We start from the raw sequence: 115,343 nt of genomic DNA on the forward strand, positions 1-115,343 counted from the left end.
ATGTCACACAGCCCAACAGTCGTCGTCGGCGTCGGGCACGCTGGAATCAGTGTGCTGTCTATGCTCGACACTATACCGCACGACGACGAAGACGCGTACTCGTACGTCGCCGTCGACACCGATAAGGAACAGTTGACCGAGGCACCCCCCGACGCGAAGCGAATCTACCTCACCGAAAACCCGGCCTTGGTGGAGGAACACCTGCTGACGACGCCTTATCTACCAGAGTCGGTCGAGATCCAGCCCAAGGGATCTGCTCGCCAGCGACCGGTCGGCCGGTACAAACTGGAGAGTACGATGGGCCCAGGTTTCAGACGTCTGTTCGAGACGCTGAAAGACGAAATCCTCGACCACGTCCGGTCCCACGAACTGGAATTCGACCCTGGCACGACGTCGGTCGACATTTTTCTCGTCAACTCCCTCGGAGGCGGGACGGGAAGCGGAACCTTCCCGCTCTTACTGGGGCTTCTCCAGAGGGTGACGTCCAAACTCGAGGAAGACCTCGGCTACGCAACGTACGTCGCCGGCGTTGGGTTCGTCCCCGAGATTCCAGTCGGTCTATCAGCCCATCAGAATCCGCTGCTCCGCAACTCCTATACGAACGCGTACGCGGCGCTGTGTGACCTCAAGAGACTCATCGGGATACACGACCGGGAGGAGTCACTCACGGTCCAGCAGTTAGCAAATCTCGGCGAGAGCAGTGCGTACGGTTCGGACAGTATCGACATGGCCGCCGTTCCGTTCGACGATTACTGGTTCGTCGGCGTCGACGAGGAACAAGTAGCAGACAGGTCAGCTGTCGATGCCAGAGGAGTCGACTACGTGACCAGTCTCGACCGTGACGTCGCTCACGCAATCAGTGCAATTGGGGGACTGGACCAACACGCCAAACAGTGGGCGTTCGAAACCCCCTATACAGGTACCTTCGAACGAGGGACGGTGAGCGTGCCACACGAGACGGTCCGGACGTTCGCAGCGAAGTGTGAGGCGAAAGCCGAGATTCTCACCAGGCTTGAGGAGGAGCTCCCTGCAGAAATCGAGTCGAAGCGGGCCCGACGAGACGACCTGCGCGAGCTCAAGGATTACGCAAGTTCCGACACGGTTCCAGACGATTTGAAGCTACGACGTGCAGTGAGCAATGCGATCACGGAGTCGCTCACGCCGAACGGCACGCCCATCGAGAGCAATGAGCCGGCGAACGTCAAATCGTTCTTCGAACGGATGTCGGAACACCACGGGGTCGAGGGAGAACTTGTGGCGGGGGCCCTGCTCGACCGCCGGTTACACGAAGACGGGACACTCTCAAACGTCGACGGGCGCCTCGAAGACACCGTCCGACGGCTCTGGACGAAGTACAACATCGAGTCGAGACCCACGTACCAGTCCAGTTCCGTGGAGAGTGACATGGCCGTCCTCGAGGAGTTCCTCGGCGACCGAATCGACGAGTACACCGCGGACGTCGACGACTGGGACCCGACCGTGTTCGACCGACTTCAGGACATGCTTCCACCGGTCATCGAGGCGTTCGAAAGCGAGCGAGAGTACGCCGAGTGGGCTCTCGAGATGCTTCGGGCGGACCGCTCGGAGTTGGCCGAGGTCAGAGAGACGTGGCGACGAGTACACACGATAGCCGACGTAATCGAGGAGACACGGGCGACGGTTCGCCACCGTATCGACGAACGCCTCGCAGACACCGAGGCGGAGATTACGAGCCTGTCGAACGAACGCGACGACGTGAAGCGAGAGTATCGAGCCCTCGAACGGGAGGTTAACGATCTCCGCGAGGAGCTCTCCGAGCCGACGATAACGCCGAACCACACAGTACTACCCATCGACGACGAGCGAGTCACGTCTCTCGATTCGACGGCGGAAGCAAACAGACTCGAGAGTCTCGAAGACTATGTCGAGCGCGAACTCGTAGATGTCGAGAAGCTCACACGCGCGGTCGGTCGATGCACCGAGCGTTGCGAGACGAAGACGAAAAGCATGCTAGAACAGGACTGTTCCGAGAGCGACACAGATCAGCGATTTTCGGCTTCTGATGAGCTCTGGGGACTGTGTCACGAGTCGAACACAGACCTCGTACGACAGCTCTCCAGGGTGGTCCAAGGGAACCAGAGATTCTCCGGGCAGAGTGTTGGACACATCGACGACCCCTTCCGAATCGAGTGTTTTTTGTTCCGTCGGCGGGGTCCACTGTCGTCTCTCACGCGGTACCATAAACTGATGTCGATGGCTGAAGATGGGGTGCTGGATGAGTTGGCGACCCAGTACAACGATTACCGGCACGCGTTCGCGTATCCGGAATTGTACAGTCGCAATACTATCGGGTCGAGTTGCACCCCTGCCAGGGTTTCGCTCACGCAACCGCCGGAGCTATCTCTCGACTGTATCGACAAATCGGGACTCTCCGACGACGAACTGACGGACTTCGTCAAGACGACTGGTCTGGGCTCCTACCTTTATCTGGGCACGATGTGGGACGAGTACGACGATTCCGAAGCGCAGTTCACTGGGTGGAAAAGTGACTTACGAGAGTTCGGGCTCTCGTGGAAAGAGCTCCAACAGGCCTCACCGTCTACGTCTACGACCTCCGAGTGGTTGGCTGGAAACATCGCGTGGAGCGAACTACTCGAGGAGTATCGCGAGAACCTCGCTAATCAAATGGGGATTCGACTGGCGTACGAGTAACGACTCCGGACGGTGATTCGAGACGGTGCATGGGACAGAGTGGGTGAGGTGCTGCGTCGACTGTTCTCCCATCACCGATGGACTGGCCGAGTGAGCGTGAACACGAACAGCGCGCCGACGAACGCAGTGATGAATCCTTCGAGGACACTCGAAAACCGCGACCAGAACGTTGCCTCCCTCGCTCAGTTCTAGGCCAGAAGTCGACGAGGTTCTACACCAACTCTGTCGAAACCATCATTTGCAGATTGTTTGTTGAGTCAGTGCTGAACTCAGAGTACGTGTCGAGGATATGTTAATTCTCGGGGGGTCGGCGCAGCGTCTCAATTAGTTCTGTCAGGAAGTCATCAGTCCCACATCTACGCCGAACCGAGGTCATCTTCGTCTCGTCGTTCGCGTTGAGTATGGAGTTTGGTCAGCCAGCCACTGGTACTGACAAATAGTGATGAGGATTACACTCCGACCTCAGTAGAGACGTACGGACCACAGAGACAATCACCATCCCCCGTTTACCACAGAAGCAAGACGAAGTGTTCACGAGAGGTCGGTTCCGCAGTTGGGACAGTACCGATCGGACGAATGAACACGGTGACCACAGAGACCACACGTCTCTTGAATCTCCGTTCCACACTCACGGCAGTACGGTTCATCCGTCACATCTCGGCCACAGACGGGGCATTGCCGGTCGAGGGCCGTTCCGCAGGTCGTACAGAACTCATCGTCGGTCCCGACCGGTGACTCACAGACGGGGCACTCGTCAGTCTGGTCTTCGGGTTCAGACTCTGGCTCTTCGACCTCCGGTTCCACACTCTCGGGTTCTTCGGGGTCAGACTCTGGCTCTTCGACCTCCAGTTCCTCACTCTCGGGTTCTTCGGGGTCAGACTCTGGCTCTTCGACCTCCGGTTCCACACTCTCGGGTTCTTCGGGGTCAGACTCTGGCTCTTCAGTCTCCGGTTCCTCACTCTCGGGTTCGGGTGGCGTTGGTGGTGCCTCATCCACGAACAACGACTCGTCGTCGGGGACTACCGGAACTGCAGAGCTCTCGACATATTTTGCGAGCCAGTCGTCGAGGTTGAGGCCGACTGCCTGCCGAATTGTCTGCCGTAGGTCACCGTGTGTGAACGAGCCTTCAGTCGCGTTGATCGCTTCGAACACATCCTCGAACGAGTAGTTGCCGTCCGTTTCGACGCGAATCTCTGCATCGAGTGCAGCGAGGACGCGTCGACCCTTCGAATAGAAGGCGTTCGGCGACGTCCACTGACTCTTGTCGACGAGTACAGAACCGCGGTCGTGGTCGGTCATCAGATACTGGTGGAACCGAGAGAACGAGATATGGCCCTGTCTAAGTGTGAGCAAGGCGGCGTAGTAGTTCGTCGTTCCTTCGACTAGCCAATCGGTCGATTCGTGGCGCTGCCACTCCTGTCGGGTATGGACGTACTCGTGGACCCAGGTGTTGTTGGCATTGTCGACGCGGCTTGTGTCGACTGCCCAGAACCCGTTCGCACCGGACTGGAGACCGCCCCATCCCCAGTCGACGCTCGACGGCGCGGCGACGACGACGACTTCGTCGTTCTTCCCCCCGACGTCGAGGTTTCGGGCTGCGAAACTCAGGGACGAACGGACGTCAGAGATGGACGCCTGAAGCGAGGCCGGTTCCGGAATTGCCAAACGGAACAGCTGTCCCCCTGCTCGAAACCGTTTCTCGCTGTATGGACCGAGGTAGACGATGTTGCCGTCTGAACTGATGATTCCCTCCTGCCTGACGTCGTACGACTTGCTGAAGTCGAATTTCCGGCCGGAGTACTGCCACGACCAGTTGAGTGGAGGACACTTGAAAATCGCCCACTCGCCGGTATCAACGAAGTCGTAGCCTCCCGAACTCGTCTGGTCGGTGTTCAAACGGAACCGTATCCACGGGTCTATCCCCCCACCCGTCCACCGACACTGGCGACCAGTGTGAGAAAAGCCATTCGTCTCTTCTGGCGACAGAGTGTTTGGAAACGATATACTAAACGAACTGATGTCGGGGTGAAGGTCGTACTCGGCGTACAGATACACCGTTCCCTTCGACGTCCTGTCCAGTTCTGCGGAGAGTCGTTGAGTGATTGTTCGTGCCATGTCGGTGGCTATGGCCTCAGATGATGCTGGAGACACACTATGGGTTAATAAATCGTACACAGAATATGCAGTTCACTGGAGGTCCTCGTTCAGTACTCAGGGGGTGTCCTCTGATGGAACACGACAGTTCGACCGCCTGCCGCGCCGAACCCACTTTTATTAACGTCGGTTTTGAATCAGTGACCGATGAACACACCTCCTGTACTCGTCGTTGGCATCGGCGGGGCCGGGTGCTCCGTGTTAGCGTCCGTCGCAGAACTCGTATCACAGGAGGGTCTCAGCGACCGATTCCGTCTCGTTGCTATCGATTCGACCAGTCGCTCCCTCAGGGATGTCGAACCGGTCGTCGACGAAACGTACCACCTGAACGTCGACCAAGAAGCAGTCGCAGACGACTACACATCGTTGGAGTATTTGCGAGACCAGTACGAGATAATCCCCGACGCAGGCACTTCACGACGACGACCACTCGGACGGTATTTGATAGACTCTGCAGCCGACACTGCTGGGCTAATCGAGTTCTTCCAAGCGTCGATCTCGTCGCTCATCGAGTCCGGTGAGTACGACAGCAGTGAGCCAGTGTACGTTTGGGTCGTGAACAGCCTGAGCGGAGGTACTGGCTCCGGTGCGATGCCACTCACGGCCGGGTTACTCGAAGCATCGAGTCGAAACATCGACAACCCCGTCGAACTGTTCGGAGTTGGGTCACTCCCACGACTCGACGAACTCGACCACCGGGTCCAGAAACCCGAAGGCGAACCGGTTCACTACGCGAACGCTTACACGGCGCTCGCAGAGATACGACGATTGATGGACCTCGATGGGGAAACCGAGTATCCACTAGAGTTCGAGGTCAACCGTCGAGCAACAGGCGTCAGGGTCGATTCACTCTCGATCGGCGAAAATCCATTCTCGGGGTACTGGCTTATAGGCGTCAACGAGGCAGAACGGTTGAGAGCGTCCTACTTCAACCACGTCAATGACCTGATCTCCCGTCTAATCTACTACGTCTCATCAATCGAAGATTACGGGTGGTTCGAACAGGGGACGCTGTACTCGGCAGCAGGTGCCACTTTGGAACCTCCGTTCGAGGACCTGGAAGAATATCACGAGGCACGTCAAGCGCTCGGGCGACTAGAGACGGAGTTGGCAGCGCTCCGGGACCGGCGCAAGTCGCTCCAAGACGCAGACCGCTTTATTCAGGACGTTCTAGAAGTAAGCCACGACATCTCTTCAGGTCGTGAGAACGAGAAAACGGCCCACGAGTCCCCAGTCGACGACTCGATAGTCTCGGCATGCCGCCGGGAAGTGAACATCTTGTCGCTAGACGAGACGTATTCAGTGGACGAGTGGGTTGCCGACCGTGCCGAGACGCTTGCGGCCGAACTCGACGGACGGTTCCCTGAACAAGTCCCCGAATCGCTGGTCATCAGATATCTACTCGCCGTGTCCGCACTGGACTGGACGCGAAGTGAACTGGCGTCTCACTCTCTCACCCAGTATCTCGAGCAACTCGAGGACCGTTGGTTACCAGAGCAACAGGATGAGAGGGACGAACGGCACCCAGACATCGACGACACCGAAACTACGTTCAGCGAGTGGGCGGAGGCAGTGCTCTCAGACCTCCAAGCGCACGAAATGGAACTCCGTCGAGACGCCACAGACTCGGTATTCCCGACGTTTCTCACCAGTCACGGACAGCAACTAGCCGAGCTCGAGCGACAGCGACGACGGGCCGAGAGTATGTCAGACGAGTACGCCCGTTTGGAGTCGATGGAGTCCACTCTCGTCACACAACGAGAGCGTACCCGGTCAAAACTGATAGAGTACCGTGACACACTCGAAAAGGAACGTGCAGCAAAACGAGCCGAGTGGGACCGCGTTCAGCAGCGGTGGACCCGCCACGCACAACACCGCTCTCAGGTCCGAGACCGACTCGAGAAGATTCGTGTTCGAGGTGCACGACTGTATCCTCCTGTCGACTCACTCGAGACGGAAGCAGATACCGCCCCCTGGACTGCTGATGAGTGCTCGTTGGCGACGCTCGTGTCCGCCGACGTGGTGGACAGAACAGCCCTACTAGAGACGTTCGAGCGTGCTGTACTGACTCTCGACGAACCCGTCGAAGACCTGGCCGAATCTACGTACGGAATCACGAGCGGGAGACTGGGAATTATCGCACCCGAGACTGACCGCGAACTCCTGCGCGGAGAGGTCCTCCACGGGAGCGATGGGACAGACTCGCTGTTGCGTGAACTCTACTACCGGTTCGAAGCCGTCGACGAATTAGTCCACTGGAACCACGACACTGCGATATTCTTGCTAGCGTGTTACCGTCCCGTCTCTCTCGAGTACACGAGTGAGTTCGGGACCGTCCACGAGTACTTCCAGGACGCGGAAGATGACGTCAAATCGCTTCTCGGTTCGGTCACCGACAGCGAGATCGATCGGCGGTTCGCGTATCCCGAACTGGTGCAGTAATCTATCAACCTGCCGGGCTCAAACGCAGATAGCCGACACACGTTGGGCCTGTTTACTATCTCTCGAGTGCCATTCCGTGACGTCCACGTGATTGGAGAGGGGCAAGCGTACCGATTATCCGCCGCCAGGAGAAGTTATATAAAACTGATGTTCAACTGGGTATACATATGAAGAAACCAAACTTTCGGAATCACTGGCAGAAACGACTTCTGGTCGTCGTGGTCGCCGCTGTCGTGTTGCTCGCGGGAGCGGGCCTCGCAACTGCTGCGGTCAGTGGGTCGTTCGAGACGTCGTACGACGGATGGGATGACGAGTCTGACACCGAGACACGGGGCCACGAGATTCAGGTTGCGGGAACGGTCGAGGTGACCGGTGACGCCGCAGTCTCACCTCGTATCGTCGTCCGAGGAGCAGACCAGACGGTCCTCGACCAGGAATCAGTCCAGGTGTTCGTCGATGGGGAACGGTCGATCCAATTCGATCGGTCGGTCGAGAATTCGAGAGTCGTCTACCACGCAGACGAGATTCCGTCGGGGACGACGCTTCGAGTCCAGTACAACTCGTACTACATCGGCGGTGCAGAGTCGGGAGAGGTGAACGTGGGTGCAGTCGAAGTGTTCTACGACACGCCGAGTGGGGACTCACAGCGTAACACGTTCACGGCGACAAATTCCCTGGAGAACCGTCCCGAGAGCGTAATCTCGGGGCTGGAGAGCGAGCTCAACACCGGAGGGACGCTGACCACGGTTCAGGAAGCCCTCTCGTATGCTGGTGCGCTGTTCGTCCTCGTTATCGTGTTCATGATCGGAAAGCGGGCTGTCAGCGATGACGGAGACGACTGGGATTAGGGCAGTTGTCACGACGGCGTTACCCTAAACGGCGTCGAGTAACTCCGGCCTGGCTACGGTAGTGTAATTGTCGACTCAGGAGAAAGAACTCTCGTGTCCACCGAGAACACATGGTTTTCGTTTGATTGGTTGCGAGGTCAGAAATTCAGCCCTACCAAAACTTAAGTGACCCTCAACTGAAGTGAGGATATGTCGGATCCACTACCAACGTTCGTCGTTGGCGTCGGGCAGGCGGGCATCGCGATGATGAACGCCTTACACGAGGCTTCGAAACGGAATGAAACGCAGGACTTCTTCAAGTACTTTGCAATAGATACCGATTCCGACACACTGTCATCGGTACCACCAGGGACGAAGAAGGCACGACTCAACGTCTCTGATGCACACCTCGAAGAAGACAAAGCGACCTACCCGTACCTGTCTGAGGACGCAGAAATTGGTAGTAAAGGAGCAGAGCGCCAGCGCCCCGTCGGTCGGTACAAATTAGATAGCCGCGGCAAGCAGACGTTCGACGACTACTTCAAAGAACTTCGAAACGAAATCCGAGAGCACTATCAGAAAGTAGATTATACGTTCCGAACCGGGCGCGATTCGTACAACATCTTCTTGCTACACTCGCTGGGTGGAGGGACCGGAAGCGGGACCTTCCCCCTCCTCTCTGCGATGTTGAACAAGATCGCCAAATCACTCGACACCCAGGACCCGAATCTAGATGTGTATCTCGGGGCTGTCGGCGCCGTTCCGAAGGTCGATTTCGATCCGTCGTACGCCACGCCGCCGGGTAACGAGATGTACTATCCGAACGCGTACGCGTCACTCAACGATATTAGTACCATGATCGGGGCCGGGGACGACCCCGTCGACATTCCGCTCTATTCGAAGAATTTCGGGATAGGAGGTGCAAACCCGGACCTAGAAGAGCGCGTCGTCGACGCATTCGAGGGGAACTCGATTCCGCTCGAACGAGCACCGTTCAACGATCACTGGCTCATCGGAGTCGATGAGGACCTGATCGTTCAGGGACGCGAGACGACGTTTGTCGAGGATTACACCGACCAACTCAATCGTAGGGTCGCAGAGGTAATCTATGCGCTGTCCGAGATGGAACAGTCCGTCGAGAACTGGTCGAGTCGGGCGAAAGGTGATTCACCGCTTGGAACGATTGGCCACGCAAAGATAACTGTCCCTCACGAACAGGTCCACGAGTTCTGCGAGATGAAAGACCGGCTCGGTGACCTCGAGACGCTCGTCGAAGAGACGATTCCGGGGCAACTGGAGACGTTGCAGGATACGAAAGACGACCTGGAGGGAATCAAACAGGACCCCACGTCGGTGGATCTCTACCTCGAAAACGCGAACGAACGCAGAACGTCGTACCGAGGGCGGTTCGAGAGAGAACTCGGTGCCGGTAACTCGCTGGTGATGAACAGTTCCGCAGAGGACGTAGAACGTGTCCTCGACTCGATCGAACACGAGGCGAACTCTGACGGGAGCGAGGGTGACGACCAGGCAACGTCGTCGGATGCAGCAGCGAAGATCGAAGCGACCCGTTCCAACACGCAGGCAGAGCAACTGTTGCTCGCGACCGAAGAGCTCCAAGAGATGTTGGACCATCCGAACGCAGCCCCCTCGGTCGTGGGTTACTGGGAAGAGGTCGTCTCCGGCCAGTGGAAGAAGTTCAACATGGCCGACAAGACGCGGTACGGCGGTGCCGCGACGACTACCCTCGAAGGAAAAGTCGACGGGCTAAAATCGTTCTTCAAAGAGAGTATTTCGGAGTTCGAAGGCAAACTCGAGAACGTCGACCTCGATATCGTCGGGCAGACATTGGACGCGCTCCCTCCGTGGCACCCGTTCTTGGAGAGTGAGCGAGAGGAAGCCGAGCGAAAACTCGACACCCTTCGGGACAACCGAGACACGCTACTCGAAGCGAACGGACGGTACAAGCGAGTCGAGGCCATGAAAGAGGTCGTTCAGACGCGACGAAAACAAGCTAAGCAGCGACTCGACCAGAAGATCAGCGACGTGAACTCACTGATTACCGAGCGGCAAAACACGAAAGACGAAACGCAAGCCGAGATCGACGAACTCGAGCGATCGATCGAGTCCGAAAAAGAGGTCCTCGCCTCCTCACGGACTGGAAAACGGCTCGGTGTCTTCCCTCTTCGTCCCGACAAACTCGACGAACTGACGTTACACCGTGTCGAGAACGAACTGAACAGTCTGGACGATTACGTTGCCAACGAGTTTATCGACGAACGAAAGGTCGAAAACGGAGTCAACAAGTGGCTCAATAACGCGACGAGTTGGAACGATTCCGTGGGGCAGATGAACTACACCGGTATCAGGGAAGTCACCGGTCGTCAGGAGATGTGGCTCCTGTACCACGATGACAACGAGAAGTATGCTCGTGAGAAAATCGACGAGATGCAAGGTGGGGTGACCCGTCGGTCTGGGAGTGACAGTATGATGGACTACATCAACGACCCATATTCGATTATGTTTGTCTCCTTCGACAACCAGGGGCCGGTCGAGGGACTCCGGATATACCAGCGGATGCACGAGATGGCCGAGAAGAACCAGCTGTCGGCGATGGCGGGGAAGTACAACGATTACCGCCAATCGTTCGCATATCCCGAGTGGTACGACCGTGACGTCTGGATGGCGTTCCACATCAAAGATAAGGTCGAAGTCCCGAAACCACCCGAACTCGACATCGACCGGGTGAAAAAGCCCGACCTGAGTGGCGGTGAGAAAAAGAACTACATCAATCGAAACGGCCTCGACTCGTACATATGGCATGGAACCATGTGGGAACAGTACGAGATGAGCGACGATAGCGAGGTGTTCGATGGGTTTAGTCGAACCGTGGACGCCCTGACGTGGAGAGATATTCAGAAGGCGACACCCGATGCGGACCTGAAATCGCGATGGATCGCTGGACAAGTGGAGTGGGATGATGTCCTGCAGGGGTACGTCGAAAATATCGAGAACAGGAAAGAGATCCAAATCACGTTCGAGTAGGCGACGAATCTGAGGTACACTGGGTGCTCCTTTTCGGAGCGCTCAAATCTGCCTGGCCTTCGAGGACACGAGGAGGGGCCAACACTCGACCTCGAATTGCAGGTTCGTCAGGTAGCTAAGGGCTGGCTTTTCCTTGGGAATCGATGAACCAGCCGCATGCACCACGATTTACTATCGCACCTAAATCGAATCGAACGGCGAGCGGGGGGCAGCGCTTTGGTACACACCCAGATACGTTGAACTAGACGTCGCTGTCTCGTGGCTGTTTGGGATGTAGTCTGCAGGGGTTCACTTCTCTGAACAGTGGTCAGAGAACGGCCCCATTTATTTATCTGGGTACATTTGAGCAGATATACTGACCCACAGAACAATCCTCTATGCAGTCGACCGTACGACTCGCGTCGAGGAGGTCAAGAATCACAGCTACCGATGGCGTCCAATGACAACAATAGCCTCGGACTCACCCGTCGTCTACTACTCGCCACGGGGGTCGTCGCGATAGTGTTCGGATTGTTCAACCGTGTGCGAGAATGGTTCCCCTTTGCGGACGATGATGACCCGAGATTGGAGACGGCCGTAGAGTCGACGACAGAGCAGGTTGGGAGCTATCAGATACGGTGGAACGATGGTTCGAACGGAGCTTCGACGTTAGAAATCCAGGACCTCGACCAGTCGACAGACAACAGTTGGAGCACACCACCGGACGAGCCGTTCATCGCTGTCTCTGATGTCGACTTGGACATGATGGAAAGTCGAGGGTCGTACACTATCGAAGAGCGCGTGCGGGAGACGTACGACCTCCAATCCGTCGAGTCGATTCGCCGACAGTCGGATACACTACTTATCACGGGGCAGTTATCTAACGGCAACGACTCGGTACCGTACGAACTCAGACTCGACGAGACTGCAGAGGGCCATCTACGGATGCGAGTAACGTCGGAGTTGACTTCTACGGGACGTCTCGAACTTCGGGGGGTTTCGAACCCTGAAGAACGATTCTACGGGTTCGGAGAGCAGTTTTCGCATCTCGATATGAACGGCAAGGCCGTCGCCATTCTCACGCAGGAACAAGGTATCGGTCGAGGGAAGCCAATCGTCTCCGAGGTCGCAGAACTCTTCTCGGATGGTTCGGCGGGAGATGCGTTCACCACCTATGCACCGATGCCGTACTATATGACCAACACCGACTACGCGTGCTTTCTCGAGAACACAGAGTATTCGGTGTTCGACATGAGCGAGCCGCGGACAGTAGCGGTTCGCGTGTACGCCGATCAACTCACTGCGAGACTGACGTTCGGTTCCGAACCGCTCGACCTGCTAGAGTCGTATACCGCCTACACCGGTCGCATGTCTCCGCTCCCAGACTGGTTCCACGATGGCCCCATCGTTGGGATGCAGGGTGGAACGGAGAAGGTGAGGACGGTCTTCGAAGAACTCCAGAGTCGTGACACCCCGTTGGGAGGGTTCTGGCTACAAGATTGGGTCGGACAACGAACCACCCTCGCAGGTGATCAACTCTGGTGGAACTGGGAACTCGACAGGTCACACTATCCAAATTGGGAAGAGTTGGTCGAGACGCTGCAACGAGAGGATGTGTATCTGCTGGGGTACATCAACCCCTACTTGAGCGACGTGTCCGGAAAGGCCAACGTCGAACGGGATTTGTACGAGGAAGCACGCCGAAATGGCTACTTTGTCGAGACTGAAGATGGAAATCCCTACGAAATCACCATAACCACGTTCGATGGCGCAATCCTCGACCTTTCGAACGAAGACACACGGCAATGGCTGAAGAGTATTATCCAAGAAGAACTGCTTGAAAACGGATTCCGAGGATGGATGGCTGACTTCGGCGAAGGGCTACCGCTCGATGGAGTGCTAGACGCGGCCAATCCACACGAGTTCCACAATCGATATCCGGTCGAGTGGGCACGGGTGAACGAGGACGCCGTGACTGAAGTGGGAGCCGACCAGTCGGTTTTCTTCACTCGAGCAGGCTACACACGGAGCCCGGCACACAGCAGACTCTTCTGGGAAGGAGACCAACTCGTTACGTGGGACGAACACGACGGGTTCCGGACCGCCATCTTGGGTCTCTTGACTGGTGGTCTCTCTGGGATTTCGTTGAACCACAGCGATGCCGGTGGATACACTACGATGTCGAAGTTTGGAGTCGGGATCGACCGAAGTGAGGAGTTGCTCAAACGATGGGTGGAAGCGAATGCGTTCACCGCAGTCCTGCGCACACACGAAGGGAATCAGCCGGCTTCAAACGCACAGATATACGACACGGACGAGTTGCTCGACCATTTCTCTCGGTTCGCAAACGTTTACGCCGCATTCAAAAATTATCGAGAGGAGCTGATGCAGGAGGCGGCCGAACGAGGAGTTCCTGTCGTCCGGCATCCCCTCCTCCACTATCCCGACGACCCCCGCGCTCATCGGATGACCGACCAGTTCATGCTTGGCAGTGAGTTCATGATTGCACCAATCGTCGAAGAGGGGGAACGTAGTCGCCGTGTATACCTTCCGGAAGGTGAGTGGATTCACCTTTGGACGGGAGACTCCTTCACCGGCGAAACCGACCAGACGGTATCGGCGCCGATCGGAGAACCTCCCGTTTTCCATCTCGCTGGCTCCGAGGTCGCGTCGACTGTCCGGTCAGAACTGGCGTCCCGAGCAGTTCTCGAGTAGCAGCGTCCGTCCCTCGATATGACAGGACCACGAGCCACGGTGGGTTTTATTATAACTTCTGTCTATTGGACAGCCGATGGACATCTCACTCTCGTTTCTCATTCCACTTATCATGCTAATCGTGGTGAACCTCGCCGAGAGTGCTCGTGAAGTCGACGTTATCGGTATCTTCCTCGAAGCCGACCGTGATGTCTACCTCTTCCATCTCTTCTGGCTGGATAAGCCCGTCCGACTTATCGGTGATTACACGTACGTTCTCGATAAAGTACTCGGAGATAACGACCAACCGACGTTCGGTCGATTGAATCTTATCCACTGGCTGAACGTCACGCTGGTCGGTGCAAGTCTGCTCCTCATCGTGTTCACTGCCACTGGGGTCGTGAAATATCTGCTCGGTTTCATCATCGTCGTGTTCTGGATGGCGCTTCCCCTCCTAGAAATCGAGGAGTACGACCATATGATGCGTACGTTCACCGATCCACTCGAACTTCGTTCGCTCTCCGTGCATGTCGTCTCCGCCGGGGTGCTCGGGGCGATACCACTGCTACTCACCACCTTCGAAGAAGGTATGGGACTAGAGTTCCAGATCGGGTTCTCCGCCGTGTACATGATGCTCGTTATTGGCCAAGTGAATCTCTTCCTCGAAGAGCTCGAAGACGAGTTCGTGAGGCTCAAGCAGAGGGGGGTCTTCGATGGGTACGAAACGTAATTCGCGTGTTTCGAACCGAAGTTAGTCTAACAGTTCGACGGGTTCTGCGGTGTCGCTACGAATTCAGTTACGGGTCGTTCCGTGTGCAAAGACTGTTCCTCACCGTAGCACAACAGAGGTGAGAAGCACACCGTTAGTCAGCAAGTCGTTGCAAAGTCGTGAGACCTAGACCGGAGAGAGACCGAACCCGTTATTCGTCTATTTCGAGTTCGAACTGGTCGTTCTCGGAGACGGCGTTCAGCACGACACTCGTGTTCGACTCTCGGATGTCTGCTTCGCTGAGAAGCGCCTTGATCTGGTGGTTCATGTCGTCGGTGTTCCGGAACTTGCCGATGGCGATGACGTCGTAGTTACCGGTGACTTCGTAGACGGACACCATCCGTGGTTGTGCTTTGAGATAGTCGGTGATGTCGGAGAGCGCGTCACCTTCGACCTTCATCTGGATGACTGCAGTCACGTCGAAGCCGAGTGCCTCGTAGTTAAGACGAGGCGTGTATCCTTCGATAACCCCCTCGTCTTCGAGGTCTCGAAGGTGGTTGGAGATGGTCGTCACAGACACGTCGAGTTGTTCAGCAAGATTTCGCAGACTCGTTCGGCCATCGTTGAGGAGTGCGTTAACGAGCTTCGAGTCGAGATTTTCGTACGTCATTACAACTACCAGTCAACCAGAAGCATTAGAACTTTGCGAATGTCCACTATCAGCCCAGAATCGAGGAAGTCATCAACTAGCCATGAGGTCGACACTAGTCACCCAAATATAGTGGTCGTAGTCGCGTCGAGCCCGATGGTTGGGTCGGAAACCAAGAGTCAATACCATACGGGTCGAGTACACACCGTACACCCGAGATGTCCCAGTTCGTGGCCGCAGCGTGTCAGATGGACACCAAAGACGACAAACAGGAGAATATCGACCGGGCGCTCGCGTTCGTCGATGAGGCCGCAGCAGCAGGTGCCAACTTCGTCGCGTTTCCCGAGATGGTGAGTTACATCGGGCCGAAGGACCGCTATTCAGACGTTGCAGAACCACTCGACGGTCCGACAGTCCAACAGTTCGCAGCGAAAGCCCGCGAATACGAACTGTACGTTCACACCGGGAGTTTCTTCGAACACATCCCCGACTCCGACCGCGTGTACAACACGTCGGTGCTCCTCGACCCCAGTGGGAACCTCGTAGACACCTATCGGAAGGTACACCTGTTCGATATCGAAATCGACGGTAACGTAGAGTATCGAGAGTCTGCCCGTGTCGCCCCCGGTGACGACGCAGTGACAGTAGAAACGGAACTCGCAACGTTTGGGCTCTCGATTTGCTACGACCTCCGGTTCCCGTCACTCTACCAGACGATGGCACAGCGGGGGGCGAACGTCATGCTCGTTCCCTCCGCGTTTACTATGTTCACCGGGAAAGACCACTGGGAACCCCTCCTTCGCGCACGCGCGATAGAGAATCAATCGTACGTGATTGCTCCCGGCCAGATTGGCGAGAAGCCGTCGGCACCGCAGACGTACGGTCGGACGATGGTCGTCGACCCGTGGGGCAACGTCATCTCGAAAGCGAAAGACCGAGAAGAGATGATCACTGCAACTATCGACATGGCGTACCTCGAAGAAAAACGACAAGAGTTTCAGACCCTCGAGCACGCTCGCAGTTCGGTCTACGACAGTTCGTAACCTGCGATAAATATCAGTATGAATACCATATTTGTACCAAGTATTGTATATTTTCGGCCACAAAGAATATTAGTAGTATTGGCAGAATGTCTCATGAAGAAAGCTAAATCCAAATTATATATTCAGCATAAACAGATGTTAGATTATAAACCACAAATTTAGTAAATCGTATATAATCGTTCTAACATACTAATGTTAACATAGTTTAGGTTTCTAAAGTAGTCAGATTCCGGTTGCAGCCGCGAGCGACCGCAGAGAGTATGAAAGACCGTTCGAGGGGGTAGTATTACAAACGTACGTCTGTAATCTTAGCGTGGGGAGACTCTTGGAAGGCCTCCCACTACGGGTAACCTACTCTTCGTTGTCCGATATGATGGGACAGCAGTTTCGTTCCGGCGACCGAAGGCGGTGAGGAACGCGTGTCAGAACCTCACGAGAACGCGATGTTTAGTTCGAGTTCGTTTGCAGCACCCAGGAGGAGGTCAGGGAGTTCGTTCTCGAAATGTTCGCCCTTCAGTCGGTGAGAAGGACCAGTGACACTGAGTCCACCAATTGGCCTCCCATCAGCGTCTGTGACAGCGACACCGACAGCATGAGTTCCGCAGAGTGTCTCCTGTCGGTTGAAACTGTATCCCCGTTCTCGAATCTGCGCCAATTCCTCTCGAAGCACGTCAGGGTCAGTTATCGTCTTGGTCGTCAACTGTTCGAACGTCACGTGTTCGATATAGTCGGACAGTTTTTGCTCGGAAAACTCGGCGAGAATCGCTTTACCGGCAGACGCGGCGTACAGCGGGATTCGACTCCCGATTCCAGGGTCGGTTTGAACGGCGTTTTCACCGACAGAACGAGCGAGATAGACTGCGTCTTCGTGTTCCTCCACGAAGAACTGACACCGTTCACCCGTCGTCTCGGCGATCTCGGCTACCTTCTGCCGTATCAGGTCGTAACCCGCGTAGTTGTCTCTCGCGTTCATTCCAAAGTCGAGAAATCGAAGACCGAGATGGTAGCCTTCGCCACGGTGGACGATATATTCGAGGTCCTCCAATGTCCGCAGATGTCGGTGTACCGTACTTCTCGCGTAGTCGAGTTCGGCGGATACCTCTGAGACCGTCTTTCCCTGTCCTTCTTTAACACACTCCAAGACGTCGAAAAGCGTGCGCGCTGATTGGACGTTTGCGGGCACGTCGGGGGTGTCTGCAGGTGGCATATCCCACAGTATCGAGGGTGGCATAAAATATGTTCGATATCATCGGACACCTACAAGAAAGAGAAATACTGCAGGCCTCTATCGACACAAATCGAAGGACAGAGGCGTTTATACAGGTAATTGTCGTGTATTCTTCGCTCACTATTACGGGAGAATCACCGAAATAATGCTACTGGATTCCTGTGTCTGAGTCTGGAAAAAGCGGTTTCGAGGCTGCTCACTGACGGTTTCGAGAGAATCGACTATCCCTCGTCCCGGTTTCGCATCGTCGGACAAAAATCAGAGAAGAGTTCGAAACCGATGCTCGACTCGCAGTCGGGTGTTCGAACCGTCGTTCGTGAAAAAGACCGTGAACCGGGGGTTAGAACCCAGTCGTGCCTTCGAGGAGATGTTCTTCGACGACAGCTTCGTCGAGTTCGATACCCAATCCGGGACGTTCGGGGACCTCGATGACGCCGTCCTGAATCAATGGTTCGTCTCGAACGAGCAAGTCGTCCCACCAGTCGACTTCGAGTGCGTGGAACTCAAGTAAGTCGAAGTTCGGGACGGCAGCGCCGAGATGTACGCAAGCCATCGTTCCCACAGGGCTACACACGTTGTGCGGGGACAGTGGGATGTAGTTTTCCTCTGCACGGTCGGCGACGCGCATCGTCTCGGCGAGTCCACCGACCGTCGTCGGGTCCGGAGTGATGATGTCGACGCCGTGTTCGTACAGCAGTTCCGAGAGTTCGAAGACGCGGAATCGGTTCTCGCCGGTCGCGACAGGCGTGTTCGTCGAACGGGTCACCTCGATCTGTGCCGACATATTTTCTGGCGGAATCAGGTCTTCCAACCACATCAGGTCGAACTCTTCGAGTTCTCGGGCGAGTCGCTTGGCGCTCTCGACCGAATAGTCCCAGTGGCAGTCGAACGCGAGGTCGATGTCGTAGCCGATTTCGTCGCGGACGGCAGCGACGATCTCGCGTTTTTCCGCTATCGCACGGTTCGTCAGTCGACCGTTGTAGGGGTCGTTTTCGTTGTCTGCGGCCAAATCGAGGTCGAACTTCAACGCCGAAAAGCCCATGTCCACGACTCGTCTGGCCTCTGCCGCGTAGGCCTCTGGAGAGTACGCTTCTGCCTCGGCGTAGGCAGTGGCACCGTCTTCGACGGCGTACGCCTCACCTGCGTGGCAGTCGCAGTACATTCGCACTTCGTCGCGGTACTTCGACCCAAGGAGCTGGTACACAGGGAGGCCGAGAATCTTCCCCGCGACGTCCCAGAGCGCAGTCTCGATGCCCGACGCAGCAGTGACGACTTTGCCAGTCGTCCCGCCGTGTCCCGACATCTCCTGGAAGATGTACCGAACGAGTCGCTCGACGTCGAGTGGGTTCTCACCGACGAGGAACCGTTTCGTGTACTCGACGAGTTCCGGAACACCGCCACCACGGTACGATTCACCGATACCGTACTCACCGGCGTCGGTTTCGACCTTGATGAGGTTCCACTCGAAGTTCCCTTCGACGACACATGCTTTGATGTCGGTTATCTGTACGTCTCTCTCGTCGCTTCGGTTCGTCGTCTGCTGTGAATAGTTTCTCATACTCTGAATTGGTCGATCGCGTGTTCGTCTAACGGTACTCCGTGGCCCGGTGTATCCGGTAGTTCGATTTCTCCGTCGGCGTTCGGCCGCAGGGGGTCTGCGACGATATCGTCGAACACCTTCACGTCCATATCCCGATAGAAGTACTCGATGAACAGGCCGTTCTCGATAGCACCGAGCAACGAGGCGTGGAGGTTCCAGTTGTAGTGTGGGGCGATTGGGATGTCGTACGCTGCGGCGTAGTTCGCAATCCTGAGCCATTCGGTGATACCACCGCACACCGTCGCGTCCGGTTGGAGGATGCCCGCCGCTCCACTGTCGTGAAGTCTGGCGAATCGATGACGGGTGCCTTCGAGTTCCCCAGTGGCAACGGGATACGAGAGCGCATCGTTGACCTTCGCCATCGTCTCGACCTTGTCTATCATCACCGGTTCTTCGATGAAGTACGGCTCGTAGGGTTCGAACGCTCGACACGCACGTATCGCTTCGCTCGGTGACGACCAGACGCCGTTGGCATCGAGAAGCAACGTTCGGTCGGGACCGAGTTCGTCACGGACGGCGGCGACTCGGTCGACTTCTTCGGACACGGACCGGCGGCCAACTTTCATCTTGACCGTGTCGTGGCCTTCGTCGAGATACCGCCGCATCTCGGCACGCAGTCCCTCGTGGCCCTTGTCGTCGCGGTAGTAGCCACCACTTGCGTAGGTTGGGACCGTGTCGGTGTACCCGCCGAGGAGTTTGTGTAGTGGCTGATTCGACGCCTTCGCCTTCAGGTCCCAAAGGGCGATGTCGACCGTCGAGATCGCTCGAAGCAACAGTCCTGCCCTCCCTATTTGGACGTTCCCGTCGTACATCTCGTGCCAGAGACGTTCGGTGTCTCTCGGGTCTTCGCCGACGAGAAGTGGCGCTAAGAGTGACTCGACCGCCTCGGCGACGAGTCCCGCGCCCTCGTACCCGAGTGAGTATCCAACTCCCTCTAGCCCGGTATCGGTACGGATGTGTGTTATCGCATGGTCTCGAAACGTCAAGGTCCGGTTCGAAAACGAAACCGGAGACTCGAGTGGTATCTCGACTGGATACGATTCAACCTCTGTGATTCTCACGGGTTCAGCGGTGTTCTACCTGCATAAAACTCCTCACCTCTCGGCAACACATGTTACCCCTGAACATATGTACACCCACCACGACACAGGCAGTAATGGACTTCCCCGACCGGAGTGCGGTCGAAGGGCTCATCGAACCCCAACCACTCCCCACGTTCGCCCAGGTTCGGTACGAACCACCGGCAGAGCGCATCGAAGACCCAACGGCCGTCGCCACAGCTGAACTCGCTGACCTCGACGAACTCTCGTCACTCGAGACGGGTGCCACTGTCGCTGTGGGTGTCGGGAGTCGCGGAATTCACGCAATCGACTCCATCGTCGAGTCTGTCGTCTCGGAACTAGACGAACGCGGATTCGACCCGGTCGTCGTCCCCGCGATGGGGAGCCACGGCGGCGCAACCCCAGCGGGCCAAAGAGAGGTGCTGGCCGCGTTGGGGATGACCGAAGAGACACTCGGAGCCCCAATCGACGCCCGAATGGACACCCACGAACTCGACACCGTGACAGTTGGTGAGACGTCGATGGCAGTTCACTTCTCGACGGCGGCACTCGACGCGGACGCGATTCTCGTCGTGAACCGCGTCAAAGCCCACACGAACTTCACCGGGCCTATCGAGAGTGGGTTGTCGAAGATGACCGTCGTCGGCCTCGGAAAACAACACGGTGCGAAGTCGTTCCACTCGACTGCAATCAAAGAGGGCTACGTCGAGACGCTCGAGACCGCGTTGGAGACGGTTCGAGCAGTCGTGCCACCGATTGCAGGTGTCGCACTCGTCGAGAACTTCCACGAAGAGATTGCACACGTCGAAGCTGTCTCTGGTGCGTCGTTCGTCGACCGAGAACCCGCACTCTTGGAGATGGCCTACGACGAGATGCCGACGCTACCGTTCGACGAAATCGACCTCCTCGTCGTCGACGAACTCGGAAAAGAGATATCCGGTGCAGGGATGGATACGAACGTCATCGGGAGATATCGCGTCCTGAACGCACCCGACCCAGAACGCCCAGACATCAAACTCATCTACGCTCGAGGACTCACCGAACGGACGAAAGGTAACGGAACCGGGATTGGCCTCGCAGACATCACGCGGAGACGAGCGATAGACCAACTCGACTTACAGAAGACGTACGCGAACGCACTCACGAGTGGGTCGCTCGCGAAGATACAGTTGCCCGTCGTCTGTCCCGACGACGAGTTTTCGATTCGGACTGCACTCGCCGCACTCGGCGGATACGACCCTGAGACAGTGAGAATCGTGTGGATACAGAACACGCAACTCCTCACCGAGTTCCGTGTCTCAGAGCCGTTAGTGTCAGAGCTTCCTGAATCAGCGAGAGTGCAGGCCAGAGAAACACTCGCCTACGAGGATGGAACTGCAGCCTTCGTTTCGGCGGATTCCGACTAGCGTCGAGTGTTCGTCCCGCTCGCTGTAGACGTCTCTCTCGTGCTGCAGAGGACTCTCTCGTGCTGCAGAGGACTCTCTCGTGCTGCGGAATCAGTAAGTGCTGCAACGTGTTCTGTTCGCGGTCGTGTCTCGTTTTCAGCGAGTCGCGGATTGCTACCTCCGGAAACGTTTTCACAGACTCTCGTAATTTATTGTTACATGAATTTAGAGATAGAAGGCAATGCGGCACTCGTAACTGCGTCGTCCAGTGGACTGGGAAAGGCGTCGGCGAAGGCGCTCGCCGAAGAAGGCGTCGACGTCGTCATCAACGGGCGTGACGAAGACCGACTCGCCGAAGCGAAAGCAGAAATCGAGGAAGTCGCCACCGGTGACGTCGTCGCGGTCGCAGGCGACCTGACCGACGCAGACGACACCGAGCGTCTCGTCGAGGAGACGATAGACGCGTTCGGCCGACTCGACCACCTCGTCACCAGTGCCGGCGGCCCGCCGTCTGGTGCGTTCTTAGATACCGACGACGAAGACTGGCAACACGCCTACGACCTGCTCGTGATGAGCGTCGTTCGTCTCGCTCGCGCCGCAGAACCACACCTCCGTGAGAACGACGGCGGCACCATCGTCAACATCACGTCGCGCAGTGTGAAAGAAGCAATCGACAGCCTCGTCCTCTCGAACGCAGTTCGGATGGGTGTCATCGGATTAGAGAAGACGCTCTCGAAAGAGTTCGCCCCGGAGATTCGCACGAACGCTGTGCTGCCCGGACCACACGAGACGTCTCGCATTCGTGACCTCGTCAACGCCGCTGTCGACCGCGGTGAGTACGACTCCTACGAAGAGGGACTCGCCGACTGGTCGAAGAATCCGCTCGAGCAGATCGGTGAGCCCGAGTCGTTCGGCACCACCGTCGCGTTCCTCTGTTCACCCAAATCGGGCCACGTGAACGGAACCGCACTCCCAATCGATGGAGGGTCGACGGGAGCGAACCTATGAAACCCGTCCCGTTCGACGAGGCCGAGAGCTACGAACCCGAAGACGGGTGGCAGCGGGTCTCGATGGCAGGCAGTGACCAGTTCTCGTTCGAGTGGTTCGAAAAGCCACCGGGACACAGTTCCCCGATGCACGACCACGAGAACGAACAAGTGTGTATCTGCCTCAAAGGAGAGTTGACCGTCGCGACCGAAGACGACGCTGTCACACTCCAGAAGAACGATTCCGTGCTGCTCGAGTCGTGGGAAGAACACCGAGTCGAGAACACCGGAGACGAGTTAGCAATCGGATTAGACGTGTTCGCCCCAGGTCGCTCGTTCGACTTCTGGACGGAGCGAGAAGAATGAAGTACCTCGCCCGAACCGCAACCGGCCAGCCATTACTCGGTGACGAAGCGGGGTTCGTCCCGCTCCGGTCCGTCCACCCGGAAGCCGAGAGCGTCCACGATGTCCTCGCACATGCCGCAGCAGGAACTCTCGGAGACGTCGACGACGCACCAGCAGACAGAGTCGATGCCGACGACATCACGTTTGGACCGCCACTCGAACGGTTCGGGAAGTTCTGGGGAATCGGACTGAACTACGCCGAACACGCGGGTGACCTCGACGAAGTGCGCCCGGACGAACCGGCGAGTTTCATGAAACCATCGACGGCGATGACCGGCCCTGGTGGGCCAATCCGACTGCCGCCAACCTCACAGAGCGAACGGGTGACCGCCGAAGGTGAGTTAGCCATCATCATGGGCCGTGAATGTCGAAACGTCGCCGAGGACGACGTCGACGACGTCGTCGCAGGGTACCTTCCCGTCATCGACATGACCGCCGAAGACGTGCTCCAACGCAATCCCCGGTTCCTCACGCGAGCAAAGAGTTACGACACGTTCATCGTCGTCGGACCCGCGATCGCCGTCCCCGAATCACCACTCGAGTTCGACGACCTGACCGTTCAGACGGTGGTAAATGGGACCGTCGAAGCCGAGAACCAAGTCAAGAATATGCTGTTCCCTCCGCGTGAAATCGTCTCGTTCCACTCGGACGTGATGACGCTCCAACCCGGAGACCTGTTCAGCACGGGGACACCAGGTGCAGCGCCGATTTCACCCGGTGACGACGTCGAAGCAGTCGTCGAGTCTATCGGGTCGGTCGACGCGCCCGTGGTACGGTAACCGCGACGGCATTTCCGCGGCGTCATTTCCGCGGCGTCGTCTCCACGATGGCATCCCCGCGACGTCACACTACCGCTGACCGGTTGTTGCTCCCGTTTCATCCAGTCTCGGATGTTCGAAGAAGGGTGTTCGGTTACAGATGTGTATCGTGTCTACCGTGATACTGAGCGGATGAACATATGTCCGCAAATATCACCGGCAATCCCCAGTGAGTGCAGACATTCACCACAAAGTATAAATATAGATATACGGAATGATTGTTTGTTAGCTACATACAATCATGGTTGATGATAAAATACAGCGACGTAAGTTTTTGTACGGAGCAGCGACTGCAGGCGTAGCTGGACTGGCCGGTTGTACCGGTTCCAGTGGCGGTAGCGAAGACTCCGGGAGTGACGGTGGCTCCGACAGTGGAGGCGACAGCGAAGAACAGAGTGGTGGCGACAGTGGCGGCGACAGCAGCCTGTCGCTGCGTGTCGGTACCTCCGGTGGCGGAACGAAGAACGTCGGCCTCGCAGTCGAGCGTGCTGTCAGCCAGAACAGTGACACCCTCGACTACGCGACGGTCGAAAGTCCGGGCTACGTCGGTACCATCTACCGGATGGAGCAAGACCAGTTCAACGGTGGCATCACAGACAACAACTCCCTGAACAAGGCGCTCAAGGACACGGGAAGCTTCGCAGAGAAGTCGGTCGACGAGATTCCGTACTTCGGCTTCATGGCGTTCCCGTACAGCATCTACATCGTTGCTCGTGACGGAACGGGCATCGAAACGTTCGACGACCTCGCAGGCAAGAACGTCTACCCCGCACAACCAGGCTACTCGACTCGTGCGACGACGCTCGACGTCTGGTCGCAAGAACCGACGAAGGAAATCTTCGACCAGATGAACATCCAGAACATGGGTGTCAGCGACGCGCCCGGTGCGATGGAAGAAGGTCGCATCGACGCCGCAATCGCCTACGGGACGCCAGGTGCCGGGTACACTGGCTGGGTGACCGAGTACGACGCCCGTATCGACGTCCACTACGTCGAACCCACGGACGCACTCAAAGAGTCCGCCGCCCAGTACGCCGGCGCAGGGTCCTCCACGGTCGCAATCGAGGACTGGAGCATGCAGCAGGACATCGGTACCGACGAAGTGTTCACGTGGGACCTCGAAGTCAACTACACCTTCACGCCCGAAGCGAACCCCGACGCAGTCTACGAACTGTGCCGTGTCGTCGACGAACACAACGGCGCAGTCAACGAGGCCGAAGAGCAGTTCATGGACTTCGATACTACCTCGGACATGCTCAAGTCTGCTCGTGAGAACATCCCGGTTCATCCGGGTGCTGCACAGTACTACAAGGACAACGACGCGTGGGACGACAGCCTCACTGTCGGTGAATAAAGGGACTCCCAGCAGGTCGTGTACCCCAGTTTTTCAGTAGACACGGGTGGGAAATTATATACCAATGAGTGAACATGAGTTCAAAGACAGACCAACAAAGTAGTTTAACATCGAAGATCCTCCGAGGATTAGACGTGAGCGTCACAGCCAGTGCTATCGTGTTCTGGCTTATCGTCCTCTGGTGGGCGCAAACACAGGAGATGGCACGGACCAAGTTCGGCGTCATCTTCGTCGGGGGAATCATGAGCGTCTACGCGATCGACCAAACGCGGCAGGCCCTCAAAGAAGGCGACAGAATCGACGCCGCGGTGTTGTTACCGTCGGCAATCATCCTCATCAGCGCATCGGCGTACTTCGCGGCGAACTTCCAGACGGTGTACGTCATGCAACAGGGGTACGCGCTGGAACACGAGTACATGCTCGCGCGTATCATCATCCTCTCCATCCTCTACCTGACGTGGCGGGAGTTCGGTAATCTCTTCTTGGGCCTCGTCGGTGGCGCGATGATATACGGGATATACGGCAACTACGCGCCGGGCATCCTGAATCACGGTGGGATGACGGAGTTGACGCTCCTGCAGGCACTCGTCACGGACCTCTACGGGTTCTACGGAAGCCTGACGCAACTCACCGCGGCGTGGATTGCACCGTTCTTGCTGTACGCCGGCTTGCTGTTCGGCTACGGCGCGTTCGACCTGATCCTTCGGGTCGCAATTCAGTCGGGTAAGTACATCGAGTCCGGTGTCGCACAGACGGCCGTGTTGTCGTCGGCAGTCATCGGGTCGATCAATGGCTCGTACACCGCGAACGCCGCGATGACTGGTTCGTTCACCATCCCGACGATGATAGACAGCGGGATGAAGCCCCACCGCGCCGCAGGTATCGAGTCTGTGGCGTCGACGTCGGGACAGGTTCTGCCACCCGTCATGGGTGCGTCCGCCTTCGTGATGGCGTCGTACCTCGGTGTCTCGTATCTCGACATCGTCACGGCAGGGCTCATCCCCGCTGCGATTCTCGTCGCCTGTATCGGCATCGCCGTTCACTACGTCGCGATTAGCGACACCAGCAGTCAGAATATGGACTTCGACGAGTTCTTCGACGACGAACTCTCGGGGCGGCAGAAGATGTTCGAAGGGGTCCGATTCGGTATCCCGTTCGTCGTCCTCATCTACCTGCTGGGAATCGTTCAGTTCACCGTGATGACCGCTGCACTGTGGACTATCGTCTCGATGGTCGTCTGTGGCATCACGGTTCCAGTCATCCAACGACTCGTCGACCGTTCGGACACGTCGCCTGTAGCAGAGTTTACTCAGCAGGCCAAGAACACTGTCCGCGGGTTCCGTCGTGGGGCAATCATCCTCGCACCCATCGCGATCATCCTCGTGGCAGTCAACGGTGTCATCGACATCTTCAGCGTCACGGGTGTGCCGAACAAGATCGCACTCCTGCTCATCGACCTGTCGGGCGGCGTTCTGCTGTTCGCCGTCCTCCTGGCGATGTTGGTCGCAATTCTGATGGGTGTCGGCATGCCGACTGTCGCCGCGTACGTCATCGTCGCGATTCTCATCGCACCGACGCTCGTCGCCGACTTCGGTATCCCGGACATCACCGCGCACTACACGGTGTTCTACGCGGCCATCTTGGCCGGGATTACGCCACCAGTCGCAACTGCGGCCGTCGTCACTGCGGGTATCGCAGGGGCGAACTTCTGGCGCGTCTGTGGCGCGGCTATCAAGATTGCCGCACCGTTGTTCATCCTCCCCATCGCGTTCGTCTACAACCCAGAGATGATTTCGGTGGACCTCGCGACGCCCGGCCTCGTCGCTGGTTCGCTCGTCCTCCTCGGGAGTATCGCGATGATTTACGGCCTCAACTACCCGTTCAAAATCAGCGCTGGTCGGCGTGTCGGACTCCGACTGCTCCTGACAGTCCTGGGTATGGTCGTGATGGTCTATCCGGGACAGATCGTGAAGTCCGCAGGAATCGCCGTGTTCCTCGGCATCTTCGTCGCTGAGAAGCTGATGACCGATGGGCGGAGCCTTCCGTTCACCTCGGGGGTGGACCAATGAGTTCGTCTGACGGGTCCGCGGACAACGTCAGCGGGCTCGAAGAGTTCGTTCCAGAACCGCTCATGCCCGTCTGGGACCGATTCCAGGCGTTCCAGGCCTTCCGCGAGACCCACGGTGACTCGTACACCAAGGTCCTCGAAGCGGTCGTCGCGGTCATCCTCACCGGTGGATATCTCTACTGGCTGTTCCTCTTCTTCACGGCGTAACACCGTCCGAGGTCTCTGACCTCGACGCGTCTCTCACCGTTCTATTTCACGAGACGTCCCGAATTTCGAGACGAATCTGAAATTCTGGAGGATGGCCACAATTTCGACGAACGCCCTGCATACTCGCTGGTGGACGCCTGGACAGAGAAGAAAACCGAGACGCCACTATCGCTCAGTTATCGTGCCACGTCGCTGCGCGCTCCACATCGTGGGGGATGTGGTTCGACTGCGACCTCACGTCGTCTAGATACGACTGGAGTTTCGGTTTGAACGACGGATGCGCACAGTTTTCGATGATGCGCTCTGCGCGTTCGACCGGCGAACACCCGCGGACGTCGGCGACACCCTGCTCGGTGACGAACACGTCGATGTCGTGTTCGGTGTGGTCGACGTGGAAGGTCATCGGGACGACGCGAGAGATGTCTTTCCCAGCGAGCTTCGAGGGGAGCGCACAGACAGATATCAACGAGTTCCGGTTGTAGTCTGCAGAGCCACCGACGCCGTTTACCATCCGTTTGCCACCGATATGCGTCGAGTTGACGTTCCCGTAGATGTCGAACTCGATGGCGCTGTTGACGCCGACGACACCAAATTGGTCGATGAGGCCGGGGTGATTTGCGACGTCTGCTGGGCGGAGAACGATGTCTTCGGCGTATCGGTCGATGTCGTCGAACAGTCGTCGTTGCCCTTCGGCAGTGAACGCCATCGAGGTCGCACTCGCACTCTCTAATCGGCCAGAGTCGATCATGTCGAGGAGGCCATCTTGAATCAGTTCCCCGTAGTAGACGACGTCTCTGTCGCCGAAGTCGAGTTCCTGCAACTCACCCATCAGCGCGTTTCCGAGCGACCCGACCCCGAACTGGAGATGTATCGCGTCGTCGAACACTGCCGACCGCTCCATCTCCTCGGAGAGGAACGACCGAAGGTTCGCAGCGATAGCCAGGTCGTCGTCTGTCGGGTCACGGAAGGTGTACGTCGAATCTGGACGGTCGGTTTCGACGACACCGATCAGTTTCTCCGGGTCGAATTCGACGTACGACTCGCCGATTCGGTCGCCCGGTCCGGTGAGCGGAATCGGTGTCCGGTTGGGTGGCGACTCTGGACGGTAGATGTCGTGAATCGATTGCAGTCCGAGCGGTTGTCGATGGTTGAGTTCGATCAGTAACTCGTCAGCGGCATCGACGAATGCGGGGACCTGACCGATCGAGGTCGACGGAACGAACCAGCCTTCGCCCACGGCGACAGCCTCGACGACCGCGACATCGGCGTCGACCATTCCACCGTACTGCACCTCGTCACCGATAGACGACGCGTTTCGGTCGCTGAACGCGATTTCACGACGGTTCGTCGCACTCCGAGCGACACGGGTCGATTGATACGAGAACCGGCGTTCGATAGCACCGGACTCGACGAGGTCGACGTCGATTTCGTCACCGACGTTCCCGCTGTGTACGATTGTCAAGCGAAGGTCACGGTCCGAATCTGCCAGTGCGAGTGGAATCTCTTTCGGATAGCCAACACTGCCAAAGCCACTCGTGAGAACAGTCGCGTCTTCAGCGATTGCTCCCGCTGCCGTCTCGACGTCGATGAGAGGAACGTCCCCGTCGATTCGTCGCTCGATTGACTCCCCCTCAGGAGCAGACGGGTTACTCACGGCGCCCCTCCAACAGTCTGTCGTTGGTATTCGATAGCCGGTTCATTCTGGAAGTCTGTGGTGACAGGTTGGTCACCGTCGGTGAGTCTGCACATCTTCTGCGTAGCGTTCGTCGACGTGAACGACCCCCGTTCACAGTCGCTGACGGGCCAGTGCTGCAACTGGCCCGAAGTCGATATCGGACTGTTCTCGCAATGTGTAATAAACGATGTGGTGAATCCAGTCTCGAGAAACTGACAGGGACTGAACTCGTTCTGTTCGGCTCGCCGCTTACTGGAACGCAGGGATGCCGGTGATATCTTTGCCGAGCACGAGCGTGTGGATGTCGTGCGTCCCTTCGTAGGTGTATACAGTCTCCATGTTGGCCATGTGGCGCATCGGTGAGTAGTCACCCGTGATTCCGTTGCCGCCGAGAATCTCGCGGGCGATTCGAGACTGGTTACGGGCCATCCGCACGTTGTTCCGCTTGGCCATCGAGACGTGTTCTGGACGGAGGTCACCCGCTTCTTTGAGTTCGGCAAGTCGGTGCGCGAGGAGTTCGGCGAGCGTGATCTGCGTCGCCATCTCGGCGAGTTTCTGCTGTTGAATCTGGAACCCACCGATTGGTTGACCGAACTGCTCTCGGTCGGTGGCGTACTCTTGGGCCTCTCGGAAGGCGTCCTTTGCGGCACCGATGGCACCCCAAGCGATACCGTATCGTGCCTGCGTGAGACAGGAGAGTGGCCCTTTCATCCCTTCGACGCCAGGGAGGACGTTGTCGGCCGGAACGCGAACGTTCTGGAGAGCGATTTCACCCGTAATCGACGCTCTCAGCGACAGTTTGTCGTCGATTTTGTTCGTCGTCACGCCGTCGCGGTCCGTCTCGACGAGGAACCCTCGAACCGGCGCGTCTTCGGCAGAGCGGTCTCGTGCCCAGACGACCGCGACGTCTGCAATCGGGGAGTTCGTAATCCACGTCTTCGACCCGTTCAGGACGTACTCGTCGCCGTCACGTTCAGCGTAGGTTTCCATGCTCGATGGGTCCGAGCCGTGTTCTGGTTCGGTCAGGCCGAAGCACCCAACTGCCTCGCCCGTCCCGAGTTTCGGAAGCCACTCGTCTTTCTGTGCTTCGCTCCCGTACGTGTAAATCGGGTACATGACGAGCGCACCTTGCACACTTGCCATCGACCGGAGACCCGAGTCGCCCGCCTCGAGTTCTTGCATGATGAGGCCGTACGCTCGTTCACTCACGTTGGGCAGGCCGTATCCCTCGAGGTTCGATGCGTAGAGTCCGAGTTCCCCGAACTCCCGAATCAACTCTTTCGGGAACGTCCCTTCGACGTAGTGTTCGGCGATGTCCGGTTTGACTTCGTTTTGAACGAACTCACGCACAGAGTCGCGAATCATTCGTTCTTCACTGGAGAGTTCACTCTCGAGGTCCGCATAGTCGAGCATTATAGAACCGTTCTGAGAACCGCATATTAAATCTTGGTACAGGGTGGCGAGTTGCTCTCTGAAACTGGACAGACGACGTGATTCGCACGTGTGACGGATGCTTATACAGTCCACTCCGTTGCGGTCTCAAAACGACAGACTGAGGTGCAAATCGTGTTCAGGACGACATATATTTCAGCGAGTCGGGGTTCTCTGTGAACAGTTAGCAATGAAGCGCCACGACGTCACCATCGTTGGTGGTGGCTGTGTCGGGTTGTCGACAGCGAAGCATCTCTCAGAGCAGACAGACCTCGACGTTGCCATCCTAGAGAAAGAACATCACCTCGCCGAACACCAGAGTGGACGAAACTCGGGTGTTCTCCACCCCGGATTCAACTACCCACCTGATTCGAAGAAAGCACGGTTCGCAACAGAGGGGACACGCCGGATGAAACAGTACTGTGCCGACCACGACGTCCCGTGTGAAGAGTTCGGCGTGCTCGTCGTCGCCAAGACGGACCGAGAAGAAGCACACTTGGACGTACTGGCGTCACAGGCCGAAGCGAACGGCGTCGAGTACGAGCGTCTCGACTCGCAGGCAGAGATTCGAGAACGCGAACCGCACGCCGTCGGCCAAGCCGCATTTTTCGCACCCGAAGCGGCGTCCGTCGACTCACAACAATATATCTACGCGCTCGCGCGCGAGGTGCAACGGAACGGTGTCTCACTCTACACCGGCCACGCCGTCGAGAAGATTCGGTCAACGTCGTCTGGCTATCACCTCGCGACGTCCAACAGCGACATCGACACCACGTATCTCGTCAACGCTGCAGGTCTGCACGCCGACACGCTGGCACAACAGGTCGGAGTCGGTGACGGCTATCAAGTCGTCCCGTTCCGTGGCGAATACTACGAGGTGACGCCAGAGCGGGCCGAGCTCTGTCAAACTATGATTTATCCAACACCCGACCCTGAACTCCCGTTCCTCGGAGTCCACTACACCCGGCGAACGGACGGGAAAGTAATCGTTGGGCCGAATGCTGTGTTGGCTTTCGGCCGCGAAGCCTACCGGAATACAAACGTCAACCTTTCTGAACTCAAAGATATACTAGCATATGATGGGTTCAGAAAGTTGTTGCAGTCGAAGACGATGCTCTCTGTCGCGTGGTCGGAACTGAACAAATCCTATCGAAAAGAGAAGTTCACCGAGGCCGCACAGCGGTTGGTTCCGGGTGTCAGGGCCGACGACCTCCACAAAAGTTACGCCGGAATCCGAGCACAACTCGTGAGCGACGACGGCGAACTCGTCAAAGACCCCTTGGCGATAGAAACCGACGACGCAGTCCACGTTCTCAACGCAGTCTCTCCGGGACTCACGTCTTCGCTCCCCTTCGGAGAGTACGTAGCCGGGAAGATTATCGAGATGGACGAGCCCTCGTCGTGACTGTCGGTACAGGAGTCTAAATTACGCGCGACAGACACGTTGTGTTACCATCTCGTCTGTCGAATCCGGGTCTTCGACTCGGAGCACTACCTGGAGCTCTTTCGATGTACGACAAATAGTAAAAATACAGATAGTTTTTGTAATGTGTCGTATCACTATCGGCTGTTATTCGATATTATATCACGTATCCATCTAGCCTGTAGAAATCAGTAATCAGAGTCCGGTTGTTCTCGGAAGCAACAGTCGGTTTAGAGGGGAGAAATCAGTGAGATGATAGCAACAGGTGAACGCAACCACCCCCGACACGAGTATACGAGCGAACTCACAGCAGTGTGTGATAGAGTGTGCTGAGTTTCTCGATGCTTCGCTCGATAGATAGTGCCTCCCGATGCTCGATGCATCCACGCTCCAGTTCTTCTCGGTTCTCGAGTGCGTTTTGTAACATCTCACTCATAGCGGTGATCGACCGCGGTTCGAACAGGTAGCCAGTCTCACCGTCCTCGATCGTTGATCGAAGCGCGCCAGCGTCGGCTCCTACGACCGGAGTTCCACACGCAATTGATTCCATACCGACGATTCCCTCTGTTTCCACGGGGCTTGGAAACCCAAAGACGTCTACTGCCGAATAGAACGCTGGGAGTTCAGAACGGTCGAGAAAGCCAAGAAATCGAACCGTGAGAGAGCTCTGCTCTGCGACACGCTCGAGTTCCGCCGTCGCAGGACCGCGCCCACCGAGTACGACCGTTACCTCGCGGTCTACTCGTTCGGCCGCTCTAATCAGGTCCTCTATTCGTTTCTCGAAGCCGTGACGGCCCGTGTAGCCTACGAGCGTTCCCGAAAGGTCGTATCGGTCTCGAAATTTGTCGGACGGCACCGGCTGAAACTCCTGAAGGTTCACCCCATTCGATACTGTCTCGACCGGCACTGACCCATCAGTACGCGAGACGAGTTCCCGCGTCGTCTCCTGCGATGGGGCGAGGACGAGATCCGCAGCCTCCAGGATTTTTGATTCGTAACGTGAGAGCCCAGACCCAAAGAGAGAAGAACCAGTTTCTGTCGGGACGACGTAGTCAGCATACTCTTTCATCGGCGTGTGGTACGATACGACGAACGGGATGTCACGTGACCGAGCAAGTGCCCATCCGGCCGCCCCTACCGAGAACACACTGTGGCTATGGACGAGGTCCGCATCTCGGACACTCTGTGGAATCCATGGAACGGCAGCCCGATATCCAGGATAAAATGGGAAGGGAACACTTGGAGCGGGGTATTCGTTTGAACCAGGGTCGTGGTCTCCGTTCGGATACACGACGCTCATCACCCCTCTAGACGAGTTCCACCGTTTCGACCACTCGTAAATCGTATACGTGACCCCATTTACCGTCGGGAGATACGTATCGGTGAACGCAGCTATCTCGAGCTCGTCGGCCATTGTCAGCCATGTTGTAATAAGAGATTATATATCGAAGGGGAGAATCATTGCGTATCAACTAATGGATTCGAGACGTACTCTTTGGGTCGTCGGAGGGAGTCTGATTTTGTGTCTCGGGTTAGCAATCGTGGGCGTGAACGCGTTCGCAGATCGCCTCTGGCGAGTTGTCGGCGGGTTTGTACTGTTCGTCGCTGGATACCGTACGATGCAATACGGCGTGTACGGATGGCCTTCGATGAGGGAATTGACGGGTCGAGACAGCACGGTCAGCGAGGCGCTCAAACAAGCCGGTGGTCTCGTCGCGTCGATTGTGCTTTCTTCGTACGGTTTCGTTCTTATGGGACGAGCAGTTGACACACAGAGTATACAGCCGATGATTCTCTCCGGAGGCACAGTTGTCCTTGGATACATCCTTGGACACGTCGCTGTCAACGACGAGGTGCTGTGAGATGTCTAGACGGAACTCCACGAACCAACTGTACGGTGGGTTGACCGTTGCGGTTATCTCTCTTGGAGGTGCAGTCTGGGCTGCTGCCCATCACGAATCGCTCTCGAACGTCTTTATTCTCGTCGCGATATCCTGGGGGAGTTACCTCATCGCTCATCATGGTGAGACCGGTAGATTTGTCGACCAACCTGGGACTGGGAGTCCCCCGAGCGTGCCTGTGTCTCGTCGCAAACAGTTCGGTGTAGCAGTTGCAGTCGTTGGGATGGCACTTGCATTCCCACTGGGGATTGTTGGATTGATGACCGATTCGTTTCTCCTACTCTTGTCTGCGTCAGCGATGTTCGTCGGGGGGTATACGACAGGCCACCGGTTGCTCACCGGTACGGCACTTTGAGACGTGAACGCGTGTTTGTCAGTTCGGCGCTGGTTCGTATTTGATTAGGTAAATCTGGTTTTAATTACTGTTTGAGACAACAGCTCACACACGTAGATTAGTTTAGAAGACGACAACCAGGTCAGCCAAGGAATTTGAACAAGGGTAGTAGCAACGGGATAGCGTTTGCCGATACGAGACTCGCGATGTACCGACTGTTGATCGGCCACTCGGGTGCGATGTCGAGATAATACCAATCTAGCCCACCATCGAAGTCGTCGATCGAGTCACCGACGGTTGGGAGCGCCTCGGTCCCTCCGCGTATCCCTTGGTCATCTTTGCAGTGGATGCGTTTGTCCATCACCATCTTCCTGTGCATCGCCCAGAATGAATAGTATACCCACGCGCCTGCTGCGATAGCATACGCGATGATCGGCACGACAAAATTACCAATCCAAAGGAAGAGATGGAATGGTGTTTCGAACCCCGTGATACCCGCTGCCGGTAATACACGGAGCCCCTGGACATAGAGCCGGAACACAGTGTATAGTCCAGCGACGAGAAGCAATACGTTGACTCTCGTCGCGAACCGTCCGAAGTCGCGGAACCCTCCTCGGCGGTCGTAGTGGAATGGCTCGTATCTAATGATTCGTTTGGGGTTTCCTCCATCAGGCGTGTACTGGTCAGTCATCAGGAGGTGAATGTACTTCACGAGAACCAGGAACTTGAACGCGACAATCACGAGAATAAAATTAGCAAAGAGATTCACACCTAGGACGACGTTCGAGTCGAGGTTTTGGGGACCAGATTGTACGACCCATATCGCAGCAAACTGGCTAACGAATAGCAGGGCAAAAACGTGTGATGTGGAAAATCCACCAATTGTGTCTGTGAGCTTGGTCTTTAGTTCAGTAATCCACTCTTCATATGCAGCAGAGTCCTCCACGATACTATTGTTCCCTTCTGGAAGTTTGTCGAGTAACGTCTCGGTTCTGAGTGCACCATCGTAGACGAGGAGACCACCGACGAGGAGCATCAACAAGTATCCGCTAGTATAGATGATATTCGGCCCAAGGAGGGTCGGGTCAGGAGCAGTCAACACGAGGTAAGTCGCGAACAACGAACCGGTCAGCAACCCGAATACGAGCCCCCAAACGAGTATCACCTTCAGCAATTCTCGTCTGTCGATGAGGCCAACTCGGTCGACCAAGAGCACGATGATGCCCCAAATGACGCTTCCACCGAGAAGAGCGGGGACGACCCAGAGTGACACCGATGGTAACAGTACGCTGATTCCTTCAACGTCGGGACTCAACTCGGCATACGTCATCAATCCGATAACGAGGAAAAAGATGACAGTAGGGGTGTACCGAAGGATGGTCCTTACTGCTCCATCCACGTAACGAAGTTCGACGTCATCGATATCCGGTTTGGAGTCGGCTCCGGGAGCAATATCACAAAACCTGTGGATGTGAACGTCGACGAGTGGCAGAGGGGTATCGTCGGTGTGGTTCCTCGCTTGGTCTGGCCTTGCACCTCGCCACCGCACCCACAGACTGTGGGCGAGCGCAAGGTCACCCCCTGAACCTTCGTCCTCTGAATCGTGTCCGGTGCGATCAGAACTCATGGTCCCTCGGTGGTGGATGTCCAGTTTGGTGTCAGTTTAACCGCAGTTCCATCGACGTTCATAGTGGACTCCCGGTCTCGAAGTAGTGAGCGATGACAAACCCACCAAGGAAGCATACACCCCCCAGGTTAGTCATCAAGTGGTTGCCTTGTCTGATGTAAACGACTCCAACAACCATGCCGACGACGAGGACAGCTACGCCGGCGGCCACACCCACGACGTTCGGGATTGGTATTGCGTCCAACACATCAGTGTGGTGCTGACTGTGTGTGTCGCCAAAGGCACTCTCATCAACAAACTGGCCAGTCCAAGCCTGGTGGGCGAGCAGATAGCCCCACCATGCGAGGAACGAAGCGACGAACACGAGCGGTATCCTCAGTGGTTCGGTCCAGACGACCGGGTTTTTCACGCAGTCAGCGCCACAGGCCCAGATAAAGCCGGAAGATAACGAGGTCGAGGTTAACCCAAGCCCGAATAACAGCCCAACCCATCGCCTCCCGTCCTTAGTCATCGCTTCTTCCTCCTTTGTATGGCGTTTTCTGCACTACAGATAATACCGGACCGAACACAGACTCCCCGACACCAACGCCGTTGATGCCGACGTGAGCAGCCATATAACCGGTGATACTGGTGAGTCCAGACAGAACTGCTTTCTGCAAACTTGGGCGAAGAATCGTTTGAGTGAAAAGTGTGACACCGAATGCGATTCCAATCCACCCTGCGACAAGTAACCCACCACGGAGCGCCTGGTGCCACCCTACACTCGTATTCCCAAGAAGTTCGTCTCTTTCAGTCCACGCGGAGTACGTTCCGAGTTGAGAGACGCCGTACCCGAAGATGAAGACAAGGAACCCAAACAATACCACCGAAACTCGGTCTTCAAACGCCGCTAACGCGGCCACCGTCGAACCGACAGCGATGAAAATGCTCCCGACTACTGTCCAGACGCCTGCCCGCAGTCGGGAATCCATGTATTGTCAAGTAATCTTATAGTATAAAATGATTCTGATGGCACATATAACCGGACACTGCCAGTCTTCCCAACAATACGTGGACGACTTATCTGGTGTATCAGTGACCACGTTTGCAGCCTCGACGCTGCAACCGACCATGCCGATGCTGTTGCAACTAATCGCAAAGAAGTACAGTTTGAATACGACGAATGGAAAGAATGCGCCTTCGACCCACGAGAACAGCGTGACTGACACCGCTCATTTTTAGAAAGGCGACGTGTTCAGATGGCTGGCCCCACGGCGCACCGGTGTAGTTCGGCTTCGACGAAGGTGACGGTGTCGCCGAACTCCTCACTGTTGGACCAAGACCCGAGACCAGAGAGAACCCGCGTGTCGCTCGCTCGATCCGAGGACATCGACAGCGATGCACAGCGGCACGTGACTATGTTCGGGACGCCGACTGTTATCGAAGACGAAGGTGCGATTCGAGAAGCGACTGCCGCATCGACGAGGAAACGAGTACGCGGCGTCGTTCTCATCGGTGGGTAGATTTATCAATAATCTGACCCACAATCGTGTATGATCGATGGTCCACCCCCGACCGACGCCCTCCGCCCGACCGAAACGTACGATGGCCGGATTACCGTCCGACTGATGGACGACGAAGACGGCATCGAGGAGATTAGTTGTTCGTCGTACGGGGACGCAATCGAGACGGTCAAGGAACACCGAGACGACGTGACCGCGGCGAAGATTATCGACAGAGACGACGTCGTCGTGTTCACGTCCGCAGAGATGGACATCGACGTCTGGGAGACGATGTGGGAGAACGAAAAGCGGAGCATGCGCGTCTCCGTCGAAGAACACGACTGTCCGTACGACAGCGTCTCGTGTTTCGCAGACGACCTTTGTGTCCAGTGCCAGATGGACGAAATCCAGTCGCGGTGGTGAGGCGAGTCATTGGAGAATCGAACAAAACAGCGCGTTCGACCGACTCAGTCGACGAATCCAGCGGTTCGAAGAACTTCGAAACAGGCGTTTATCTGGTGGTAGCCGACTTTCACCTCGGGCGAGTCGTCGAGGTCCGAGTGAATCTCGTTTTCGCGCGTGAGTTTGAAGTACCAGTTTCCGTGGCCACGATTGACGACGTTCGCCCACGCGTACGACCAGATTCTGTCGTACCAGTCGAGGAACCGCTCGTCGTCAGTGGCCTCGTTCAAGAGAACCGTCGCACCGATGCCCTCTGCGAGCGGCCAGTAGTACTTGTCTGCGACGATGGTCTCGCCATCTCGGTCGAAGTTGTAGACGAACCCGCCGTACTCGTCGTCCCATCCATTTTCGACGGCCGCGTCGAAGAACCGAACCGCTCTCTCGACCAGCCACTCCTCGTCGCGGTGATGTGAAAGCGAGACCAGTAACTTGCTCCACTCGAGGAGGTGTCCGGGTTGGTACCCCCACGGACGGAAGAGGTGTCCCGGTTGGTCCCGGTTGTACTCCCAGTCGAGGTCCCAGTCTTCAGTGTAGTGTTCCCACAGCAGACCGTCTCCTCGGTCGGCAAATGTCAACGCGAGATTCTCTGCGATTGTGTATGCTCTGTCGAGATAGTCCTCGTCGCCGGTGTAGTCGTAGGCCGCGAGGTGTGCCTCACACATGTGCATGTTCGCATTCTGGCCCCGGTAGGTCGAAACTGGGTTCCAGTCGGTGTCGAGATCCGAGCGGAACAATCCGGGGTCTGACTCCCAGAACTGTTCTTCGATGGTTTCGGTCACTTCTTCGAGAGATCCGTCTACGTCACCGATACCCGCGTTTCCGGCGGATGCAAGCGCGAATAGGACGAACGCGTGCCCGTACGTCGAACGGGTCGGGTCTTCGACGTCTCTCCCGTTCATGACCCACGCGTACCCACCCGTCTCGGCGTCTCGGTGCTGATCGACGAGATACGACAGACCGTGTTCTGCGGCCTGCTCACACCCCACCGGTCCGTCGAGCATCGAACCGACACTGTAGTTGAAGACGAGTCGGCACGTCGCCGGGAGCAACTTCGACCGAGAGTCGTAGATTGTCCCGTCGAGGTCACTCAACTGAGGGATATACCCGCCGTAGGTCGTGTCGATACACGTCGGGTGGTAGAATTTCAAGATGTTCGTGAGGTGCTGGTACACCCAGCGGGGGTCTCTAAACGTCGAGTCTGTCGGTCGAATTGAATCAAATGTATCGCTCATTGTGAGTGGTGGATAAGTGGGTGGACCAGTGAGTCGGGTTTACTCCTCAGACCGAATGAGTGCGGTCAAGAACTCGGCGTGACTCCACGCGAGTGGTCGGGCGAACCCGACGACGTCGTTCGCCTCGACTCGGTCTGCGATACTCTGATAAGAGTCACGCATGTGGCCCAGTTCTTCGGCGATTAGGTCGAACGAGACGTCTCTGAGCACCGTCTCGTCGAACTCCTTTTCGAAGTCGAGGCCGGTGTCCCACTCGTTTTCGACGAACGACTCGAAACGGGCGCGCGTCGTGAGGTGTTCCGGGATGTGACCGTCGTCGTCGGCGTAGGAGACGATGTTCTGGAGGATTTCGTCTCCTCGCTCGTCCTCGCCGCAGTCGTACCGGTACTGTGCGTGCCACGCAGTGTACTGCATCCACGGGCCGTTTCCACCGTGTTGGTGGACGTCGAAGTTTCGGTAGAACCCGAGGAAACGCTGGAGGCCACCGAGACGTGGGTCTTCGAGCGCCGTTGCTGCACGGCGTGCAGCTTCGTCGGCAGCGTCGCCAAAGAGGTCGGAGAGACCGAAGTAATACGGTGAAAAGAGCGTCACGTCGGGCCGGAAGTCGAGTTCACCCTCAGGAGTATAGCGCCGTGGCACCTGCTGGGGACTCGTGAACGCTCGCTCGACACCACCTTCCAAAGTCGGACGGAATGCAGCGATTCGGGACGCGACGTCAGTATCCGCTGCGTCCAACACGGAGAGTGCGCGTTCTGCTTGTCGGAGTGCGCTAACGTACGCAGCGTTCACCCACAGTGTGTATCCAGATTCGATTGGGCCTTCGTGAATCGACGTGGTGCTCTCGACGAGGTGAGCGTTCGGGTCGTACAGTTCGTCGCGCGTGTATTCGACCGCACGGCCGATGGCGTCGACGACGTCCGCAGCGAAGTCGTCGTCCACGTCCGACCACGAGTCGGTTCCGTCCAGTGCAAAGACTGCGTGCGAGATGACCCGGAGGCCGTGTGCGACGTTGTCCTCTTGGATGTAGATTCCCTTGTCGGTGCCGCCGAGTGCGTAGCGCTGCTGCCACGCCCCGTCACCACCCTGTACGGCGATGTGGAACCGTGCCGCGTCGACGATATGTCGACGCGAGCGGTCTAGGTCGATACCGGACCGAATCGCAGCGAGCCACGCGCGCGTGATACACGCAATATCACGAGGGTACGCGTAGGGGTATCGGTGGTCCGGGTCGCTCGCGAGTGGAACTGCACCCTCGACATCACCGGACGCCTCGTACACCAGGTCGTCGAGGACGTCCAAGTGGAACATGGGCCGCTCGAGACGGTGTTCACTGTCGTCGTTCGTCGTGTCGTTTCCGTCGTTCGTTGCAGAAGTTTCCGGAGAGTTAGTTGGCATATGTAGTGTGTGTTACTCAGTTGCTGGTGGTGTTCGAATAGTTGATCGTTCGTCGCTGACACCCGGAGTCCTGAAGGAGCGACCGTTGTCGATATCGAACAGATGCGTCACGTCGAGATTCGACGATGGTTCGTGGAAAAAGAACACACGAAGTTCGCGGATGATGGTCCGATCGATGGCAACACGCTGTCGTTGACCACCGGACAGTTTTCCGGGTTCCTTGTCGAGCATATCGGCACTCTCCCGTATCTCTACTGCACGTTCGGGGTGACGGTTTCGCTCGCCACTCGAGAGGTCCGTGAGAGCCGATACTGCCGAGAATGACCCCGGTATTTTAACACGATTCAATGTCAATGAAGCCACATCATGTCACAAGTGGATGCGGTTGAGTCCATCGAGATACAGAACGTCGTCGCCTCCACCGAGATTGGCCTCGAGCTCGACTTAGAGCGCTTGTCTCTCGACTGGGAAGGAACCGATTACGACCCGGATAACTTCCCAGGACTCGTCTATCGTACGACAGACCCAAAATCTGCGTGTCTGGTGTTTCGGTCGGGAAAAATCGTCTGTACCGGTGCGGACAGTGTCTCCGGCGTGAATACGGCACTGGGTATCTTATTCGATGAATTCTCGGAGCTCGGTCTTCCCGTCCCTGAAGACCCGGAGATTACGGTGCAAAACATCGTCTCGAGTGCAGACCTCAGACATACACTCAATCTCAACGCACTTGCTATCGGACTCGGACTCGAAGACGTCGAGTACGAACCCGAACAGTTTCCAGGATTAGTGTACCGACTCGACGAACCGAATGTCGTTGTCCTCATGTTCGGGAGTGGAAAGATCGTTATCACGGGTGCGAAAGAAGTCGTGGATGCTGAACACGCTGTCGAGGTAGTTACCGAACGAATCGACGGATTAGGGTTGCTCGGATGAACCGGTCTCGATAGTCGGCTGACGTTCTGGTCTTCTTTGTCTGTTCTGTACTTTGTTTACTAACTCTAGCCTAGCTTCTAGTCTAGTATCTAGTCTAGTTTGGTCTTGTCTAGTCTAACCCAATCTAATCTAATCTAATCTAATCTAATCTAATCTAATCTAATCTAGTTCAGTACCCAATACGACTTGATTTCCGACAATGTAACGCATATTCTGATGTTTAAACGCGAATTATGATACACACACACCACCTTCGCGTTTGTAACGGCTACGCGAGACTCTAGAGGTTCTGAACACACCACCCTCGCGTTTGTAAATCTAGAGGAAATAATTTCCGGGAACGGTCATTCATCACTGGCACCCCCCTCACACATTTTTGCGTTACATTCGCGAGGGTAGTGTGTCTGACCCAGGGAAATGCTGTCGAAGACGGCCCAATTTACATTCGCGAGGGTAGTCTCCGAACGACTGATCACACTCGTCTAACTGGTGTTGCTGATTTGCCGGTCCACCCCCCGGTCGCTCAGGGGGTGGTTTACATCCGCGAGGGTGGTCTCCCAGGTCAGCAGTTACATTCGCGGGGGTACTGTCCCCCAAGAGAAGAGAAATCAAACGCTGCCCATCTCGACTCCAAATTTCCTGTGTGGCCAGCTGCTCGATCACACCGGCCACCGTTACAAACGCGAGGGTGGTGTCTGACGCTTTACTCGCGCGACACCACTCTGGAACCTACTTTTGGAGAATCCGAGAGTAAATGACGTAGTAGCCCAGAATATGTTGGAGTTACAAACGCGACTCTACCCTGCTTACTTTTATTATGAGTGGGTATGAATACCGAACTCATATGACGCCGAACGAGACTGATGGGGGGGGAAGGGACCCGTTGTTCCGCTACGACCAACCCATCTTCGCCAACGAAGATATTCTCAAAATATCACACCTCCCTGGTCCGGATAAGATCGTCGGCCGCGACGAGCATATGTCGAAAGTAGCACAGGCACTCAACCCCGCTATTTTCGGCCGTGAACCGACACATCTGTTTATCTTTGGCAAAACCGGTTCGGGGAAGACCCTCAGCGCTCGTCTCGTGAGTGAGCGATTACAGAACGAAGCTCGTCGCGAGGAAGTCAACGTAGAGATTGCAATTATCGACTGCGGTGAACAACACACCGAAGCGTCGGTCATCAAAACGCTCGCTTCGCAGGTCAACGACCCGTCGAAGAGTGGCATGTCGATTCCCGAACGTGGGCTTTCGACTGGTGACTACTACAATCGACTGTGGCAAGTGCTCGACACCTGCTCTGACGTCACCATCGTCATCCTCGACGAGATCGATATGCTTCGAGACGACGAGGTTCTCAGGAAACTCTCTCGCGCGGGCGAGAATCAGAAGATCGTCGATTCTCGACTCGGGATTATCGGCATTTCGAACAAGATCGACTATCCCGAGGAACTGACTGAACGCGTCAAGTCGAGTTTCGCACACGACGAACTCGTCTTCCCATCGTACGACGCGAACCAACTACGGGAAATCCTCGAAAACCGGAAAGACGCCTTCAAGCCTGGTGTTCTCACCGACGACGTCATCCCACTCGCGAGCGCACTTGCCGCACAAGAACACGGTGACGCCAGAAAGGCCATCGATATTCTTCGAAACGCTGGTCGGATCGCCCAAAAGGAGGGTGCCGAAACCGTCACCGACGACCACGTGAGAGCCGCGAAAGAAAAGAGCGAAGCCGACCGTTTCAGCGAACTCCTCGAAGGAACGGCAACACAGTCGAAAGCTGTTCTCTACTCGCTCGTGCTGCAGACTGGTGGGCGAAAAACCGCCGAGGTTACGACGAACAAGATTTACCGACAGTATCTCACAGTCGCCGACGACCTCGATATGGATCAGCTATCCGAACGTCGGGTTCAAGAACTTCTTCAGGAACTCGACTTCCTCAACGTCATCCAGTCCGAGGTCCGTGGTCGTGGTCGAGGTCAGGGAGTCCACGGAACTCACCGCTTGCTCGAAGACCCCGACATCGTTAAACGAGTCCTGCTCAGGGATAGTCGAATTTCGACTCTCGAATAGCCTCTCTCCTCTCCTCTCCTCTCCTCTCCCACGACTGCTTTCCCAACTTTTACTCACGTGCCTAAACTCATCTTGGAACTCCCAACTTCCTAGCTCAAAAATTCGGACGCAATCGATTAGATTATCTGCACAATCTACATACTCTGGAAACTGTGAGTTTTCTTGATTCTCAACACACCGGACTATTGGTCAACGCTGAACTCGATTCTCCTGACAACTCCTCTCACATTATCGCATTCCAAATTATCTACATTATTTGCAGTATCTGTCTATTTCGAATAGCCTGAGTGGTTTAGATATCGGGGGTTTCGAATCTGCAGTACATTCATCCTCTAACTATCCATCGTCTAACTGTTCCCTCACAGGTCCAACTCAATTCAACTAATCTTGACCTCCTGGATAATTCACCTAATTCGCTGAACCTGATGGAACCACATGGTGCTGCAGATCGAGATAATTTGAATAACTCGAGTGTTTCCAGCATATGGATTCTCGACCACTCTCAAAACCAGTGTGGCGTTTTGGGAGCGAACTAGAACAAATACGGAGAAATTTCCACATAATCAAGGTAGCTCACACTACTCGGGTAACTCTAATATCTTAAATAATCTGGAATATTTGAATAATTCACCTTATACAGGTTACCTGCATATCGCGTGTTTTGGTTCTATCAGTCACAACGTGTGAATCTATATCCGTAACTTGGACCCCGTCTGCCTCTCACGAGGGCCCAAGGTGCTGACTGGCCAGAATGACATCCTCATCTCCCTTCTCACCTTTCCCCTTACTCAGCTTTCTCGACTTAGCTACCTTACTCACATTATCCACGACACGCACACAATTCGGATAATTTAGATTCTTCTCACTCGTCGTCTAACCCTCGTTGTTCGAGTACTCGTTCGACAATCAGGTCGGGGTGTTCCGAGACGACAGAAAGCGCTGCGTTGTGGAGTTCGCTCTTCTTGATGTTTTTCAGCCCGTGCGTTCGCGTCAGGTCCCGCTCTACGTCGTACGTAATGATGTCGTCGAATTCAGTTGCAACCTCTTCGAGGACGTAGAGGGCTTTGTGTACTGTCTCGTCGAATTCGAAGGCCGGTGCTTCCTGTGGGGCGGCGGTGTCTTCAGTGTCTGACTCGGTGATGGGTTCGTCTACCGGTTCTGCTGTGGGTTCTGAATCGGGACTAGAGTCTGCCTGCGTGCTGTCGTCCATCGCGGCATCGAGGTCTCCGAACGGGTCGCTCATCGGTCGACCTCCCCTGTTTCGACGATTTCCGCCAGTTCGTCGTAGCATTCGAGCTGGTCGCAGGAACTATCGTAGTCTCGAAGAGGCATGTGTTCACGAATCGAGTCGTCGATAGCAGAGCGATGACGAATACCTGGTTTCGGGAGGTCGTCGTCCCACGTTCCGGCGTCTACTTCTTCGAAGAACGTCGGGTCTACGTAACCGAAGTTCGGGATCTTCGAGGCGATATTCTGTTTCGATACGAGGTCTTCGATGAGTCGTCGTGTCGGCCGCTCGTGGTCGAGTCGGTCTCTGAGGTCCGTCGGGACGACTGCGAGAATATCGAGTTCGAAGTGCTCACGAGCGGGCTGAATCAACCGTTTGACTGTCTTTTCGAGTCCCGAGAGCGCCCCCGACTCTGGACGCATAGGCAACACCAAATTTTGTGTCGCATACAGGGCGTTGTCGTTCAGTTTCCCACGTGCTGCGGGGCAGTCGACGACTACGTAGTCGTATTCGTCCCCCAGCAACGGGTCGACGACTCGTTGTTTGAGTCGCGCAGACCCCATCATCACGCCACCGAGGTCGGACTCGACTTGCTCGATGCGGTCGTTCGACGGCAATAGGTCGATTTCGAAGTCGGTGTCTAAGATGAGTTCTTGTGGTTCGAGTTCGGCGTCGTCGAGGAGGACGTCACCGAGGTGGGCTTCTGAGTAGAACTCCTCACCGTAACCGAGCCCCGTCGTCGTGTGACCGTTCGGGTCCAAGTCGATGAGGAGGACATCGTTGTCTCGGTGTGCGAGCTCGCGCGCGAGGTTGATCGACGTCGTTGATTTACCGATACCGCCTTTCAGGAGACAGACACTGACTGCGCGTGACATGGTGAGTGGACGTTGTATCGCATCGTGTGATTATCGCCATTCTTGAAATAATTATGGTTATTTTGGATTGGTGGATAATCAAAATAATCTGAATAATCTCGTATTGGTGATTCGACAACAGTTTCGAAATCTCCGTCATTAGGGGTTAATACGCTGGTTTGGTTCTGAGACTGGCTGAAGAGCCAATCTAAATAATCTGAATTGTTTGGATAATCTTGTCTTCAATTAGTCGCAGGTGTGCCCGATATCTTGGTTCTTTGTGTAATGTGGATAATCTGGATAACACAGATAATCTAACGGACACGACTTACGTGTACTCTCAGTGATGTGGTACCTAGCCGTGTCGTGGTGGTAGTAGTAGGACGTCGACCGATTGTACCTGACTTGAGATATTCAATATGATTTAAGCCTCTGTTCTCCATACTCGAGGTAGTGACTGATATTTCAGACTCTCTACGGCTCTTGTTCGAGACGTCTATCGAGCGCGACGGCAACCGCTACGTGGTTCCGATTCCGAAAGAACTCGTCGAGAACGGGTCGTTTTCCACGGCCGAGACCTACCGGATTGCGTTGTTGACGGCGGCGGCCTCCTCCGAGGCCACCTCTAACACCGAATCGGTCGACGATTCGGCTGAGACGAACACGACACGGTCAGAAAAGGAGTGGGACCAAGCAGAATCGACTTCGAACCGGTCGAGCACGCAGAGTGGGGAAACGCGGAGTCCCCCAGTCGAAGAAGGTGACCTTAGAACGGTCACCATCGACACGCTCGGAGACCAGGGCGACGGTATCGCGAAAGTCGAACGCGGTTTCGTTATCATCGTCCCGGATGCCCACCCTGGTGACCAAGTCGAAGTCGAGGTCACCGACGTCAAACAGACGGTTGCATTTGCAGAGATGACTGGCGAACCGACAGTTCGCTAACGTCGAGCCCCAGTACACGAATCGAGACAGAGCCAGCGGACCGAAGCAGACACTTTTGAAAATTTGACAGTGCCTCCTCACGAAAACGACGGATATCTACGTCTGTTCGATACCGACACGCTCACGTTTGGGACTGGTTTCCCGCTCACGAACCGAAACGAGTCGATGCCTGACGCCGCCGAGGAACGCCGGTTAGCCAAACACGCAGAATCTGTCGGGTTCGACGCACTTTGGACGCGTGACGTGCCGACGTACTGGCCATCCTTTGGCGACGCGGGCCAAACGTTCGACGTCTGGCCGTGGCTCACACACGTCGCGTCGGTCACAGACGAGATCACGTTGGGAACGGCGAGTGTCGTCCTTCCACTTCGTCATCCACTTCACGTCGCGAAGGCGGCGGCTTCGGTCGACCAACTCTCAGACGGGAGGCTCGTCTTGGGTGTGGCATCTGGGGACCGCGACCCAGAGTTTCCTGCTTTCGGTGTCGACCCGAACGACCGTGGAATGCTGTTCCGTGAGAGCGTCGAGTTGCTGCGGACAGTGTGGCAAGAGGAGTTCCCAACAGTCGAATCGTCGTGGGGAACACTCGATGGTGAGGTGAATCTCGTTCCGAAGCCGACGACCGAAACGCTACCACTGCTCCCGACAGGTTACTCCCGCCAGTCGATGGAGTGGATAGCCGAACACGGTGATGGTTGGTTGTTCTATCAGCTTCCGCAGAGTACGCTACAGAGCTACCTCGAAGATTGGCGTGAGGTGGCGGGGGAGACACCGTTTTCGATGGCGGTTCAGGTCGAACTTGCAGACGATCCACGAGCAGGTCCTGAACACGTTCACCAAGGATTTCGGGCTGGAACCGAGTGGTTCCGCGAGTACTTCACCGACCTCGACGAACTCGGAGTCGACCACGTCATCGTTGGCCTCCGTGGCGACGACCCTGAGAGTTCACTGTCGACGTTTTCGGACGAAGTTATCGAACCGATTCGAGAGTAGACTGTAGGCTCATGAGACAGTGGCTCTGTCGAAGTCCTCTGAGTTTGGTAGGTGTGGCGTGACACAGACAGAGATGTATGCAGCAAGAACTCTCCGAGTAGTTGTGCTGACCGGTCAGAGTTCAACGCAAGACCGTCCGAACGCTTATTTGTAGACGTCGACTCAATTCTGGTAGAGATGGCCAGCACGACTCGTGACAACCGTAACGGCGGCGTCGAGTTCATCCACGAGGATGATGGACGAGTCACCGCAAAGGACATCGAGACGGGTGTCGCTTCTTTCGGCGACGACCGCGCGGAGGCACTGCGGATGCTCGCTGACGCACTCGATGCCTACCACGGGAAAGGAGAACCTGTCGAAGACGACGAGCTGGCCGCAGAACTCGGTCTCGACGAAGACGAAATCGGAAGCGAAGGCCGCCCGCCGTGGGACGAGTAACGTGAACAGGACGACGTTTACAGGCCGGGAAGTCGCGAAGGTGCTGATGAAATTTGGTTACGAGCCGAAGTCACGGACCGGGAGTCACCTCACGCTGGAGTACGTCAATCCCGACACTGGCGAGGTTTGACGACCGACTGTTCCACCTCACGGCGAGATTCCTCGTGGAACACTCGGGAGTATCGCCGAGCAGTGTGGTGCAGACGATTTCCACTCGTTCTGTGAGTGGATTGACGACCACTGTTAGGATTCGCTGCGTAGGCTGTGGCGTTGCTGGTGCAAATCACCACCTGAATTGGCTTTCATGTCAAATATTTATATCTGGTCAGACTGAGAAGTATGTTCATTAGTGAAACTCAACGAAACAGAACTCCGAGAACGTCGGGAGAGGTATGTTTGGAGCAGGCAAGCGTCACTCCGAGGTATCCAACGACTAATTGATAATAGCCGCGTACCGGTTTCTGGCTACGGCTCGCTGCATACTGATGCGTGGGGGTTAGGTAGCACAGACCTGCTACTCGGTGATGTCAACGTCGCTCGCCAGTGGTTCGCTGAGAGTGCATTGGCCGAAGCGATACGATGTTTACTCGTCCGTCAACACAGAGATTCAGTCGATAACGACTACTGGTCTAATCAGCCTATTGCCGCCGAACACGCGCTCCGAGACGCGCTACTCTCGGCCGACCCACGAGTTGCCGGTGCCGCCGTTGACGAGATACTTGCACTCGACGAGTCGTACCTCGACGACTATCCCGACATGACGACTCGGTACTACCACCTCACCGGTCTCGCCCACTCGTTACGCGAGGATACAGCCCAAGCTCGCACCGCGCTCGCAAGCCTCCGTGACTCGGTGGAGAAAGACGACCAGTACCTTGGTACCTACTTTGCCGAAGCGTTCGCCGACGCCCTCGAAGGGTTCATCGACCACGACGAGCAACTCGTTCAGCACGCACTCGATTCGCTCACAGCCTATCACGAGGATGTTCGAGGCGGCGGCGACGCAACGAAAGAACTCTTCGACCACTACACGGGCGCATACCTATTGCTCGCCCGCCATCGAGGGATGAACGTTCGCATCGAAAGCGAGTACGTGCCAGCAGAACGCCACGATATCGAATGGGGGTCAGTCGAACTCCCCGAGGATACACCAGATGCCTTGCGAGACCTGTACGAGAATGCCGTACCAGTAGCGTAGCAACGGACTGGACGAGAGTCGTCAGGTTTGGTAGCTAAGCAGGTGTGGCTTTCGGCGTGGTCACGCCAATTGGTTGTGACCGACTCGCGCGCTATATTCAGCACGGTTTCAGCACCCTATCAGCGATTGAGGGTTTCAACAGAGCCCGACACTTACGGTTGCTGGTCTTCGAACGGAGACTTAGCATGCTCGGGGACAGCGTCCGGCCGGGTGACGATGTTCTCACGACCGATATTGATCTTCTGGACCTCACCTTCGTCGGCCATTCGTGAGAGGACACGGCTCACCTTCGACTTCGACCATCCTGTCCCTTCGACGATAGCCGACTGGCGGAGTTGTCCGTCGTGTTGGTCGAGCAGTTTGAAGACGCGTGCTTCGTCACTCAGTGGTTGCTCGTTTACTCGCTGTGTACCACTCGCTCCAATCCGAGCCGATTGTGTGGCTCTGGCGTCTCCATCGGCCCCATCACGTGTCCGAACACTTGCCATACTATCCGGGAGGTGTATCTTTCCGGTCGCTACAGCGATTCCGCCACCGACGATTGCGAAGAGGCTGATGACGAGGAGTACCATCGTCGGCTGCACGCCGACACCGAGGGGGTTGATGTTCGACCCAGGCGCACTGTTCGGGTCAGTACCATCTTCGATTTCGGTTCCATCACCGACTCCGTCACCGTCGGTGTCTCCTTGGTTCGGGTTCGTGTTGGTCACCGTTACCTCTCGGCCATCTTCGAGGCCGTCACCGTCGGTATCGATTTCGGTGGGGTTCGTTTCGAACCGGTTGAGTTCTTCACTATCACTCAGCCCATCACCGTCGGTGTCTGTCGCGGTCGGACTGGTCTCGTGGATGTTGACTTCTGGACCGTCTTCGAGTCCGTCTTCGTCCGTGTCAGCACTGGTCGGATTCGTCTGATACTTTTGGACTTCCTCACTGTCGATGAGGCCGTCTCCGTCGGTGTCACCTGTCGTTGGGTCGCTGGCATACGTCGTCACTTCGACGCCGTCTTCGAGGCCATCGCCGTCGGTGTCGACTTCGTTCGGGTTGCTCCCGTGTTCGTTCACTTCGACCCCGTCGCTCAGTTCGTCTCCGTCGGTGTCTGTACTCGTTGGGTCTGTCTCGTACCGGTTCACTTCGGCTCCATCGTTGAGTCCATCCGTGTCAGTGTCTGCAACTCGGATGCTCGTTCCACGTTCCAGTTCACGCTGGTTTCCGAGTGAATCGCCGTCGGCATCGCCTTCGGCGGGGAAGACGATGAGTGGGTGACTCGCCTCTGCGAGCGTTTCGCCATCGAACGAATTGTGGACTTCTGCCACCAGAACCTGTTCGCCAGTAGTGTTCATCGGCCACTCGTCGACATCGATGGTCACGCGCTGTTCGCTCCCTGTGGCCTCGATCTGCTGACAGTCGATCGAGGTCGTAGAGTCACCACGCTCGGTGTGGACACAGACGTCGTACGTTCCTGGATCGGCCACCATCACGACAGAGATGCTCGATGGTTGCCACCCGGTGACGTACGTTCGACCGTCTTCTACCGCGACGACACCGGGTCCAGAGTGCTCGAGCGCGCGTACTTGGACGTTGCTCGCGGTCTGAGACGCGACCGGGGCAACGCCTGCGGTGAGGAGGAGGAGAACGACCAAGATGGCGTATCCAGACCACGAAGCGCTTCGAAGTGGCATGTGTTCCTTCTATGTTTGTCGAATCTCTGGGTGTATAATATTTTGTTTATGCTCTTGAGCGGGTTTATACAACATTTTCTAAAATTCTTTAAACACAGACGTTCTGAATATCCAATACTTGCAAACGGTTCTCCGGTGTTCGTTCCGACACGATGGAGAAAACTCCGACCAGAGTGATTGGAGTTCGATACGTTTCGCGTCTTAATGTGACAATAATAGTATTAAAGTCAAAAATAGAAAGCCCAAAACACCCCCAAATAGTCTTATAAGGCGGAATTTTGCGTTTGAGAATCACCATTTACCAGCTAGAAGTTTGATGCTTACTCCTCAAAAACACCCTTCGAATATGACTGAAACAGTCGAAACAGTGGAACGAAACGGTTGTTGGGTGGAAAACTGTCGGGACGACTCTCCCCCATTATCACCCCTCCTCCGATAGGTGAGGATGCAATGTGCAACACACTGATTCGGCATCAGTTCGGTGCGAGTGTGGTCTCGGCACCTATCTCACTCGCGGGTTGCACAGCGACTGTACAGGCGGTCCCACCAACAGCACAGGAACGGGTCACGAACCCAGCCCCGGTGAGACCGAGAACACCGATGACACCGCAGGACGCGGTGAAATTGGACCAACTGCGGATACGGGCGTGGAGACACGTCCGAGCCGATGGACTCACCCATGGTCCTGCTGGGTTTCCCTCCAATCGAACCCAGCCGAGGTCCCCCCAATCGAACCCCACTGACGCAACCACTCCCCACGGTTGCTGACGTACCCCCCCCAATCGGACCCGCTAACGCAACCACCCCCCGCGGTTGCTGACGTACCCCACCGATTGGCCTCCCTCCAAACGACCCCGCTGACGTCCCCCTCCAGACGACCCCCAACTGACGTCCCCCTCCAAACGACCCCGCTGACGTCCCCTCCAAACGACCCCACTGACGTCCCCTCCAGACGATCCCCAACTGACGTACCCCTCCAGACGACCTCCACTGACGTCCCCTCCAGACGATCCCCAACTGACGTACCCCTCCAGACGACCTCCACTGACGTCCCCTCCAGACGACCCCCGCTGACGTACCCCTCCAAACGACCCCGCTGACGATTCTCGTACCGATTCTACAGAATACTGTATCTGCTCCGCATTCACTCCTCTCTGAGTCGCGACTGCCCCGTCCAAAACGGGTATCTGGGTTCCCCCTCACTAAATTACGGTTCTGAAAGACTGTCGAACGTCCCGGTCGAAGTCTGTGGCCAATTAAAGTACACCAGTATTTTCGGGGAGTGGGTATCGTCCTCCAGGTTCAACTAGGTACAGAGAGATGCCTTCTATACCAACAATGAAATCGCCAGTTCTCGTCCGTGGGCGGGAGACGCAGTCGCTCGACAGGGAGGCGTTGGCGTCTCTTCCGAGGGAGACCCAGGACGTGGCTGTCTCGTGCGCGTCTGGACTACGGCACGAATCGACGTGGGTCGGTGTCCCAATCGACGAACTCCTCGATGTGAGTGACGCATCGCCGGAGACGACGCACATCGCAGTCACGAGCACCGACGACTGTCACGTCTATGTCGCCATCCACGACGCGCTCTCCGGGATGTTAGCACTGGAACAAGACGGTGAACCACTGGACAAACCACGTCTCGTGGTCCCCGGAATCGACGGAATGCGCTCGGTAAAAAACGTCGCTGAGGTGGACGCGGTGTCACTCGACCCCGACACCGACCCACTGTCACTCGAACGACATCCGAAAGTCGACGACACCGAATCGTGATGGGAATATCGCCGGCCGAGGCCCGTGGCGTCGTCCTCGCAGGTGGTGAGAGCACCCGGTTCGGTGAGCAAAACAAGGCGCTCGCTCACTTCGACGGAGAACCACTTATCTCGCGCGTCGTCGCTACGCTCAGTGACGCGACTGGAACGCGTCCGATACTCGCTGCACGGTCAGAGGACCGGGCAGCAGACCTCCTCGAAGTACTCCCACCAGTCCCTACCGTCTCAGATGCTCCCGACTACGAGGGGCCGATTGCCGGGCTATTCGCCGCCGCCGAGAGCGTGTCTACTCCCTGGATTGTCGTCACTGGATGCGATATGCCGTTGGTGTCCCAAACCGCCGTACGAACACTTCTCGAACACGCGACCGACGGCGTAGACGCTGTCGTTCCCGATGATGCAGGCCGCCCCGAACCGTTGCTCGCGGCGTACCGAACTGCATCGATTCGAGCGCATCGTTCTCAACTCTCTCGTGCTGCAGGACCGCAACGGCTCTTGGACGAACTCCCATCAGTCAGAACACTCAGTACCGAAGCGTATCCCGTACTCGACCGGGCCGTGACGAACGTGAATACGCAGGGAGAGTTGGCAACCCTCGTCGACACCTTGGCAGTGGGCGGTTTTCCACGGTAGGAACGCCACTCACCACAGAACTGGTCCGTCGTCAGCTTTTGTCCCTCTTCATCGTTGGCACTTCGTCCGGGTCGTATCACACACGTAGGTTGACACACCAGTCGCGTGATTAGCACCTGTCGCCGTGATTAGCACCTGTTGCCGAGATCAGCCTCTGGACGCCGTCAAGACCCGTGCCAACAACGGGACATCTCGGAGGTGTAGCAGCTTTGCGAGAGCACGAACACTCCCACCACCCACTTTGTCTAACTCGGTTGCATCGATTCGTCTCATGTCACGGATGAAGGTGTCGAGGCGGTCATTCGGCGCTCGGTAGAGGACCCGACTGATGAGCAACCTGGTCTCCATCTTTGGCGCCACCTCGGTGTGCCAGCGGTCGTCGTACGCAGATAGATTTGCTGCCGAGGTGTCAACCTCGCTGGCGACGAAACAGTGGTCTGCGGTAATTGCTGCTGCTCGACCTGACTTCATACACGCATTGATTCCTTCTCCCCACACGGGGTCGACCGTCGGGACGGCGTCACCGATGGCCATGAAGTTGTCTGAACTCAGCCGGTCTGGCATCTGTAAGTGGGCAGACCCTCGATGCTGGCGCCCTGCGATTCGCTCGGCATTCTCGAATCGTGGGTCTGTGTCTAACCAGTACTGGAGATAGTCGTCGATTCGCATCCCTTCTCTGGCGTACAGTCGGTGTGCGTCGTTATGGAGGTAACAGAGACCGACTTTCGCGGTATCCTCACCGGTGTGGAAAATCCACGAATAGCCGCCGGGTGCGATATCGTGATCCAGACGGAGCATCATCGCGTCGGTCAGGTCGGCGTATCCTTCGTGGTCGAGTTCGATACCTTCCATCTCGTACTCGATGGCGATTGCCTGGTTTTCTCGTTCGAGAGTGATTACCCCGAGTTGCTTTGCGAGGACGGCAGCAGGCCCCGTCGCGTCGACGACGATATCTCCGTACACGGTGTTCCCTCCACCGTACTGTACTCCGACGAGTTCTCCTCCCTCGACGAGTGGTGTGTTGACACGGGCGTCGAAGCGGTACTCTGCACCGAGTTCTCTGCCGTCTCGAACCAAGAACTGCTTGAACTTGGCAAAGTCTAGGACGCCACCCGGTTGATACTGGACGAAGTAATCGTTCGGTGACTCGATGACCACGTTGTCTGTGAAGTTCATCACCACGTCGTCTGGGATTCCGAACGCAGACAGCATCGGTGGGAAGGTCCCACCGCTCGATTTGTTACTCTGACGAGGAAACTCGTCTTCGCCTTCTGCTTCGAGGACGACGACGTCGTACCCTCGTCTGACGAGGTCCCGAGCACACTGCGCACCTGCCGGGCCTGCCCCAGCGATTACAACGTCGTGGTGGTCCGTCTGGGAGTTGGGCATCGTCGTTCTCCTGTGTGTCTGACTACCCACGGGAAGTGGGGATGAACACAATCGTGCAGATTAATAGACGAGTACGAAATTGAATTTTACGCAGAGGTGTTCGAACTACTCGATAGATTGGTCTGATGCCTACTGCTACTACAACACCGAGTGGACCGAGATATCCTCTGTAGAAGCTTTCCGAAGATTATCACAGTGATATTACCTCGAATAGGTCGCTTGTGGTCCGCACAGTACTACATTCGAACAGATTCTCCCACGACGACGAACGTGCTCGAACACGCCACAGTACACCCTAGTTAGCAGATATCTATATGAGTGACCCATCGTGAATGCTGAACCGGTGAGAATATGATACGCTCGGACGACCCTCATAATCTACACCGGTTTGTCGAGGCCCAGGACCCCATAATCCAGCAAGTCAAAAACGAACTGCGGTCGGGCCGCAAGAGAACTCATTGGATGTGGTTCGTCTTTCCGCAGATGGAGGGTCTCGGTCGAAGTCAGATGGCTCAGCGTTACGCGATCTCTTCCCGAGATGAGGCCAGCGCCTACCTTACACACCCAGTACTTGGTCCCCGACTGCGTGACTGCACCGAGATTGTAAACGCCGTCGAAGGGCGCTCTGCGAACGAGATCTTTGGCTCACCGGACGACCTGAAGTTTCGTTCCTCTATGACGCTCTTCGAAGCAGTCGCGGACGATCCGACCCCGTTCAGAACCGCCCTGGAGTTGTACTACGACGACGAGCGCGACCCGAAAACGCTAGAGCTACTGGGTACCGCCTGAAACGGCGTCCGGTATATATGCTCGTGTACCTACCCAGTTGGTTCACGTGGGACGTCGCGTGTCACAGTGACCGAATTGCCAGACTGTGCCGAGCTAGCTGTTTGGGGGAACATTCGAAAGAGGGTGTCTGCCTCGATAAGATGTGTTTGGTATGTAATAGCTGAGCTCAAATATTAAGGCTACTCCCGGTGAAATGTGTTGTATGTCGGGTCGCATCGACGGCGTAGAGTACCGCTGGAACCGTCGGTTCCATGACTGACGAGCAAGTAGCGGTGATTCGTCGTCTCCTCGACGATGAACTGGTGTTCGACGACTTCGTTGCCGACTCGGAACCGACAGTAGACGCCGCGACGACGTTCTTTCAGACGCTTTTCGTCCAGACTCTCGGGTTCGACGAGGTGACATCGTCAGATAGCAGTTCTTCGTGGCAGACCCTTCCTGTCTCCGACCGGTCTCGAAGGGTGAACACAGTGCGCTTCGTCGCCACCGCGGACTCGTTTCGGGTCATCTACGTCGAACTGGATTCGCTCACTCGCCGGTCAGAACGGAGCGCTGTACAGGCCCTCGTCCGTTGTGAAGCGACGAAAGAGTGGGCAACTGAAGGAACGTTTCTCGCTGTATTCCACGCACCCGGTGAGAGCGTCTGGCATCTCGTCACCCCCTACGACAGACACACTGACGATATCACTGCTGGTCGACCCGTCATCCGTCGATTCACGCTCGGTGGAGGGAGTAGACACCGAACTGTTTCGAACGCACTGGCGAGACTCAGTGCAGACGACTCTCGATTTTCAGAGCGTGTCCACGAGGCATTCCGCGTAGAGCACGTGACCACGGAGTTCTACGAGGACTACAAGCGTGCGTTCGAGACGGTACTGGCTGAACTCCGAGAAGACGGCCTCGATATCGAAGACGCCCATCGGAACGCGCACCTGACACTCACGCGGTTGATGTTCCTCTATTATCTCCAGACGGACGGTTGGCTCGGTGGACGGACCGATTTTGTCCGCTGGTTTCACGACCAGTACCGTGCGTCTGGTGTACGTGAGCAGTTCCACGAGACGTGGCTCCACGCACTGTTTTTCGAGGGGCTGAATCGTCCGAAGGGTACCCCAATCGACGCCGACGTTCCGACCGAAGTTGCGTCGGTCCTCTCCGAACTTCCATGGGTGAGTGATGGGCTTTTCCGCCCAACTGACGGCGACACACGTGATTTCACTCTCACTGATTCCGTGGTGAGTGCGGTCATTCGTGAGTTCCTCGACCGATACACCTTCACCATCACTGAGGAAAGTCCATACGATATCGACGTGGCGGTGGACCCGTCGATGCTCGGGAAGATTTACGAGTCACTCGTCGCAGAACAGGAGCGTGGTGACGCGGGCATCTTCTACACACCACGCATCGAAGTCGACTTGATGTGTCGGATGGCGCTGTACGAACAGTGCCGCCAACAGACGGACACGCCGGGACTGAGAAAGCAGCATCTCGTCGAATTCATCTTCAGCGACCCGGAGCAGTGGACGCTCCCGAACGACCTCGACGAAGAAGCACTCACAGCGTTTCTTCGGGACGTACGCGTCGTCGACCCTGCGTGTGGAAGCGGTGCGTTCCTCGTGGGAATGAAACAGGTGCTTTCTGAGCTCTACGGCAAACTGGGCCACACACTCGACGCAGCGAGTAACCGACGGATAATCGAACAGAACCTGTACGGGGTCGATATCAAAGAGTGGGCCGTCAGTGTCGCGAAGTTCCGATTGTGGCTGTCCTTCGTCGCGGGCGAAGACGAGCCTGCTTCGCGCCGACCTGTGTTCCAGAATCTCTCGTTCAACCTCCGTACGGGTGACAGCATCGTCGAGAAGTTCGAGAACCAGCCCGACTTGCACCCACTCTCCCAACGAGACGAATCCGACTCTCGTCGGGACGGCTTCGTGTGGCGTCTAGACTTCGCTGACATCATGCAGTCGGGCGGATTCGACATCGTCCTCACGAACCCCCCATACGTCGAGCATCAACATATCGTCCAGCAACACCTGACTCACGAGCGGGTCGACCGGATGGACCTTACCGAACTACAGTCCCTCAAATCGGCGTACAAAGACGAATTGGCATCGTTCGTCCGGGAGCGATTCGGCGTCGAACCGGACGGACGAAGCGACTTGTACCTCTACTTCTTTTTCAAAGCAATCGACGTCCTCCGATACGGGGGGACGTTGGTGTTCATCACGTCGAACACGTGGTTGGACAACTCCTTCGGGAAGCGAATTCAGGAGGGTCTCCTCGAACACACCGACCTCGAGTTCGTCCTCGACAACCGACAAACGCGAAGTTTCGCGAGCGCAGAGGTGAACACGGTCATAACGGTCTCCAACAAGGCCCCACAGCATCGTCTGACTGGAGAGGTTGGATTCGTCGCCTTCGGAGCGCCCTACGAACGGGTGGTCTCTCCGACTGTCATGCAGAGTTTACTCACCGGCACGCCAGACACGACCCCGACTACTGAGTTCGCACTCGCCACTGAACGTGGTCGAATCCGCCGGTTCGACGGTCACCGGGTCGTCGGTGTCACCGACGAGGCACTCTGGCGAATCGGCGGTGGAACGACGGCCAGTACACCGGACCCTCACCCCGACACTAGAGCGATGCCGGGCGTTTCGACCCCCGATGGTACGTATACGGGGTATAGCTGGGGCCAGTTTCTCCGAGCACCATCGACGTACTTCGAGTTACTCGAGGCAGGGGCAGACATCTTCACTCCGCTGTCTGAGATAGCTTCGGTCGGTTCGTATCTGAACACTGGTGGCGCAGACGATTTCTTCTTCGTCGACGTCGTGGATGGAGACCCACAGACGGATTCGGTCGTGACGATTCGCAACCGAGCGACTGGCACGACCTTTTCTGTCGAATCGACGTTCGTCGTTCCGTTCGTCGAATCACCTCGATACGTGAGTCGAATCGACCTCTCGAAAGCCGAGTACCATACCTACTTGCTCAGTATCCCGTCGACGACTGACATCACAGACACGAACGTCGAAGCGTACGTCGAGTGGGGTGAAGGTGACGGTCGAGAGTATCATACCGCATCTGGTCGAAAGAAGGTTGCAAAGTGGTGGGTCCTCGGAGAGAGAGGGGAGACGAACACCGAAGTCGTCTGGCCAAACCGACAGAATGCACGCCACTTCGTCGCCTACAACCCCGACCACACAGTGACACACCGGTTCTACCGACTGGAACCACGTCCCGACGTGGATGTGACAGCCGAAGAACTCGCTGCACTGTTGAACTTCACTCCCACCTCGCTTTTCACAGAAGTTCTGGCGAGCGCTGGGCTAGGGCTTGGAGTCTTAGACGTCACTGGCACGACGCTTCGGCGGGTTCCGGTCGTCGACCCTGCTGTTCTCTCGGAAGACAGTCGTGCTACCATCTGCGACGCTTTCCGCGACATGTCTGACCGCGAGATGGGGACGCTTCACGACGAAATCGGTGCAGAGACGGCAGACGAGGTCACGCTCGACACGGTCGTCCCAGACCGACGGAGGTTAGACAGCGAACTGTTCGAGACGTACCTCGGACTCGACGGGAGTGACCAACGGGACGTCTACGCAGCGATACTCCAGACTGTCAACGGCAGACTCGACAAATCTCGAAGCGTGTAAGATGGTCTGCATGACAGTTCTTGCACACTCTATTTGACCGAGTGAAACGAGTAATTCGTCGTTCTGCTCCAACGCGCTATCGATTCTGGACTGGTTCGGGTCGGTCTGTACTGGGTGTTCGTCACCGTCTCTTCATCCACACCGCGACGCCGATTACGACGAACCCGACTAGCACGAACACCAGTGTGTCGAACAACGTGAAGCCTGAATCCAGCGAAATCCCGGTTCCGTCTCGGGTTTGAGTGTCGGGAGCAGGTGTATCTAATTTCGAACTCCCCTCCTCTACGGTCACGTCGACGAACTGGCCGTTCACGACGATGGTGTACTCTCCCGGTGAGTCGAGTTGCTTTTCGAGCGTGACAACTTTTGTCTGTCCACTCGCAACTTCGATGGTCTGTGTCTCAGCGGCGCCATCAGATACTCCGTACGTGAGCGTAGTCGTCCCATCGATGTTCCCACTGTTCCGGAGGGTGGCGATGAGCGTGACGCTCTCCCCCGGAGCGATGGTCCGTGCGTCCGCTTTCAAGTCTATGAGACTGACTTCTGCCCACGGTGCACTCACGACGGTCTCTACACGTTCGTCACCGACTCCGATGGTGTACGTCCCAGGTTCTTCGTACTGGTGTTCGAACGTGACGGTGCTATTTTCTCCAGATTGGAGTGGAACAGACTGCGTCGAGACAACCTCGCCATCGACGCTCAGGTTGACTGTGCCCACACCGTCGACGAACCCGATATTGGTCACGGTGGACGTCACAGTTGCTGTCTCGCCCAGTAACACGTCTGTCTCTGTAGTGACATTTGAGACGGACACGACGGGTTGGCGAATCCCAAGTGCGAAGTAGGACGTCCCAGACGTCTTGGCTCGCATCACGTACCGCCCACCAGTCTCTTGGACGAGTCTCGTTTGGAGCATCTCCCAGTTATCGTCGTGATACCGGTAGAGTGCGACGTTCTGTGGGGTGGTCTGTCGAGCACTGAGGTCGTCCTTTGCGACAGAGATGTCCACGGTGGCGTCGTCGAGGTACCGGTCGAGTCCTCTACTGATTGTGATTTCGAGGTACAGCGGCATATCGTCTGCCTGCGAAACTGCCGTGACGTTCTCGGGTTTCTCCGTGAACCCTTTCACATCCACAGCGAAGGCTGGAAGGTCTCTCGACATCGTGATGCTGAGAGTGTCGATTTCGACGCCCGACCCCGCAGTCATCGACTGCGGAACTGCTAACTCGAGCGACTCGTCCTCCTTGGCGTTGGTCACGTTGTACTGGACGTGCGTTCCCGTCACCTCGATCGTCTCGATCTCAGTTTCTGGCTCGGGAGGTTCGGTGTTCTCACTGCTACTTCCACCACCACTGCCGCCTCCTCCGCCGCCTCCCCCGCCACCACTACCACTTCGTACGGGTGTCGTCGTTGGTGTTGGCGTCGGAGTTGGTTCTGGCGTCGGGGTTGGTGTTGGGGTTGGCGTCGGAGTCGGAGTCGGTGTCGGGGTTGGCGTCGGAGTCGGAGTCGGTGTCGGGGTTGGCGTCGGAGTCGGTGTCGAACGCGAACAGTCTCCTGGTGAGATGAGTAGTTGCTGGCTCATCGACAGACTCGTGGTCGTTCCGTCGACGTCGACGAGTCTGAACTCGTTGACTCGGTTCTGACCACCACTCCACTCCCAGTCACCCCAGTGGTCTGCCTGTTCGTTGAACGCTGGGGCAACCGAGACAGTGTCTCCAGCGGCGAGGTTCTCGAACCCACGGTACGCACCGCCGTCGTTTCGCCCTGGCCGCCACTTCCAATCGACTTTCGCCGACGAACCGCTCAACTCCCAGTCGTCGTCCTGTGCGTTGTTTCCGTAGTAGTCGTCCTGAACGACCCACCCGTCTCCTGCCGGTAGTCTGTCGAACCTGAAGGTCACGGTGCTCCCGTACGGTGAGTCACCGAGTTCGTCGTGGAGGAGAACCAGGCTGACCCCTTCTGACCCGTGGTAGAAGAAGACGTTACTCACTCGGTTTTCTTGGAGATATCCAGTTCCGTACGACGAGTACACACCGATTGGTGTGGTCTCGTGGCTCCGATAGTCGTAGAACGTTTCGACGGGGACCGTCCCGTCACCGAGCGCTTCGACCGTGTAGCACATTCCGCCTTGTTCCACGGCGAACACCGGTGTGCCACCGCTTTGAGCCTGTGCACCACTCATCAGGGTAGGCAGGACTACCATCAGGGCGATCCCGATTACGACGACACGCCTCAAACGATTCACTTCTCGACCCTTGGTGGTGACGCTGCTGTGTTCCGGTCAGAATCCGGCTGTCCTATCGTCACTACCGAGAGACAATGTACAGTATGTGGATGGCTCGAGAGAGACATAGGCGAGTTCTGATTTGACTATTACGGCTGGGAGATTTTGGTTATAGGGCTGCAGAACTGCCGTTAGTGGTAGAAATGTGTCGGTTATGGTGCGTCGTGGAACCGTTAACGTCCAGTGAGATTCTTTTAATGCAGATATAACTGTTCCACCGGGTGACAGCACTGGGGGTGTTTGGGTATCTCTGCTTCTCGGCAAGAACCACGCTCAAGATGGATACCGACGGAATCACCGCCACCGAGTAGAAACAGGTAGCAATCTCTGTCATTCTGCCAACCGGTAGTAGCTGATTATGGGTGTTGCAGTCGAATACAAGAGCATCCAGCCTCCTCGACGTGTGGTCTGGAGAGGTAAGACCATGGTACTCATCAAATCGTCTCTGAAGTGGATTCGACAGCAGAGGAAGCGTACTACGTCTTCCAGATTGCCATCGAAAATTCGTACGAGAGGCCAACAGTCGTCTCTTGCCCGAGGTGAACACAGATGGTAGTCGTCCTCGAGTCGTTGGCAACGTTGTCTGTCCTCGTCTTCGTCGTAACGAGCATGCTTTCGATGGGGTTGAGTTTGTCTCTCACACAGATACTCGACCCATTGCGGAACAGGAGTTTGGTCGCGAAAGCACTCGCTGCGAACTTCGTACTGGTTCCGATAATCGGCTACGCTATCGTCTTCGTCGTCCCCCTCACTGAGGGGCAATCTATCGGTATCATTCTCCTCGCAACTGCTGCCGGTGCACCGTTCCTGCCGAAACTCGTCGAAGTTGCCAAGGGGAACGTCGCCTTCGGTGTCGGTTTGATGGTGCTGTTGATGGTCGTGACAGTGGTCTACGTGCCGCTCGTACTTCCGTTGTTGCTGCCGGGGGTACAGGTCAACCCACTCGACATCGCCAGCTCACTCGTCGTCCTGATGCTCGTTCCGCTGGCTATCGGCCTGGTCGTGAAGGCTCGATACACCAACGCGGCGAACTCCTTGCAACCAGTGATGGCTCAGACCTCGACTACGGCGTTGGTGTTCTTGACCGTGCTCATGTTGGTGCTGAACTTCGATAACCTCGTCAGTGTCGTCGGAACCGGTGTAATCATCGCTCTGCTGGCGTTTGTGCTCGTCTCGCTCGGTATTGGGTACGTCTTCGGCGGACCAACAGCGGACAACAAGACAGTGATGGGGCTCGGAACTGCTCAGCGGAACATCTCTGCGGCGCTGGTCGTCGGCGCACAGAACTTCCAAGACCCGGACGTGCTGACCATCCTCCTCGTCGGGTCCTTGGTAATGCTCGTCGCTCTCATGGTCGCAGGTGGGGAACTCGGAAGACGCAGCGAGGCCCCAGAAATCGCCGGTGAGTTCGTCGGTGACAGTAGCGACCAGCAGGTGATACCCGAGTGAGAACTCCCTCCACTCGACTTTCACTTCGCGGCTCACCTAGCCGAACGACTATCTGACCAGACCTCCCGTCGTAGCGGCCTCGCGGCTAAACTAAGTGGTAGGGTCAGCGACTAATCGAAGCGGTAGGCTTCGTGATCAATCGAAGCGGTAGGTCTCGTGACTAACCGAAGCGGTAGGTCTCGTGACTAACCGAAGCGGTAGGCTCCGTTGTCGTCTCCACTATCAGCTTCCACACCGACTTTTTTGAGTTGTTGACGCCAGTATGGCCTGTACTCTGGGGTTGTTGGTTCTTCTAGCGTCCACTCGTCGCTCATCACCCGGTCGAGTTCGACTTTGACGTCGTCCAACAGACGACTTCCCACGTCGTTGCTTATCTCCCCTCGCTGTATCGCGCCGCTGATAGCTTCGTACTCTGCGATGAGAATACGGTGTTGGCCGAGTCGCTCCTCGTGTTCTCGGATGCTCGGATGTTTGTCGAGAAGTCGCTCGATTGCGGTTTCGAGTTCACGTTGTTCGTCTTTGTAGATCGCGGTGATGTCTTCGAAGACACTCGTTGGTATCTCGTCGCGTTCGAGGAGGCGTACTGCAGTGTCGAGTGCCGCGTTGACGCCGTGCAATCGGCCGACAAGTGCCTCGTAAAGTCGCTGGGGCGGCCGTTGTTTGCTGATACCGACTCGTGCGATGACTCGACCCATCGTCGGCCCGTTGACGAGGAGTGTGAATGCGGCGACACCGAAGACGAGTGCTGACAGTTGTTCTGCAAGTGGGCCGCTAAACCGTTCTGAGACTCCGAGCACGAGTGCGATAGAGACTGAAGCGTGAATCCCACTCCACGATAGGACGTGTTGGTAGGCCCGAGATATCGGGGTGGCAAGCCATCGGTTGAGGATACCGACCAGTGGATAGATGACGACTGCACGTGCGAAGAAGACGAGGACGATGGCCGCGACGATTTGTGGAGCGTACTCGATGAGGAGGTCGAAGGGTGTGATGATACCGAGTGCGACGAAGATGAGTGTGTTCGCGATGAAGGCCGCATACCCCCAGATTGCCTCCACTGTGAAGTTCGTCTCTGGGGATATCTCCGACCGACTTGGGGAACTCCCGAGGATGATACCAGCGACGAGCGTTCCGATGACGCCACTGCTGCCGAACACGTCGAGGGAGACGTAGACACCGTAGGCGACGATAAACGAGAGGACGACAGCAGTAAGTTCGTCGTCGACACGTGAGATGAGTTGGTACGCGCCGTACCCGACGACACCACCGACGAGAGCACCGCCGACGAGTGCGACACCGATACCGAGGCCGATGTCTGCGAGTAACGCCGAGGGTGTCACGAGGTCAGCAACTTCGACACCTCCTGACTCGGCTTGGACGAACAGTGCGAGAATCGACGAGTAGACGACGATAGACACTCCGTCGTTCAGGAGGCTCTCGCCTTCGACGAGGATGTTGAGTCGTTCGGGAACGCCGAGGTCCTCGAAGACGGCGAGAACCGAGACAGGATCGGTTGGCATGATGATCGCCCCGAAGAGAATCGCGACAGCAAGTGAGAAGCCGAATACAGCTTGTCCGACGACTGCGATGATGACGATAGAAGCTAGTAACCCGATGACTGCGAGGCCGAGGATTGGAACGATGTTCCTGCGAAAGGCGTCGACGTCGATATTGAGTGCATCGTTGAAGATAAGCGCCGGGAGCAACGCGAGAAGTATCAAGTCAGAGGTGAGCTCTACCTCTATTGGTGAACCGATGATAGAGATGAGTAGTCCTGCGAGGAGAAGTCCCGTCGTATACTGTAACTGCTTGTATCGACTCGTGAAAATGCCAACCGCTCCGGCAATCACTAACAGATAGAGAATGAGTATGAGTTGCGCTTCGACCTCCGCCATACCTGTTATACTCTTCACATTTCAATAAATACTCACTCTCGGTTTGCATGCTCAAATGAGATGGGTCCCCGTCGCAACCGTATTCTTCTGCGTGCTGAGTACGGTGGGGGAGTTTTTGGTGAGCATCGATACGGAGTGGCTCGGCCTCTGAGAAGAAGCAGTTGGGACGAGACGCTCGGTCTTTGGACGTTCTCATGCGCTCTGCTTTACTGAAACCACACCGGCATTTTTCTCGAACACACCACGGCGTTCTTCCCGGACACATCACGACGTTCTATTTGGATTGTTGAAATATCTCGAAACGGAACTTTCTGTCATTAGATGGATGACATTTATTGTCAATACTGTCGATATGTTATTCACGACTGGCAAAATCCCAGTTACACCTCCAGTGATGGATGGTGTTGCACCTGAACAACTGCGAACGAGGAGTCCGATACGCCCGTGGCCAGTAGGTGAACTAGAAACACGTCTGACCAAAAGGAAAACAGACCCCCCGACGTCCACCATTCCATCGGCGTCGAGGAGTTCGAATAGCCGTCCACGTCTACCGGCGACCGCTCGTGAGTTGCCGTCGACGTGAGTGGCGAACTGTTCGTTCACCACGACCTGAGACGGTCCGAATCTTGGCTCGAAAGTGTTCCTCCTCGGCTTTCGTGCACTATGGCTGTTGAGGTTCACGACCGAGCACTCTCCTGCTGTCGGCTGAACGGCGCGCCATCAGGTCTCCAGCATCGTGTTCCGACGATGTCTGTTGGGGTTCCCTATGAAAACTACAGCTAGACAGTCACCAAACTCGGCGTTCTCGACCCATCGATACCGAGGGGGCTCAGCGTGATTCCCATTGTTGTCACCGGTACGGTCGACACACTAACACAGATACTCGGAACGCTCCAAGGAATCTTCGTCACAGTATTCATGGCCGGAACGATGGCTGTCGTCGGGATGCAACTAACACGTGGCGACGTCTCCCAGACCGTTCGGTCGTACAACCTCCTTGGGAGGTGGCTTCTGGCGAACGTGATCGGAGTCCCACTGTTTGCAGTCGCACTGTGGCTCGTATTCGACATCGTCGACCCACTCTTGACAGCCCTCATTCTGGTTGCAATCGCTCCTGGCGCACCGTTCATCCCTCGCCTCGTACTCCTTGCTGGTGAGGACTCTAAACAGGCCTTGGAGCTGACAGCCTCGTTGACGGTTGTCGCCGCACTACTCGTTCCGGTGTTCGCGACCGTGATACTCGTCTCCATCGACATCAGCCAAGACGTCTCGTTATTGCGCTTGCTCGCTCCCCTCGTGTTGGTACTCGTCGTCCCAATCATCGTCGGCATGGTTGTACGGGACCGAAACCCAGACCTCGCGATTCGCCTGACCAAACCGACCGCACGTGTTTCGAATCTCTCACTGCTCGCTGCACTCGCCGTCATCGTCGTTCTCGACCCCGGTGGACTCATTCGAATACTGCTGTCACTCGTCGGAACTGGAACGCTGTTCATCCTCGTGTTGTTCATCCTCGGGTCGATTGGTATCGGATGGCTCGTCGGCGGGCCAACAGTCGAGAGTCGGCGGATACTCGGTCTCGCGTGTGCCGCTCGAAATATCGGTATCTCTCTGTTTATCGTGACTGGGGCGTTCCCGGATTCGAATGCTGACGCGGCCATCGTCGCGTACGTCGTGCTCATGTTCGCTATCTCGGGAGGTGTTGCGTATTTCTGGGGCCGACCTCACGCCGTTGCACTGTCCGGATGATGTACCGAGCGATTACGTAGCGAGCGATAATGTAGGTGAGAACCGTGTTGTGAGTAGTATACAGTGAATACAGAGTTTCCTCTGTCGTACATATTACAACTCTACAGACGTAATCGATAGTGTGACGTTCAGGTAACTTCCCGAGCGTTCGTTGTGGGGACGTCGAGGTGACCGATGAACAGACCACCCAACTCAAAAACTCATCGGACAGTTGGACACGGACATATCGATCTTGTCTGGTCGTTCTAACGGTGCCGAACTCGCCCTGCCCGCACACGTGTTGGGTCACAGAGTACCCCACCGAACAGACGAAGGGTGTTTGGATTACGTTAATCGAATCTGGGTTATCGGTGTCGCAGGTCAATTAGAGACGAACGGCCTCCGAATTTGTATCGGCCATTTTGAACGTAAGAACCGTTCTAATGCTTATCTATGGTTAGACACCGTTCGAAGTGCGGAGAAATAGGTCAACTGACGTAACTGTCTATTACTGACCTACCATTGTAATGGGCCTCGACAACGCTGTTGTGCTGCGGTTTGTAACCTTTTTACCACTTAATATGTCTACAAAAGTAACATTATCGAATCACAAGTCGTCACATCGAGAATCAGAGACGGACTGTCGTGCTTACTCTCACCAATCGATATACGTGATGTCAGTTCAAGACGTCTCGAGACGTTTGTCTGGTATGGGATACTACGCTGATGCTGGGTCACACCGAGATGAAGTGTCGTTTCCAGCATACGGCCCCATCGACTCTCTCTTCGGATTCGTCGTGTTCTACATCTTCATAGAGCGGGCGACACCGACGATAGTCGACGTATTTTCGACCGTCACTGCAATGGCTCCGTCGACGATTGGATTTGGACTCGCTGGTCTTCTGTGGTTCATCTTCGTAGTGACGGTACTAGACGTGGGCCGTCGGCAACTCGCTGCAGTCGGTGTGGGTTCAGACGACAGCATCGCGGAGAGTAATCGACAACGTGGAGTCCCGTCTGTACCGCGGGCGCTCTTCTATCTCGGAGTCGTTGCTATCGGTGGCGTCGTCGCGGTGTTGACGTTCGAAACCGCCGTCGAGACTGGTATCGACATGATTCGAATCGTCGGGACACTCGATACGAGTGGCTTCGACCTCGTGGGGTTCGTCGTGATGATTCTGTTCTTCGTCTCGTTCGGTGCGGCAACCCGCGCGCTCGACCGAGTCGTCATCGGAGGCGTTCGAGCGTTGTTATCTTGGTGAAGAATCACCAGACGGCACAGAGGTTCAGAAGTAACCGTCGGTTCTCAGGTCGATGGTCAAACCAGGGCCGAACTGCCGTGTCAGATGAGGTTCGGATGTTTGCCGTCGAGTTTCAGCATCTCTTCGATTTCGAAGTCGCCGGGGTGCTCGTCGAACCGGCGTGGACTCCACTCTGGGTAGTCAGTCTTCCCCGCACAGATTATGTCGGAGACGGCCTTCCCAACTGCGGGTGACCGCATGAACCCGTGCCCCTGCAACCCGGCGGCGATTACAACGTCGTCCGGACCCGAGTCGCTCCCTGGCCGGGACGGTGGGTGTCCAACCAGTGGTCTCCCATCGGGCGTCGCGGTACAGAGCCCAGCCCACGCGTTTTGGATACCGGCGTCGTCGACGGGGAGGCTCCGTTCGACGACCTCACTCATCTCGACGAGGAACTCGAAATCTGCCGTCTGTGCGTATTCATCTGGGTCTGATTCTACTTCTTCAGTCCCGTCACCGACGAGGAGTCCACCGCTCTGTTCGGACCGGAAGTAGACTCCCTCGTGTGCGTCGTACACTGTACCGATATCGAAGTCGACCGACGTCGTGACGAGTGCCTGTGCGCGATAGGGTTTCACCGGTATCTCGACGTCGGCTAACGTGGCGACTTGGGGTGACCACGGTCCCGCGGCGATGACGACCACATCTGTCTGGACCGATCCAGACTCGGTTTCGACAGTTGTAGTCGACGAGCTGTCGATTCCTGTGACTTTCGCCCCCGGTCTGTAATCCACACCCTTCGCTTTCGCTTCGTCGAGGAGCGACGTCGTAAACGTGTGCGGGTCGGCATACCCATCGTCGGGGGCGTACGTGCCGACAGTGACGCCCTCGACTGACAGCGGTGGGTAGATATCTCGAATCTCGTCGGGTTCGACGAGACGGACGTCTGCTCCCTCTTCTCGTTGCATCGACACCTCCTGTTCGAACGCTGGGCGCTCTGCTTCGGTCCCAGTTCGGAGGAAGCCCACTTCGTGGTAGGTGAAGTGATTGTCCAACTCCGAGAGTTCACGGAAGAAGTCGATACTGTAGCCCATCGCTCGGACGTCGGGTGCTTCGTGCAGTTGGGAGAAGACGAGCCCTCCTGCTTTGCCTGTCGTCTCTCCCGCGGCGTGGCCCTTGTCGAGCAGGGTTACGTCTACACCTCGTTCTGCGAGATGGTAGGCGGCGCTGACGCCGATTGCACCTGCCCCGATAATCGTCGTATGTGTCATGGATTCACCTGCCAACTCAGTAATTGGTGTCTCTTGATAGCTTTTCACACACTATTTATCTACTGATTCGCCTGGAAACAATCGACCGGTTATCACCGTTCAGTCAGTCGGCTTTGACATGCTGAAGTGGACCAGACACGGACATATCACGAGAGACGGCCGCCATCCCAAACTGGGGGTGCTCACCGATACGAAAAAACGAGAGTGACTGGTTACCAGACGACCGTCTCAGGCATCTGGCCAGCGTTCGATGTAAATCGCCTTGTCGGTGTAGAAGTGAATCATGTCTTCACCCTGTGCGTGTAAGTCGCCGAAGAAGGAGTCTTTCCACCCACCGAAGTGGAAGAACGCCATCGGTGCGGCGGTCCCTGCGTTGACGGCGAGGTTCCCCGCTTCTACTTCGTGACGGAACCGCTTGGCGTCGCTCCCACGGTCGGTAAAGAGACTCGACGCGTTCCCGAAGTCGCTTCGGTTCACGAGGTCGATGGCGTGGTCGAAGTCCTCTGCTTCGACGAGCGCGAGTACGGGGCCAAATATCTCTTCACGTGCGATGGTCGCGTCGGGGTCGACGCCGCCGAAGATGGTTGGTCCGAGGAAACTTCCTTCGGTGGGCACGTCGGCTTCACGCCCATCTAACAGGAGTTCGGCGCCCTCGCTGACTCCCGTTTCGATATAGTCGAGGACGTTGTCACGGTGCGGGCCGGAGATGAGTGGCCCCATGTCGACGTCGTCGCTGAGGCCGTCTGCGACCGTCATCTCCCGTGCTTTCTCGACGAGCAGTTCTGCGAACTCGTCGTAGATTGCGCTTTCGACGACGGCAACGGGGTTGGCGAGACATCGCTGGCCTGTGTTGGCGAATGCAGACCCGAGTGTCTGTTCGGCGGCGAAGTCGAGGTCAGCAGACTCCGCGACGACGATGTGATTTTTCGCGCCACCCTGTGCCTGGACACGCTTGCCGTGTTTCGCCGCGGATTCGTAGACGAGTTTCGCGACGGGGGTGCTGCCGACGAACGAGACGCCCTCGACGCCGGGGTGTTCGATGAGCGCGTTGACGGCGTCGGCGTCGCCGTTGACGAGTTGAATGATACCGTCCGGGAAGCCAGCCTCGTCTACGAGTTCGACGATTCGTTGGGCGGTGACGGGTGTCTTTTCGCTCGGTTTGAGGATGAAGGCGTTCCCCGTGGCGACGGCGTACGGAAGGAACCACAGTGGAATCATGCCAGGGAAGTTGAACGGCGTGACGGCCGCGAAGACGCCGAGCGGTTTTCGCACTGCAGTCTCGTCGATTTCGGGCGCGGCGTTCGGCAGGTGGCCGCCTTGCATCATCGATGGGATGCCGCAGGCGACTTCGACGTTCTCGATACCGCGTCGAAGTTCGCCTTTCGCCTCTTTGAACGTCTTGCCGTGTTCTTCGACGAGTGCTTCGGCGAGTTCGTCCTGATTTTCCTCGAGGAGGTTCTTGAGTTCGAACATCGGTTGAATCCGTTGTTCGACCGGTGTATTACGCCACTCCTCGAAAGCAGAGTTCCCGGCCTGTACGGCGGCGTTTACGTCTTCAGGAGTCGAGTACTCGATCGTCGCAACTGTTTCTCCGTTCGCCGGGTTCTGTACTGGTTCACCGGCCGGACCGGACGCTGGCGTCCAGTGGCCGTCGATGTAGTTCTGTAGTTCTTGGGTCATGTGAGTGTAACTGCTTCTTTTCGAATGTCGATACGTCGGTTCTGAAATACTGCACCGCCTTGGTCGGAATCGACCGTCGCTCCTGCCGTCTTCGTACGTGCCGCGAGTGGGGGTCTCTTCATCGGTGGTCTACGCTCCACACTATGTCAGTAGTCCGCATAGTTCATCATGACCGCTTTTGTCTGGGTCATCGATTCGAGGTGCCACTTGCTGCCGTATCGGCCACCGGACCCACTTTCACCGTATCCACCGAACGGGAGGAGTCGTTCCCAGTAGTTGTTACTCTCGTTGATGAAGACCCCGCCCGCTTTCAGTCGATTCGCGGCGTCGTGTGCGCGTTCGAGCGAGTCAGTAAAGATGGCGGCCTGCAGACCGTACCGCGACCGGTTCGCGATTTCGATAGCTTCGTCGTAATCGGCCGCCCGGATGACTGGGGTAATCGGGCCGAACGTCTCTTCTTCGGCAACGGCCATGCTTTCGGTCACATCCTCGAGGACCGCTGGGTCGAAGTAGAGGCCGTCAGTCTCACCACCGGTCCGAAGTGTCGCCCCTTTGGTGACGGCGTCGTCGACGTGTTCGACGGCCTTGGACTGAATTCGTTTCGAGACCATCGGACCCATGTCGACGCCAGATTCGAATGGGTCGCCGAGGACGAGGTCTTCTGTCTTCTCGACGATGGCGTCGACGAGCTCGTCGTGAGCTCCTTCTGTGACGATTACACGCTCTGTCCCACAGCACACCTGTCCTGCGTTCCAGTTGCTCCCGACGACTATCGACTCTGCCGCGTGGTCGATATCCGCGTCGTCTAAGACGACGATGGGGTCTTTCCCACCCATCTCCAGCAAACACTGAGCGTTTCGCCCGGCAGCGGTCTTCGCAATCTGTTGGCCCACTTCCGTACTGCCGGTGAAGGCGATGAGACGAACGTCGTCGTGCTCGACGAGTGACTGACCTGTCTCGCCCGCCCCGGTCACCAGGTTGAACGCACCGTCTGGCAGACTGGACTGCTCGAACGCATTTGCGATGTGATACGCAGTCAGCGGCGTCTCCTCTGCGGGCTTGAAGACGACTGGATTTGCCGTCGCGATAGCCGCGTAGATGCTCCCTCCCGGTACTTCGAGCGGGAAGTTCCACGGACTGATGACCGCGCAAACGCCGTACGGTTCTCGTTGCGTGTACGCGAAGCGCCCGCGATGTTCAGATGGGACGACGTCTCCGAACAGACGGATGGCGTCGTGTCCATAATCGTCGCTGGAGCTGATGACGTACGCTGTTTCTTCGTACGCCTCGTGGAGTGGTTTCCCCTCCTCACGGACGATACCCGCCGCGATTTCGTCTTCGTGTTCGACGAAATACTCCGTGACCTCGTCGAGCACTGCTGCCCGCTCGAAGGCGGTCATCTCTTCGAGCGCTCGTTGGGAGCGTCGTGCCGCCTCGACCGCACGCCGTACGTCGTCGGCAGTGCCTGCCGGAACGGAGTCGATCACCTCCCCCGTCACCGGCGAGTCCACGTCGATTCGCTCGTCTCCCGTGGAATCGACCCACTCGCCGCCTATGTAAAGTTGTTTCATGTGAGCCACACACATAGATGGAGAGGTGCGCCAAAAATCTTTCTGAGGATTCAGATAAAAACTGAAAAGATTTCGGCTAGTGCGCTGCTTCAGCGAAATCCTGGATGTCGAGTCGGTCGAGTAACTCGTCTGTGGGCACTCCATCGGACGTGTAGCCGCGCTTCTCGTAGTATTCGTCGAGCATCGTCGCGAACGCCTCTTCGGTGATGTGATTCCCGTCGGCTGGTCCGCCCGCTTCGAGGGGTTCAGTGAACCGAACGGGGAGTTCGTCTTCGTCGCGTCCGAACCCTTCTCGAACGTTGAAGAGTCGGGTCATCGTCCACGTCCGTTCGCCGACGGTTTCGAGGTCTTCGACGTCCACGTCGTATCCGAGTTCGTTGAGCCACTCGGCCGCGCGTTCGTAGTTGTAGGCCGTGAAATCACAGGAGACCATGCTGAACGTCAGTGCGTTTTCGTCTTGGTCTTCGATGACTGCTTCTGCCATGCCGTCTGTGCCGAATGGGTCACGACTGCCACCCATCGCGTCACTTCCTATCGGCCAGGCACGCTGGTGACAGCCACCTCGGTCACTCGTCGCGTATGCGAGTGCCATCCCGAACGAAGCGCGTGGGTCGTAGGCTGGCAGCTCCATCCCCTTGACCTGTACTGCGGCCTCGCGAGCCGTGTCGTCGTCGAGTTCTTCGGCAGCCAGTTTCGTCCCTTCTGCAAGCATGTCACCGACTTCGTTGTCCCGGTGGGCGATATCCTCGATGAGTTGGGCGGCCGCTCGAGCGTCACCCCACGAGAGGTCGTAGTCGACGAGCCCCGCATCGACACACTCCATCGCGAACGAGATGACGTTCCCGAGGCTGATGGTGTCCATCCCGAGGGTGTCGGCACGGTGTGCGAGTTCCGTGATTCCTGTAACGTCTGTAATGTCGGTGTTCGACCCCATCATCCCGATGGTCTCGTACTCTGGCCCCCAATCGACCTGCGCGTCTGGGAACGCAGCGTCTTCGACGTCAGCGTCTGAGAAGTCGACGACGTGACCACACGCGACTGGACAGCCGTAGCAGGAGTCCGTCGTCTGGTGGCCCACGCTGAATGCGTCGATGTTGATATCTTCGACATCCGCGACTGTTCCCTTCGTCCAGTTGTGGGTCGGCAACGCGCCGATTTCTTGCGTCCAGTCTGGGATGAGTTGCGTCCCTCCGTCGCGGGCCCACGCGACTTCCTTGTCCGTGCCGAGACGTTGTGTGTGCTTGATTCGGAGCTCTTGGATATCGGACTTCGGCGGCCCGTCGGCGGACGCGACGACGGCTTTGAGATTCTTCGACCCCATGACAGCGCCGACTCCGCCCCGGCCTGCGTGGTGGGTGCCTTCGTCACTCGAAATCGTCGCATACCGGACGAGGTTCTCACCTGCAGGACCGATGGCGGCCGTTTTGGTCTCTTTGCCATCGAACTGCTTTGCCGTCTCGTCCGTCTTCATTCCCCAGAGGTGGCTCGCGTCTTCGATCGTCACGTCTTCGCGAGACACGTCGAGATAGACCGGCGAATCGGCCTTCCCTTCGACGATCATTCCGAGGTAGGAAGGCAGTGCCCACCGGAACCGAGTCGGGAAGTGCCCGCCAGAGTACGAGTCGACGAACGTTCCCGTGAGTGGTGACTTCGTGATGGCACCGTACCGGGAGGTACCCGGTGCAAATCCGGTGAGTGGCCCGAACGAGAAGATGAGGAGGTTTTCGGGCGAGAGCGGGTCGGTACCCGGTTCCAGTTCGTCGAGGAGAAGCGCTGTCCCGAGACCTTTTCCGGCGATGAATCGGTCCCGATACTCCTGTGGGACCGTCTCGGTCTGCACTGTTCGTTCGGTGAGGTTCACGCGCAGAAGATGGGTGAGCTCTTGCACCTCGTCGGTCTGCACGACACGTTGTGACATACACACACGGTTCGAACAGACTCACCTTATAATTTTCCGAAGATTCTACGACAATAGGTCTTACAAGGCGAGAAACGTTCGACAGTGGGCGATTGTGGTGCCTTTTGACTGCGTCTGCCGTGTGATGTCCGGTTTAGTGGATGGGAGACTGCGCTCCGAGAGCGGGGCTACCGGACGAGTGTAACCGCGTTCGACGCGTCCCACCCGATTCTGATGTCGCGACCGATGGAGAGATAGTCGCCTTGGTCGGTCAACTGGAGGTCGACTGTGAGTTGTCGTCCGTTCTCCAGTTTGACGACGAACTTTCCGAGGTTTCCTTTGTAGATTTCGTCGATGACCTCGGCGCTGAACTCGTTGTCCAGCCCTCGGGCGTCGTCACCTAGTCGAATCTTCTCCGGTCGGATAGCGAACGCGATATCACCGGACGCTTCGTCGTGCGGTTTGACCCGGAACGTGAGGCTTCCGTCGGTGATGCTCGCTCCGTCGTCGTCTTCGGCGTACGTGCCGTGTACGAGGTTCGTCTCACCGATGAAGTCAGCGACGAACTCCGACGCAGGTTCTTCGTATATCTCCGTCGCGGTCCCGAGTTGCTCGAGACGACCCTCGTTCATCACTGCGATTTCGTCGCTCATCGTCAGTGCTTCTTCCTGGTCGTGCGTCACGTAGACGAACGTGATGCCGAGTTCTTCCTGCAGATTTTTCAACTCGACTTGCATGTTCTTTCGGAGTTTCAAGTCGAGGGCGCCGAGGGGTTCGTCGAGGAGAAGTACAGTGGGTTCTGTCACGAGTGCGCGAGCGAGCGCGATACGTTGTTGTTGACCGCCAGAGAGCTCAGAGATTTGCCGGTCTGCCATCTCCGGTAGTTCGACCAGTTCGAGAACGCGCTGGACGCGAGTATCGATTTCCTCGCTTCCGTGGCGACTGACGAGTCGCTTGAACGCGCCGCTGAGCCCCGACGATTGCGTCGCCACCGAGCCACCGTCTGCGGCGGTCCGTTCCCCTGGAATCCCCTGCATCTGTAACCCGAAGGCGATGTTCTCTCCGACGGTCATGTGGGGGAACAGCGCGTACGACTGAAACACCATACTGGTGTCTCGTTCGAAGGGTTGGAGGTCGTTGATTCGTTGGTCTCGGAGGTAGACGTCACCCTCACTGGGCGTTTCGAACCCCGCAATCATGCGGAGCGTCGTCGTCTTCCCGCATCCAGACGGGCCGAGAAGGGTGAGGAACTTCCCCTGTTCGACCTCGAAACTCACGTCCTCTACGGCGGTGACGTCACCGAAAAACTTCGAGACACCGTCGAGGCGGACGTCGTATTCGGTCATCCTCAGCTGTCACCTCCGAATCGGATTTCGTGGGCCATCTATGCGTTCTTGATTTCCGTCCAAGCTTCACTGTACAACTTCGTCGCTTGCCCGATGTTTTCGATGAACTCGAGTTTCTCGAAGACGTCTTCCGGCGGGTAGATCGATGGGTTGTTCAGTGCCGCTTCATCGACGAACTCCTTTGCCGCTCCGTTCGGTGTCGGGTAGTAGAGGTAGTTGGCGATCTCTGCGTTCATCTTGGCGTTCAGGAGGAAGTTGATGAATGCGTGCGCTGCGTTCGGACTCTTGGCGTTTTTCGTAATCGCGGCCGTGTCGACCCAGACGACGCCACCCTCTTGTGGGACGACGTAGTTGATCGGGGAACTATCGTCTTCGTAGAGCTCCCAGTACGCGACGAACGCGTCACCAGACCAACAGTGAAGCGGACTCGCTTCCTGGTTTTGGAGTGCTGCCGCACGCGACACTGACGAGTACGTGAGCAGCAGTGGCTTCTGGTCGATGAGGAGCTGTTTCGCTTCCTCGATCTCCGCTTCGTCGGTCGTGTTGAGGGAGTAGCCGAGATATTTGAGCGCGGCCCCGATGGTCTCGCGCATGTCGTTGAGCATCGTAATCTGTCCTTGGTACTTCTCGTCCCACATCACTTCCCACGAAGGGGTGCCTTCGATGTCCGGCGTCATCTCGGAGTTCCACGCGACACCACTGGTACCCCAGAAGTACGGTGCCGAGTACCGGTCGTCAGTCGGGTCGTACGGAGCGTCGTCTTTCCACATGGGTTCGAGGTTGTCCCAGTGCGTAAGCTTCCCTGTATCGAGTGGTTGGAGAAGGTCCTGGCTCTGCATGATGCTCACCATATAATCACTGGGGAACGTGAGGTCGAACTGACCGGACCCTCCAGCTTTGAGCTTGTTGAACATCTCCTCGTTCGAGGCGTAGTTCGAGACGCTTACGTCGACCCCGTATGCCTTCTCGAAGATTTCGACGGTCCCAGACGGCCAGTAATCGGTCCACTGGAAGACGTTGAGTGTCTCCTCCAGTGGGTAGTCGAGTTCGGGAAGGCCGTACTCTTCACGGACTGACGCGTCACCCCGGTCTTCTTGCGGAGTTGCGGTGTTCTGTTCTTCTGTCGTGTCTTCTCCGCCGCCACCTCCACCGCCGTTACTATCCCCGCCAGAGCTGTCGCCACCAGAGTCACTGTCGCCGCCGCCAGTACAACCGGCGAGTCCAGTGATCCCGCCGACACCAACCGTGCCGGTTACCTTCAAAAACGTACGCCGGGTCGAATTATCTTCAGAATTCATGGTAATTGGTATCAGTCTTCTTGGCAATGGTAGACATGGGCCATAAACATTTTGGTGATTTATGTTTGTGAACGTCTGTTTTTTCTGATTACCACGTGATTCCCTGAATTTTCTGCGCCAGTGCGATGATGATGAGCGTCCCGACGAGGATGAGCGTCGCGATGACGTTCACGCCTGGGGAGATCCCCTGGCGGACCATCCCGAAGAAGAATATCGGGAGAGTGTTCTGGTTGCCGATGATGAAGAACGTCACGACGAAATCGTCGAACGACATCGCGAAACCGAGGAGTGCTCCGGCGATAATCCCAGGTTTGATGAGGGGCATCGTCACCCACCGGAACGTCTCGAGTTCGCTCGCACCGAGGTCCATCGCCGCCTCTTCGAGCGTCCGGTTGAACGACTGCAACCGTGCGAGTACGATGACCGTGACGTAGCTAATGTCGAAAGCGATGTGGCCGATAATCGCCGTCCCGATGCCTTGTTCTAAGCCGACGATGTTGAAGAACAACAGCAGCGAGATTCCCATCACGATGCTCGGGATGATGAGCGGCATGTAGACCACTCCTTGGAGCAGATTCCGTCCAGTGAACACGTATCTATCGAGTGCGAGCGCGAGCATCGTCCCGAACAACACGGAGACCACGACGGTCACGACGGCGATTATCAGCGAGTTCTGCAGAGCGATCCACGCCTGATTCGGGTCGACACGAGCAATCGCCTCTCCCGAAAAGAGTGCTTCGTACCACTGTGTCGTGAACCCGTTCCAGACGATTGCTGTCCGTGAGTCGTTGAACGACAGCGCGATCATCACCGCGATCGGCACGTAGAGGAACAGGTAGACGAACCCTGTCTGTGCGGCGAGCGCTTTCTTTCCGTGGTTGGCCATCAACCGCGAGCGCCAGACTTTGAGCTTGGAGACGCTCATAGGAAATCGGCCCCCCCTGACCCGCGCTGGTATGCCCAGAGCGCGCCGAACATGATGACCATCAAGATGAACGCCGCAGCGGAACCGAGCGGCCAGTTGCCAGCGGCACCGAACTGTGCAGCGATGAACTCTCCGACAGTGGCCGTGCTCGCACCGCCGAGTAAGTCGGGGATGACGTACGCGCCCACGGACGGGATGAACACGAGGATGCTCCCTGCGACGACACCTGGCATCGAGAGTGGAAGCGTCACGTACCTAAAGGAGTCTAGACGGTCCGCTCCGAGGTCCATCGCTGCCTCGTTGAGTTCTGGGTTCAACTGTTCGAGACTCGCGTACACTGGGAGAATCATGAACGGAACCCAGATGTAGACGAGACCGAACTGCACCGCGAAGTCAGTGTAGAGGAGTTGCACGTCGGTGGCGATACCGAGTGTCGCGAGCAAGTTGTGAACGAGTCCGTTCTTCGCGAGTAGAATCTTGATTGCGTAGACGCGAACCAGGTAGGACGCCCAGTACGGGAGGACGATGAGGGCGATGAGCGTCGTCTGCCAGCGCTGACTCGCGTGCCGAGCGACGAAGTACGCCATGGGATAGCCCATGACCAACGAGACGAGCGTCGTCACCGTGCCGAAGTAGATGCTCTTGAAGAGCAACTGAACGTACGGTGTCGGCTGGGCCGACGCGGGATTCGAGACGAACGGAACGAAGTAGCCGATCGCCCACGCGATGCTAATCCAGATCGTTTCGAGGATCGATGCGCCGTCCGGGATGAAGAACGTCGCGTACTGCTGGAGGCCGAGATATTCGAACCCAAGGAGCACTTCTCCGAACGCCCCTCGCTCACCGAAACTGAAGTACAGCATAACTGCGAGTGGCGCGAGGAAGAAGACGGTCAACCAGATACTTGCCGGGAGGATGTTGGTCACCAACCCGACGTACTTGTGACGACGGATCCGGGTGAGCAAGCCCGGTCCCACATCCGTGGTGTTCATTGCCATACTAGAGTCTCACTAACACGGAACGTTGCTTGGAGGCTAAATAACTTTTCACTATGGGTGGTATTCTTCCGATGTTTTCTCTGCCCACGTACGAAAATGCCAAATTTTTACCTGTAGTCGCATTGTTTTTGGCGGCAGAGGTGTAACGAGGGGCTATGTCTGACCACGAGCACACGTCGACTCATATCGACGAGGTCGACCGAAGTATCCTGAAAATCCTTCAGTCTGACGGCAGAACTGCCCTCTCTGAAATCGCTCGCCGTCTCGATATGGGGAGTGCGACGATTCACGAACGCGTCAGGTCACTCGAAGAACAAGGGTACATCCGCGAGTACCGTGCCATTCTCGACCCGAAACTCCTCGGCATCGACCAGGTCGCGTTCGTCCAAGTCGAGACGACTGCTGGTCGGTTTTCAGAGGTCGCAGAACGTCTCGCAGAACACCGTGAGGTGCAAGAAGTACACGAGATAACGGGCGATTTCGACCTCCTGTTGAAGGTGCGCGTCGAAGAGACTGACGACCTCTCGGAGTTTCTCTCGAAACTCGGTGAGTCAGACGGTGTCCGAAAGAGTTCGACGAACGTGAGCCTCCGAACTGTCAAAGAAGATGGTCGCCTCGACCTGAACGGCCAATGACGGAGGCGCCTGCTCCGGGCGTGCGGAGCGAGGTCGGGTCGTTAGAATGTGTGCTCGTTCACGAACCGGGCGACGAATTTTCGTCCGTCGTAGACCCTGACGCGTGGGGCTGGGACGGCCTCCCGCGTCTCAAACAAGCGGCGAAAGAACACGAGAAACTCGTCCAGACACTAGAAACACACGGTGTCGACGTCCGCGAACTCGGTGAGACAGACGACACACTCGCCGAATCACTGTTCGTCCGCGACGTTGGGTTCGTCGTCGAAGGTGGCGCAGTTATCGGGCAGATGAGCGACCGCATTCGAGACGGAGAGGAACTCCGACTCGCGTCCCGACTCGTCGAGATGGGAACGCCAATCTACCACACCGTCCACGGAGGGGGGCGGTTCGAGGCGGCCAACCTCATCTGGTTGGACCGAGAGACGGTCGCAATCGGGCGGTCGAAGACGACGAACACCGAGGGGATTCGGCAGATTCGAAGCGTCCTCGACACGTACGACATCGACATCGTCGAAATCCCGATTTTCGGGAGCACCAACTCGACCGGACAAACACATCTCGCGTTGGTGTTCAACATGGTCGCTGACGACCTCGCACTACTCTACCCGCAGGCGGTACCGACCGAGTTTCGGGAACTGCTCGAAGACCGTGGTATCGACATCATCGAGGTTCCGACACGCGAGCAGCGCAACATGGTGACGAGTTGTATCGTCGTCGACGACGAAACCGTCGTTCTTTCGGCGGGTAACCCTGTCACTCGGAACGCGCTCCAGCACCGTGGGTTCGAGGTAATCGAACTCGACATCCGTGAGATCAAAAAAGCCAGAGGTGGCCTGAAAGGGCTCGTTCTCCCACTCGAACGGGCGTAACTCGGATGCGATTATCGAAACGGGAACGAGATTTTCTAGAACACTGCTTCGATGCTCTCGCGGAGCACAGAGACAGCCTCGTGTATCTCTTCTTCGGTGACACAGAGTGGTGGCGACAAGACGAGTTGGACGTCGGGGCGTGCAGACCCGAAGATGACACCGCGTTTCTTGGCTTCGGTCCGGACCGCACCGACCGGGTTGTCGCCTTCGTCGACGCGTGGGTCGAAGAAGTGCTCTCCAGTCTCTGGGTCTGCGAACTCCACGCCCCAAAGGAGGCCACGTCCATGGACGTCTCCGACGACGTCGTACTCGTCTTCGACTCCAGCGAGCGCGTCTTCTAACACCGGTGCGAGGTCACGTGCGTTCTCGAAGAGACCATCTTCGTAGGACTCGACGGCGGCGACGCCGGCAGCACAGGCGACCGGATGGCCGGCGAAGGTCTGTCCGACTGGCATCCCTTCGGTGTCGAGGAACTCTGCAATTTCGCTGCTCGTGATGACGCCTCCGAGCGGGACGTACGCCGACGTGACGCCTTTCGCGAAGGTAATCATGTCCGGTTGGACGTTCTCGGTCTGGATACCGAACCAGTCCCCACAGCGGCCGAACCCGGCGATGACTTCGTCGGAGACGAGGAGGATGTCGTACTCGTCACAGATTTCGCGGACACGCTCGAAGTAGCCCGGTGGTGCAGTGTACGCACCACTGGTTCCGGCGATGGGTTCGGTGATGAGCGCCGCGATAGAGTCGGGGCCTTCGTTCTTGATGACCCACTCGAGGTGGTCGGCCGCCTGTTCGGCGAGTTCTTCTGGAGTGTCGGCGTTGAACGGCCCACCGAAGTCGAGCGGTGGGAGGAACTTGGTGTGACCCGTGACCGCACTGTAGCGTTCGACTTCGGCACGCGTCTGTGGGTCGCCGGTCAGGGCGGACGCACCGTAGGTCGACCCGTGGTATGAACGCCACCGCGTCAGAATCTTCGGGGCGTCCTGGTAGGCACGTGCGATTTGCATGGCAGCCTCGTTCGCCTCGCTCCCCGTGACGGAGAAGAACACGTCGGTCAAATTGTCCGGGGCACGTTCTGCGAGCAAGGACGCGAGTTTGTCTCGCGAGTCGTTACCGAGAGCGGACGAGACGTACGGGATGTCACTCGCCTGCGCCGTCATCGCGTCTACGATGCGCTGTTCCGAGTGCCCCGCGTTGACGCAGTAGAGTTGCGCCATGAAGTCGAGATAGCCGTTTCCGTCTTCGTCGTACACCGTCGAATCCTCGGCGTCGACGATAGAAATCGGCGGACTTTCTGGGCTATACCAGTGTGGTATCGAGTGACTGTCCATGCACAGTCCATGGCTACCATCAGAATAAACTTTTGTGCGACACCAGATATCCGAGATTCTTTCGGCGATTAGAACTCCAATCCGAAAACCACCGTAACGCGTATGGTCCCGTGTCGTGTGCGAGACGTATGCACGAAGCGCACGACACTGCCCAGTCGGACGCGTCTCTCCCAGATGGCCCCGTAGACGTAGTCGTCGTCGGTGCGGGTGTCGTCGGGTGTGCCATCGCCGATGCGCTCGCCCCCGACCACGACGTAGTCGTTCTGGATAAATCGGGCGTCGCCGAGGGTGCAACTGGTCGCGCCGCTGGCGTCATTACTCCGACGCTGTTCTACGGCGACCTCCCCGAAGTGGCGCGTCACGCGAACGAGTTCTTTCGAGCGTTCGACGGGACTCACGGATTCGAATTCACCGAACGGCGACGATACGACTACGTCGTCCATGACGAGGTAGACACGGCACGCGACCGTGCTGCTGACCTTGCTGACCACGGCTTTCCGGTCACCTACCTCGACACCGACGTTGTCGAGTCGGAAGCCCCGCGACTCAACCTCGACGACTTTGCCGGTGCAGTCCGCTACGACGACGCTGGCTGGGTAGACCCGTACACGCTCGCGACTGCACTCAAACGACGGGCGACCGACCGGGGTGCGTCGTTCTACCTCGACCAGCAGGTAGACGCAGTGTCATCGAATACGGCCGAACTCGCTGACGGTGAGATTCGGGCTCACACCGTCGTCGTCGCCGCGGGGTTCTCCACCCCTGATTTACTCGGGCGTCCCCTCCCAATTCAGCCGTACCGAACCCAGTGTGTCGTTCTCGAACCGACCGAGGTTCTCGACGACCAGTTCCCAATCGGCCGTGTCGGGAGCAAACATCTCTACTTCAGACCGGAACACAACGGGGACTTACTCGTCGGTGGGTCACACGATATCGTCTCCGACCCAGCGGGGGTGAGTACGCAGGCCGACGAATCGTTCGTCAAGGAGGTTGCGCTGACGATTCCAGAATTGGTTCGGGGATTCGGGGATGCTGGACTGGTAAACGGGTGGGCCGGTGTCGATAGCGCGACGCCCGACGCCCGACCGATTCTCGACCAAGTCGACGATGTGTTCGTCGCGGCAGGATTCAACGGACTCGGTATCCTCGCTGCCCCGATTGCAGCAGAGGCTATCCGAAGCCAAGTCACTGCGGAGACGGCCGCGTTCGACGTTTCTCCGTTCTCTTTCGACCGGTTTTCAGACAGCACGTCGGGGTTCGAGTTACGGACGACTTCTGACGTGGGGCGCTGAACCAGCCGTCTAAGACATGCTTTTTCGCTTTTGAACCTCGTTTTCCATAGATATTTTGGCGAAGTGCTAAATCGGGCAAAGTTTTATTGAGTGGATACTCGTCAAGGAGAATGATGAGCCATGATGACAACCCACAACGACCCGACCACGCTGCACGATTCCGGGAGCAGACGCCGGAGAGTCGGTCGTTCCACGATTACGCTGCGAGTGTAACCCCACTCGGTGTCGAATCAAACGTCCGCTCGTTCGACCCCTATCCGTTCTACACAGAACGCGCAGAGGGGTCGTACATCTACGACGTAGACGGAAACGAGTACCTGGACTTCTTGCTCGCACTCGGCCCAATCATCCTCGGCCACAACCATCCAGACGTCGTCGAGGCCGTCCAAGAGATGGCCGAGACGCTCGACGTGACTGCGACGCCGTCACCCATCTCGATACAGTTCATGGAGAAAGTAGTGGAGATGACGCCGTCCATCGAAACCGTTCGGATGGCAAACTCCGGAACCGAAGCGACCATGCACGCACTCCGTGTGGCACGCTCGTACACGGGGAAAGAAAAGATTGCAAAGCCCGAAGGTGGCTACGCCGGGGCACACGACTACGCACTTCAGTCCGTCTATGCCGACGAAGAGGCACTCGGACCGGCAGACGAACCGAACACCGTCCCCTACGGAACTGGTATTCCCGAGGCAGTTCGGGACACTGTGGTCCCGTTCCCGTTCAACGACAAGGAAGCCACAGAGAAGATTCTGCGAAAGCACGCGGACGATATGGCCGCGGTCATCATCGAACCTGTGATGTTCTCGTGTGGATGTCTCAAGCCTCGCGATGGATACCACGAGTTCCTGCGAGAACTCACCGAAGAACTCGGTATCGTCCTCATCTGGGACGAGGTCATGACTGGGTTCCGTCTCGGTCCACAGTCGGCACAAGGCCGACTCGACATCATGCCCGACATGACGACGTTCGCGAAAGCCGCTGGTGGTGGCTACCAGGTCGCCGGATTCGGGGGGAAAGAAGAAATCATGGCTGAAATCATCCCACCAGGAAAGAACGAAGGTGAGAAGTGGAACACGTCAGCGTTCCACGGTGGTACGTACAACGGCCACCCGATTGCGGCCGCCGCAGGCCTCGCCACCCTCGAAGTGCTGGACTCAGGGGGAGTGTACGAACACATCGACCGCCTCGGTGACAGACTCTTCACCGGACTACAGGAGGCAGCAGACGACGTCGGCATTCCCGTGAACGTCCAACACATCGGGAGCATGGGCCAAGTCTACATGACCGACCACGACATCCACCGCTACCGTGACACCTGGCACGCGAACGAAGACCAGTTCGCAGATTGGTGGTTGGAGGCCGCAGCAGACGGCGTTCTCTTCGGGAACCCGATGCAAGGTGAGCGCTTCTTCACGACGCTCACCCACACGGAAGAAGAGATCGACGACGCCATCGAAGTCGCCGAAGACGCCTTCCGCGCCGTCAACCACGAGTACTAGGCGATGGACGCGGACTCTCCCCCAGAGAACGCGGATGTCGTCGTCGTCGGTGGAGGCGTCATCGGCTGCGCCGCGGCCCGACTCCTCGCAAGTGACTACGACGTCGTCGTCGTCGAACGTGGGAAACTCGCATCTGAAGCGACCGCACTCGCGGCTGGAGAAGTGACGATTTCACCGTCGTACACGGATTACCCCGAAGTCGGGAGCCATGCACTCGAGTTCTTTTACGAGTACGACGGGACCGGTGAGTTCCACTACGAAGACCGAGAGAGTGTCGAACTGGTCCCGACAGAACGAATCGGCGAAGCCAAGCGACGGAGCGAACGACTCGCGTCTGCTGGGTACGACGTGGATTTCCTCGACGGCGACGAAATCGAATCGCTGTACCCTGGGTTCGACCTTGGAGACGAGTTCGAAGGCGGAGTCCGACACGTCGAAACCGGATTCGTCGACCCCTACACGTTTGCGACGACGCTCGCTGACGACGCCACCGAACGTGGTGCGACGTTCCTCACCGATACCGCCGTCACCGACGTACTCGTCGACGACGGTGCCGTCGTGGGTGTCGATACAGACGTTGGTCGAATCGAAGCACCGACCGTCGTCGTCGCGGCAGGGTGGCGAACGTCACTGTTCCTCGAAGACGTCACACCGATTCCGGTCCGACCGTACCGCACTCAGTGTATCGTCCTCGACCTCGGGAGCGACATGAGCGAGACGTTTCCGATGGGATGGATACCCGGCGAACACGTCTACTTCCGACCCGAACTCAACGGCGACGTACTCGTCGGTGGGTGGTCGTTTGCGACCGACGACCCAGTCGGTGCGAGTGGGAACGCCGACGAGGAGTTCGTTCAACACGTCGCGGACCTCGCGCCCAGATTCTTGGCTGACGGCGACAACGCCCGGTTTGTCAATGGCTGGGCCGGTGTGGACGGTGCGACGCCCGACACACGACCAATCATCGACGCCCCAGCGGACGCACCCGATGGCCTCGTCGTCGCGACCGGGTTCCACGGCCGGGGCGTCATGACTGCACCTGTCGCCGCGACGCTCGTTCGGAGCATCGTCACCGGGGAAGAGACAGACCTCCCACGCGAACCGTTCTCTCTCGACCGCTTCGAGAACCGGTCTCGTGAGTTCCGGTTCGTCTCGATTAGTTCCGGAGACGAAGCATACGAAGAGGACTGACAGCTACTCGACTCGTAGTTGTCGGCCCTTCGGTGTCTGATTTTCAACGTGAAGTGAGGACGTCATTTAACGTCTTAGACGACGAACGTAGTGTATGGCACTGGACGTCGAGAACCCGAGTCCCCCCGACATGACGAACCGTGGTGTCCCCACCGAGTTAGACCTCACTGAGACGTACGGAATCGAATCCGACTTTCGGCGAGAAGAGTTACAGGAGTACCTTCACGACGGTGCGTGGAAAGAAGCGTTCGAAGAGTGGACAGAGTACACCGACCTATCCGACACGGAGTACGAACAGGTGCTCGAACTCGGACTTATCGAACAGTTAGACTTCTTCTGGGACCCCGTCGAGGAACGACTCCAGTCTGTCGTCCCAGATATGCCGGACGAGTGGCCACGTGGGATAGACATCTCCTCGAAAGTGCGAACAGAACTGAGTGACCTCGGCGACGCAGTCACCGAGATGCTCGAAGATGGATACGTAGACTGGGGTACCAAAGGACGGTCGGAGAAAGCGTGGTCTGAACTCAAATACAGTGAGGAACTCGAGTTCACTGAAGATACAGAGTTCCACGGTTGACGTAGTCTTCCCGCAGTGGACGGTCTCCCTCGGGTGCAGACCCCCCAGGACAACCTCCGTGGGGTTTCGGCTGCAACGTGGCAGACCCCCTGTGGTACCACACTCTGTCACGGGTCTCGGCGTGATTGTCGCGCACCGCTCGACACTGGGGTATCCACGAAACTCAGCCAACAGTATTTTTCCCTGGGGGACGAACCTCGAACAGTCACCGTATGAAGACGTACCCGACACTTCCGAGACTCGAAGACGCCCCGCCGGAGTTGCTCGCGAGTGGACACCTCTGGCTTCGTGAGCACGTTTCTGGCCTCCAGATGCGATTTCGAATGGATTCGTCGGGTCTCCTCGTCTTTGGTGCAGAAGAACGCGTCTTCGACGACGTGCCACCGCCGTACCAAAACGCGGTCAGACACGTTCGAGAACAGTTCGACCGTGACGCCTTCTACGATGCCGTCGACGACCCGTCCGCATTCGTCTTCTTCGGTGTCGCACCGTGTAACGTCGGTGTCGACTACGAGTGGGAGCGTGTGCCCCCATTTTTCGGCTGGTCGGTCTGGTCCGAGAACAAACACCGTCTCCTCCCTATCGACATCGCCGAACGAATCTTCGACCGACTCGGCCTCACCCCACTCAACACGTTCCGAAAAGAGGTGAACGTTAGAGACTTCCACCCGGAACGGTACGACGTCCCCGAGTCTGCGTGGTACGATGGCCCCGCAGCGGGCGTCATCATCGAAAACCGCCGTGGTGGGTCTGCAATCATCGAGAACAGACCTACCGAAGTCGAGGACGAATTGCAACCTATCCACGGTGACCCTGAAGCCGTAGCCACTTCGCTCGTCACAGCGGACCGAATCGAGCGAGCCATCGACGCCATCGAGAACAGAAGTGGGTCGGTCACGACTGAGGAGGTTCGAACCCGAGTGTTCGAGATGGTTGCCTGTGAGGAGTACCGTAGACTCGACGCAGGCAACGTCGAATGGGTTGCATTGCGGTCGGCAATCGGACCGGTGGTCGCCGCAGAACTCGGTGGGGCCTCCGGCGACTAACCAGAGAGTCGAGTCGCCAGGGTTCGAGACGACTCCGGGGGGCCTTTACTCTCTGGCCTCGTTTCGCCACGTATGGACCCGGATGAGAACCATCACGGATGGGCCGAGCGCTCTGGAGATTTCTCGCCTGCGTACTACGCTAAAATCGGCCCAAACGAGGTAAGTGAGACCCTCGCGACGGTTTTCGACCACTACGTGAGTTCCGACGCCAAGATTCTCGAAGTCGGGTGCAGTTCTGGCCGACACCTCGCACACCTCCTCGACCACGGGTACGAGAACCTCACCGGTCTCGACCTCAACGACGACTCGTTCGAAGTGATGGCCGAGTACTTCCCTGCCCTCTTCGAGACCGGGACGTTCCACACCGGGGCACTCGAGGAGTTCGTCCCCGAATTCCGCGACAACCAGTTCGACGTCATCTACTCGGTCGAGACGCTCCAGCACGTCCACCCCGACGACACGTGGGTGTTCGAGGAGTTAGCCCGTGCCTCGGGTGACTTGGTGATAACCGCGGAGAACGAAGGAAATAGCCCTCAACGCGGTCGAAATGGTTCTGAAGTGAGCTACGTGAACGACGACTTCCCGTTGTTCCATCGCAACTGGAAGCAGGTGTTTACAGACGTTGGGCTCGCTCAACTTCTCGAAGAACCGGGCAAACGTGATACGGTTCGTGTGTTCCGCGTTCTCTGAGTGCTAGTCGGTAATCGGGACTTCTCGGCCACCGCCGACTCGGGTGCACGAAACTTCACTGGCCCCACGACCGGGTTCACCAAATCTAATTAAATATGTCTGATAGGTTGTCGAAAGCATATGTTTTCTACTACGTTTTCTATTCACGGATTTTCTGTCTTAGTACTGCGTTTTCAGGTAGTAGAATAGACCTCGCTCGTAATGTGCCCTCCTCCTCGTTCTCCCTACGTAATGAGGTGCTATCTGTGCGAAAACAGTCTTTCCGACACCGAATAGCCAACATTTGAACACGACCTGACTGATTTCATCCTCAAATATCTGATACTCATTATCCCCTGCCAGTTCAGACACCCATATGGTTTCAGCGAGCGTACATTACGGGTATGAGTCGAGAGACCAGTGGTGCCGAGCGAATCCGACGTATCCTTCGCAATCTGGATACCGGTTGGTGGATATTTGCACTCGTCGTCGGGAGTGTGTTGGTGTTCGTCGGGTGGGTCTATCTCCCTTGGATAATCTTTGGCTTGTTCGTCTACTACGTTGCACGACCGATAGAGACACGAGTCGAGCGAATCGCGCCGTCAAAAAATATCGCAGCAGTCGTGACGCTACTGCTCATCGTCCTCCCAGTCGTTGGGATTCTGGGGAGTGCGATTCTCCTCACTATCGCCGAGTTAAGTCGGTTTTTCACGACCGAAGTCGTGGCACAACTCAACGCCATCCTCCCTATCACGATCGACGCGATACCAGAGGACCCAGCGGAATTCGTCCGTCAACTGGCCGAGTTGTTTAGTGGGGGGGCATTTCAGGACGCGTTCGGTTCGCTATCGAGAACGGTTGGCTCTGTCGCGTCCGGACTGTTCAATGCGTTCCTCTCGCTTCTCTTTGCGTTCTTTCTCCTCCGAGAAGACGAAAGACTCACGGCTTGGTTCCACGCGAACATCGCAGACGAGGACTCCGAAGTCGTCGAGTATCTCTCTGCAGTCGACGAAGGCTTGGAATCGGTGTACTTCGGATACACCGTCACTATCTTCGTCGTCATCGTACTGGCCGCTGTCGTCTACCTGGCGTTCAACCTCATCGCGCCATCTGGCCTCCAAATTCCTGCACCGATTCCGTTGGCAGTCATCACTGGCATATTCACCATCGTCCCACTCGTCGGGCGAAGTATCGTCTACGCCATCGTCACCGCGTACCTCGTCGTCGTTGCGCTTCAATCGAACCCGTCGGCTCTCTGGTTCCCGTTGCTGTTCGTAGTCGTGATGGAACTTCCGTTCGATAACCTCATCCGCATCTACATTCGCCCGGCGCTCTCCGGCCGGTTGTTCCCGATGGGGCTCATCGTCTTCGCGTACCTCATCGGCCCACCGATGTTCGGTTGGTACGGTATCTTCTACGGCCCATTCCTGATGGTCGTCGTCGTACTGTTCCTTCAGTTGAAATTCCCCAGAATGCTCCACCCTGGAAGAGAAACGGGCCCGCTTCGTCCAGCCGACCCACACGATGATTGGACCGTCGACGAAGGGCAGACGAGACTCGACGACGTCCGGACTGATATCGACGACCCAGCGGGTGCCACCGACTGACCGCTCAGACTCGTTGCCGTGGGACCGTCACACCGAGCAGTGAATTTGGTAAGCGCTGCCACACCGAATCCGTCTCGGGAACGAGAAAGTCCTCCGCTGTTCGTTACTCACGTCGATATCGAACAGCGAAAAGAAGACGCCAAGTTAAGAGGTTTGATGTGTCAACCTCGAACCTCAACAGTGAGGAGTACGAAGGACGAGCTGATGGCGGCAGAGACGATGGCAAACAAACCGATGGTGTGTGAGGCGACGGCCAGTGATGTCTTCGAAGCACTCGCCAACAGGTACCGGCGTCAACTACTCGTTACACTCGCTGTGATGAATCCACAGCAGGACGAGACGCTAGACCCGTTCGAACTCGTAGATGGAACGACCGAGGGGGACGACTCCGACGCCACCCACGTCGCATTATTCCACGTTCATCTTCCGAAACTGAGCAATCATGGGTTCATCGACTGGGACGAAGAGACGGGAGAACTCTGTACTGGAACTGCGTGGGGTGAGATCGAACCGGTCGTCGACGTACTGCAGGAAAATAGGGACGAACTCCCAGACGGTCTGGTGTAGTATTTCGTCTCGACGTGAGGGTGCGAGGAGTGCCCCCCGAGTTCTGACGCGACGGCTTATTCTCTGGCCATGATTTGGTCCATCTCGGACTCTTCGTGGACGAATGGTTTACCGCTGACATCGACGGTTATCCGAGTGATATCGCCCGTGAACTCGAATGGTGTTCGGTCGCGGTAGTTATCACTCACTGCGTTGACAGCATCTCTCCCGCAACTCAGGCCTGCAGTCAGACCCATCGTTATCGGGATCGTCATCGGGATGTCTCCTTCTCCGACTTGTTTGTCACCGTAATAGAGTCGGACGGTTCCGGGTGCGCCTTTGCCTTCTTTCAGGTCGGGTTCGCCGGTTGTCTCGAACTCCATCCGGACCGAGGTCTCCCCTTCTGGAATCGGGTCGCTGGCGACGATTTCGTACTCCTCAACGCCCACGTAGTTGTGGACGTATCGGAGATGGTTGTCTTCGACGTACAGTGAGTATCCACCGGACCGCGCGCCGTGGGCGATGAGAACCCCTTCAGCACCACCTTCTGGGACTGTGATGTCTGCCGTGATGCTGTGGTCGCGGTTGAACACTTTGACCGCTGCGTTCTCTGGGATGTGCTGTGTCTTTGGATAGTAGGTGTATTGCTCTCTGGGTTTCCCGGGTTCCGGTCGCCATTCTGCGAACCGCTGGACACTGCGTCCATCGAGGGGAAGGACATCGTATCTCCCTGCTTCGGTCCACCACAACTGGGCGAGTTCGAGTACTTTCTCTGGATGCTCGGACGCGACGTCGTGGGCCTCAGAGAAATCTTCTTCGATGTGGTAGAGTTCCCATCCCGAGTCTTCGAGCGTGGTTGCTGAGAGGTCCTCGGCAGTCATCGGCTTGCCAAGCGGCCACGGGTGAACTGCCCGCCAGCCATCGTGATAGATGGCTCTGGTCCCGAGCATCTCGAAGTACTGCGTCACGTGGCGTTCGGGTGCATCAGATTCGTCGAGCGAGTAGGTGAAGCTCGTTCCCTCGATTGGTGATTGGGAGTAGCCTTTCACTTCGTCGGGTGCGTCGATGCCGAGCAACTCCAGAATGGTCGGCATGAGGTCGATGGCGTGGACGAACTGCTCACGAACTTCCCCGCGAGCGTCGATTCCGTCTTTCCACGAGACGATGAGTGGGTCACACGACCCACCGCGGTAGGTTTCGCGCTTCCAACGCTGGAATGGTGTATCACCAGCCCACGTCCATCCCCACGGGTAGTGGTTGAAGTATTTTGGCCCACCGAGTTCGTCCATCGCTTCGAGGTTCTCTTCGAGACTCTCGGGGACGTTGTTGAAGAAACGGTTCTCGTTCACAGAGCCGGTGGGTCCACCCTCTGCACTCGCACCGTTGTCGGAGACGACCATCACGAGTGTGTTGTCGAGTTCGCCCAGCTCTTCGAGGTAGTCGAGAACTTTTCCAAGTTGGGCGTCGGTGTGTTCGAGGAAGCCTGCGAACACTTCCATCATGCGGGCATAGAGCCGTCGCTCGTCATCGGAGAGCGAATCCCAGTGGTCGACGTCCGGGTTGTGTGGTGAGAGGTCAGTGTTTTCCGGGACTATCCCCATCTCTTTTTGTCGTTCGAGAATCTGTTTTCGGGCTTCTTCCCACCCCATATCGAATTTGCCTTCGTACTTGTCGGCCCACTCCTGTGGAACTTGATGGGGTGCGTGGCACGCACCCGGTGCGAAGTACGTGAAGAATGGTTTGTCGGGGTCGACCTGTTTCGCGTCACTGATGAACTCGATGGTTCGTGCGGCAAGGTCTTCGGAGAGGTGGTACCCTTCTTCTGGTGTCGTTGGTGGTTCGACTTGGTGGTTGTCGTGGACCAGTGTCGGTGTGTACTGGTCGGTATCCCCTCCGAGGAACCCATAGAACCGTTCGAATCCGCGTCCGAGTGGCCACCCGTCGTACGGCCCTGCCGCACTCGTCGCTTCGGCTGGTGCTAGATGCCACTTTCCTACCGCGTACGTGTTGAATCCTTCTTCGACGAGAATCTCGGAGAGGAAGCCGTTTTCGTGTGGAATGTGGCCGTTGTAGCCGGGGAACCCGGTCGAAATTTCAGTGATGCCTGCCATCCCGTTCGAGTGATGATTTCGACCGGTGAGGAGGCACGAGCGCGTCGGAGAGCAGAGTGCCGTCGTGTGGAAGTTGTTGTACCTGAGACCATCGTCTGCTAACCGGTCGATGTTCGGCGTGTCGATGAGGCCACCATAACTCCCCAACTGACCGAACCCAACGTCGTCTAAAACGACCATGAGAACGTTCGGGGCATCTTCTGGGGCCCGTGTTTCTTCGGGCCACCAGGGTTCTGATTCGTCGTACGTTCGGCCGATACGGCCGTGGAACTCTCGGTTTGTCATTCGTATTGGTCTCCACCCCGTAACCGAGTTCTGTGTTGAAGTCGTGACTCCTCTCAAATTCGAAAGGGCTCGAACCATCACCGTTCTCTCGGCCTGTGGGTTGAGTGGAATATCAGCCGGAATAATAATAATGGTTTTTCATGTGGGTGGGGAGTGTCCCGTGAAACGGAATTACGGCCCAAGAAGAGATACCGTCTTCGGCGTACTGCTCGGACGCAGGTTTCGTTCACCGGTTTGCTGACTGCCCCTCGAGTCTCCCGCGAAGCTCGTCAGAGATGCCGGTGAGGTGGGCCGTTCCGAAGATGGCGACCAGTAGTCCGCCGAGTGTGTTGTACATCAAGTCCAGGACGGTGTCGTCGAGGCCGTACTGGGTGAGTACCTCATCGGCGCCGAGTAGTTGGGAGACGACACCGATGTAGAACTCGAGGAGTTCCCACATCACACCGAAGGCCATCACGAAAGTGAGGAGGTAGACGAACATGAACCGCGGTGGCATGTTGATGTACTCTGTGTGTTCCATCAGCGCTCGCGTCACAGCATATGCAGCGCCCGCGACGAGCGACGACGACAGTGCGTGGGTCATGTGGTCCCACCACCAGACGGCTTTGTACGCGCTGAGGAAGTCCAGACCGGGGAGTGGGAGTGTCCCAAAGGCGTGCAGGAACATCGCGACGGATATCCAGAGCACGATGCCGACGTCCATCGTGAAATCGTACCTGCGTCTGAGAAGGCCGGGCAGGAAGGTTACGAGGAGTCCGACGCCAGCGTTAACGAAGACGCCACTGTTTCCGTAGTACACTCCGAGTGCGAAGATGACGAGCATCAACACCTGGAGGACGCGGACGAGGGTCCGCTCTACTCGTCCACCTTTCTTGACTTGCTGTTCTGCGATCATGCTGCCACCTCGACGTCAGGCTGAATCTCGAGATTCGCCTTGAGTTGCCTTCTAAAGTACCAACGGAAGAGGAGGCCACCGAGGACTCCTGCAATCGCTGCAGAAGTGAAGATAATCATCAACTGGTCGTTCGTCTCGACGAACGCAGTGCCGAGATACTGTGCAGAGAGTGCTGAACCAACGGCCCAGAATCCTGCGAACGCCATGGTTGCCAAGGCGACGAAGAAGATGGCGAACCTCGGTGTCATCCGAACTGTCGTCGTCATCTGAAGTGCGACGACGACGAGCATCGAGAGGGTTGCAATACTGAGGCCGACGACGATGTCAGTGAAGAACGCTGGTCGCCCGACGCCCAGTACCAGTGGGAGCGACGCAAGGAGTAACAACGGCCACGAAACCGTCCGTGTCCACGACCGACTGACCGTCGCAGGTGTGATGGCGACGAGAGCTGCGACTGCTGCAATCGCCATGACTACGAGCAGTCCCGCGAGGAATCCAAGGACTGCGAGGATGGCGAGGACAGCAGTAATCGCCCACGAGATAACTGCATTAATCTTCTCGTCACGAACAAACCACTCTTCTGGTAACTGTTGACTCATGATGGCACCACGTTGAATTCGACGACGAACGTCGGAACATCGACCGAACCGGTGAACTAGTCGTCTCAGATTTAAATAAAGATTAGTGTACAAATGGGTTTTTAACGTCGATACATCTTTTTAAAATCAAGATATTCTGGAACTGACTAACGAACCTTTATTCCTTGGAAGATTGTTATCTATGCTGACAACTAGCCTGTCCGATGGGTGCGTGAACGGTCGCCGTGTCACCCTCATCAGTACTGACGACAGACTTCCGAAATCAAAGACGCCGTTAGACTGGGGTGGCCCATCTGTGATAACGGCTCGGAGACCACGTAATCGACAATGACCTATCCGAGAAGAAACCGATGAAACGGGTACCGACTCGACGAACTCGCCTCCGAATTAGAGCACAAGAGAGACGACGCCGCACGTACTCCCAACGAGCACTCGTCGGGATACTGGTTATGTTGGTCGTCTTCGCAACGGTTCCGGGTGTCGCGAGTGCGAAGACACAGGTTGGTCCGACTGTCGTGGTAGAACAGGGAGAGACGGTCTCAGACGACCTGACGACTGCTGCTGGCACCGTAATTATCCGTGGAACTGTCGATGGGGATGTGACTGCACTCGCTGGTGACGTCGTCGTTTCGGGTGAGGTAACTGGCGACGTAACCGCTCTCGCAGGCCGAATTGACGTAACAGGGAGGGTCGGTGGGAGGCTCACCGCACTGGGTGGGGTTACCACTGCCTCAGGAACAATTGGTGATGGTATCGATACGATTGGCGGTGCGCTGAGTGTCTCAGGCGATGTCTCGGGAACTGTCGACGCGATTAGTGTTCTCGTGACTGTCGAAGACGATGCAACGATCACAGGGCGATTACAGACGACAGCAGTCAGAACACAGGTCAACGGTTCCGTGCTTGGCGGCGAGAACTCGACGTCGAATTTCTCACTCGGTGAACCAGCAGAGACGTCACGCTTCTCAGGGGGACTTTTCGGTTCCCAGTCGCTCGCCACTGGGACGTCCCGTAGTTTGCCTGCGACACTCGCGACGCACCTTCCCACAGGGTCGATTCTCGTTCCGGGTCTCATCCCCGTTCAAACACTTCCGTTCTCTATCTCGTTCCTCGATGCGTACGGATTCTTCGTCAACCTGCTTCTCGGCCTACTACTCGTCGGGATACTCCCGAGATTTTCGACTCGAGTCGCGTCTGGTATCGTTCGGAACCCAGTCCAATCTGCAGGATATGGACTTGTGACTACTATCGGTGCGCCGATCGTGGTCATCTTACTTGGAGTCAGTCTCTTTGGCCTCCCACTGGCACTTGCCAGTGGTGCAACTCTCCTCGTGACCTGGTGGGTTGGGGCGATTTACGGTCGGTTCGCTGTCGGCGTGTGGCTTCTCGAATCTGTCCCTCGCTTGCTCGCGTATGTAAATATCGAGCGAGACCCGGTCGAAAACAGATGGGTCAGTCTCTTCGTCGGTGTACTCGTCGTCGGACTCCTCGCCTCACTTCCGGCCATCGGTCCAGTCGTCGATACTGGTGTTTCTCTCCTCGGTGTCGGAGAACTCACACGCACCGTCTATCGCGCGTACGTCCGAACTGAGCGGTCTGAACACATTGCTGAGCAGACCGAACACACTGAATCGGCAGCGTCCACTCACCGGGGAGACGACTGAGACACCTCTTTCGACACAGAACGCTGGGGGAGATTTATGTCCGTTCGTGTTATACAGTTGACGTAGTAGCTTGTGATTGTCGGGCCCCTCCATCTCCGAAACTTGGGCGTTCTCGACTCTCGCACTGCTGGGGAACTCATCATGAGCAACGAACGAAGACAACACACCGATACTGCTCCTACTGACCCACCGCACGAGAGTATGGTTTGGGTCCCTGGTGGAACGTTTCGGATGGGTTCGGACGAATTCTACCCTGAGGAAGGCCCGGTACACGAGGTTGCTGTCGAAGGATTCTGGATGGACGTCCACCACGTAACGAACGCTGAGTTCGCAGCATTCGTCGACGAAACAGGATACACGACGTTCGCCGAACGTCCGCCAGATCCAGACGACTATCCGGACGCAGACCCAGACATCCTCGTTCCGGGGTCAGCAGTGTTTACGTCGCCGAACCATCCAGTCAACCTCCAGCGCCCGAACCAGTGGTGGTCGTACGTCCCTGGTGCTGATTGGCGACACCCACTCGGCCCCGACAGCAGTCTCGACGGAAAGATGGACCATCCCGTCGTCCACGTCACCTACGAAGATGCCGTTGCGTACGCAGAGTGGGCCGAAAAGAGTCTTCCAACTGAGGCGCAGTGGGAGCGTGCCGCTCGTGGTGGATTAGAACAGAAGCGGTTCGTCTGGGGTGACGACCACGTCGTCGACGGCCAGTTGATGGCGAACACGTGGCAAGGGCAGTTCCCGTACGAAAACGAAGAACTGGATGGATACGAACGAACGTCGCCCGTCGGTGCGTTCCCACCGAACGGATACGGGCTGTACGACATGGCAGGCAACGCGTGGCACTGGACTCGTGATTGGTACAGCGACGACCCGGAAGCCGGTACGAACGACTCACCGTCGTGTTGCACGCCCGCTAATCCACGCGGCGTTTCAGAAGCCCAGAGCATCGACCCACACGACCCGTCACGCATTCCTCGGAAGGTGCTCAAGGGTGGGTCACACCTCTGTGCGCCGAACTACTGCTTCCGCTACCGACCGGCAGCGCGCTATCCAGAACCAATCGACACGTCGACGAACCACGTGAGCTTCAGATGTATCGTCGAGGTGGCCTGACCGAGAGTGTGGGGACAACCCGTCGATTTGAGATCTGCTATTGATGAGTGAGAGTTTCGCTGGATTTCCGCTTGCGGCAGGGATTTTCGCTGTCGCACTCGCGGGGATACACCTCCTCGCTGGACGATGGGAGTTCGCTCGCAGTGAGCGACGTCGCCAATTCCTGTCGGCCGGTGGTGGTGCGTCGGTCGCCTACGTTTTCGTGCTCATGTTACCGGAGGTTTCCGAGGCGGCGGTCGCCGTTGGTGAACTTCGAGCGGACGCATTCCTCGCGGAACAGTTGGTGTTCCTCGCTGCGCTCATTGGGTTCGTTCTGTTTTACGGAGTGGAAGTTGCCGTCACACAACACCGAAGGGACGTGACCGACCCGTCGAAGACGGTCTACCGAGTCCACTTGGCCTCGTTCGTCGTCTACAGCGGCCTCATCGGGTATCTCCTCTTCCACCAAGAAGTCGAGACCTTCTCCAACCTCTTTTTTTACTCAGTTGCGATGGCATTGCATTTTGCTGTCACTGATTACGGGCTCCACCGCCACTATGGCGTCGCGTTCGATACCGTCGGAAAACTATTGCTTGCAGGAGGAACACTCGTGGGTGCCGTAATCGGATTCGTGACGATGGTAGACGAACTGGTGTTAGCGATGTTGTTCTCGCTCGTTGCAGGTGCGATCGTCTTCAACGTCATCAAAGAAGAACTCCCGGATGTTTCGGAAAGTCGCTTCCTCGCGTTCCTCATCGGTGTCGCCGTGTTCGTCAGTCTCGTGTTGCTGGCATAACCGCTGACCGCAGTACTCACAGAGTCCTAGTCTACATCGTCGACTGGAGACTGTGTCGTCGGTGGCTCTTCGAACTCCGCAGGCGAATGGTGCCACGCAGACCCGACTGCAGTCCGTTCCGGAATCGAATCTTCAAGTTTAGGCTTCCGTGTGAGTAGTCTCTCTAACAGCGTCAAGTCGTTCGGATTCTCCTTTTCGATTCGATGGTACTCGATTGCGACTGCGTCGTCGTCAGCGGTTATTACGAAGTAGTTGAGTCGGAACGACGAGTAGAATACGAGCGGGAGGAGTCCGAACACGACAGACCGGCGGTGGAGTCGCTTCAACCACGTTCCGGTGTTGACCACTGCGCGGTCGTCGACCGTAGTGAGAGACGCACGATGCGTGTGGCCGTAGACGAACACAGCGACGTCGGGATTCGATTCGAACACGTCTCTGGCACCGTCGATGTACGCGTCCGAGACCGCTTCCGGTTCGTCCACTTCGACTAATCCAAACCGTTCGAGTGTTCGTCGAACATCTCTCACGACGAAGAACAGTGGAATCGACAGCAGGACGAGTATCACGACGATTACGGCATTTATTGCGATGACGACGTCGAGCAGCACACCGGCGAATCCGATGAATCTGATAAACGAATTGACGATGTCGAGTGGTTCGGCCCAAATCCCCAGAACCGAGAGGATGAACAGTAGCAGATACAGGACACTGATGTTGAACGTGAGGAGGAACGGAAGCGACGCGTATCGGAGGAATGGACTCATCTCGCGGTAGAAATACTTCGATATCATCCACTCCGGTATCTGCGTCATCGGGGTTACCGATTGGATATCTTTGAGCCAGTTGAACTTCCCCCGTGCCGAAAGCTTTCCTGCCCGACTCGTGATGTGTTGGTTCACGAAATACCCTGGAGGATTGGCGTGGGGGTTCCCGAAATCGGGGCTTTTGTTGTTCGGGTCACGTTGCTGTCCGTGTTCTATCCAGATTACTCGGTCACCGACAGGACGCGTAATGACTACTTCCTGTTCGAGCGTCACGTTGTACGCTGCCAATCGGTCGACGTACTCAGGGTAGCATGCGAGTTCGTAGTCGTGGTTCCCTGGAATGAACGTAATCGGTATCCGTTCACCGGTTGCCCGAAACTGCTCGAAGATGTCTGGGTAGCGGTCGACGAGAGCGTCGAACTTTTCCATCCCTTCGAGTTCGGTGAACTCCCACAACCCGAACGCGTCTCCGTTGACGATGAGTTCCGCGTTCTCGTCGCTCTCCTCGAGGTCACGAAGAAAGTCGACGAGTTCGTCTTTGAACTCGACGTTCTGGAGTTGTTCGTCTCCCCCGATGTGCAGGTCGCTGATGAAATAGTATCGTGTCTCGTCTGGGGACATCGCGTGTGAGGACATTACAGGGGTAGCGTGTTTGGAGTACACTTGACAGCGGCAGTCAAATCGGGAAACAGCAGACCTCCAGCCAGTGGCCAGTCAGTCAACTTTGTGGAAAGCCCATTGGTCATAGTGCGGAGATGCCACTGTTCTTGCATGGGTAGTATACGTCTTATCGGTTCATAACGATTTTCTAAATCCAGAGAAATACACGGCTTTCATTTGGGTCTCTCATGGTCCCTATGGCTTGTTCTCGGCACATTAGTACTGTATTGTCAGAACTTCATTGTTTACGGATGTACGTGTGTAACGGATTGTTTCTCCAACTGCGTTAAACACTAGATACTAGACATATATTTCACTCTGTCAATTTTTCACGTACTGACGAAGACCGCAACCCAGGTGATTCTACTTTTCCCACAGAATAATTTTGAATATATGCTTTAACTCGGCTATCTCATCCAAATTAGTTCAATACTTAACTATTCCACCGGTTTTAACCGTGCACCATACTGAATCTACCTCTACCCCAACGATTATATTTATATTATAGTTCCCATACAATTGTGACTTCGTGTCTACTACTGCTTACTTCTGCGCTCACCCGGAACCAGTGACTCTGGACACAGTCATACTGGTCCTACGTCGGGGCACGAACGCGACGGCCCATCCGAAAAAGAGTATCGGCAATCCAATCTCACAGAGTTCTATACCACCGATATCTATAAGATGACAGTTTCGGAATACTCGTCCGTGTCCGAGTACGAATACCTAGAGACAGAGATAGCGGACCGCACACTTACCATCACACTCACGAACGAAGCGTCTCTCAACGCACTGAACACGACTTTGCGCGGAGAGTTAGAAGACGCACTCCAGAGTGCCGAGGACGACGACGAAATCCGTGTTGTGGTCCTCACGGGTGCAGGGAGAGCGTTCTCGTCGGGGTACGATTTCGGTGAGGAAAGCACCAAAACCATGGACGACCTGATCAAATCGTCGTACACGCATCTCGATACCATCTTCAACCTGAACTTGCCCGTAATCGCAGCAGTCGACGGGTACGCGCTCGCCGGTGGGTGTAATCTTGCGCTCGTGTGTGACCTGACGATTGCGACAGCACGTTCTGAGTTCGGCTTCCCAGACGTCCACATGGGCGAACTACCGCCTCGCCTCGTGTTGCCGTTCGTGACCGACTCGTTGAAACACGCGCGAGAACTTCTGTACGGAGGAAAGCACATCAGCGCCGAGACGGCGGCGGAGATGGGGCTGATAAATCAGGTCGTGGAAGACGAAGACGCACTTTGGGCTGCAGTCGAGGAGGAAGTCTCTCACATCAAGAAGACGCCGAGTTCGGTCGTAAAACTCCTCAAGGACACGCTCAACGACATCCAGGAGACGCAAGGGTACCGCTCGAACTCTGCAGGGAAAATCGATGAGTACCTCTATGCTGTGACATCCGAGACCGAGACTGCTCATCGATTTCACGAAATCGTCGAAGAAGAAGGTGTCAACGCAGCTATCGAGTGGATGAACACCGCAGAAAAAGACTAGCTAGAGACAGTCACTCTGCGCCGATTTCGAGACTCGCATCGAGTATCGAAAGACCGTCTTCGGTAGCGACCACTGGGTTGATGTCCAGTTCCTCGATTGCAGGATTGTTCGTCACGAGCGTCGAGACCGACAAGAGCAACTCGACAAGTTCGTCTCTCTCGACTGCTGGGAGGTCACGTGGTCCGTCGAGTAACGCCTGCGCGTCGATCTCGTCTATCATCTCTTTTGCGTCGTGTTCCGTAACGGGGAGTGCTCTAAATGCAACGTCGTTGATTGCCTCTACGAGGATACCACCGATACCGCAGGTGACGACGGGCCCAATCTCTGGATCGTTGACGACGCCCACCAGCAGTTCGATTCCGCTCGGAACCATCGGTGATATCAAGACGCCTTCCACTCGGGCAGCCGAGTCGTACTCACTAGCGTCGGTGCGGATCGATTCGAATGCGTCACGAACTGACTGTTCACCCTCGACACCTAACTCGACGCCGCCTGCTTCGGTCTTGTGGACGATGTCCGGTGACGCGATTTTCATTGCGACAGGGCCGTCGAACCCGTCCGCGATTTCAACTGCTTCCTCGGTCGTTTCTGCGAGTTCGAAAGACGAGACAGGAGCACCGTGGTCAGCGAGTATCGTTTTGGATTCGAACTCGGAGAGAGTCGACCGATTCTCACCTATTGCTTCGACGACGAGTGGGTTTGTGTTCTCGTCACCGTCGATAACGAAATCCGACTTTTCACCCGCGTGGGACAGGTGGTCTCCGTACTCAGCGAGCGCCCGCAGTGCTTCGACTGCTGTATCGACTTCTTCGTACACCGGTACGCCGTTCTCTGAGAGGTATTCCAGCGCAGTCGAACACCTAAGTTCCTCCCACAAACTGTTGAATACGACGGGTTTCCCGACTTCGTCGACCATGTTCGCAACTTTACGGGCGATGTTGAGGTCGCGTGTCGGTTCGTCTTCGCGTTCTGTCTCGTCGTCACTCCACCAACATTCTTCGTACCCGAGTGCCCCACCCGTAATCAAGAGGGCATCGACGTTTGGGTCTTCGAGGATATGTCTCGCCGTATCGTACCACATCGTCTCGTGGTCGGACATTCCCATCACGTCGACTGGGTTGGTGAGATTCGGCGACAGTTCGTACAGTTCTTTGAGCGTCTCTTGCGTATTCGAGGTCAAATCAGGGACTTCGAGACCAGCGCGTTCGATCGCGTCTGCCGTCACCGTGGCGTGACCACCGCCATCAGTGAGCACGGCCACGTTCGGTCCGTCGGGAATTGGACACGTCGTCAGTGCCTCAGCGACCGGTACGAGCAGGTCCACGCTGTCGAGTGGATGGACGCCAGCTTGGCGATAGGCTGCTTCGACGACGGCGACATCGCCAGCTAGTGACGCTGTGTGAGACTTTGCTGACTCTCTGCCTTCTGCTGTCCGCCCTGATTTGTAGACGACGATTGGCTTCTCTCTCGAGACACGTCTGGCTTCTCGGAGGAATGCTCGACCATCGTTCATTCCCTCGACGTACATGACGACACCGTCAGTGTTGTCCTCCTCACCGAGGAACTGGAGATATTCGTAGAATTGGAGGTCGGTTTCGTTTCCGACCCCGATGTTGTAGCTGAACCCGACGGTTCCGCTGTCTTCAGCATCGACCGAGAGCGCAATCCCCATGTTTCCAGACTGGGTTATCATTCCCAACTTACCGGGTGTCGTTCGGATACCACCGAGGAGGTGGACGTGCTGATGAACGAAGTCTGCACCCTGAATGTTCGGCCCGATTAGCCTGACGTTTGCTTCGCGGGCGGCCACGGCCAGTTCATCTTCGAGCGACTCTTCGCCCACCTCACCGAAGCCAGCAGTGTTGATTACAGCGCCTGCAACACCTGCTTCGCCACACTCACGGATTGCCTCTGGAACGTACTGTGCAGGAATCACGATAAACGCCAGGTCCACCTGCCCAGGAATATCGAGAACAGATGGGTATGCCGGTAAGTCGTGTACTTCGTCGTATTTCGGATTCACTGGATAGATGTCGCCGTCGTAGCCCCATCGGAGAAGATCTGAAATCGTGTAGTTGCCACGTTTGTTTGGGTCCTGTGACGCACCGATGACCGCAATGGCTTGCGGATTAAATAGTCGCTCGAGTTGGTCCATTGTACAGACTGACCCAGAGAACCATCTAATAGATTGGGGTCGTGTCACGTGGTAATATGTCTGAAGAGCGTGCAGCCTTGTTTCACACATGGTGAAACTTTAGCAACTGCATCTGAACTACCGACCAGTCTCGGTCGGTGAGACGCTATTGTTTCACACATAGTGAAATCAACCGCTCTGGTGGTCCGATTTCGAGGCAACGTTACAGTAGTATCTCTGTAATACAACGTGTCATGTTACCTCTACTCAAAAGTCGCCTGAGTGGCGTATGGGTGGTTCTAACTTTCACTATGTGTGAAACCGATGGACTATCAATTTCGGTCGCCTCTGAACTGTGGACCGAAAACAATGTCAGTATACTCGATGGTAGTTGTGAACTAGGATATGGACCGTTTCATTCACGAACCAGTTTCGAGTGAGACTCCGGTGAAAACGGTGTTCTAATGAGGGAGTTAGTGCCAGGATTCCTGTTCGTCGGCCAGTGTTGGGGCGATGTTCTTGAACGCCTCGATCGTCTCGTCGACGTGTTCTTCGGTGTGTTGGACGCTGATAGTCCACTGCTGGCGGGCACCGTAGGGGTGTGGAATAATACCCTGATTCACCATCCCAAACCAAAACAGCCGATGGAAGTCGTCGTTGATGTTCGCCATGAACTCCCGGTAGTTGGTGATGTTCGCGTCGGTGAACTGGACCATTCCCTGGGAGTTTACGTTTCGAACCTGTCCGGTGATTCCCGCATCTTCTATCACGTCTTCGTACCCTGATTTCATCTGTTCACCAAGCTTGTTCACGTGCTGGTATGCATCGTCGGTCAACACGTCACGAAGCGCCGTTACCAACGCTCGGAGGACGAATGGGTTCCCGTTATAGGTTCCGTAGTGCCACGCGTAGTCGTTCGAGATCTGGTCCATGATCGCATCAGACCCGCCGAACGCGCCGACAGACGTTTCGCCTCCGATCGACTTCGCCATCGTCACCATATCGGGCTGAACACCGTAGTACTCGGCAGCGCCACCGGGGGCGACCTTCACTCCTGTCTTCACCTCGTCGAAGATGAGGACGATGCCGTACTCGTCACAGAGGTCTTTGAGTCCTTCGAGGTAATCTTGCTGCGGAGGCGTCACCGACTTGTTCAACATAACCGGTTCGACGATGAATGCGCCGATTTCGTTTATGTTGTCTCGCATGATGTCTTCGGTCGCTTCGAGGTCGTTGAACGGTGCGATTTCGACAGTTTCGACCGTCTTATCTGGGATTCCGTGTCCGTCCGCTACCTTCATCGGTCGGTTCGGGTGGCCTGCTTTGCCCTTCGGTGGGGTGCCACTCACCATCACGTAATCGTGGACACCGTGGTACGTTCCTTCGATTTTGAGAAGCTTGTCTCGACCGGTGTACGCACGTGCCATCCGAATCGCGTGCATCGTCGCCTCCGTCCCACTGTTGGTGAACCGAACTTTCTCGAGTGCACTCCACCGCTTTTTCAGTTCTGTTGCGGCCTCCGCCAATAACCCGTGGGGCATCGTGTACAGCGTGCCCTCATCGAGTTGGTCGTGAAGTGCCGCTGTAATCTTTGGGTGGGTGTGTCCGCAGAGTCCCGCTCCGTTGTTCATGTCGTAGTCGAGATAACGGTTCCCGTCTACGTCTTCGAGATAGACTCCGTCGCTATGGTCGATGTAGAACGGATACGGGTCGAACTGACGAGACGTGCTCGCAACACCACTAGGAATGTGTTCGCGAGTCTCCTCGTGGAGTGTTTCGCTGGTCGGCGTACGCTCTCGGTACTCGGCCACTAGGTTCTCCCAATAAGCCATGACAGAGGTGATACGTGTCTGTCTAATAAGTGTGTGGGTGGTTGTGACACACGCTGGTGTTCATCCTTCCGACACAGCATCTCCACCCGTGAGACGGTCAGGATTTATGGTATGAGGTGTCGCACCATACCAGTGATGACAAGTTCTGATACTGACTACGACGTGGTCATCGTCGGAGGGGGTGTGGCCGGTTGTGCCTCCGCGTACCATCTTGCAACCGACCACGACGTCGCCATCGTCGAACGAGGTCAAATCGCCGGTGAGGCCTCCGGCTTGGCAGCCGGTCTCGTCGCGCCAACGTTGTTCCACGGTAGCCACCCAGACGTCGCACGGTACGCGAACCAGTGGTTCAGGGAGTTCGACGGGACGCAGAACTTCTCGTTTCACGAACGACCACGAATCGAGTTCATCCAACCCGACAGCGAGGACGTTGCGCGTGAACGTGCCGCAACTCTTTCCGACGAGGGGTTCCCGGTTTCCTTCCTCGAACCAACGGAGGTAGAACGAGAATATTCTCGGTTCGACGCCTCGCGGTTTGCTGGTGTCGTCGAGTACGCGGACACAGGGTGGGTCGACCCCTACGAATACACTGTCGCCCTCCAGAAGGCCGCTGAAGCCCGCGGTGTCGACGTGTTCAGGCACACACCGGTTAGTGACGTTCACGTCGAGGACGGGGTCGCAGAAATCGAACTCCCAGAACGGTCGCTGTCTGCGGAGTACTGTGTCATGGCCACGGGGTGGCGGACACGAGAGTTCCTCTCAGAATACATCGACCTTCCTATCCGGCCGTTTCATCTGCAGTGCGCAATGCTCCGACTCGAGGAACCCCTCGACGACACCTTCCCGCTGGGTCGGGTCGCCAGAGAAGAACTCTACTTCCGCGGTGAACTCAACGGTGACCTCCTCGTTGGTGGCGGAGAATATCTAGAGGATAACCCCGAAGTCAACGCCTCGGGTTCTGGGACCGACGACGAATTCCGACTTCACGTCGCGAGTACGATTCCAACCGTTATCCACGGAGCAGAACGGGCGGAGTTCGTCGACGGGTGGTCGGGCGTCGACGCGGCCACACCAGATACGCTCCCGCTCCTCGGGTCGTCATCTGCACTCCCAGACGAAATCGTCGTGGCTGTCGGCCTCAACGGGTTAGGGATGGTGAACTCTCCCATCGCGGCGGAAGCGGTTCGGTCGTACATCACGGGCGAAGAACCGGCGTTTTCGGTCGAACAGTTCGCCGTCGATAGATTCGAAGACGGTGCTGCTGATTTCGACCTTCGAGGAACGTTCGAGATGGAGGGTGCCGGCCGATAATCTGGTGTAGAACTCTCCGATCGGCAATTTCGCGTCCCTACGACTGAGCAGATAGGTCGTTCGAGTGTCCTGTATTCGACTATTCGATAACCCAAAGAGTTAGTACCGACCGATACCGTGTCAATCACACACATGGAAAGCGAGAGCTACGACGTTGTAATCGTCGGTGGTGGAATCAACGGTTGTGTGGCAGCGAAATTTCTCTCGGAGGACCACGACGTACTCGTTCTCGAGAGAGACCAGATTGCGGCCGCAACGACCGCGAAGGCGTCGGGGCTTATCTCGGTTGCTCACGACTACATCGGCCACCTAGAGGCCGCCAAGTACGCGGCCGACTTCTTCGACGAGTACGACGGTACGGGGGATTTCGAGTTCACCCAGCGGAAAAACCTCCGCCTCATTCCGCCGGGGACAGAGGAACTCGCTCAGTCCGAAGCAGAACAGATAGAAGAGCACTTCGAGATGGACTACATCGAGTCGACGAGCGAAATCGAAGACCGCTATCCTGGGGCCCTCGAGTTGGACCCCTTCGTCGGCGCTATCGAGGTCGAACAAGGTGGGTGGGTCGACCCGTACACACTGACGATTACCTACAAGGAAGACGCTGAAGACGCCGGTGCTGACTTCGAGACGGGTGTCGAGGTGACTGGCGTCACCACTGAGGACGGTGCAGTCACCGGTGTCGAGACGGACGGCGGCTCGTACGCTGCAGACACCGTCGTCGTCGCGATGGGCTGGCACACCAAGGAGTTCGTCTCCGAGTGGGTCGACCTTCCCATCCGACCGTTCCGCTACCAGTGGGTCAACCTCGAAGTGGAGCGTGAGTTCCCTGACTACTTCCCTGTCTGCTGGGACATTCGGAGTGGTCTCTACTGGCGTCCAGAGCACAACGGTGACCTCCACGTCGGCGGCGGAACGTACTACGTGGACGAACCTGGCACGACTCGGACGACCCCTACCGAGAGTTTCAAGCGTCACGTCGCCATGACGATTCCAGAGCAGGTAAAGAACGTCGAGGACGCACGCATCTCTAGTGGAGATACGTGTCACATCGGGGATACAGCGACCCCTGACGAGCGACCAATCCACGACGCGCCTGCGGACTGTCCCGACGGACTCGTCATCTCGACAGGAATGCACGGGTTCGGCATCATGGGGTCGCCCGTCACCGGTGCTGCAGTGCGTTCTCTCGTCACTGGCGAGGACGCACCGTTCCCACTGTCGAAATACACGCTCGACCGCTTCGATGACGGCCCACAAGACTGGACCACGACGTTCATCAACGAGTCTCCGGACGACATTGGCAGCTAAAGAGACCGTCTGTTACCCTTCGAATTTGGTCTGAGACGACGGCCCACCGACTTCCATCTGTTCGGTGAAAAGCGCCTTCACAAGTATGGAATTGGGGGACACTCCGACCGGACCTGTCTGCTCGGCTGGACATGCCTGCTCGACTGGACCTGTCTGGTATCGAGTCGTCTCTTCGGTTGTGAGCCTGTTCTGTTGCAGTTAGCGGTCTGCCCACCACTGGACGGCGTCGGTTATTTCGAACGCCTCGTCCCCTTCGAATCGTGTCGGGTCGAACTCAGACGGGTCGACGAGGGGGTCTGTGCCCACGATTAGGTCGGTGAGCAGACGAGCAGCGAAGGGGCTATTCGAGACACCCTCTCCGTTGAATCCGGAACAGACGTAGAGCCCTTCGATATCTGTCTCTCCGATGTATGGATAGCGGTCGGGGGTCGCCGAGACACGTCCCGCCCAGTCGTCGTGGAGCGTTGCGTCTTCGAGGACTGGCAGTATCCTGGGGGCTAGCTCACCGACCTGTAGGAGGAACGGCACTCTTGCCCGAGTACGAAACGACTCGAGGTCTGTCACCGGTGTCGTGGTTCCGCCACCGAACAGGACCCGGCCCTCGGGTGTCGACCGACCGTAGACACTCAAATCCGGCGCGCTCCACATGGGAATGTCTCTGTCAGACGGTGGTTCGAGAATCGCAATCTGGCTCGTTCGCGGTCGCAGAGCGACGTCCGTCCCCGCCCGTTGGAGAAGTCGCTTCGTCCACGCACCGGCGGCGACGACCACGATTGGCGACTCGTACCTGCCGTCAGTCGTCTGCACAGAGATTTCGTTTCCTTCTACCTCGAAGTCTCGAGCTTCTTCTTGTACCAGTGTCGCCCCCTCGTCACGAGCAACTGCATGGGCCGCGAGTGTCAACTGCTTTGGGTCAGTGTAGACTGCGTCTTCGAAGCCCAGTGCCACTGTGACGTCGTCTGTGGCGAATTCTGGCTCTCGCTCAGCCAACTCGTCGGCGTTCAACAGTTCTGTCTCGATAGTCGTCGATTCGTGCTCTGACCGGAGGTAGTCTGCTCCTTCGTCACTGTATGCGATGGAGTAGGACTTCGTCCTGTGGAGCGTGAGGTCGTCGTACTTCTGTTCGTACTCTTCGTAGAGTTCACGCCCAAGTCGAGAGGCATCTGCCCCGAACCGTTCGTGGCGATAGATGGTCAGATTTCCCGCGGCACGGCCGCTTGCCTTGCTCGCGGGAGCGTCGCGTTCGAGAATGACGACGTTTTCTACCCCTGCCCTGGTGAGTTGAACCGCACAGTTCGCACCGACGATGCCACCACCAACGACTACGGCGCCGACACGTCTGCTAGTCATTTTCTCACAATAATCTACTACTTGGTTAAGTGTTACGGGGTAGCAGGATCTACCTTCGGTAAAGAGTCGTTAGTCCGCTGCTATGCTTCTGTGGTTTGCATCTCTGCTTCGATTGCTTCCTTTGTGTGGAGTAATTGGTCGACGATTTGGTGAGGCACGCTGGTCTCGAAGTGATAGCTCGGCCACCCGACGGTGATTGCTCCGATTATCGTCCCGTCAGGACCCGTGATGACCACACCGATGTTGTCGAACCCTTCGACGATCTCTTGCTTCGCGCTGGAGTATCCTCGTTCCCGAACCTGTTCTAACTCTTCGGACAGTACCTCGCGACTCGTAATAGAGTACTGTGTGGATTCGGGGAGTCCCCACTCGTCTAGTACTTCTTCGACGTCACTCTCAGACATCGCTGCAAGTATTGCCTTTCCAGATGCCGTACAGCCCATCGGGTAGAATGTCCCGACGTTCAGATTTGAATCCGCTGTGGGGTACTTCGTGAACTTGTACCCGGTATCGATGACCGATACGACACGGCCGTGTTCCTCGACCAGAAACTCGATCTCCAGTTCCAGTCGCTCTGCGAGTTCGAGCACATTTCGTCTGATTACTTCGATGTAAGGAATGCTTTGGGTGGCTGAGACACCGTGTTTGAGAAACTTCATCCCCAGCGAATATCTGCCGTCCCTCCTGACGAGGACGCCTTCGTGTTCGAGTGTCACCAAGTGGTTGTGAGCCGTACTGTGTCCGATGTCGAACTCGGAGGCGACATCGGTCAGGCGCACACTCCCCTGTTCCTCGACGTACTCGAGAATACGCAGCGAGCGTATCGTCGATTTGACCAACCGTCCGGAACCGGTGTGTGTCATTACCTGTCTATGGGCGAATATTCCCATAAATCTGTCTCGGGATAGAGCGTCTCAATCGACACACAGCAACACCGGACAATGCCAGACCAAAGAAGCCGACTATCTGACTCACATGTCATCCGAAGAAAAGTATAACCGAGTCATCAGAGTAGAGGTGTCTATGCCTCGTCCTGAGTCATACGACGTGATTGTCGTTGGGGGTGGTGTCATCGGCTGTGCGACAGCGCGAGAACTAGCCCCTGACCACGACGTCCTCGTCTTGGAAGGTGGTACAGCCGGTGGCGATACGAGTCCGAAAGCGTCTGGACTGATAACTACGTGTCCTGACTTTCCTGACTATCCCGAAGCGTGCGCCTACGCTATGGAGTTCTTCCACTCCTACGATGGGACAGGGCAGTTCACGTTCACACCGCGACCAGGTATCAACCTCGTCTCCGCCGAGGAAGAATCCTGGGGACGTGAACACGCAACTGAGATGGCTTCCCACGGGTTCGACGTGACGTATCTCACTTCCACAGAGATTGCCGACCGATATCCTGGTGCGCTGGTAGTAGACAAATTCGTCGGTGGTGTGGTGTTCGACGATTGTGGTTGGGTCGACCCCTACACGTACACGATGACGCTGAAGGCGGACGCCGAGGGTCGTGGTGCCCAATACGAGACGAACATGCACGTCGAAGCTGTGGAGACCGATGATGGGTCGGTGACCGGTGTACGCGTAAATGGGGAGACTATCACGGCTGATCACGTGGTCTGTGCGACTGGCTGGCGGACCCGAAGTCTCCTCTCAGACCTTGTCGAAGTTCCGGTCCGACCGTTCCGTTGGCAAACTGTGAACCTCGAGGTGAGTCGAGAGTTCGACGAGGAGTTCCCGATGGCGTGGGACGCACACTCCGGCATGTACTGGCGTCCGGAACACAACGGGGACCTCCACGTCGGCGGCGGCACGTACTTCGTCGAGAACCCTGGGAACGTCCGAAGCTCCATCACGGAAAGCTTCCGCAAAGCGGTCGCAGAGGCCGTCGTTGACCGTGTCAAGGACGTCGAAGACGCCCGAATCAAAAGTGAGGACTGCTGTCCGTCAGGTGACGCGGCCACGCCAGACGACGTGCCGATTATCGACGCCCCCAGCGAGGCACCAGATGGGCTCATCGTCGCAATCACGGGACCCGTTGGGGGAATCATGTGCTCGCCGTTCGTCGCGACTGCCGTTCGCTCGCTCGTTACGGGGGAGTCTGCACCGTTCCCAATCGAACCGTATCGCCTCGGACGGTTCGAGAACCGGTCTGCTGACTTCGAGTGTGCACACGTCACAGAACGGACAGTCCATACCGATTGAGGTACCGAAGCAATCATCTGATGGAGATTGTTTGTGATTCAGAATTCGGAACGAGTTGAGCAAGTGAATTGAATAACTAGTCCCTGACACAGACCGTCTCGAGTCGATGGCTCCATTCGACGAATCTTCTGACGGACGACAGGGGGAACACTCCTCCAGCAAGCACATTGGGCTGACAGTCTTAGATGCGCACACTGTGTAGATACTGACACTATCCGGTTCTGTCAGTAGGGTACATTTCAGCGATATACACGGACGCACTGTCACCACGTGTTCAATGAGAAGACTGGGACGATGTTCGCGTAGTCGAACGTTGCACTTCGACTATCGTTCTTCAAAATCTACGCGCTCCTCTCCCAGTCGTGCCTGTCGTGGTTATGAGGGTAGAACGCGTAGTTCTCTGTATGGCCGACACCAAAGAAGCCCGCGACGACAAGGGCCGAGACGAGAACAAGCGTCAACTCGAACACGAAGTCGAAGAGGAGATCGAACACCTCGAAGAAGACGAAGAGCGCCGCGCAGAGCACGAAGAAGACGAACTCGAATTAGAACTCGGCAGAGACGAGTGAGACCGAGACCCCCGACGCGGCGTCTGATTTTGCGTGATTCTACAGCGAGACTGGAGGAATAGACGAGACACGGCGAGACGAGACGACAACGTGTTTACGAGGAATTTCAGAACACCGATGTACCCGCTCGCAGGCCCCTGACAGGTGATGCGGCCGTGTTTCGTCCGGCGATATTGTCAGAGTCACGTTTCAGATTGGCCCTCGAGGTTCGAATGATGTTTCAACGTTAGTCAGCTCTATTGGTGGGTGATAGAAGTCCTGTTCTGCAACTACACGTATTATATTTTAAGCAAGATTTATATATGGATGGGGCTTACTTGTGGTAAGCGTAGTTCGCTCCGTTGGCATCGTCACCAGCGGAAGAACACCTAATTCGCACCATGAGTTCAGTAGAATTTACGACCCAGAGAGAACGCCGCACATCGACCACCGAAGAGAAAGATGTCAACCGCAAGGAACTGGATATCTGTCCGGAGTGTAGTGGCCGACTAACGACAGACGCCGAACACGCAGAGACGGCGTGCACCGAATGCGGACTCGTCGTCACCGAAGGACACATCGACACCGGTCCTGAATGGCGTGCATACGATGCTGGCCAGGAAAACAGTCGGAGTCGCGTCGGTGCGCCAACGACGAAGATGCTCCACGACAAAGGACTCTCCAGCCACATCGGGTGGGAGAACCGTGATAGCTATGGAAAGACGTTGAACTCACGCCAACGTCAGCAAATCCAACGACTCCGTACGTGGGACGAACGATTCCGCACTCGGGACCACAAAGAACGTAACCTCAAACAGGCACTCGGTGAAATCGACCGCATGGGGAGCGCACTCGGCCTCCCTGCCGAAGTTCGTGAGACTGCGAGTGTCATCTATCGCCGAGCACTCGACGCGGGGCTTCTCCCTGGGCGAACTATCGAAGGAATCGCCACCGCGTCACTGTATGCGGCTGCTCGGCAGATGAGTACACCTCGAAGCATCGGTGAGGTCGACACGGTAAGCCGAGTCGACGAGATGGAGTTCAAGCGAGCGTACCGGTACATCGCCCGAGAACTCGGACTGGCCGTCAAACCCGCGAGTCCACAGCAGTACGTTGGCCGTCTCACGTCGAAGCTGGATGTCGACACCGAGACCGAACACCTCGCGCGTGACCTCCTCAAACTCGCCGAAGGAACGGTGGTTCCCAACGGAAAGAGTCCGATCGGCCTCGCGGCTGCGGCAATCTATGCAGCAGCACGACTCACCGGCCGAGACGTCACCCAGGACGACGTGAGCACGGTTGCTGAGGTTAGCACTGTCACCATCCGAAACCGGTACCAGGAACTCCTCGACCTGTACGAAGAACAGCAGTCGGTTCGCCTGTGACCCGACACGACAGAAGGAGCGACACGCTAGACCGATTGTCGAAGCCGGTTGGAGTGGTCGACGATAGGTGATGGAAGCCACGAACGACGAGGAACTAACTATCGTCGGCACGTACTCAGTGCAAATGACCACCCACTCTGTCGACTCAGCAGACACCCACGTCGACGACGGACACGAGACAGAGAAGCCACCCACCGACGACAACCCCACATTCGAGATTACAGTTGACGGTGACACACAGGTACTCCTCACTCAGGAAGATTTCAACGCATTTCCAACCGTCGAACGCGAGTGTACCGTCGTGTGCGACACGGGCAAGAAGACGACCGCGACCTGGAGCGGTGTCTCCGTCTCGACACTCCTCGAACAGGCAGGTACGCCGCCAGAGGCGACACACGTCCGAGTGACGAGTGACGACGGGTATGGCGTGTGTGTCGACGTCGTGACCGCCCTGGACTCGTTTATCGCAACCGCCCGCGACAACAACTCTCTCGCCAACGACGGTGGGTACGCGACGCGATTTCTCGGACCGAACATGGACGGAAAACGCATGGTCAAAGGGGCCACTCGTATCGAGACACTGGAACTCGAACCGGGTGCAGACCCAGCAGACTTCGAGTCGCGGTTACTCGACGACCCCACCGAGGAGTAACAGAGTCCCGAGATACAGATTCGGGCTTCTTCGGAGACAATCGACGAATTCGGGCCGTGTCGTTCAGACACGCGGACCAACTGGGAAGATGTACAGTGGCCGTCGAGTGGGCGGCGCCCCAAGGATATCTCTCACGCGCTCGTCGTCGAACGCACCGACCGAGACAGTCGAAAGCCCCAGTGACTCTGCCTGAAGATAGATATTCTGCCCGGCGTGACCGGCCTCCATCGGAACGTATCGACTAGCTCCACGTTGGCCGTACTTTTGCGTCGTTCGTTCGTCGACCGCACACACGATGATACTGATGGGGGCCAGTTCGACGATATCCTGGTCGAGTGCTGCAGTTCGTAACTGCTTCCGAACGTCACCTGACTGAACTCGCTCGAGTTCGTGACCTACTGGACTGTACCGATAGACACCAGCGCCGAGGCTCTCGACCGCGTCTGCACCGATAGTAACGGAGAGTTCGAGCGGATATAGCGCACCAGCGCTCGGTGCCGTTCGATATGCTCCTCGTCGGTCGGTCACCCCCTGTGCGGCCCAGAGTAACTGCCCGAGTTCTGTTCTCTCGAGCGGTCTGTCACCGTAGGTACGTCGAGACCGGCGGTTGAAGAGCGCTTCCTCGACCGAGAGTCCACCCGTTCTCTGTGGTGGGGGCAGGGATATGGTATCTTCTGAGAACAGTCGCGAACTACCACCATCCTGATTACCACCAAAGCGGTTCATCGTTCTAGATACGTTCGAGAAGACCAAAGCGGTGCTGTGAGTTTTCTAAGCGGTGAGTCTGGATAGCAACAGATGCGGATTTAGTCTCGTATCGACATCCTACGACTCTCTGGGAGCGACGTAATCGCACTCCCGGACACACTCTTCTTTGAGTGGGCTGTCTCCCAGAACTTGCTCGGCTCGGGCTCCACTTCGGAAGACGGTCATTCCCTTGAGCCCATACCTGCGTGCACTGTGGAAGATATCTTCGATGTCTTCGACGGACGCCGACTGCGGGACGTTCACCGTCTTGCTGACCGCGTTGTCGACGTGTTCTTGAAACGCTGCTTGGATTCGAAGGTGTTGTTCGGCAGGAACGTCGTGTGCCGTCTGGAAGAGCTGTTTCACGTCGTCTGGTATCTCCGGGACGTCTTGAATCGACGTTCGGTCGTGGATACGCTGGAGGAGTTCTGGCGAGTAGAACCCTCGCTCTTTAGCTCTGTCGACGAACCGTTCGTTGCGTATCTCCAACCCCTCTAGGACGTGTTTGGTGTACGCGACGTTGTATATGGGTTCGATACTAGACGAACAGTTGGCGATGAGTGAAATCGTCCCTGTGGGCGCAATCGCAGTCGTCGTGGCGTTCCTGACCGGGTTCTCGTGGGTCGACTCTACCCACGCTGGGAACGGCCCCCGTTCATCGGCGAGTTGTTTGGACGCAACCCACGCTTCGTCGTGGACGAACTCCATCAGGTCGCTGGCGAACTCGACAGCCTCGTCAGAGTCGTAGGGGATTCCGACGTCGACGAGCATATCGTGGAACCCCATCACTCCGAGTCCTAGGCGACGAGTCTTCCGTACCATCGTTTCGATTTCTGGGATGGGAAACGACGACATCTCCAGAGCGTCGTCCAGGAGTCGGATTCCGAGGTGGACGGTTTCTCGCAGTTTTTCCCAGTCCACCTCACCACGTTCTGCGTGCTGACCGAGGTTGACCGACCCGAGGATACACGCCTCGTACGGGAGTTCTGGAACTTCCCCACAGGGGTTCGTCGCTTCGATTCTCCCGAGAGTGGGCACCGGGTTATCTTCGTTGATCCGGTCGAGGAACAACATCCCTGGGTCACCGCTCTCCCACGCTGCCGCTGCTATCAGGCCCAAAATGACTTCTGGGTCCTCTTGCCGGACAACAGCACCGGTTCGTGGGTTAACCAGATTGTAGGCCGTGCCCGACTCCAGAGCCTCCCAAAACGTCTCGTCGGTCGCCACTGAGAGGTTAAAGTTGCGTAACACGCCTTCCTCCCGTTTGGCGGTGATGAACTCCTCGATGTCGGGGTGGCTAACGTCGAGGACACCCATGTTTGCACCACGTCTTCGACCACCCTGTTTGATCTGTTCGGTCGTCGAATCGAACACCTTCATGAAGCTCACGGGACCGGACGCCACGCCACCGCTTTTCATCACGACATCTCCTCTCGGTCGGAGGTTCGAGAAGGAAAACCCCGTTCCGCCACCACTCTGGTGAATGAGAGCGGTTTGTTTGACCGCGGTGAAGATGGACTCGAGCGAATCTTCGATTGGCAGCACGAAACAGGCAGCAAGTTGCTGGAGGTCGGTCCCAGCGTTCATCAGCGTCGGTGAGTTCGGGAGGAAGTCGAGCGAGCGCATCAACCGGTAGAACTGGGCTTCGGTTGCGTCCACGTCACCGCCGAACTGTGCTTCTGCCTCCGCGAGATTCGCAGCGACGCGATGGAATAGTTCGTCCGGCGTCTCGACGACGGCCCCTTGGCTGTC

At 56.8% G+C, this 115,343-nt stretch carries 90 protein-coding genes and 1 pseudogene (1 of these 91 running past the window's edge); 52 read left to right on the forward strand and 39 right to left on the reverse strand.

All coding sequences use genetic code 11. From position 1 onward, the window contains the following. Window positions 1–2,691 (forward strand): tubulin-like doman-containing protein (locus tag GJR99_RS16530; protein ID WP_151114169.1); only part of this gene is annotated, 2,691 nt, incomplete at its 5' end. A gap of 531 nt (window positions 2,692–3,222) precedes the next feature. Here the strand turns inward: GJR99_RS16530 and GJR99_RS16535 are convergent. Then, window positions 3,223–4,587, reverse strand: a complete 1,365-nt coding sequence (locus GJR99_RS16535; protein WP_191967169.1) for a double zinc ribbon domain-containing protein — start codon at window positions 4,585–4,587, stop codon at window positions 3,223–3,225. 405 nt (window positions 4,588–4,992) lie between these two features. On the opposite strand from GJR99_RS16535, the gene GJR99_RS16540 reads away from it, so the two are divergent. From GJR99_RS16540 to GJR99_RS16560, 5 genes are all read left to right on the forward strand, one after another. Beyond that, window positions 4,993–7,287: a tubulin-like doman-containing protein gene (locus tag GJR99_RS16540; RefSeq protein WP_151114171.1), complete on the forward strand. Its 2,295-nt coding sequence runs from the start codon at window positions 4,993–4,995 to the stop codon at window positions 7,285–7,287. Between the two features lie 167 nt (window positions 7,288–7,454). Beyond that, window positions 7,455–8,135 (forward strand): hypothetical protein, encoded by a 681-nt coding sequence (locus GJR99_RS16545; RefSeq protein WP_151114172.1) that lies wholly within the window; start codon window positions 7,455–7,457, stop codon window positions 8,133–8,135. Window positions 8,136–8,324: 189 nt separating this feature from the next. After that, the gene (locus GJR99_RS16550) at window positions 8,325–11,159 is read left to right on the forward strand and encodes a tubulin-like doman-containing protein (RefSeq protein WP_151114173.1); all 2,835 of its coding nucleotides are present in this window, start codon (window positions 8,325–8,327) and stop codon (window positions 11,157–11,159) included. A gap of 429 nt (window positions 11,160–11,588) precedes the next feature. Continuing rightward, complete coding sequence (locus GJR99_RS16555; protein WP_151114174.1) at window positions 11,589–13,853, forward strand: alpha-glucosidase; 2,265 nt, start codon at window positions 11,589–11,591, stop codon at window positions 13,851–13,853. 76 nt (window positions 13,854–13,929) lie between these two features. Continuing rightward, the gene (locus GJR99_RS16560; RefSeq protein WP_151114175.1) at window positions 13,930–14,562 is read left to right on the forward strand and encodes a hypothetical protein; all 633 of its coding nucleotides are present in this window, start codon (window positions 13,930–13,932) and stop codon (window positions 14,560–14,562) included. A gap of 190 nt (window positions 14,563–14,752) precedes the next feature. On the opposite strand, the gene lrp is transcribed toward GJR99_RS16560, so the two are convergent. After that, window positions 14,753–15,211 (reverse strand): HTH-type transcriptional regulator Lrp, encoded by a 459-nt coding sequence (lrp, locus tag GJR99_RS16565; protein WP_151114176.1) that lies wholly within the window; start codon window positions 15,209–15,211, stop codon window positions 14,753–14,755. A 197-nt stretch (window positions 15,212–15,408) separates the two neighbouring features. Between lrp and GJR99_RS16570 the strand changes: the two genes are divergently transcribed. Further along, complete coding sequence (locus GJR99_RS16570; protein ID WP_151114177.1) at window positions 15,409–16,233, forward strand: carbon-nitrogen hydrolase family protein; 825 nt, start codon at window positions 15,409–15,411, stop codon at window positions 16,231–16,233. A gap of 430 nt (window positions 16,234–16,663) precedes the next feature. Here GJR99_RS16570 and GJR99_RS16575 read toward each other — a convergent pair whose 3' ends face one another. From GJR99_RS16575 to GJR99_RS17880, 3 genes are all read right to left on the reverse strand, one after another. Then, window positions 16,664–17,440: an IclR family transcriptional regulator gene (locus tag GJR99_RS16575; protein ID WP_151114178.1), complete on the reverse strand. Its 777-nt coding sequence runs from the start codon at window positions 17,438–17,440 to the stop codon at window positions 16,664–16,666. A 361-nt stretch (window positions 17,441–17,801) separates the two neighbouring features. Beyond that, on the reverse strand, window positions 17,802–19,019 hold the full coding sequence (locus tag GJR99_RS16580) for a mandelate racemase/muconate lactonizing enzyme family protein (protein ID WP_151114179.1): 1,218 nt from the start codon (window positions 19,017–19,019) through the stop codon (window positions 17,802–17,804). After that, window positions 19,016–20,122, reverse strand: a complete 1,107-nt coding sequence (locus GJR99_RS17880; protein WP_151114180.1) for a mandelate racemase/muconate lactonizing enzyme family protein — start codon at window positions 20,120–20,122, stop codon at window positions 19,016–19,018. Before GJR99_RS17880 ends, GJR99_RS16580 begins: the two co-directional genes overlap by 4 nt. A 95-nt stretch (window positions 20,123–20,217) precedes the next feature. Between GJR99_RS17880 and GJR99_RS16590 the strand changes: the two genes are divergently transcribed. From GJR99_RS16590 to GJR99_RS16620, 7 genes are all read left to right on the forward strand, one after another. Next, complete coding sequence (locus GJR99_RS16590; protein WP_151114181.1) at window positions 20,218–21,528, forward strand: DUF362 domain-containing protein; 1,311 nt, start codon at window positions 20,218–20,220, stop codon at window positions 21,526–21,528. A 198-nt stretch (window positions 21,529–21,726) separates the two neighbouring features. After that, window positions 21,727–22,515: an SDR family oxidoreductase gene (locus tag GJR99_RS16595; RefSeq protein WP_151114182.1), complete on the forward strand. Its 789-nt coding sequence runs from the start codon at window positions 21,727–21,729 to the stop codon at window positions 22,513–22,515. Beyond that, a complete protein-coding gene (locus GJR99_RS16600) occupies window positions 22,512–22,859 on the forward strand; it encodes a cupin domain-containing protein (RefSeq protein ID WP_151114183.1) in 348 nt (115 codons plus the stop codon). The genes GJR99_RS16595 and GJR99_RS16600 overlap by 4 nt, the downstream gene beginning before the upstream one ends. After that, window positions 22,856–23,677 (forward strand): fumarylacetoacetate hydrolase family protein, encoded by an 822-nt coding sequence (locus GJR99_RS16605; RefSeq protein WP_151114184.1) that lies wholly within the window; start codon window positions 22,856–22,858, stop codon window positions 23,675–23,677. Before GJR99_RS16600 ends, GJR99_RS16605 begins: the two co-directional genes overlap by 4 nt. Window positions 23,678–23,957: 280 nt before the next feature. After that, window positions 23,958–25,070 carry a TAXI family TRAP transporter solute-binding subunit gene (locus GJR99_RS16610; protein ID WP_151114185.1) on the forward strand — a complete coding sequence of 371 codons (1,113 nt, stop codon included), beginning with the start codon at window positions 23,958–23,960 and terminating at the stop codon, window positions 25,068–25,070. A gap of 74 nt (window positions 25,071–25,144) precedes the next feature. Next, on the forward strand, window positions 25,145–27,139 hold the full coding sequence (locus GJR99_RS16615) for a TRAP transporter permease (protein ID WP_151114186.1): 1,995 nt from the start codon (window positions 25,145–25,147) through the stop codon (window positions 27,137–27,139). Next, complete coding sequence (locus GJR99_RS16620) at window positions 27,136–27,345, forward strand: hypothetical protein (RefSeq protein WP_151114187.1); 210 nt, start codon at window positions 27,136–27,138, stop codon at window positions 27,343–27,345. Before GJR99_RS16615 ends, GJR99_RS16620 begins: the two co-directional genes overlap by 4 nt. Before the next feature lie 172 nt (window positions 27,346–27,517). Here the strand turns inward: GJR99_RS16620 and GJR99_RS16625 are convergent, their stop codons facing one another. Together GJR99_RS16625 and GJR99_RS16630 are read right to left on the reverse strand one after the other, a co-directional pair. After that, a complete protein-coding gene (locus tag GJR99_RS16625; RefSeq protein ID WP_225317677.1) occupies window positions 27,518–28,999 on the reverse strand; it encodes an acetyl-CoA hydrolase/transferase C-terminal domain-containing protein in 1,482 nt (493 codons plus the stop codon). A 270-nt stretch (window positions 29,000–29,269) separates the two neighbouring features. Beyond that, entirely contained in the window at window positions 29,270–30,433 is a 1,164-nt protein-coding gene (locus tag GJR99_RS16630) for an acyl-CoA dehydrogenase family protein (RefSeq protein WP_151114188.1), read from the reverse strand. A 208-nt stretch (window positions 30,434–30,641) separates the two neighbouring features. On the opposite strand from GJR99_RS16630, the gene lhgO reads away from it, so the two are divergent. Further along, window positions 30,642–31,856, forward strand: coding sequence for an L-2-hydroxyglutarate oxidase (gene lhgO / locus GJR99_RS16635; RefSeq protein ID WP_151114189.1), 1,215 nt, complete (start codon window positions 30,642–30,644; stop codon window positions 31,854–31,856). 322 nt (window positions 31,857–32,178) lie between these two features. On the opposite strand, the gene GJR99_RS16640 is transcribed toward lhgO, so the two are convergent. After that, window positions 32,179–33,288 carry a glycosyltransferase gene (locus GJR99_RS16640; RefSeq protein WP_151114190.1) on the reverse strand — a complete coding sequence of 370 codons (1,110 nt, stop codon included), beginning with the start codon at window positions 33,286–33,288 and terminating at the stop codon, window positions 32,179–32,181. A 133-nt stretch (window positions 33,289–33,421) separates the two neighbouring features. Here GJR99_RS16640 and GJR99_RS16645 point away from each other — a divergent pair, with 133 nt between their 5' ends. After that, window positions 33,422–33,736 (forward strand): hypothetical protein, encoded by a 315-nt coding sequence (locus GJR99_RS16645; protein WP_151114191.1) that lies wholly within the window; start codon window positions 33,422–33,424, stop codon window positions 33,734–33,736. Window positions 33,737–34,251: 515 nt separating this feature from the next. Here GJR99_RS16645 and GJR99_RS16650 read toward each other — a convergent pair. From GJR99_RS16650 to GJR99_RS16660, 3 genes are read right to left on the reverse strand one after another with little or no spacing between them, the layout of a single operon-like run. Continuing rightward, window positions 34,252–35,736, reverse strand: a complete 1,485-nt coding sequence (locus GJR99_RS16650; RefSeq protein WP_151114192.1) for a hypothetical protein — start codon at window positions 35,734–35,736, stop codon at window positions 34,252–34,254. Between the two features lie 58 nt (window positions 35,737–35,794). Beyond that, the gene (locus tag GJR99_RS16655) at window positions 35,795–36,247 is read right to left on the reverse strand and encodes a hypothetical protein (protein WP_151114193.1); all 453 of its coding nucleotides are present in this window, start codon (window positions 36,245–36,247) and stop codon (window positions 35,795–35,797) included. Continuing rightward, window positions 36,240–36,707 carry a hypothetical protein gene (locus GJR99_RS16660; RefSeq protein WP_151114194.1) on the reverse strand — a complete coding sequence of 156 codons (468 nt, stop codon included), beginning with the start codon at window positions 36,705–36,707 and terminating at the stop codon, window positions 36,240–36,242. Before GJR99_RS16660 ends, GJR99_RS16655 begins: the two co-directional genes overlap by 8 nt. A 267-nt stretch (window positions 36,708–36,974) precedes the next feature. Here GJR99_RS16660 and GJR99_RS16665 point away from each other — a divergent pair, with 267 nt between their 5' ends. Beyond that, a complete protein-coding gene (locus GJR99_RS16665; RefSeq protein ID WP_151114195.1) occupies window positions 36,975–37,238 on the forward strand; it encodes a hypothetical protein in 264 nt (87 codons plus the stop codon). Between the two features lie 30 nt (window positions 37,239–37,268). Further along, entirely contained in the window at window positions 37,269–37,640 is a 372-nt protein-coding gene (locus GJR99_RS16670) for a hypothetical protein (RefSeq protein ID WP_151114196.1), read from the forward strand. Window positions 37,641–37,684: 44 nt separating this feature from the next. Here the strand turns inward: GJR99_RS16670 and GJR99_RS16675 are convergent, their stop codons facing one another. The 3 genes from GJR99_RS16675 to GJR99_RS17940 form a co-directional block, all read right to left on the reverse strand. Next, complete coding sequence (locus GJR99_RS16675) at window positions 37,685–38,911, reverse strand: AGE family epimerase/isomerase (RefSeq protein WP_151114197.1); 1,227 nt, start codon at window positions 38,909–38,911, stop codon at window positions 37,685–37,687. Window positions 38,912–38,950: 39 nt separating this feature from the next. Continuing rightward, window positions 38,951–40,219: a hypothetical protein gene (locus GJR99_RS16680; RefSeq protein ID WP_225317678.1), complete on the reverse strand. Its 1,269-nt coding sequence runs from the start codon at window positions 40,217–40,219 to the stop codon at window positions 38,951–38,953. Window positions 40,220–40,318: 99 nt separating this feature from the next. Continuing rightward, window positions 40,319–40,669, reverse strand: coding sequence for an ATP-binding cassette domain-containing protein (locus GJR99_RS17940; RefSeq protein ID WP_394349751.1), 351 nt, complete (start codon window positions 40,667–40,669; stop codon window positions 40,319–40,321). 3 nt (window positions 40,670–40,672) lie between these two features. On the opposite strand from GJR99_RS17940, the gene GJR99_RS16690 reads away from it, so the two are divergent. Together GJR99_RS16690 and GJR99_RS16695 are read left to right on the forward strand one after the other, a co-directional pair. Beyond that, the gene (locus GJR99_RS16690; RefSeq protein WP_151114200.1) at window positions 40,673–41,239 is read left to right on the forward strand and encodes a TATA-box-binding protein; all 567 of its coding nucleotides are present in this window, start codon (window positions 40,673–40,675) and stop codon (window positions 41,237–41,239) included. Between the two features lie 844 nt (window positions 41,240–42,083). Beyond that, entirely contained in the window at window positions 42,084–43,316 is a 1,233-nt protein-coding gene (locus GJR99_RS16695; RefSeq protein WP_151114201.1) for a Cdc6/Cdc18 family protein, read from the forward strand. Between the two features lie 862 nt (window positions 43,317–44,178). On the opposite strand, the gene GJR99_RS16700 is transcribed toward GJR99_RS16695, so the two are convergent. Then, window positions 44,179–44,526, reverse strand: coding sequence for a hypothetical protein (locus tag GJR99_RS16700; RefSeq protein WP_394349757.1), 348 nt, complete (start codon window positions 44,524–44,526; stop codon window positions 44,179–44,181). Window positions 44,527–44,555: 29 nt separating this feature from the next. Continuing rightward, window positions 44,556–45,419, reverse strand: coding sequence for a ParA family protein (locus GJR99_RS16705; protein WP_151114203.1), 864 nt, complete (start codon window positions 45,417–45,419; stop codon window positions 44,556–44,558). A gap of 432 nt (window positions 45,420–45,851) precedes the next feature. On the opposite strand from GJR99_RS16705, the gene GJR99_RS16710 reads away from it, so the two are divergent. From GJR99_RS16710 to GJR99_RS16730, 5 genes and pseudogenes are all read left to right on the forward strand, one after another. Next, window positions 45,852–46,343, forward strand: a complete 492-nt coding sequence (locus GJR99_RS16710) for a TRAM domain-containing protein (protein ID WP_151114204.1) — start codon at window positions 45,852–45,854, stop codon at window positions 46,341–46,343. A gap of 63 nt (window positions 46,344–46,406) precedes the next feature. Continuing rightward, window positions 46,407–47,336 carry an LLM class oxidoreductase gene (locus GJR99_RS16715; RefSeq protein WP_154326134.1) on the forward strand — a complete coding sequence of 310 codons (930 nt, stop codon included), beginning with the start codon at window positions 46,407–46,409 and terminating at the stop codon, window positions 47,334–47,336. Between the two features lie 177 nt (window positions 47,337–47,513). After that, on the forward strand, window positions 47,514–47,774 hold the full coding sequence (locus tag GJR99_RS16720) for a type II toxin-antitoxin system HicB family antitoxin (RefSeq protein ID WP_151114206.1): 261 nt from the start codon (window positions 47,514–47,516) through the stop codon (window positions 47,772–47,774). Between the two features lie 46 nt (window positions 47,775–47,820). Continuing rightward, a pseudogene (locus tag GJR99_RS16725) lies at window positions 47,821–48,021 on the forward strand (type II toxin-antitoxin system HicA family toxin). 315 nt (window positions 48,022–48,336) lie between these two features. Continuing rightward, window positions 48,337–48,972, forward strand: a complete 636-nt coding sequence (locus GJR99_RS16730; protein ID WP_151114207.1) for an immunity 49 family protein — start codon at window positions 48,337–48,339, stop codon at window positions 48,970–48,972. Window positions 48,973–49,124: 152 nt separating this feature from the next. Here the strand turns inward: GJR99_RS16730 and GJR99_RS16735 are convergent, their stop codons facing one another. Continuing rightward, on the reverse strand, window positions 49,125–50,651 hold the full coding sequence (locus GJR99_RS16735) for a helix-turn-helix transcriptional regulator (RefSeq protein WP_151114208.1): 1,527 nt from the start codon (window positions 50,649–50,651) through the stop codon (window positions 49,125–49,127). 1,338 nt (window positions 50,652–51,989) lie between these two features. Between GJR99_RS16735 and GJR99_RS16740 the strand changes: the two genes are divergently transcribed. After that, window positions 51,990–52,421, forward strand: a complete 432-nt coding sequence (locus GJR99_RS16740) for a molybdopterin-dependent oxidoreductase (RefSeq protein ID WP_191967171.1) — start codon at window positions 51,990–51,992, stop codon at window positions 52,419–52,421. Further along, a complete protein-coding gene (mobA, locus tag GJR99_RS16745; protein ID WP_151114210.1) occupies window positions 52,421–53,053 on the forward strand; it encodes a molybdenum cofactor guanylyltransferase in 633 nt (210 codons plus the stop codon). Before GJR99_RS16740 ends, mobA begins: the two co-directional genes overlap by 1 nt. A 147-nt stretch (window positions 53,054–53,200) precedes the next feature. Here the strand turns inward: mobA and GJR99_RS16750 are convergent, their stop codons facing one another. Next, window positions 53,201–54,442 carry a digeranylgeranylglycerophospholipid reductase gene (locus tag GJR99_RS16750; RefSeq protein WP_151114211.1) on the reverse strand — a complete coding sequence of 414 codons (1,242 nt, stop codon included), beginning with the start codon at window positions 54,440–54,442 and terminating at the stop codon, window positions 53,201–53,203. 351 nt (window positions 54,443–54,793) lie between these two features. On the opposite strand from GJR99_RS16750, the gene GJR99_RS16755 reads away from it, so the two are divergent. Further along, entirely contained in the window at window positions 54,794–55,231 is a 438-nt protein-coding gene (locus GJR99_RS16755; protein ID WP_151114212.1) for a DUF1810 domain-containing protein, read from the forward strand. A 251-nt stretch (window positions 55,232–55,482) separates the two neighbouring features. Then, on the forward strand, window positions 55,483–58,887 hold the full coding sequence (locus GJR99_RS16760; RefSeq protein ID WP_151114213.1) for an HsdM family class I SAM-dependent methyltransferase: 3,405 nt from the start codon (window positions 55,483–55,485) through the stop codon (window positions 58,885–58,887). A 121-nt stretch (window positions 58,888–59,008) separates the two neighbouring features. Here the strand turns inward: GJR99_RS16760 and GJR99_RS16765 are convergent, their stop codons facing one another. Beyond that, on the reverse strand, window positions 59,009–61,090 hold the full coding sequence (locus GJR99_RS16765; protein ID WP_225317679.1) for a PGF-pre-PGF domain-containing protein: 2,082 nt from the start codon (window positions 61,088–61,090) through the stop codon (window positions 59,009–59,011). 630 nt (window positions 61,091–61,720) lie between these two features. Between GJR99_RS16765 and GJR99_RS16770 the strand changes: the two genes are divergently transcribed. Continuing rightward, window positions 61,721–62,620 (forward strand): bile acid:sodium symporter family protein, encoded by a 900-nt coding sequence (locus GJR99_RS16770; protein ID WP_151114214.1) that lies wholly within the window; start codon window positions 61,721–61,723, stop codon window positions 62,618–62,620. Window positions 62,621–62,805: 185 nt separating this feature from the next. Here the strand turns inward: GJR99_RS16770 and GJR99_RS16775 are convergent, their stop codons facing one another. Continuing rightward, entirely contained in the window at window positions 62,806–64,515 is a 1,710-nt protein-coding gene (locus GJR99_RS16775; RefSeq protein WP_151114215.1) for a cation:proton antiporter, read from the reverse strand. Between the two features lie 834 nt (window positions 64,516–65,349). On the opposite strand from GJR99_RS16775, the gene GJR99_RS16780 reads away from it, so the two are divergent. Both GJR99_RS16780 and GJR99_RS16785 read left to right on the forward strand, forming a co-directional pair. Further along, window positions 65,350–66,264, forward strand: a complete 915-nt coding sequence (locus GJR99_RS16780; RefSeq protein WP_151114216.1) for a bile acid:sodium symporter family protein — start codon at window positions 65,350–65,352, stop codon at window positions 66,262–66,264. A gap of 689 nt (window positions 66,265–66,953) precedes the next feature. Beyond that, a complete protein-coding gene (locus tag GJR99_RS16785) occupies window positions 66,954–67,505 on the forward strand; it encodes a hypothetical protein (RefSeq protein WP_151114217.1) in 552 nt (183 codons plus the stop codon). Between the two features lie 80 nt (window positions 67,506–67,585). Here the strand turns inward: GJR99_RS16785 and GJR99_RS16790 are convergent, their stop codons facing one another. The 8 genes from GJR99_RS16790 to GJR99_RS16825 all read right to left on the reverse strand — a co-directional run bounded on the left by GJR99_RS16790 (window position 67,586) and on the right by GJR99_RS16825 (window position 78,470). Beyond that, entirely contained in the window at window positions 67,586–68,755 is a 1,170-nt protein-coding gene (locus GJR99_RS16790) for an NAD(P)/FAD-dependent oxidoreductase (protein ID WP_151114218.1), read from the reverse strand. Between the two features lie 228 nt (window positions 68,756–68,983). Then, window positions 68,984–70,435, reverse strand: a complete 1,452-nt coding sequence (locus GJR99_RS16795) for a CoA-acylating methylmalonate-semialdehyde dehydrogenase (RefSeq protein WP_151114219.1) — start codon at window positions 70,433–70,435, stop codon at window positions 68,984–68,986. A gap of 146 nt (window positions 70,436–70,581) precedes the next feature. Continuing rightward, a complete protein-coding gene (locus GJR99_RS16800) occupies window positions 70,582–72,006 on the reverse strand; it encodes an aldehyde dehydrogenase family protein (protein WP_151114220.1) in 1,425 nt (474 codons plus the stop codon). A 76-nt stretch (window positions 72,007–72,082) separates the two neighbouring features. Next, the gene (locus GJR99_RS16805; RefSeq protein ID WP_151114221.1) at window positions 72,083–73,924 is read right to left on the reverse strand and encodes an aldehyde ferredoxin oxidoreductase family protein; all 1,842 of its coding nucleotides are present in this window, start codon (window positions 73,922–73,924) and stop codon (window positions 72,083–72,085) included. 167 nt (window positions 73,925–74,091) lie between these two features. After that, complete coding sequence (locus tag GJR99_RS16810) at window positions 74,092–75,249, reverse strand: ABC transporter ATP-binding protein (RefSeq protein ID WP_151114222.1); 1,158 nt, start codon at window positions 75,247–75,249, stop codon at window positions 74,092–74,094. A gap of 38 nt (window positions 75,250–75,287) precedes the next feature. After that, window positions 75,288–76,511, reverse strand: coding sequence for a polyamine ABC transporter substrate-binding protein (locus tag GJR99_RS16815; protein WP_225317680.1), 1,224 nt, complete (start codon window positions 76,509–76,511; stop codon window positions 75,288–75,290). Between the two features lie 124 nt (window positions 76,512–76,635). Continuing rightward, entirely contained in the window at window positions 76,636–77,472 is an 837-nt protein-coding gene (locus GJR99_RS16820) for an ABC transporter permease (RefSeq protein ID WP_151114224.1), read from the reverse strand. Continuing rightward, the gene (locus tag GJR99_RS16825) at window positions 77,469–78,470 is read right to left on the reverse strand and encodes an ABC transporter permease (RefSeq protein ID WP_151114225.1); all 1,002 of its coding nucleotides are present in this window, start codon (window positions 78,468–78,470) and stop codon (window positions 77,469–77,471) included. Before GJR99_RS16825 ends, GJR99_RS16820 begins: the two co-directional genes overlap by 4 nt. Before the next feature lie 155 nt (window positions 78,471–78,625). Between GJR99_RS16825 and GJR99_RS16830 the strand changes: the two genes are divergently transcribed. Both GJR99_RS16830 and GJR99_RS16835 read left to right on the forward strand, forming a co-directional pair. Beyond that, complete coding sequence (locus tag GJR99_RS16830) at window positions 78,626–79,105, forward strand: Lrp/AsnC family transcriptional regulator (RefSeq protein ID WP_151114226.1); 480 nt, start codon at window positions 78,626–78,628, stop codon at window positions 79,103–79,105. Next, a complete protein-coding gene (locus GJR99_RS16835; RefSeq protein ID WP_151114227.1) occupies window positions 79,102–79,974 on the forward strand; it encodes a dimethylarginine dimethylaminohydrolase family protein in 873 nt (290 codons plus the stop codon). Before GJR99_RS16830 ends, GJR99_RS16835 begins: the two co-directional genes overlap by 4 nt. A 35-nt stretch (window positions 79,975–80,009) precedes the next feature. Here GJR99_RS16835 and GJR99_RS16840 read toward each other — a convergent pair whose 3' ends face one another. Further along, window positions 80,010–81,305 (reverse strand): aminotransferase family protein, encoded by a 1,296-nt coding sequence (locus GJR99_RS16840; protein WP_151114228.1) that lies wholly within the window; start codon window positions 81,303–81,305, stop codon window positions 80,010–80,012. 128 nt (window positions 81,306–81,433) lie between these two features. On the opposite strand from GJR99_RS16840, the gene GJR99_RS16845 reads away from it, so the two are divergent. The 8 genes from GJR99_RS16845 to GJR99_RS16880 all read left to right on the forward strand — a co-directional run bounded on the left by GJR99_RS16845 (window position 81,434) and on the right by GJR99_RS16880 (window position 89,759). Continuing rightward, window positions 81,434–82,597, forward strand: a complete 1,164-nt coding sequence (locus tag GJR99_RS16845; protein WP_151114229.1) for an NAD(P)/FAD-dependent oxidoreductase — start codon at window positions 81,434–81,436, stop codon at window positions 82,595–82,597. A 113-nt stretch (window positions 82,598–82,710) separates the two neighbouring features. Beyond that, window positions 82,711–84,099: an aspartate aminotransferase family protein gene (locus tag GJR99_RS16850; RefSeq protein WP_151114230.1), complete on the forward strand. Its 1,389-nt coding sequence runs from the start codon at window positions 82,711–82,713 to the stop codon at window positions 84,097–84,099. A gap of 3 nt (window positions 84,100–84,102) precedes the next feature. Continuing rightward, window positions 84,103–85,290, forward strand: coding sequence for an NAD(P)/FAD-dependent oxidoreductase (locus GJR99_RS16855; RefSeq protein WP_151114231.1), 1,188 nt, complete (start codon window positions 84,103–84,105; stop codon window positions 85,288–85,290). A 94-nt stretch (window positions 85,291–85,384) separates the two neighbouring features. Next, window positions 85,385–85,870, forward strand: a complete 486-nt coding sequence (locus GJR99_RS16860) for a hypothetical protein (RefSeq protein WP_191967172.1) — start codon at window positions 85,385–85,387, stop codon at window positions 85,868–85,870. 323 nt (window positions 85,871–86,193) lie between these two features. After that, entirely contained in the window at window positions 86,194–86,916 is a 723-nt protein-coding gene (locus GJR99_RS16865) for a hypothetical protein (protein ID WP_151114310.1), read from the forward strand. A 72-nt stretch (window positions 86,917–86,988) separates the two neighbouring features. Next, the gene (locus GJR99_RS16870; protein WP_151114232.1) at window positions 86,989–87,606 is read left to right on the forward strand and encodes a class I SAM-dependent methyltransferase; all 618 of its coding nucleotides are present in this window, start codon (window positions 86,989–86,991) and stop codon (window positions 87,604–87,606) included. Window positions 87,607–87,989: 383 nt separating this feature from the next. Then, the gene (locus tag GJR99_RS16875) at window positions 87,990–89,192 is read left to right on the forward strand and encodes an AI-2E family transporter (RefSeq protein ID WP_151114233.1); all 1,203 of its coding nucleotides are present in this window, start codon (window positions 87,990–87,992) and stop codon (window positions 89,190–89,192) included. Window positions 89,193–89,396: 204 nt separating this feature from the next. Then, window positions 89,397–89,759, forward strand: coding sequence for a DUF7344 domain-containing protein (locus GJR99_RS16880; RefSeq protein WP_151114234.1), 363 nt, complete (start codon window positions 89,397–89,399; stop codon window positions 89,757–89,759). 56 nt (window positions 89,760–89,815) lie between these two features. Here GJR99_RS16880 and GJR99_RS16885 read toward each other — a convergent pair whose 3' ends face one another. The 3 genes from GJR99_RS16885 to GJR99_RS16895 form a co-directional block, all read right to left on the reverse strand. Further along, window positions 89,816–92,134, reverse strand: a complete 2,319-nt coding sequence (locus tag GJR99_RS16885; RefSeq protein ID WP_151114235.1) for an arylsulfatase — start codon at window positions 92,132–92,134, stop codon at window positions 89,816–89,818. A 226-nt stretch (window positions 92,135–92,360) separates the two neighbouring features. After that, window positions 92,361–93,029, reverse strand: coding sequence for a hypothetical protein (locus GJR99_RS16890; RefSeq protein WP_151114236.1), 669 nt, complete (start codon window positions 93,027–93,029; stop codon window positions 92,361–92,363). After that, on the reverse strand, window positions 93,026–93,628 hold the full coding sequence (locus tag GJR99_RS16895) for a hypothetical protein (protein ID WP_154326135.1): 603 nt from the start codon (window positions 93,626–93,628) through the stop codon (window positions 93,026–93,028). Before GJR99_RS16895 ends, GJR99_RS16890 begins: the two co-directional genes overlap by 4 nt. A 449-nt stretch (window positions 93,629–94,077) precedes the next feature. Here GJR99_RS16895 and GJR99_RS16900 point away from each other — a divergent pair, with 449 nt between their 5' ends. The 3 genes from GJR99_RS16900 (at window position 94,078) to GJR99_RS16910 (ending at window position 97,186) form a co-directional block, all read left to right on the forward strand. Beyond that, entirely contained in the window at window positions 94,078–95,292 is a 1,215-nt protein-coding gene (locus GJR99_RS16900; protein WP_151114237.1) for a bactofilin family protein, read from the forward strand. A gap of 201 nt (window positions 95,293–95,493) precedes the next feature. After that, window positions 95,494–96,411, forward strand: coding sequence for a formylglycine-generating enzyme family protein (locus GJR99_RS16905; RefSeq protein WP_151114238.1), 918 nt, complete (start codon window positions 95,494–95,496; stop codon window positions 96,409–96,411). Between the two features lie 43 nt (window positions 96,412–96,454). Next, complete coding sequence (locus tag GJR99_RS16910; protein WP_151114239.1) at window positions 96,455–97,186, forward strand: hypothetical protein; 732 nt, start codon at window positions 96,455–96,457, stop codon at window positions 97,184–97,186. Window positions 97,187–97,212: 26 nt separating this feature from the next. Here GJR99_RS16910 and GJR99_RS16915 read toward each other — a convergent pair whose 3' ends face one another. After that, complete coding sequence (locus GJR99_RS16915) at window positions 97,213–98,586, reverse strand: metallophosphoesterase (RefSeq protein WP_225317681.1); 1,374 nt, start codon at window positions 98,584–98,586, stop codon at window positions 97,213–97,215. Window positions 98,587–99,318: 732 nt separating this feature from the next. Here GJR99_RS16915 and GJR99_RS16920 point away from each other — a divergent pair. Continuing rightward, the gene (locus tag GJR99_RS16920) at window positions 99,319–100,119 is read left to right on the forward strand and encodes an enoyl-CoA hydratase/isomerase family protein (protein WP_191967174.1); all 801 of its coding nucleotides are present in this window, start codon (window positions 99,319–99,321) and stop codon (window positions 100,117–100,119) included. A 10-nt stretch (window positions 100,120–100,129) separates the two neighbouring features. On the opposite strand, the gene GJR99_RS16925 is transcribed toward GJR99_RS16920, so the two are convergent. Together GJR99_RS16925 and GJR99_RS16930 are read right to left on the reverse strand one after the other, a co-directional pair. Next, complete coding sequence (locus GJR99_RS16925) at window positions 100,130–102,274, reverse strand: acetate--CoA ligase family protein (RefSeq protein ID WP_191967175.1); 2,145 nt, start codon at window positions 102,272–102,274, stop codon at window positions 100,130–100,132. 452 nt (window positions 102,275–102,726) lie between these two features. After that, a complete protein-coding gene (locus GJR99_RS16930) occupies window positions 102,727–104,085 on the reverse strand; it encodes an aspartate aminotransferase family protein (RefSeq protein ID WP_151114242.1) in 1,359 nt (452 codons plus the stop codon). A 135-nt stretch (window positions 104,086–104,220) separates the two neighbouring features. Between GJR99_RS16930 and GJR99_RS16935 the strand changes: the two genes are divergently transcribed. Then, window positions 104,221–105,396, forward strand: coding sequence for an NAD(P)/FAD-dependent oxidoreductase (locus GJR99_RS16935; protein WP_191967176.1), 1,176 nt, complete (start codon window positions 104,221–104,223; stop codon window positions 105,394–105,396). A 132-nt stretch (window positions 105,397–105,528) separates the two neighbouring features. Then, the gene (locus GJR99_RS16940; RefSeq protein WP_151114244.1) at window positions 105,529–106,707 is read left to right on the forward strand and encodes an NAD(P)/FAD-dependent oxidoreductase; all 1,179 of its coding nucleotides are present in this window, start codon (window positions 105,529–105,531) and stop codon (window positions 106,705–106,707) included. A gap of 198 nt (window positions 106,708–106,905) precedes the next feature. Here the strand turns inward: GJR99_RS16940 and GJR99_RS16945 are convergent, their stop codons facing one another. Together GJR99_RS16945 and GJR99_RS16950 are read right to left on the reverse strand one after the other, a co-directional pair. After that, entirely contained in the window at window positions 106,906–108,057 is a 1,152-nt protein-coding gene (locus GJR99_RS16945) for an NAD(P)/FAD-dependent oxidoreductase (protein ID WP_151114245.1), read from the reverse strand. Window positions 108,058–108,137: 80 nt separating this feature from the next. Further along, the gene (locus GJR99_RS16950; RefSeq protein WP_191967177.1) at window positions 108,138–108,920 is read right to left on the reverse strand and encodes an IclR family transcriptional regulator; all 783 of its coding nucleotides are present in this window, start codon (window positions 108,918–108,920) and stop codon (window positions 108,138–108,140) included. 160 nt (window positions 108,921–109,080) lie between these two features. Between GJR99_RS16950 and GJR99_RS16955 the strand changes: the two genes are divergently transcribed. The 4 genes from GJR99_RS16955 to GJR99_RS16970 all read left to right on the forward strand — a co-directional run bounded on the left by GJR99_RS16955 (window position 109,081) and on the right by GJR99_RS16970 (window position 112,844). Next, window positions 109,081–110,259, forward strand: a complete 1,179-nt coding sequence (locus GJR99_RS16955; RefSeq protein WP_151114247.1) for an NAD(P)/FAD-dependent oxidoreductase — start codon at window positions 109,081–109,083, stop codon at window positions 110,257–110,259. Between the two features lie 404 nt (window positions 110,260–110,663). Next, window positions 110,664–110,828, forward strand: coding sequence for a hypothetical protein (locus GJR99_RS16960; RefSeq protein ID WP_154326136.1), 165 nt, complete (start codon window positions 110,664–110,666; stop codon window positions 110,826–110,828). A gap of 380 nt (window positions 110,829–111,208) precedes the next feature. Beyond that, a complete protein-coding gene (locus GJR99_RS16965; protein WP_151114248.1) occupies window positions 111,209–112,192 on the forward strand; it encodes a transcription initiation factor IIB in 984 nt (327 codons plus the stop codon). A gap of 70 nt (window positions 112,193–112,262) precedes the next feature. Further along, window positions 112,263–112,844 carry a molybdopterin-dependent oxidoreductase gene (locus GJR99_RS16970; RefSeq protein WP_225317682.1) on the forward strand — a complete coding sequence of 194 codons (582 nt, stop codon included), beginning with the start codon at window positions 112,263–112,265 and terminating at the stop codon, window positions 112,842–112,844. Between the two features lie 63 nt (window positions 112,845–112,907). Here the strand turns inward: GJR99_RS16970 and GJR99_RS16975 are convergent, their stop codons facing one another. After that, complete coding sequence (locus GJR99_RS16975) at window positions 112,908–113,570, reverse strand: SagB/ThcOx family dehydrogenase (RefSeq protein ID WP_151114249.1); 663 nt, start codon at window positions 113,568–113,570, stop codon at window positions 112,908–112,910. Between the two features lie 99 nt (window positions 113,571–113,669). After that, window positions 113,670–115,343, reverse strand: the 3' portion of a protein-coding gene (locus GJR99_RS16980; protein ID WP_151114250.1) for an adenosylcobalamin-dependent ribonucleoside-diphosphate reductase. 57 nt of this gene lie beyond the right edge of the window; the window shows 1,674 of its 1,731 coding nt (coding positions 58–1,731); its start codon lies off the right edge, out of view — the gene reads right to left on this strand; the stop codon is at window positions 113,670–113,672.

The organism is Haloferax marinum (assembly GCF_009674625.1).
Taxonomy (GTDB): domain Archaea; phylum Halobacteriota; class Halobacteria; order Halobacteriales; family Haloferacaceae; genus Haloferax; species Haloferax marinum.

Excerpts from the sequence above, each read along its gene's own strand:
- GJR99_RS16540 (WP_151114171.1), top strand. The coding sequence starts at position 4,993 with ATGAACACACCTCCTGTACTCGTCGTTGGCATCGGCGGGGCCGGGTGC.
- GJR99_RS16545 (WP_151114172.1), top strand. The coding sequence starts at position 7,455 with ATGAAGAAACCAAACTTTCGGAATCACTGGCAGAAACGACTTCTGGTC.
- GJR99_RS16550 (WP_151114173.1), top strand. The coding sequence starts at position 8,325 with ATGTCGGATCCACTACCAACGTTCGTCGTTGGCGTCGGGCAGGCGGGC.
- GJR99_RS16555 (WP_151114174.1), top strand. The coding sequence starts at position 11,589 with ATGGCGTCCAATGACAACAATAGCCTCGGACTCACCCGTCGTCTACTA.
- GJR99_RS16560 (WP_151114175.1), top strand. The coding sequence starts at position 13,930 with ATGGACATCTCACTCTCGTTTCTCATTCCACTTATCATGCTAATCGTG.
- lrp (WP_151114176.1), bottom strand. The coding sequence starts at position 15,211 with ATGACGTACGAAAATCTCGACTCGAAGCTCGTTAACGCACTCCTCAAC.
- GJR99_RS16570 (WP_151114177.1), top strand. The coding sequence starts at position 15,409 with ATGTCCCAGTTCGTGGCCGCAGCGTGTCAGATGGACACCAAAGACGAC.
- GJR99_RS16575 (WP_151114178.1), bottom strand. The coding sequence starts at position 17,440 with ATGCCACCTGCAGACACCCCCGACGTGCCCGCAAACGTCCAATCAGCG.
- GJR99_RS16580 (WP_151114179.1), bottom strand. The coding sequence starts at position 19,019 with ATGAGAAACTATTCACAGCAGACGACGAACCGAAGCGACGAGAGAGAC.
- GJR99_RS16590 (WP_151114181.1), top strand. The coding sequence starts at position 20,218 with ATGGACTTCCCCGACCGGAGTGCGGTCGAAGGGCTCATCGAACCCCAA.
- GJR99_RS16595 (WP_151114182.1), top strand. The coding sequence starts at position 21,727 with ATGAATTTAGAGATAGAAGGCAATGCGGCACTCGTAACTGCGTCGTCC.
- GJR99_RS16600 (WP_151114183.1), top strand. The coding sequence starts at position 22,512 with ATGAAACCCGTCCCGTTCGACGAGGCCGAGAGCTACGAACCCGAAGAC.
- GJR99_RS16605 (WP_151114184.1), top strand. The coding sequence starts at position 22,856 with ATGAAGTACCTCGCCCGAACCGCAACCGGCCAGCCATTACTCGGTGAC.
- GJR99_RS16610 (WP_151114185.1), top strand. The coding sequence starts at position 23,958 with ATGGTTGATGATAAAATACAGCGACGTAAGTTTTTGTACGGAGCAGCG.
- GJR99_RS16615 (WP_151114186.1), top strand. The coding sequence starts at position 25,145 with ATGAGTTCAAAGACAGACCAACAAAGTAGTTTAACATCGAAGATCCTC.
- GJR99_RS16620 (WP_151114187.1), top strand. The coding sequence starts at position 27,136 with ATGAGTTCGTCTGACGGGTCCGCGGACAACGTCAGCGGGCTCGAAGAG.
- GJR99_RS16630 (WP_151114188.1), bottom strand. The coding sequence starts at position 30,433 with ATGCTCGACTATGCGGACCTCGAGAGTGAACTCTCCAGTGAAGAACGA.
- lhgO (WP_151114189.1), top strand. The coding sequence starts at position 30,642 with ATGAAGCGCCACGACGTCACCATCGTTGGTGGTGGCTGTGTCGGGTTG.
- GJR99_RS16640 (WP_151114190.1), bottom strand. The coding sequence starts at position 33,288 with ATGGCCGACGAGCTCGAGATAGCTGCGTTCACCGATACGTATCTCCCG.
- GJR99_RS16650 (WP_151114192.1), bottom strand. The coding sequence starts at position 35,736 with ATGAGTTCTGATCGCACCGGACACGATTCAGAGGACGAAGGTTCAGGG.
- GJR99_RS16655 (WP_151114193.1), bottom strand. The coding sequence starts at position 36,247 with ATGACTAAGGACGGGAGGCGATGGGTTGGGCTGTTATTCGGGCTTGGG.
- GJR99_RS16660 (WP_151114194.1), bottom strand. The coding sequence starts at position 36,707 with ATGGATTCCCGACTGCGGGCAGGCGTCTGGACAGTAGTCGGGAGCATT.
- GJR99_RS16665 (WP_151114195.1), top strand. The coding sequence starts at position 36,975 with ATGGCTGGCCCCACGGCGCACCGGTGTAGTTCGGCTTCGACGAAGGTG.
- GJR99_RS16670 (WP_151114196.1), top strand. The coding sequence starts at position 37,269 with ATGATCGATGGTCCACCCCCGACCGACGCCCTCCGCCCGACCGAAACG.
- GJR99_RS16675 (WP_151114197.1), bottom strand. The coding sequence starts at position 38,911 with ATGAGCGATACATTTGATTCAATTCGACCGACAGACTCGACGTTTAGA.
- GJR99_RS16680 (WP_225317678.1), bottom strand. The coding sequence starts at position 40,219 with ATGTTCCACTTGGACGTCCTCGACGACCTGGTGTACGAGGCGTCCGGT.
- GJR99_RS16690 (WP_151114200.1), top strand. The coding sequence starts at position 40,673 with ATGTCACAAGTGGATGCGGTTGAGTCCATCGAGATACAGAACGTCGTC.
- GJR99_RS16695 (WP_151114201.1), top strand. The coding sequence starts at position 42,084 with ATGACGCCGAACGAGACTGATGGGGGGGGAAGGGACCCGTTGTTCCGC.
- GJR99_RS16700 (WP_394349757.1), bottom strand. The coding sequence starts at position 44,526 with ATGGACGACAGCACGCAGGCAGACTCTAGTCCCGATTCAGAACCCACA.
- GJR99_RS16705 (WP_151114203.1), bottom strand. The coding sequence starts at position 45,419 with ATGTCACGCGCAGTCAGTGTCTGTCTCCTGAAAGGCGGTATCGGTAAA.
- GJR99_RS16720 (WP_151114206.1), top strand. The coding sequence starts at position 47,514 with ATGGCCAGCACGACTCGTGACAACCGTAACGGCGGCGTCGAGTTCATC.
- GJR99_RS16735 (WP_151114208.1), bottom strand. The coding sequence starts at position 50,651 with ATGCCACTTCGAAGCGCTTCGTGGTCTGGATACGCCATCTTGGTCGTT.
- GJR99_RS16740 (WP_191967171.1), top strand. The coding sequence starts at position 51,990 with ATGAAATCGCCAGTTCTCGTCCGTGGGCGGGAGACGCAGTCGCTCGAC.
- mobA (WP_151114210.1), top strand. The coding sequence starts at position 52,421 with ATGGGAATATCGCCGGCCGAGGCCCGTGGCGTCGTCCTCGCAGGTGGT.
- GJR99_RS16750 (WP_151114211.1), bottom strand. The coding sequence starts at position 54,442 with ATGCCCAACTCCCAGACGGACCACCACGACGTTGTAATCGCTGGGGCA.
- GJR99_RS16755 (WP_151114212.1), top strand. The coding sequence starts at position 54,794 with ATGATACGCTCGGACGACCCTCATAATCTACACCGGTTTGTCGAGGCC.
- GJR99_RS16760 (WP_151114213.1), top strand. The coding sequence starts at position 55,483 with ATGACTGACGAGCAAGTAGCGGTGATTCGTCGTCTCCTCGACGATGAA.
- GJR99_RS16765 (WP_225317679.1), bottom strand. The coding sequence starts at position 61,090 with ATGGTAGTCCTGCCTACCCTGATGAGTGGTGCACAGGCTCAAAGCGGT.
- GJR99_RS16770 (WP_151114214.1), top strand. The coding sequence starts at position 61,721 with ATGGTAGTCGTCCTCGAGTCGTTGGCAACGTTGTCTGTCCTCGTCTTC.
- GJR99_RS16775 (WP_151114215.1), bottom strand. The coding sequence starts at position 64,515 with ATGGCGGAGGTCGAAGCGCAACTCATACTCATTCTCTATCTGTTAGTG.
- GJR99_RS16785 (WP_151114217.1), top strand. The coding sequence starts at position 66,954 with ATGGGATACTACGCTGATGCTGGGTCACACCGAGATGAAGTGTCGTTT.
- GJR99_RS16790 (WP_151114218.1), bottom strand. The coding sequence starts at position 68,755 with ATGACACATACGACGATTATCGGGGCAGGTGCAATCGGCGTCAGCGCC.
- GJR99_RS16795 (WP_151114219.1), bottom strand. The coding sequence starts at position 70,435 with ATGACCCAAGAACTACAGAACTACATCGACGGCCACTGGACGCCAGCG.
- GJR99_RS16800 (WP_151114220.1), bottom strand. The coding sequence starts at position 72,006 with ATGAAACAACTTTACATAGGCGGCGAGTGGGTCGATTCCACGGGAGAC.
- GJR99_RS16805 (WP_151114221.1), bottom strand. The coding sequence starts at position 73,924 with ATGTCACAACGTGTCGTGCAGACCGACGAGGTGCAAGAGCTCACCCAT.
- GJR99_RS16810 (WP_151114222.1), bottom strand. The coding sequence starts at position 75,249 with ATGACCGAATACGACGTCCGCCTCGACGGTGTCTCGAAGTTTTTCGGT.
- GJR99_RS16820 (WP_151114224.1), bottom strand. The coding sequence starts at position 77,472 with ATGAGCGTCTCCAAGCTCAAAGTCTGGCGCTCGCGGTTGATGGCCAAC.
- GJR99_RS16825 (WP_151114225.1), bottom strand. The coding sequence starts at position 78,470 with ATGGCAATGAACACCACGGATGTGGGACCGGGCTTGCTCACCCGGATC.
- GJR99_RS16830 (WP_151114226.1), top strand. The coding sequence starts at position 78,626 with ATGTCTGACCACGAGCACACGTCGACTCATATCGACGAGGTCGACCGA.
- GJR99_RS16835 (WP_151114227.1), top strand. The coding sequence starts at position 79,102 with ATGACGGAGGCGCCTGCTCCGGGCGTGCGGAGCGAGGTCGGGTCGTTA.
- GJR99_RS16840 (WP_151114228.1), bottom strand. The coding sequence starts at position 81,305 with ATGGACAGTCACTCGATACCACACTGGTATAGCCCAGAAAGTCCGCCG.
- GJR99_RS16845 (WP_151114229.1), top strand. The coding sequence starts at position 81,434 with ATGCACGAAGCGCACGACACTGCCCAGTCGGACGCGTCTCTCCCAGAT.
- GJR99_RS16850 (WP_151114230.1), top strand. The coding sequence starts at position 82,711 with ATGAGCCATGATGACAACCCACAACGACCCGACCACGCTGCACGATTC.
- GJR99_RS16855 (WP_151114231.1), top strand. The coding sequence starts at position 84,103 with ATGGACGCGGACTCTCCCCCAGAGAACGCGGATGTCGTCGTCGTCGGT.
- GJR99_RS16860 (WP_191967172.1), top strand. The coding sequence starts at position 85,385 with ATGGCACTGGACGTCGAGAACCCGAGTCCCCCCGACATGACGAACCGT.
- GJR99_RS16865 (WP_151114310.1), top strand. The coding sequence starts at position 86,194 with ATGGATTCGTCGGGTCTCCTCGTCTTTGGTGCAGAAGAACGCGTCTTC.
- GJR99_RS16870 (WP_151114232.1), top strand. The coding sequence starts at position 86,989 with ATGGACCCGGATGAGAACCATCACGGATGGGCCGAGCGCTCTGGAGAT.
- GJR99_RS16875 (WP_151114233.1), top strand. The coding sequence starts at position 87,990 with ATGAGTCGAGAGACCAGTGGTGCCGAGCGAATCCGACGTATCCTTCGC.
- GJR99_RS16880 (WP_151114234.1), top strand. The coding sequence starts at position 89,397 with ATGGCGGCAGAGACGATGGCAAACAAACCGATGGTGTGTGAGGCGACG.
- GJR99_RS16885 (WP_151114235.1), bottom strand. The coding sequence starts at position 92,134 with ATGACAAACCGAGAGTTCCACGGCCGTATCGGCCGAACGTACGACGAA.
- GJR99_RS16890 (WP_151114236.1), bottom strand. The coding sequence starts at position 93,029 with ATGATCGCAGAACAGCAAGTCAAGAAAGGTGGACGAGTAGAGCGGACC.
- GJR99_RS16895 (WP_154326135.1), bottom strand. The coding sequence starts at position 93,628 with ATGAGTCAACAGTTACCAGAAGAGTGGTTTGTTCGTGACGAGAAGATT.
- GJR99_RS16900 (WP_151114237.1), top strand. The coding sequence starts at position 94,078 with ATGTTGGTCGTCTTCGCAACGGTTCCGGGTGTCGCGAGTGCGAAGACA.
- GJR99_RS16905 (WP_151114238.1), top strand. The coding sequence starts at position 95,494 with ATGGTTTGGGTCCCTGGTGGAACGTTTCGGATGGGTTCGGACGAATTC.
- GJR99_RS16910 (WP_151114239.1), top strand. The coding sequence starts at position 96,455 with ATGAGTGAGAGTTTCGCTGGATTTCCGCTTGCGGCAGGGATTTTCGCT.
- GJR99_RS16915 (WP_225317681.1), bottom strand. The coding sequence starts at position 98,586 with ATGTCCTCACACGCGATGTCCCCAGACGAGACACGATACTATTTCATC.
- GJR99_RS16925 (WP_191967175.1), bottom strand. The coding sequence starts at position 102,274 with ATGGACCAACTCGAGCGACTATTTAATCCGCAAGCCATTGCGGTCATC.
- GJR99_RS16930 (WP_151114242.1), bottom strand. The coding sequence starts at position 104,085 with ATGGCTTATTGGGAGAACCTAGTGGCCGAGTACCGAGAGCGTACGCCG.
- GJR99_RS16935 (WP_191967176.1), top strand. The coding sequence starts at position 104,221 with ATGACAAGTTCTGATACTGACTACGACGTGGTCATCGTCGGAGGGGGT.
- GJR99_RS16940 (WP_151114244.1), top strand. The coding sequence starts at position 105,529 with ATGGAAAGCGAGAGCTACGACGTTGTAATCGTCGGTGGTGGAATCAAC.
- GJR99_RS16945 (WP_151114245.1), bottom strand. The coding sequence starts at position 108,057 with ATGACTAGCAGACGTGTCGGCGCCGTAGTCGTTGGTGGTGGCATCGTC.
- GJR99_RS16950 (WP_191967177.1), bottom strand. The coding sequence starts at position 108,920 with ATGACACACACCGGTTCCGGACGGTTGGTCAAATCGACGATACGCTCG.
- GJR99_RS16955 (WP_151114247.1), top strand. The coding sequence starts at position 109,081 with ATGCCTCGTCCTGAGTCATACGACGTGATTGTCGTTGGGGGTGGTGTC.
- GJR99_RS16960 (WP_154326136.1), top strand. The coding sequence starts at position 110,664 with ATGGCCGACACCAAAGAAGCCCGCGACGACAAGGGCCGAGACGAGAAC.
- GJR99_RS16965 (WP_151114248.1), top strand. The coding sequence starts at position 111,209 with ATGAGTTCAGTAGAATTTACGACCCAGAGAGAACGCCGCACATCGACC.
- GJR99_RS16970 (WP_225317682.1), top strand. The coding sequence starts at position 112,263 with ATGGAAGCCACGAACGACGAGGAACTAACTATCGTCGGCACGTACTCA.
- GJR99_RS16975 (WP_151114249.1), bottom strand. The coding sequence starts at position 113,570 with ATGAACCGCTTTGGTGGTAATCAGGATGGTGGTAGTTCGCGACTGTTC.